This window comes from Methanobacterium sp. (assembly GCF_038562635.1).
Classification (GTDB): domain Archaea; phylum Methanobacteriota; class Methanobacteria; order Methanobacteriales; family Methanobacteriaceae; genus Methanobacterium_D.
Window position 1 is genome coordinate 1,043,897 of the sequence record NZ_JBCFBO010000001.1, and the last position, 115,343, is coordinate 1,159,239.

At 33.1% G+C, this 115,343-nt stretch carries 118 protein-coding genes, 1 tRNA gene, 1 other RNA gene and 1 pseudogene (2 of these 121 running past the window's edge); 73 read left to right on the top strand and 48 right to left on the bottom strand.

The annotated features are described in order from the left end of the window. From AAGU07_RS05165 to AAGU07_RS05175, 3 genes and pseudogenes are all read right to left on the bottom strand, one after another. Window positions 1-2,116, bottom strand: partial view of a PAS domain S-box protein gene (locus AAGU07_RS05165; RefSeq protein ID WP_342458086.1) — the 5' end (the start) only. 2,189 nt of this gene lie to the left of the window's left edge; the window shows 2,116 of its 4,305 coding nt (coding positions 1-2,116); its start codon is at window positions 2,114-2,116; the stop codon falls past the left edge of the window. Between the two features lie 185 nt (window positions 2,117-2,301). Continuing rightward, window positions 2,302-2,592, bottom strand: coding sequence for a hypothetical protein (locus AAGU07_RS05170; protein ID WP_342459377.1), 291 nt, complete (start codon window positions 2,590-2,592; stop codon window positions 2,302-2,304). Beyond that, a pseudogene (locus tag AAGU07_RS05175) lies at window positions 2,510-2,923 on the bottom strand (alcohol dehydrogenase catalytic domain-containing protein). Before AAGU07_RS05175 ends, AAGU07_RS05170 begins: the two are co-directional and overlap by 83 nt. Window positions 2,924-3,294: 371 nt before the next feature. Between AAGU07_RS05175 and AAGU07_RS05180 the strand changes: the two are divergent. Next, window positions 3,295-3,501 (top strand): symporter small accessory protein, encoded by a 207-nt coding sequence (locus AAGU07_RS05180; protein WP_048080143.1) that lies wholly within the window; start codon window positions 3,295-3,297, stop codon window positions 3,499-3,501. A 12-nt stretch (window positions 3,502-3,513) separates the two neighbouring features. Continuing rightward, entirely contained in the window at window positions 3,514-5,112 is a 1,599-nt protein-coding gene (locus AAGU07_RS05185; protein ID WP_342458087.1) for a sodium:solute symporter family protein, read from the top strand. A 26-nt stretch (window positions 5,113-5,138) separates the two neighbouring features. On the opposite strand, the gene AAGU07_RS05190 is transcribed toward AAGU07_RS05185, so the two are convergent. The 5 genes from AAGU07_RS05190 to AAGU07_RS05210 all read right to left on the bottom strand — a co-directional run bounded on the left by AAGU07_RS05190 (window position 5,139) and on the right by AAGU07_RS05210 (window position 7,992). Next, window positions 5,139-5,309, bottom strand: coding sequence for a hypothetical protein (locus AAGU07_RS05190; RefSeq protein WP_342458088.1), 171 nt, complete (start codon window positions 5,307-5,309; stop codon window positions 5,139-5,141). A 446-nt stretch (window positions 5,310-5,755) separates the two neighbouring features. Next, the gene (locus AAGU07_RS05195) at window positions 5,756-6,328 is read right to left on the bottom strand and encodes an ERF family protein (protein WP_342458089.1); all 573 of its coding nucleotides are present in this window, start codon (window positions 6,326-6,328) and stop codon (window positions 5,756-5,758) included. 70 nt (window positions 6,329-6,398) lie between these two features. After that, window positions 6,399-7,157, bottom strand: coding sequence for an endonuclease NucS (nucS, locus tag AAGU07_RS05200; protein ID WP_342458090.1), 759 nt, complete (start codon window positions 7,155-7,157; stop codon window positions 6,399-6,401). A 151-nt stretch (window positions 7,158-7,308) separates the two neighbouring features. Then, window positions 7,309-7,791, bottom strand: a complete 483-nt coding sequence (locus tag AAGU07_RS05205) for a hypothetical protein (RefSeq protein WP_342458091.1) — start codon at window positions 7,789-7,791, stop codon at window positions 7,309-7,311. Between the two features lie 15 nt (window positions 7,792-7,806). Then, complete coding sequence (locus AAGU07_RS05210; RefSeq protein ID WP_048080148.1) at window positions 7,807-7,992, bottom strand: hypothetical protein; 186 nt, start codon at window positions 7,990-7,992, stop codon at window positions 7,807-7,809. 315 nt (window positions 7,993-8,307) lie between these two features. Here AAGU07_RS05210 and AAGU07_RS05215 point away from each other — a divergent pair, with 315 nt between their 5' ends. From AAGU07_RS05215 to pyrE, 3 genes are all read left to right on the top strand, one after another. Continuing rightward, window positions 8,308-8,574, top strand: a complete 267-nt coding sequence (locus tag AAGU07_RS05215) for a PRC-barrel domain-containing protein (RefSeq protein WP_069583326.1) — start codon at window positions 8,308-8,310, stop codon at window positions 8,572-8,574. Between the two features lie 76 nt (window positions 8,575-8,650). Next, window positions 8,651-8,800 (top strand): orotate phosphoribosyltransferase, encoded by a 150-nt coding sequence (locus AAGU07_RS05220; RefSeq protein ID WP_342458092.1) that lies wholly within the window; start codon window positions 8,651-8,653, stop codon window positions 8,798-8,800. Between the two features lie 41 nt (window positions 8,801-8,841). Then, the gene (gene pyrE, locus AAGU07_RS05225) at window positions 8,842-9,369 is read left to right on the top strand and encodes an orotate phosphoribosyltransferase (RefSeq protein ID WP_342458093.1); all 528 of its coding nucleotides are present in this window, start codon (window positions 8,842-8,844) and stop codon (window positions 9,367-9,369) included. Between the two features lie 55 nt (window positions 9,370-9,424). Here the strand turns inward: pyrE and AAGU07_RS05230 are convergent, their stop codons facing one another. Next, the gene (locus AAGU07_RS05230) at window positions 9,425-9,949 is read right to left on the bottom strand and encodes a MogA/MoaB family molybdenum cofactor biosynthesis protein (RefSeq protein WP_342458094.1); all 525 of its coding nucleotides are present in this window, start codon (window positions 9,947-9,949) and stop codon (window positions 9,425-9,427) included. A gap of 583 nt (window positions 9,950-10,532) precedes the next feature. Between AAGU07_RS05230 and AAGU07_RS05235 the strand changes: the two genes are divergently transcribed. From AAGU07_RS05235 to mtnA, 11 genes are all read left to right on the top strand, one after another. Then, a complete protein-coding gene (locus AAGU07_RS05235; RefSeq protein WP_342458095.1) occupies window positions 10,533-11,042 on the top strand; it encodes a ribonuclease VapC in 510 nt (169 codons plus the stop codon). A 152-nt stretch (window positions 11,043-11,194) separates the two neighbouring features. After that, a complete protein-coding gene (locus tag AAGU07_RS05240) occupies window positions 11,195-12,289 on the top strand; it encodes a DUF2117 domain-containing protein (protein ID WP_342458096.1) in 1,095 nt (364 codons plus the stop codon). 9 nt (window positions 12,290-12,298) lie between these two features. Then, window positions 12,299-13,285 carry a methanogenesis marker 2 protein gene (locus tag AAGU07_RS05245; protein ID WP_342458097.1) on the top strand — a complete coding sequence of 329 codons (987 nt, stop codon included), beginning with the start codon at window positions 12,299-12,301 and terminating at the stop codon, window positions 13,283-13,285. A 194-nt stretch (window positions 13,286-13,479) separates the two neighbouring features. After that, entirely contained in the window at window positions 13,480-15,015 is a 1,536-nt protein-coding gene (locus AAGU07_RS05250; protein WP_342458098.1) for a methanogenesis marker 3 protein, read from the top strand. Then, window positions 14,996-15,439, top strand: a complete 444-nt coding sequence (locus AAGU07_RS05255) for a methanogenesis marker 6 protein (protein ID WP_069583334.1) — start codon at window positions 14,996-14,998, stop codon at window positions 15,437-15,439. Before AAGU07_RS05250 ends, AAGU07_RS05255 begins: the two co-directional genes overlap by 20 nt. Before the next feature lie 85 nt (window positions 15,440-15,524). Then, window positions 15,525-15,917, top strand: coding sequence for a DUF2111 domain-containing protein (locus AAGU07_RS05260; RefSeq protein ID WP_342458099.1), 393 nt, complete (start codon window positions 15,525-15,527; stop codon window positions 15,915-15,917). A 72-nt stretch (window positions 15,918-15,989) separates the two neighbouring features. After that, window positions 15,990-16,436, top strand: coding sequence for a methanogenesis marker 5 protein (locus tag AAGU07_RS05265; protein WP_048080160.1), 447 nt, complete (start codon window positions 15,990-15,992; stop codon window positions 16,434-16,436). Continuing rightward, window positions 16,429-17,658 (top strand): methanogenesis marker 15 protein, encoded by a 1,230-nt coding sequence (locus AAGU07_RS05270; protein ID WP_342458100.1) that lies wholly within the window; start codon window positions 16,429-16,431, stop codon window positions 17,656-17,658. The genes AAGU07_RS05265 and AAGU07_RS05270 overlap by 8 nt, the downstream gene beginning before the upstream one ends. Before the next feature lie 21 nt (window positions 17,659-17,679). Beyond that, the gene (locus tag AAGU07_RS05275; protein ID WP_342458101.1) at window positions 17,680-18,231 is read left to right on the top strand and encodes a methanogenesis marker 17 protein; all 552 of its coding nucleotides are present in this window, start codon (window positions 17,680-17,682) and stop codon (window positions 18,229-18,231) included. 29 nt (window positions 18,232-18,260) lie between these two features. Beyond that, window positions 18,261-19,112, top strand: coding sequence for a radical SAM protein (locus AAGU07_RS05280; protein ID WP_342458102.1), 852 nt, complete (start codon window positions 18,261-18,263; stop codon window positions 19,110-19,112). 109 nt (window positions 19,113-19,221) lie between these two features. Beyond that, the gene (gene mtnA, locus AAGU07_RS05285; RefSeq protein WP_342458103.1) at window positions 19,222-20,151 is read left to right on the top strand and encodes an S-methyl-5-thioribose-1-phosphate isomerase; all 930 of its coding nucleotides are present in this window, start codon (window positions 19,222-19,224) and stop codon (window positions 20,149-20,151) included. Between the two features lie 65 nt (window positions 20,152-20,216). On the opposite strand, the gene AAGU07_RS05290 is transcribed toward mtnA, so the two are convergent. The 3 genes from AAGU07_RS05290 to AAGU07_RS05300 form a co-directional block, all read right to left on the bottom strand. Next, on the bottom strand, window positions 20,217-20,672 hold the full coding sequence (locus AAGU07_RS05290) for a zinc ribbon domain-containing protein (RefSeq protein ID WP_342458104.1): 456 nt from the start codon (window positions 20,670-20,672) through the stop codon (window positions 20,217-20,219). A 217-nt stretch (window positions 20,673-20,889) separates the two neighbouring features. Further along, window positions 20,890-21,123 (bottom strand): hypothetical protein, encoded by a 234-nt coding sequence (locus AAGU07_RS05295; RefSeq protein ID WP_342458105.1) that lies wholly within the window; start codon window positions 21,121-21,123, stop codon window positions 20,890-20,892. A 94-nt stretch (window positions 21,124-21,217) separates the two neighbouring features. Then, window positions 21,218-22,237 (bottom strand): class I SAM-dependent methyltransferase family protein, encoded by a 1,020-nt coding sequence (locus tag AAGU07_RS05300; protein WP_342458106.1) that lies wholly within the window; start codon window positions 22,235-22,237, stop codon window positions 21,218-21,220. A gap of 190 nt (window positions 22,238-22,427) precedes the next feature. Between AAGU07_RS05300 and dph5 the strand changes: the two genes are divergently transcribed. Together dph5 and AAGU07_RS05310 are read left to right on the top strand one after the other, a co-directional pair. Further along, complete coding sequence (dph5, locus tag AAGU07_RS05305; RefSeq protein ID WP_342458107.1) at window positions 22,428-23,216, top strand: diphthine synthase; 789 nt, start codon at window positions 22,428-22,430, stop codon at window positions 23,214-23,216. Between the two features lie 37 nt (window positions 23,217-23,253). Then, entirely contained in the window at window positions 23,254-24,186 is a 933-nt protein-coding gene (locus tag AAGU07_RS05310) for a DNA adenine methylase (RefSeq protein ID WP_342458108.1), read from the top strand. Window positions 24,187-24,204: 18 nt separating this feature from the next. On the opposite strand, the gene AAGU07_RS05315 is transcribed toward AAGU07_RS05310, so the two are convergent. After that, window positions 24,205-24,438, bottom strand: a complete 234-nt coding sequence (locus tag AAGU07_RS05315) for a hypothetical protein (RefSeq protein ID WP_342458109.1) — start codon at window positions 24,436-24,438, stop codon at window positions 24,205-24,207. A gap of 249 nt (window positions 24,439-24,687) precedes the next feature. On the opposite strand from AAGU07_RS05315, the gene AAGU07_RS05320 reads away from it, so the two are divergent. The 9 genes from AAGU07_RS05320 to mtrA all read left to right on the top strand — a co-directional run bounded on the left by AAGU07_RS05320 (window position 24,688) and on the right by mtrA (window position 30,913). Next, window positions 24,688-25,200 (top strand): PadR family transcriptional regulator, encoded by a 513-nt coding sequence (locus AAGU07_RS05320; RefSeq protein ID WP_342458110.1) that lies wholly within the window; start codon window positions 24,688-24,690, stop codon window positions 25,198-25,200. Window positions 25,201-25,289: 89 nt separating this feature from the next. After that, window positions 25,290-25,652 (top strand): PadR family transcriptional regulator, encoded by a 363-nt coding sequence (locus AAGU07_RS05325; RefSeq protein WP_342458111.1) that lies wholly within the window; start codon window positions 25,290-25,292, stop codon window positions 25,650-25,652. Then, window positions 25,645-26,097, top strand: coding sequence for a hypothetical protein (locus tag AAGU07_RS05330; protein WP_342458112.1), 453 nt, complete (start codon window positions 25,645-25,647; stop codon window positions 26,095-26,097). Before AAGU07_RS05325 ends, AAGU07_RS05330 begins: the two co-directional genes overlap by 8 nt. Window positions 26,098-26,214: 117 nt before the next feature. Continuing rightward, a complete protein-coding gene (locus AAGU07_RS05335; protein WP_342458113.1) occupies window positions 26,215-26,424 on the top strand; it encodes a hypothetical protein in 210 nt (69 codons plus the stop codon). Between the two features lie 17 nt (window positions 26,425-26,441). Continuing rightward, window positions 26,442-27,380: an ATP-binding cassette domain-containing protein gene (locus tag AAGU07_RS05340; RefSeq protein ID WP_342458114.1), complete on the top strand. Its 939-nt coding sequence runs from the start codon at window positions 26,442-26,444 to the stop codon at window positions 27,378-27,380. Window positions 27,381-27,385: 5 nt separating this feature from the next. Next, window positions 27,386-28,588, top strand: coding sequence for an ABC transporter permease (locus AAGU07_RS05345; RefSeq protein ID WP_342458115.1), 1,203 nt, complete (start codon window positions 27,386-27,388; stop codon window positions 28,586-28,588). A gap of 321 nt (window positions 28,589-28,909) precedes the next feature. Then, on the top strand, window positions 28,910-29,206 hold the full coding sequence (locus AAGU07_RS05350) for a hypothetical protein (RefSeq protein ID WP_342458116.1): 297 nt from the start codon (window positions 28,910-28,912) through the stop codon (window positions 29,204-29,206). Window positions 29,207-29,529: 323 nt separating this feature from the next. After that, window positions 29,530-30,105, top strand: a complete 576-nt coding sequence (locus AAGU07_RS05355) for a methyltransferase domain-containing protein (protein WP_342458117.1) — start codon at window positions 29,530-29,532, stop codon at window positions 30,103-30,105. Window positions 30,106-30,355: 250 nt separating this feature from the next. Beyond that, complete coding sequence (gene mtrA / locus AAGU07_RS05360; protein WP_342458118.1) at window positions 30,356-30,913, top strand: tetrahydromethanopterin S-methyltransferase subunit A; 558 nt, start codon at window positions 30,356-30,358, stop codon at window positions 30,911-30,913. Window positions 30,914-30,962: 49 nt separating this feature from the next. Here mtrA and AAGU07_RS05365 read toward each other — a convergent pair whose 3' ends face one another. Further along, a complete protein-coding gene (locus AAGU07_RS05365) occupies window positions 30,963-31,694 on the bottom strand; it encodes an archaeosine tRNA-ribosyltransferase (RefSeq protein WP_342458119.1) in 732 nt (243 codons plus the stop codon). A gap of 555 nt (window positions 31,695-32,249) precedes the next feature. Between AAGU07_RS05365 and AAGU07_RS05370 the strand changes: the two genes are divergently transcribed. The 8 genes from AAGU07_RS05370 to AAGU07_RS05405 all read left to right on the top strand — a co-directional run bounded on the left by AAGU07_RS05370 (window position 32,250) and on the right by AAGU07_RS05405 (window position 38,090). After that, window positions 32,250-32,765, top strand: a complete 516-nt coding sequence (locus AAGU07_RS05370) for a CDP-alcohol phosphatidyltransferase family protein (protein WP_342458120.1) — start codon at window positions 32,250-32,252, stop codon at window positions 32,763-32,765. Between the two features lie 141 nt (window positions 32,766-32,906). Next, window positions 32,907-33,896 (top strand): CoB--CoM heterodisulfide reductase subunit C, encoded by a 990-nt coding sequence (hdrC, locus tag AAGU07_RS05375; RefSeq protein WP_342458121.1) that lies wholly within the window; start codon window positions 32,907-32,909, stop codon window positions 33,894-33,896. A 19-nt stretch (window positions 33,897-33,915) separates the two neighbouring features. Further along, window positions 33,916-34,827, top strand: a complete 912-nt coding sequence (hdrB, locus tag AAGU07_RS05380; RefSeq protein WP_342458122.1) for a CoB--CoM heterodisulfide reductase subunit B — start codon at window positions 33,916-33,918, stop codon at window positions 34,825-34,827. 262 nt (window positions 34,828-35,089) lie between these two features. Then, window positions 35,090-35,356 (top strand): DUF749 domain-containing protein, encoded by a 267-nt coding sequence (locus AAGU07_RS05385; RefSeq protein WP_342458123.1) that lies wholly within the window; start codon window positions 35,090-35,092, stop codon window positions 35,354-35,356. Next, complete coding sequence (locus tag AAGU07_RS05390) at window positions 35,353-35,880, top strand: DUF2096 domain-containing protein (RefSeq protein ID WP_342458124.1); 528 nt, start codon at window positions 35,353-35,355, stop codon at window positions 35,878-35,880. The genes AAGU07_RS05385 and AAGU07_RS05390 overlap by 4 nt, the downstream gene beginning before the upstream one ends. Before the next feature lie 37 nt (window positions 35,881-35,917). Next, entirely contained in the window at window positions 35,918-36,586 is a 669-nt protein-coding gene (locus AAGU07_RS05395) for a metallophosphoesterase (RefSeq protein WP_342458125.1), read from the top strand. 207 nt (window positions 36,587-36,793) lie between these two features. After that, entirely contained in the window at window positions 36,794-37,711 is a 918-nt protein-coding gene (locus AAGU07_RS05400; RefSeq protein WP_069585303.1) for a 2-phosphoglycerate kinase, read from the top strand. After that, window positions 37,689-38,090, top strand: a complete 402-nt coding sequence (locus tag AAGU07_RS05405; protein ID WP_342458126.1) for a CBS domain-containing protein — start codon at window positions 37,689-37,691, stop codon at window positions 38,088-38,090. Before AAGU07_RS05400 ends, AAGU07_RS05405 begins: the two co-directional genes overlap by 23 nt. Before the next feature lie 180 nt (window positions 38,091-38,270). Here the strand turns inward: AAGU07_RS05405 and AAGU07_RS05410 are convergent, their stop codons facing one another. Then, window positions 38,271-39,329, bottom strand: a complete 1,059-nt coding sequence (locus AAGU07_RS05410; protein ID WP_342458127.1) for an inorganic phosphate transporter — start codon at window positions 39,327-39,329, stop codon at window positions 38,271-38,273. 180 nt (window positions 39,330-39,509) lie between these two features. Here AAGU07_RS05410 and ffs point away from each other — a divergent pair. After that, an RNA gene (gene ffs / locus AAGU07_RS05415) (signal recognition particle sRNA) lies at window positions 39,510-39,825 on the top strand. Between the two features lie 123 nt (window positions 39,826-39,948). Next, a tRNA-Ser gene (locus AAGU07_RS05420) sits at window positions 39,949-40,033 on the top strand. A gap of 173 nt (window positions 40,034-40,206) precedes the next feature. On the opposite strand, the gene AAGU07_RS05425 is transcribed toward AAGU07_RS05420, so the two are convergent. Further along, the gene (locus AAGU07_RS05425; RefSeq protein ID WP_342458128.1) at window positions 40,207-40,683 is read right to left on the bottom strand and encodes a VOC family protein; all 477 of its coding nucleotides are present in this window, start codon (window positions 40,681-40,683) and stop codon (window positions 40,207-40,209) included. A gap of 130 nt (window positions 40,684-40,813) precedes the next feature. Here AAGU07_RS05425 and AAGU07_RS05430 point away from each other — a divergent pair, with 130 nt between their 5' ends. Then, window positions 40,814-41,335 carry a DUF6790 family protein gene (locus AAGU07_RS05430; RefSeq protein ID WP_342459344.1) on the top strand — a complete coding sequence of 174 codons (522 nt, stop codon included), beginning with the start codon at window positions 40,814-40,816 and terminating at the stop codon, window positions 41,333-41,335. A gap of 264 nt (window positions 41,336-41,599) precedes the next feature. Here the strand turns inward: AAGU07_RS05430 and AAGU07_RS05435 are convergent, their stop codons facing one another. The 8 genes from AAGU07_RS05435 to AAGU07_RS05470 form a co-directional block, all read right to left on the bottom strand. Then, entirely contained in the window at window positions 41,600-42,262 is a 663-nt protein-coding gene (locus AAGU07_RS05435; RefSeq protein WP_342458129.1) for a nitroreductase family protein, read from the bottom strand. Window positions 42,263-42,266: 4 nt separating this feature from the next. Then, a complete protein-coding gene (locus tag AAGU07_RS05440; RefSeq protein WP_342458130.1) occupies window positions 42,267-42,731 on the bottom strand; it encodes a MarR family transcriptional regulator in 465 nt (154 codons plus the stop codon). A gap of 279 nt (window positions 42,732-43,010) precedes the next feature. Beyond that, window positions 43,011-43,658, bottom strand: a complete 648-nt coding sequence (locus AAGU07_RS05445) for a hypothetical protein (RefSeq protein ID WP_342458131.1) — start codon at window positions 43,656-43,658, stop codon at window positions 43,011-43,013. A 55-nt stretch (window positions 43,659-43,713) separates the two neighbouring features. Further along, window positions 43,714-44,865: a PLP-dependent aminotransferase family protein gene (locus AAGU07_RS05450; protein WP_342458132.1), complete on the bottom strand. Its 1,152-nt coding sequence runs from the start codon at window positions 44,863-44,865 to the stop codon at window positions 43,714-43,716. Window positions 44,866-45,294: 429 nt separating this feature from the next. Next, window positions 45,295-46,956 carry an AMP-binding protein gene (locus AAGU07_RS05455; RefSeq protein ID WP_342458133.1) on the bottom strand — a complete coding sequence of 554 codons (1,662 nt, stop codon included), beginning with the start codon at window positions 46,954-46,956 and terminating at the stop codon, window positions 45,295-45,297. A 29-nt stretch (window positions 46,957-46,985) separates the two neighbouring features. Then, window positions 46,986-47,402, bottom strand: coding sequence for a thioesterase family protein (locus AAGU07_RS05460; RefSeq protein WP_342458134.1), 417 nt, complete (start codon window positions 47,400-47,402; stop codon window positions 46,986-46,988). 40 nt (window positions 47,403-47,442) lie between these two features. Beyond that, a complete protein-coding gene (locus AAGU07_RS05465; protein ID WP_342458135.1) occupies window positions 47,443-48,021 on the bottom strand; it encodes an XRE family transcriptional regulator in 579 nt (192 codons plus the stop codon). 253 nt (window positions 48,022-48,274) lie between these two features. Beyond that, window positions 48,275-49,390 (bottom strand): pyridoxal phosphate-dependent aminotransferase, encoded by a 1,116-nt coding sequence (locus AAGU07_RS05470; RefSeq protein ID WP_342458136.1) that lies wholly within the window; start codon window positions 49,388-49,390, stop codon window positions 48,275-48,277. Window positions 49,391-49,521: 131 nt separating this feature from the next. Between AAGU07_RS05470 and AAGU07_RS05475 the strand changes: the two genes are divergently transcribed. Continuing rightward, on the top strand, window positions 49,522-50,919 hold the full coding sequence (locus tag AAGU07_RS05475; RefSeq protein ID WP_342458137.1) for an amino acid permease: 1,398 nt from the start codon (window positions 49,522-49,524) through the stop codon (window positions 50,917-50,919). 113 nt (window positions 50,920-51,032) lie between these two features. Here the strand turns inward: AAGU07_RS05475 and AAGU07_RS05480 are convergent, their stop codons facing one another. Further along, window positions 51,033-51,917 carry a succinylglutamate desuccinylase/aspartoacylase family protein gene (locus tag AAGU07_RS05480; protein WP_342458138.1) on the bottom strand — a complete coding sequence of 295 codons (885 nt, stop codon included), beginning with the start codon at window positions 51,915-51,917 and terminating at the stop codon, window positions 51,033-51,035. A 168-nt stretch (window positions 51,918-52,085) separates the two neighbouring features. Beyond that, complete coding sequence (locus AAGU07_RS05485) at window positions 52,086-53,621, bottom strand: radical SAM protein (RefSeq protein WP_342458139.1); 1,536 nt, start codon at window positions 53,619-53,621, stop codon at window positions 52,086-52,088. A 195-nt stretch (window positions 53,622-53,816) separates the two neighbouring features. Here AAGU07_RS05485 and AAGU07_RS05490 point away from each other — a divergent pair, with 195 nt between their 5' ends. From AAGU07_RS05490 to AAGU07_RS05510, 5 genes are all read left to right on the top strand, one after another. Continuing rightward, complete coding sequence (locus tag AAGU07_RS05490; protein WP_342458140.1) at window positions 53,817-54,269, top strand: phosphopantetheine adenylyltransferase; 453 nt, start codon at window positions 53,817-53,819, stop codon at window positions 54,267-54,269. A gap of 41 nt (window positions 54,270-54,310) precedes the next feature. Then, window positions 54,311-54,838 carry an inosine/xanthosine triphosphatase gene (gene yjjX, locus AAGU07_RS05495; protein ID WP_342458141.1) on the top strand — a complete coding sequence of 176 codons (528 nt, stop codon included), beginning with the start codon at window positions 54,311-54,313 and terminating at the stop codon, window positions 54,836-54,838. A 122-nt stretch (window positions 54,839-54,960) separates the two neighbouring features. Then, a complete protein-coding gene (locus AAGU07_RS05500) occupies window positions 54,961-56,454 on the top strand; it encodes a hypothetical protein (RefSeq protein WP_342458142.1) in 1,494 nt (497 codons plus the stop codon). Window positions 56,455-56,601: 147 nt separating this feature from the next. Beyond that, window positions 56,602-58,272 carry a glycosyltransferase family 39 protein gene (locus AAGU07_RS05505; RefSeq protein WP_342458143.1) on the top strand — a complete coding sequence of 557 codons (1,671 nt, stop codon included), beginning with the start codon at window positions 56,602-56,604 and terminating at the stop codon, window positions 58,270-58,272. A gap of 42 nt (window positions 58,273-58,314) precedes the next feature. Then, window positions 58,315-59,547, top strand: a complete 1,233-nt coding sequence (locus AAGU07_RS05510; RefSeq protein WP_342458144.1) for a glycosyltransferase family 4 protein — start codon at window positions 58,315-58,317, stop codon at window positions 59,545-59,547. On the opposite strand, the gene AAGU07_RS05515 is transcribed toward AAGU07_RS05510, so the two are convergent. From AAGU07_RS05515 to AAGU07_RS05555, 9 genes are all read right to left on the bottom strand, one after another. After that, a complete protein-coding gene (locus tag AAGU07_RS05515) occupies window positions 59,528-60,550 on the bottom strand; it encodes a glycosyltransferase family 2 protein (RefSeq protein WP_342458145.1) in 1,023 nt (340 codons plus the stop codon). The genes AAGU07_RS05510 and AAGU07_RS05515 overlap by 20 nt on opposite strands. Continuing rightward, window positions 60,540-61,328, bottom strand: a complete 789-nt coding sequence (locus AAGU07_RS05520; RefSeq protein WP_342458146.1) for a glycosyltransferase — start codon at window positions 61,326-61,328, stop codon at window positions 60,540-60,542. The genes AAGU07_RS05515 and AAGU07_RS05520 overlap by 11 nt, the downstream gene beginning before the upstream one ends. 31 nt (window positions 61,329-61,359) lie before the next feature. Further along, window positions 61,360-62,271 carry a glycosyltransferase family 2 protein gene (locus AAGU07_RS05525; RefSeq protein WP_342458147.1) on the bottom strand — a complete coding sequence of 304 codons (912 nt, stop codon included), beginning with the start codon at window positions 62,269-62,271 and terminating at the stop codon, window positions 61,360-61,362. Between the two features lie 109 nt (window positions 62,272-62,380). Further along, window positions 62,381-64,534, bottom strand: a complete 2,154-nt coding sequence (locus AAGU07_RS05530) for a bi-domain-containing oxidoreductase (protein WP_342458148.1) — start codon at window positions 64,532-64,534, stop codon at window positions 62,381-62,383. A 154-nt stretch (window positions 64,535-64,688) separates the two neighbouring features. Next, entirely contained in the window at window positions 64,689-66,182 is a 1,494-nt protein-coding gene (locus tag AAGU07_RS05535; protein ID WP_342458149.1) for a polysaccharide biosynthesis C-terminal domain-containing protein, read from the bottom strand. Between the two features lie 32 nt (window positions 66,183-66,214). After that, window positions 66,215-68,296, bottom strand: coding sequence for an alginate lyase family protein (locus tag AAGU07_RS05540; RefSeq protein ID WP_342458150.1), 2,082 nt, complete (start codon window positions 68,294-68,296; stop codon window positions 66,215-66,217). Between the two features lie 100 nt (window positions 68,297-68,396). Beyond that, window positions 68,397-70,286: an asparagine synthase (glutamine-hydrolyzing) gene (gene asnB / locus AAGU07_RS05545; protein ID WP_342458151.1), complete on the bottom strand. Its 1,890-nt coding sequence runs from the start codon at window positions 70,284-70,286 to the stop codon at window positions 68,397-68,399. 15 nt (window positions 70,287-70,301) lie between these two features. Further along, window positions 70,302-71,447 (bottom strand): glycosyltransferase family 4 protein, encoded by a 1,146-nt coding sequence (locus AAGU07_RS05550; protein ID WP_342458152.1) that lies wholly within the window; start codon window positions 71,445-71,447, stop codon window positions 70,302-70,304. Between the two features lie 128 nt (window positions 71,448-71,575). Continuing rightward, window positions 71,576-72,526 (bottom strand): glycosyltransferase family 2 protein, encoded by a 951-nt coding sequence (locus AAGU07_RS05555; RefSeq protein WP_342458153.1) that lies wholly within the window; start codon window positions 72,524-72,526, stop codon window positions 71,576-71,578. A gap of 43 nt (window positions 72,527-72,569) precedes the next feature. Here AAGU07_RS05555 and wecB point away from each other — a divergent pair, with 43 nt between their 5' ends. Continuing rightward, entirely contained in the window at window positions 72,570-73,652 is a 1,083-nt protein-coding gene (gene wecB, locus AAGU07_RS05560; protein WP_342458154.1) for a UDP-N-acetylglucosamine 2-epimerase (non-hydrolyzing), read from the top strand. On the opposite strand, the gene AAGU07_RS05565 is transcribed toward wecB, so the two are convergent. From AAGU07_RS05565 to AAGU07_RS05575, 3 genes are all read right to left on the bottom strand, one after another. After that, complete coding sequence (locus AAGU07_RS05565) at window positions 73,649-74,290, bottom strand: acyltransferase (RefSeq protein WP_342458155.1); 642 nt, start codon at window positions 74,288-74,290, stop codon at window positions 73,649-73,651. The two genes, wecB and AAGU07_RS05565, sit on opposite strands and share 4 nt — an antisense overlap. Before the next feature lie 436 nt (window positions 74,291-74,726). After that, a complete protein-coding gene (locus AAGU07_RS05570; RefSeq protein ID WP_342458156.1) occupies window positions 74,727-75,389 on the bottom strand; it encodes a hypothetical protein in 663 nt (220 codons plus the stop codon). A 129-nt stretch (window positions 75,390-75,518) separates the two neighbouring features. Further along, on the bottom strand, window positions 75,519-76,088 hold the full coding sequence (locus AAGU07_RS05575) for a hypothetical protein (RefSeq protein WP_342458157.1): 570 nt from the start codon (window positions 76,086-76,088) through the stop codon (window positions 75,519-75,521). 157 nt (window positions 76,089-76,245) lie between these two features. Between AAGU07_RS05575 and AAGU07_RS05580 the strand changes: the two genes are divergently transcribed. Continuing rightward, a complete protein-coding gene (locus tag AAGU07_RS05580) occupies window positions 76,246-78,459 on the top strand; it encodes an STT3 domain-containing protein (RefSeq protein ID WP_342458158.1) in 2,214 nt (737 codons plus the stop codon). A gap of 19 nt (window positions 78,460-78,478) precedes the next feature. Here the strand turns inward: AAGU07_RS05580 and AAGU07_RS05585 are convergent, their stop codons facing one another. Further along, the gene (locus AAGU07_RS05585; RefSeq protein ID WP_342458159.1) at window positions 78,479-78,652 is read right to left on the bottom strand and encodes a class III signal peptide-containing protein; all 174 of its coding nucleotides are present in this window, start codon (window positions 78,650-78,652) and stop codon (window positions 78,479-78,481) included. A gap of 30 nt (window positions 78,653-78,682) precedes the next feature. Next, on the bottom strand, window positions 78,683-78,874 hold the full coding sequence (locus tag AAGU07_RS05590) for a class III signal peptide-containing protein (RefSeq protein ID WP_342458160.1): 192 nt from the start codon (window positions 78,872-78,874) through the stop codon (window positions 78,683-78,685). Between the two features lie 251 nt (window positions 78,875-79,125). Here AAGU07_RS05590 and AAGU07_RS05595 point away from each other — a divergent pair, with 251 nt between their 5' ends. Continuing rightward, on the top strand, window positions 79,126-79,689 hold the full coding sequence (locus tag AAGU07_RS05595; protein WP_342458161.1) for a hypothetical protein: 564 nt from the start codon (window positions 79,126-79,128) through the stop codon (window positions 79,687-79,689). 225 nt (window positions 79,690-79,914) lie between these two features. Here AAGU07_RS05595 and AAGU07_RS05600 read toward each other — a convergent pair whose 3' ends face one another. Then, window positions 79,915-80,109, bottom strand: a complete 195-nt coding sequence (locus AAGU07_RS05600) for a class III signal peptide-containing protein (protein ID WP_342459345.1) — start codon at window positions 80,107-80,109, stop codon at window positions 79,915-79,917. A gap of 202 nt (window positions 80,110-80,311) precedes the next feature. On the opposite strand from AAGU07_RS05600, the gene AAGU07_RS05605 reads away from it, so the two are divergent. The 6 genes from AAGU07_RS05605 to AAGU07_RS05630 all read left to right on the top strand — a co-directional run bounded on the left by AAGU07_RS05605 (window position 80,312) and on the right by AAGU07_RS05630 (window position 85,082). Further along, window positions 80,312-81,463, top strand: coding sequence for a UDP-N-acetylglucosamine--N-acetylmuramyl-(pentapeptide) pyrophosphoryl-undecaprenol N-acetylglucosamine transferase (locus AAGU07_RS05605; protein WP_342458162.1), 1,152 nt, complete (start codon window positions 80,312-80,314; stop codon window positions 81,461-81,463). 400 nt (window positions 81,464-81,863) lie between these two features. Next, window positions 81,864-83,048, top strand: a complete 1,185-nt coding sequence (locus AAGU07_RS05610; protein WP_342458163.1) for a hypothetical protein — start codon at window positions 81,864-81,866, stop codon at window positions 83,046-83,048. 19 nt (window positions 83,049-83,067) lie between these two features. Next, on the top strand, window positions 83,068-83,766 hold the full coding sequence (locus tag AAGU07_RS05615; protein WP_342458164.1) for a metal-dependent hydrolase: 699 nt from the start codon (window positions 83,068-83,070) through the stop codon (window positions 83,764-83,766). 4 nt (window positions 83,767-83,770) lie between these two features. After that, window positions 83,771-84,391, top strand: a complete 621-nt coding sequence (locus AAGU07_RS05620) for an Era-like GTP-binding protein (protein WP_342458165.1) — start codon at window positions 83,771-83,773, stop codon at window positions 84,389-84,391. Between the two features lie 33 nt (window positions 84,392-84,424). Next, the gene (locus AAGU07_RS05625; RefSeq protein ID WP_342458166.1) at window positions 84,425-84,793 is read left to right on the top strand and encodes a DUF2073 domain-containing protein; all 369 of its coding nucleotides are present in this window, start codon (window positions 84,425-84,427) and stop codon (window positions 84,791-84,793) included. After that, the gene (locus AAGU07_RS05630; RefSeq protein ID WP_342458167.1) at window positions 84,777-85,082 is read left to right on the top strand and encodes a Zn-ribbon containing protein; all 306 of its coding nucleotides are present in this window, start codon (window positions 84,777-84,779) and stop codon (window positions 85,080-85,082) included. The genes AAGU07_RS05625 and AAGU07_RS05630 overlap by 17 nt, the downstream gene beginning before the upstream one ends. Before the next feature lie 190 nt (window positions 85,083-85,272). Here the strand turns inward: AAGU07_RS05630 and rqcH are convergent, their stop codons facing one another. Next, the gene (gene rqcH, locus AAGU07_RS05635; RefSeq protein WP_342458168.1) at window positions 85,273-87,249 is read right to left on the bottom strand and encodes a ribosome rescue protein RqcH; all 1,977 of its coding nucleotides are present in this window, start codon (window positions 87,247-87,249) and stop codon (window positions 85,273-85,275) included. A 600-nt stretch (window positions 87,250-87,849) separates the two neighbouring features. Here rqcH and AAGU07_RS05640 point away from each other — a divergent pair. Next, window positions 87,850-88,122, top strand: coding sequence for a hypothetical protein (locus AAGU07_RS05640; protein WP_342458169.1), 273 nt, complete (start codon window positions 87,850-87,852; stop codon window positions 88,120-88,122). Window positions 88,123-88,170: 48 nt separating this feature from the next. Here the strand turns inward: AAGU07_RS05640 and AAGU07_RS05645 are convergent, their stop codons facing one another. Continuing rightward, window positions 88,171-90,000, bottom strand: a complete 1,830-nt coding sequence (locus AAGU07_RS05645; protein WP_342458170.1) for a DUF2070 family protein — start codon at window positions 89,998-90,000, stop codon at window positions 88,171-88,173. 223 nt (window positions 90,001-90,223) lie between these two features. On the opposite strand from AAGU07_RS05645, the gene AAGU07_RS05650 reads away from it, so the two are divergent. From AAGU07_RS05650 to AAGU07_RS05665, 4 genes are all read left to right on the top strand, one after another. Then, window positions 90,224-90,784 (top strand): FumA C-terminus/TtdB family hydratase beta subunit, encoded by a 561-nt coding sequence (locus AAGU07_RS05650; RefSeq protein WP_342458171.1) that lies wholly within the window; start codon window positions 90,224-90,226, stop codon window positions 90,782-90,784. Window positions 90,785-90,849: 65 nt separating this feature from the next. Further along, entirely contained in the window at window positions 90,850-91,635 is a 786-nt protein-coding gene (locus AAGU07_RS05655; RefSeq protein ID WP_342458172.1) for a DUF6282 family protein, read from the top strand. Window positions 91,636-91,985: 350 nt separating this feature from the next. Next, a complete protein-coding gene (locus tag AAGU07_RS05660; RefSeq protein WP_342458173.1) occupies window positions 91,986-93,581 on the top strand; it encodes a DASS family sodium-coupled anion symporter in 1,596 nt (531 codons plus the stop codon). Between the two features lie 115 nt (window positions 93,582-93,696). Next, on the top strand, window positions 93,697-94,143 hold the full coding sequence (locus AAGU07_RS05665) for a universal stress protein (RefSeq protein WP_342458174.1): 447 nt from the start codon (window positions 93,697-93,699) through the stop codon (window positions 94,141-94,143). 66 nt (window positions 94,144-94,209) lie between these two features. Here the strand turns inward: AAGU07_RS05665 and AAGU07_RS05670 are convergent, their stop codons facing one another. The 3 genes from AAGU07_RS05670 to aksF form a co-directional block, all read right to left on the bottom strand. Continuing rightward, window positions 94,210-95,700 (bottom strand): PAS domain-containing protein, encoded by a 1,491-nt coding sequence (locus AAGU07_RS05670; RefSeq protein ID WP_342459346.1) that lies wholly within the window; start codon window positions 95,698-95,700, stop codon window positions 94,210-94,212. Window positions 95,701-96,066: 366 nt separating this feature from the next. Further along, window positions 96,067-97,164 carry a fructose-1,6-bisphosphate aldolase/phosphatase gene (gene fbp, locus AAGU07_RS05675; protein ID WP_342458175.1) on the bottom strand — a complete coding sequence of 366 codons (1,098 nt, stop codon included), beginning with the start codon at window positions 97,162-97,164 and terminating at the stop codon, window positions 96,067-96,069. Between the two features lie 563 nt (window positions 97,165-97,727). After that, the gene (gene aksF, locus AAGU07_RS05680) at window positions 97,728-98,723 is read right to left on the bottom strand and encodes a homoisocitrate dehydrogenase (protein WP_342458176.1); all 996 of its coding nucleotides are present in this window, start codon (window positions 98,721-98,723) and stop codon (window positions 97,728-97,730) included. 657 nt (window positions 98,724-99,380) lie between these two features. Here aksF and AAGU07_RS05685 point away from each other — a divergent pair. From AAGU07_RS05685 to AAGU07_RS05695, 3 genes are all read left to right on the top strand, one after another. Next, a complete protein-coding gene (locus AAGU07_RS05685; protein WP_342458177.1) occupies window positions 99,381-100,379 on the top strand; it encodes a tetratricopeptide repeat protein in 999 nt (332 codons plus the stop codon). A gap of 268 nt (window positions 100,380-100,647) precedes the next feature. Beyond that, complete coding sequence (locus tag AAGU07_RS05690) at window positions 100,648-101,208, top strand: HEAT repeat domain-containing protein (protein ID WP_342458178.1); 561 nt, start codon at window positions 100,648-100,650, stop codon at window positions 101,206-101,208. Window positions 101,209-101,455: 247 nt separating this feature from the next. Then, window positions 101,456-102,436 carry a malate dehydrogenase gene (locus tag AAGU07_RS05695; protein WP_342458179.1) on the top strand — a complete coding sequence of 327 codons (981 nt, stop codon included), beginning with the start codon at window positions 101,456-101,458 and terminating at the stop codon, window positions 102,434-102,436. Between the two features lie 112 nt (window positions 102,437-102,548). Here AAGU07_RS05695 and AAGU07_RS05700 read toward each other — a convergent pair whose 3' ends face one another. Beyond that, on the bottom strand, window positions 102,549-102,848 hold the full coding sequence (locus tag AAGU07_RS05700; RefSeq protein ID WP_342458180.1) for a hypothetical protein: 300 nt from the start codon (window positions 102,846-102,848) through the stop codon (window positions 102,549-102,551). A 401-nt stretch (window positions 102,849-103,249) separates the two neighbouring features. Between AAGU07_RS05700 and pdxT the strand changes: the two genes are divergently transcribed. From pdxT to AAGU07_RS05760, 12 genes are all read left to right on the top strand, one after another. Next, window positions 103,250-103,828: a pyridoxal 5'-phosphate synthase glutaminase subunit PdxT gene (gene pdxT / locus AAGU07_RS05705; protein WP_342458181.1), complete on the top strand. Its 579-nt coding sequence runs from the start codon at window positions 103,250-103,252 to the stop codon at window positions 103,826-103,828. Beyond that, window positions 103,816-104,733 (top strand): glutamine amidotransferase, encoded by a 918-nt coding sequence (locus AAGU07_RS05710; RefSeq protein ID WP_048080259.1) that lies wholly within the window; start codon window positions 103,816-103,818, stop codon window positions 104,731-104,733. Before pdxT ends, AAGU07_RS05710 begins: the two co-directional genes overlap by 13 nt. A 17-nt stretch (window positions 104,734-104,750) precedes the next feature. Continuing rightward, on the top strand, window positions 104,751-105,440 hold the full coding sequence (locus tag AAGU07_RS05715) for a GXGXG domain-containing protein (RefSeq protein ID WP_342458182.1): 690 nt from the start codon (window positions 104,751-104,753) through the stop codon (window positions 105,438-105,440). A gap of 36 nt (window positions 105,441-105,476) precedes the next feature. Beyond that, entirely contained in the window at window positions 105,477-106,538 is a 1,062-nt protein-coding gene (locus AAGU07_RS05720; RefSeq protein ID WP_342458183.1) for a Coenzyme F420 hydrogenase/dehydrogenase, beta subunit C-terminal domain, read from the top strand. Further along, on the top strand, window positions 106,539-108,038 hold the full coding sequence (locus AAGU07_RS05725) for a glutamate synthase-related protein (RefSeq protein ID WP_342458184.1): 1,500 nt from the start codon (window positions 106,539-106,541) through the stop codon (window positions 108,036-108,038). A gap of 316 nt (window positions 108,039-108,354) precedes the next feature. Beyond that, window positions 108,355-109,581: an ammonium transporter gene (locus tag AAGU07_RS05730; protein ID WP_342458185.1), complete on the top strand. Its 1,227-nt coding sequence runs from the start codon at window positions 108,355-108,357 to the stop codon at window positions 109,579-109,581. A 69-nt stretch (window positions 109,582-109,650) separates the two neighbouring features. Continuing rightward, window positions 109,651-109,989 carry a P-II family nitrogen regulator gene (locus AAGU07_RS05735; RefSeq protein WP_342458186.1) on the top strand — a complete coding sequence of 113 codons (339 nt, stop codon included), beginning with the start codon at window positions 109,651-109,653 and terminating at the stop codon, window positions 109,987-109,989. Between the two features lie 779 nt (window positions 109,990-110,768). Then, window positions 110,769-111,992, top strand: coding sequence for an ammonium transporter (locus AAGU07_RS05740; protein ID WP_048080265.1), 1,224 nt, complete (start codon window positions 110,769-110,771; stop codon window positions 111,990-111,992). 19 nt (window positions 111,993-112,011) lie between these two features. After that, the gene (locus AAGU07_RS05745; protein WP_069584427.1) at window positions 112,012-112,350 is read left to right on the top strand and encodes a P-II family nitrogen regulator; all 339 of its coding nucleotides are present in this window, start codon (window positions 112,012-112,014) and stop codon (window positions 112,348-112,350) included. A gap of 179 nt (window positions 112,351-112,529) precedes the next feature. Continuing rightward, window positions 112,530-113,222, top strand: coding sequence for an MBL fold metallo-hydrolase (locus AAGU07_RS05750; protein WP_342458187.1), 693 nt, complete (start codon window positions 112,530-112,532; stop codon window positions 113,220-113,222). Between the two features lie 210 nt (window positions 113,223-113,432). Beyond that, the gene (locus AAGU07_RS05755; protein ID WP_342458188.1) at window positions 113,433-113,903 is read left to right on the top strand and encodes a GTPase; all 471 of its coding nucleotides are present in this window, start codon (window positions 113,433-113,435) and stop codon (window positions 113,901-113,903) included. 52 nt (window positions 113,904-113,955) lie between these two features. Then, a complete protein-coding gene (locus AAGU07_RS05760; RefSeq protein WP_342458189.1) occupies window positions 113,956-114,927 on the top strand; it encodes a P-II family nitrogen regulator in 972 nt (323 codons plus the stop codon). 67 nt (window positions 114,928-114,994) lie between these two features. Here AAGU07_RS05760 and pdxS read toward each other — a convergent pair whose 3' ends face one another. Continuing rightward, window positions 114,995-115,343, bottom strand: the 3' end of a protein-coding gene (pdxS, locus tag AAGU07_RS05765) for a pyridoxal 5'-phosphate synthase lyase subunit PdxS (RefSeq protein WP_342458190.1). The gene runs 533 nt beyond the window's last position; 349 of the gene's 882 nt are visible here — the last part of the coding sequence; its start codon lies off the right edge, out of view; it ends in the stop codon at window positions 114,995-114,997.

Consider the following 115,343-nt stretch of genomic DNA (forward strand, 5'->3'; position numbering starts at 1 on the left):
GATCAAATAATTCACGGAATTTCTTTTCACTCTCTTTTAAAGCTTCCTCTGCACGTTTACGATCTGTAATGTCCCTAGAAACAGCTAGAATCATATCTTTTCCTTTGAGCTTGAAGAAATGTGTTGCAATCTCAACAGGTATATTAAAACCATCTTTAGATACAATTATACTTTCATGTCTTGCATATCCCTTTTTTGACATTTCTGATATTACATCCGATACAGAAACAGAGGATTCAGAAGAGACTATATCAAAAGGTGTCATATTTAAAAATTCTTCCTTAGTATAGCCCAACATTTTTAACCCAACTTCATTTACTTCAATAAATCTTCCAGGTATATCTCCTTTAATTTCAGATACAGTTATCATATCATTTGCATTATTGAAAATTTCACGGAATTTTTCTTCACTCTCTTTTAACGCTTCTTCTGCGCGCTTACGATCTGTAATATTACGGGCCATAGAGAGAGCTACATCTTTTCCTCTGAGCTTGAAAATATGTACATTAACCTCAACAGGTATTTCTCCCCTGCTTTTAGTAACACTTTTTGCCTCAAATAGAGTAGATCCTCTTTTTTTAAGTTCTGCCGAGATTTTTGGTATCTGGTCTTTACTATCTGGTGCAAATAAATCTAGAGGAGTCATATTGGAAAATTCTTCTTTACTGTAGCCCAATATTTTAACTGCGGCTTCATTTACTTCAATAAATTGTCCTGGTATCATATCTTCTTGAACTTCCGATAGCACTATTATGTCTAGAGCTTTATTAAACAGCTCACGGAACTTCTTCTCGCTCTCTTTCAAAGCATTTTCCGTGCGCTTACGATCTGTAATATCTCCACATGCCGTAAAAACAAGGATTTTTCCGTCAGATCTCTTTGTTGCACGTGTCGTTTCTTTTACCCATAGTATACTTCCATCTTTACGAACTTTACGTAGTTCCCAGTGAAAAATCTGACCATAATTTTTAATGGCATTTCTTAAGTTCTGTTCTGCAAATTCTATGTCTTTCTCGTAGAATATCTTCAACAACGGCTGGCCAATTAATTCAGGGACTGTATAACCCAGTAACTCAGCCCCAAAGTGATTTACAGATAATACAGTAAAATCAGTATTTATAGTGAAGTACATGAAGGGATTATCATCATATAAAGTACGGAATTTCTCTTCACTTTCTCGGAGTTCTGCAGTTCGTTCTTTAACCTGTTCTTCTAAATTATCACGAGCTTCTTTTAATTTTTCCTCTGCATGTTTGCGCTCAGTTATATCCTCAAGTACTTCCATAGCACCCATTATGTTATCTTCATGGTCTTCAATAATGCTTACTGTGGCGCGCAGCCATCTACCTTCTTTACCCATAGCAGGGAAAAAATTTTCAAGTTCATATGCCCCACTTACAATTTTAGACCGCCTACATTTTCCACTGTGCCATTTTGAAATCCTTTCATAATCTTTTTCTATTAATAGATCAGCGACAGTTGGCCTTTTTTCACTGTAGAGTGCTTTCCATTGATCTTCTGTTCCAACTATATCTTCAGCTTTAATCCCACTATATTCTTCCATAGCCCTGTTCCAATAATTAACCTTATGATCTCGACCTATTATAAATGTAAGAACTGGAGATCCCCTAATTATGGTTTCTAATCTCATTTTATTCTCTTTTAGTTCATTTTCTGCGTGCTTACGTTCCGTTATGTCCAGATCCATCACAATTCCTAAAATAATATTTCCTTCATCATCAGTTATCGGCAAAGAGCAAACACTTATCCATCCTTTTGTACCGTCCCCACGTAAAATTTCAATTTCTTCATCTTTAACTACTTCACCAGTTCTAATTGAACGGGATAATGGCCATTCATAAGATTTATAAGGAGTACCATCTGGATGAAAACCTCTATATTTCTTAAATTCATCAGCACGGGCTGTTTGCGGATAATGCCATATATTTGCAATTTGCTTATTAGCCATAATGAATTTTCCAGAAGGAGCTTCTGCAATAATAATTCCTGCAGGAATATTTTCTACTATTGCACTTAGCTGTTTTTTCTCAATTTCAGAATTTACTCTTTGAGTATTTTCCAAATTTCCTTTTAATGGATTTTTATTCTTTTTCAATCCTATATCTCCCATCCACAGTGCTGCTGAATCTAACTTAAACTATCCCCCTTAGATACATGTAATGTAAAAAATTAAAGGTTAAAATGTGCTATATTAAACTATTCTAATGCACATGCTGCATTTAAAAATATTTACTTTGCCGCCACCCAAATTTAATTACAGGCTTAACTACTGTATCTCTTTTATCGAACTTGGGTGTAAATTTGAGGCGCATCTTCAATGGATATCCTATCTGAAACTATAAAACTTGGTTTAGCTTTGCCATCAAATATCAAATTTCTTAAAAACACGTGTAATTGTTTTACAGGAGTTTGTCCCATACCAATTGTAATTCCTTTTTCCCATAGTTTCCCAAGTGGAAACATTATATTTCCCTGTTTTTCATCTTCATTATCTGCAGCAGGATTTGCCTTGGGATAAACACCGATGATTCCCAAATGTCCGCCTGCATTTATTAAATTTGCAATATCCATATGCAGATCCCGGCTGATCTGGATTTAAGGTGAGGCATGCATTGGTCATACCTTGAATACAATTCAGGCAAAAACCACATGCTATATTAAAAGGCATCACAACCCGATCTCCATGCTTAATTGTACAGCATCTCAAACTTCTTCAATTACTCCCATTAGCTATGCCTAAATATTCTTCCAGATTTCTTGTTGTTTCGCCGTCATACATGTGCAAATCGCTTCCACATATGGCACTACATGTAATTCTTATAATATCATTTGTTGGCTTGCTTATTCTAAAATTTTCCACTTCTTCAACTTTTTTAGGACCTTTATAAACAGCAACTTTCATTTTTTACCATCCAAAATTTTCAATTTTGGGGTTCCAAAATTCATTCTGAATTTTGAGAACCTCCAAAAATTTTTGTTAAAAAATTTTGTGGTTTCTAAAAATCGAAGATTTTTCTCAACCTCCACGTTTGAAGATAATTTTATTGTTGATCATATTAATTATTTATCAATAATTATTACGAAATAATTTGGGTACTCTACCAACTAAAATGAACATAAAAATTACATGAAACATGCCCTAATAACTAAGCACATTCTATTTTTAATAATTTAGGCAGTTTAAATAGGAGCACAAATAGATAAATTTAAAGGTATCTATTTTTAATTATTAATCATTAATTACTTAACATTCAATGAGCGGAGGTGAAAACAGTGGTCCTAGGAATAGATGATCCATGGGTTTGGAGTGCTTATATCTTAACTATATTAAGTATGCTTTTGTGTGTGATCTATGGAGCCTTAAATTGGAATAAAGGCGATGAAGACGAAGAAACACAAGTTAAAGAAGAAATGGAATGGCATAAAAAAGAAAAAGAGATGGAAGAAAAAGAATTAGGGATATGGGATGAAGAAGGATAGGTAGGGATTAAAATGGATAACTACATCTTACTTATTGTTATAGCTTTAATATATATTTTAATGGTGGGTTACGTAGGCTACATAGCCTGGAAAAGGACTAAAAGCGCCGATGATTATATGGTCGCCGGAAGAGAAACCCATCCATTTATCATGGCCCTCAGTTATGGGGCCACGTTTATCAGTACTGCTGCCATTGTAGGTTTTGGTGGAACAGCAGGAGTATACGGAATGGGCCTTTTATGGCTCACAGTGTTGAACATTCTTGTCGGTATTTTTATAGCATTTGTCCTGTTTGGGAAACGAACAAGGAAAATGGGGCATAATTTAAACGCACTTACTTTCCCCGAATTTCTTTCGCGTCGTTTTGACAGTAAATTTATTCAATATTTCAGTGGTGCAGTAATATTTTTAGGAATGCCTTTATATGCATCTGTAGTTTTAATTGGTATGGCAAGATTTGTAGAAACAACAATAGGTCTTAATTATTCAATAGCATTAATTGCAATGGCAGTTATAGTCGCAATTTATGTTGTCTTTGGTGGAATAAGGGGTGTTATGTACACCGATGCCCTGCAGGGAACCATAATGTTTATAGGAATGGTCATATTATTAGGGGCCATTTACTGGATTACAGGAGGTATTACTGCAGGAAACCAGGCTCTCACTAACTTAGTTAATGTAGTGCCCGCTAACGCCACGGCTACGGCAGCAGCTACTGGTTTTACTGGATGGACATCTATGCCTGCGCTTGGAAGCCCATTCTGGTGGACATTAGTAAGTACACTTATTTTAGGAGTAGGTATTGGTGTTTTATCACAACCACAGCTCGTAGTAAGGTTCATGACAGTTAAATCCAACAAAGAACTTAACAGAGCAGTTCTAATTGGAGGAATATTTATATTCATCATGACCGGTACTGCGTTCGTTGTAGGAGCATTATCCAACGTTTACTTCTTTAATACTGTTGGACAGCTGGCAATGCAAGTTGCAGGAGGTAACGCAGATAAAATAATTCCTACATTTATAAGCACCGCCATGCCTGTCTGGTTTGCTTACTTATTCATGATAACTCTGCTTTCTGCAGCCATGTCTACTTTAAGCTCCCAATTCCACGTTCAAGGGACTGCTTTAGGCCGTGATATATACGAAACAGTGACTGGAACCAAAGGTAAATCATCAGTATTAGTTGCAAGGGCAGGAATTACCATTGCAGTTATAATAGCAGTTATTCTGGGCTTTATTTTACCAGATAACATAATAGCTGTTGGAACTGCCATGTGGTTCAGTATAACTGCAGCTGCATTCCTTTCAATGTACATATTTGCATTGTTCTGGAAACGTTCAACCAAAGCAGGTGTAATCTCAGGTTTAGTTATTGGAACATTGTTAAGTATCTTCTGGATGGTATTTGAGTATAAAAAGTCAGCAGCAGCCCTTGGTATTTGTCAAGCGCTTACAGGTAATCCTGTTCTCATAGCTGCAAATCCATGGCCTACAGTTGATTCAATAGTGATAGCACTGCCTGTTGCATTTGTGATAACAGTTGTAGTAAGTTTACTTACAAAACCACAGCCAAAAGAACAGTTAGATAAAATATTTAAGGGAATTTAACTCCCTTTTGTTTTTATTTTTTTAAATTATTTGTATATTCGCTGGACAAAATCAGGACACATTCTAGGATATTTCTTTTCAAATTCTTCCCCTAATTTATTTGTTATCTCTTCTTCGAGCTCTTTATTTTTCGCTGCAGATACAAAAAACGTTTCATTTTCAAAGTAAGTGTTTAAAACCTCCCCACCTATGTGCATTTCAATTTCAAATGGTTTAAAATATGAATGTCCCCTTTGAATCTCTGATAATATTTTGGAGGATAAAATGAGGCGCTTATTATCTTTTTGGGTATAAACATTGTCGGGAGTAGTTATCTTTTTAATATGGAAAGATGCACAGCCCTCTATGTTAGAAGCCTTACGTGTGGTTCAAAAAACACAGAGGAAGACTTTTTTTTCAAAATCAACGCTATATTTAAGATTAACTGATTTCATAAAACCCCTCCTTATTTTTCCAAACAAACTAAGCTATCCTCATTATTATTTTGAATTTTATAGTATATATTCGTCAAAGAATAAGGGGGTTAAAAACAAGTTTACGAATGCATTTAAGTCGTATTTAAAAGTAAAAATTAATTTAAATAAAAAATCTAATTTTAACATATTTCCCAAAACATTTTAAAGAAATTTAAGTAAATTCCCAATTAGTTTCTCTTGAGCTGATCTTCAATCTGTTTAACCTGTTGACCATCATAAAGCTGCTTAGCCTTGCTTATAATTGCATTTTCATTCACGTTAAAATTCTTTGCAACTAACATCTCTTTAATTTCATCTATCCATTTTACTGCTTCAGCATCATCTTGGGAAGGGTTTGATCCATCCTTAGGGCGTGCTTTTGAAGCTATATTCCCATCGTCGTCGTCTTCAGAACTTATTCCTAAAAGTGCTGTTAACTGATAGCGCCTACCGTATGTAATTGCACTCCCAATTCCCTGAGCTGTATTTTTATCAGGTTTCAAGAATAATTTATCAGTTTCAATTACCTCACCTGATGTGTGAATGAGTTTAGTTTGAACATATACATCTCCAGCTTCATTACTTCCAGTATTCTGAATTAACAATATTCCATTTTCAGTTAAAAGAGGACGAACACAGTTTAAAATATCGGGTAATGGCGCGTATTTACTCCTGAAAAATGGATTTGTAGCGGTGTTTGATGGATTCTTAATTTTTCTTTGGACTTCAAGTAGTGCTGCTGCTATATTTTTAATTTCCATTTAAATTACTCCTTTTCAGTTACTAGTTTAGTTAATTACTTAATTTTTAAATTTTAAAACAAACAATGACTTAATCAAAAAAATCTAATTTTATGATATCTTCTTTCTTGATTTTCTTAGGAGGGTGCATCTCCTTAAATTCCAACCCATATTCTTTTAAAAGTTTCATAGCGCTGTCTGTAATAGAAGGTGCCACTAACATTCCCCTTAAACCTTCATTTTCTTCCTTTAAATTATCTACATAACGCTTAAGCTGACTTACCGCGCCCAAACTCCCCCTAACCCTTTTAATTTCTAAAACCATCATGTTTCCATTTTTATCTTTTCCAAGAATATCAATTACTCCATTTGAGATGGATTTTTCCTTTGCAATTGGTTTGAATCCTTCTTCAATAACTTCAGGATTTTCATAGAAAATAATGTTGGCCATGTCTTCCTCACTTCCAATCAAATCCAGTTCTTCATAGTCTTTAGCAATGAAATATGTTGCCATGTAAGTTTTTGAAATTTCAACATCCAGAATCTCCTTTGGATTTTTCCGAATACTTCTTATAAGCATTAAATCATCTTTAACTTTAAATTTAACAGTACATCCTGGAGGCTGCCAGTTTACAGGATTTCTTTTCTCACTTTTGTGAATTAAAAAAGATCCATCAGGCTTTATTATAATTACTCGATCACCTAATTCAAGATTACTTTTAGCCCTACCTTCATAAAATACCCTGCAGCATGCCGTAATTATTATGATGGCTTTATTTTTGAGCCCATCCTTTAGAATTTCATTTGTTTTCTCAATGCTTGGATTTTCTTCTACTTTGAATTTTACCATGGCTATTACTCGTATCGTTAGTTAAATGCATAGCTGGAATAAGAAATTGAAGTATTAACTAAATTAAATTTTAAAAAAAATAAATTGAACATTGCAAAATTAAAATTTTACAGTGTTTTAAGTAATAAAGTAAAAAAAAGGTAAAAAACGATTATTCTTCGTCTTCAAACTCGTCTGCTTTTACAATTTTGAGATTTGGAGTTCTTGCGTTTGGGTTACTTGCCTGAACTGCTTTTACTGTTACGCTTTTGACACTCTTGTTCACTGTTTCTCGGAATGTATCAAAAACAACAGAGTAACTTTCAAGCTGATCTAGCTCAGTATCGTTTAAAGCGTGGCTTAAACTGTCTATTAATTCGTAGATCCTGCCACCTTTTTCTCCATATATTTTAGCAACCTCATCATCGAAGTATGCTGATGTTATAAGCCCACATATCCATTTTTGCTTGTTTTCACGATCTGTGATTATAACATAGAACTCCTGTACTTCTTTACCTTTAATTTCCTTGGATTTTAATTCCCCGACGTATATTTCACCAGTTATTTCACTTTCTGGTTCTAATTGAGAAAGGTACATGGTTTCATAGTCGTCGTCGTAGTTTGCGCTTCCTTTTTGGATTCCTAAATCAATCATTTAATTCACCTCAAACTATTCGCATTGAACGTTTTCATCTTCAGGATGAGAGTATTCAAATCCTTCTTTTCTACACCAGTCATAGAAAGCCTCTGTAGCCCCACGAGATAATCGCCCTTGTTTGTCGCCATATTTTTGTCGTGTGATTCTCCTGAATGCTATCTCCAATTCATCCGGAATGCATACTGTTACCGCTCCCATCCAATCATCATCCTTTTATGAAATATGTTTTATGCTTTATGTTATATGTTTTATTTTTGATATTTAAAGTTTTCGGTTTTTTATGAATAAATTATAATTTAATAAGACAAGAATAAAGAATATAAAAACATTTCACTCAATATTTTCAAGCAGCAAACAAAAAGAATAGATTTAAAATGATATTTTTTGATTATACTTTTTAAAAATGGAATGTATGAAAGTATATGTACCATGTGAAACTTAATTAAAAATAACTATATGTTGAAGTCATTACATTACAATTTATATTCTATATGTAAAAAAAATGGTGATATCATGAGAGTAGTGGAAGAAATTGTGGGAAAAGAAGTTTTAGATAGCTCTGCAACTATAATTGGGAAAGTAAAGGATATTGAAGTTAATCTAGGTACCAAAAGAATAGAAGCAATTGTAGTTGGAAAAGGGGGCATTTCAGAAAGCATAGGAATATCTAAAGAAGAAAATGTCATACCTTATGATATGGTTAAACAAATAGGGGACAAAATACTCCTTAAAGAGTATATAGATGAACCAGGGTTAGAAACACAAGAATTAGGCCTATAATCTTTGATTTTTTGTGTTTGAATGATTTAATTAAAACCTTTTATTTTAATTTTAAAATTTAAACTGGGTGTTAATTTTGGAACTGATTGGAATCTGCAGTGTTTGTGGAAAAGCAGGTAAAATGCATAGCTGCCCTTTATGTGGAAGTATAGTCTGTAAAAGCTGCTATGATGTTTCAAAAGGTATATGTAAGCGGTGCGCAAGCCCTGGAAAAATGATTAAATAGATCCAGATATATAGTCTAAACAAATCTATCTAGTGATGTTAATGAATAACGAAAAAAAGAAACTTATAGACCTTTTAAAGGCAGAGGAAGTTATCAAGTTTGGTAAATTTACACTGGCTTCTGGAAAAGAAAGCGACTACTATGTAAACATGAAAATGGCCATTACAAACCCCGAAATCCTAAAACAGGTTGCAAAAATTGTAGCAAACCAGATAATTGATGATAAAATAGATAAAATTGCAGGCCCTGCTTTAGGAGCTGTACCTATAGCAACATCCATATCCCTTGAGTCATCTATCCCCATGCTTATGATAAGAAAAGCCAAAAAAGGCTACGGGACAGCTGAACTAATAGAAGGAGAACTTGTAGAAGGAGATTCTGTTGTTGTGGTTGAAGACGTAACTACAACCGGCGGTTCTCTTATTAAAGCAATTAAGGCCATTAAAGACAACGGCGGAATAGTTAAAAAAGCAATTGTAGTTGTTGATAGGGCTGAAGGGGCCGTTGAAAACCTTAAAAAAGAAGGAATTACTTTAGAGCCTTTAATTTCAATAGAAGAATTCCAATAAGAAGAAATAAATTATTTATTATTCCTTATTTTGAATACTTAAAAAATAGATTTTATCAATCTCTTAAATGCTTGACAAGATGGCCAAGTTCAGGTATTACTATTTTTAAACCTAAACTCACAGCATTTGGAGATCCTGGAAGAGCTATTATCAATTTATTTTTATAAACACCCGCGGTTGCCCTGCTTAAAATAGCACCAGTTCCAATCTCTTTATATGATTCATACCTAAATATTTCTCCGAATCCATTTAGTTCTTTATTAAACAGGGGCTTTAAAGTTTCAATTGTTATATCCCGAGGCCCGATTCCAGTTCCCCCAGTTGTTATGATAACATCGACATCATAATTTTCTATTATATTTCCTATAGTTGAAACAAGAAGTCCTGCATCATCAGGTATCACTGAGTAAAAAACAAGGTTATTGTTTTCACTTAATGCATCTTTTATTAAACTTCCAGATACATCACTGTCCTTATTCAACAAAAAATCATTATATTTAGAGTCACTTAATGTTATAACTGCACCATTTACAGATTTGGGCGCTTGTTTTTTATGCTCTTTCATACTTTCGCTTTTCATAAAATCATCCTGTATTCCTGATATTAATTAAATAAGGAAATATTTTGAGTTTAATAACTAAATACGATTTAATCGATAATATATATGCCCCATATACTATATTATTTATTTCTATTATATTCTAAATATATACATTATTATATAACCAGTAAAATTAATTTTTAATCCTAAAATAAGACCCCTATCTAAAAATAACGAAGAATAAAATTAATCTAAGGATAATAAGTCTTAAAATGAACATTCAGACCCATTTAACAGTAATAAGAAATCAAAAGATTTATATGTTATCCAATCAAACCATAACTAAATGGCATTAGATCGAATCAATGCTGCAAATTAGATAAAAAGTCGTAGAAACAATTTGGAAACCAGGAGGGCATTAGATCCAATTCAGAGGCGGTTTAATTTTTGCGGAAAAATTAAGAGGAGTCTAATTCGCCCTCCCTGCATACCTTTATTTGTATTTCATCGCATAAAAACTTTCTGTATTTTATGATAATGGAGTGCGAAAATGCCTATTTAAGCCTGAATGTTTTAAATGATTAGATAAATTTATTATTTTTAAAAATTAATAACTGGTATTATGCAAAAAAAGATTTACGTTTTGGACGCGTCTGCAATAATAGGGGGCTTTTATTCAAAAAGCTATGCTAATTTTACCACAAGCGGTGCTATTTTAGAAATTAAAGACTTAAAATCAAAAATATTACTGCAGTCTGCCCTAGAAAATGGACATATTAAAGTAGATGAACCTGATCCTGAAGATACAGAAGAAATTAACCGCATTATTACATCTTCAGGCGATATCCTGCGGCTTTCTGATGTTGATAGAGGTATCGTAGCACTTGCATTTAAATTCAAAAGAAATGGATTTAAACCAATTGTTGTAACCGATGATTACTCCATGCAAAATACCCTTAAGACAATTAGAATTGATTATAAAAGCGTTTTAACCCAGGGAATAAAAGAAATTATTAATTGGGTCAAGATCTGCAAAGGATGTAAAAAAAGATATCCATCAGACTATAAATTTGAAGAATGTGAAATATGTGGATCTCCTGTTTTTAGAAAAAGAATAAAGGCTGTTAAATAATATTTAGCCAATATAACTCTTTTAAAGATAAAAATAAAAGTAATTCTCTAATTAAATCTTATCTAAAAAGAATAAAAATATCACATAATTATTTTTTAAAGCTGCACGTTCAGCGATAATTTTAATATATAATTCATCCAGAGAAAGAGATTATGAAAATTGGTGTAGTTGTGCATGGACCATATATAGTTGATTCAGGTTATGCCAAGAAAATTTTGAACTTACTTCAATATTATGGAGATGTAAAGGCACGACTTGGAGGAACAATGGGTAGAACTGCAGTATATGATGCAGGACTTGAGGATAAGATAGACATAAGCCAAAAATTGTTTCCAAGCGAATCTATTGAAAAATTTGTTCATAATTGCGATGTTATATTCTTAATAAACTATGGAAAATCCAGCGTAACTGGTCATGCATTCGGATTTAAAGTTTGGAGCAGATGTGAAAACGTTCCTCCTTTAATTCAAATTGAGAGACCAGGTGAAGTGGACGGAAGCGTCATAGCCTGGGATAGCTCATTAAGTGAATTTGCAAATCAAATAGCGGGGAGATTATGCTTAAAAGTTGTTGACGCGGAAGAAATAAAGAATGAATTGGTGAAAAGTGAAGTCACACAAACTCGCAGAAAGGTTGCAGGCGTATCTCCTAATGAAAATATATTTGTAAATGGGCTCGTCATTGGTAAATCAACTTCATTTGACGTTACTTTAGTTGCAGAAGATGGGATTATAACTGAAATAATTGGAGGGACCCTTAAAAAACACGGGGTCGAAAAACTCGGCAGAGTTGATTTAACCAAAGTGGTAATAAAAACAGGACTGCTTAGAAGATCAGAAGTCACTCCAAGAGTCGTTGAAAAACCTAAAAATGAAGATAAATTCAATGTAGCCTTTTTAAATCATGCTGCAGAAGATATTTACAAACTAAAAGACGCGGATATTGTTGTAACAGTTGGAGATGATACTACTCTTGTTGCAGGGGATATTCTTTATAGATTTGGAGTTCCCATAATTGGAATTACCGATGGTGATATTGATAAAGTGGTGGAAAAAGGGTTTAAAAATAGCAAATCCTTAATAATAGAACTTCAAAGTGGCCATGATGATATCATTGGCCAAAAAATCTTCCATGAGCTCTTCAATGAAGAAGAAATCATAGAAACAGAAAATATCGAAAGTTTTAAAAATGAAATACTACAGATTATAAATAATAACACCACTTGCTTTAAAATAAAAGAAAACTGAGGTGTACAAGTGGATTTAAACTCTCTCATTGATTCTATAAAAAATTTTGAAGGAATTACACGAAAAAATTCCATAAATCATATTGCAAATATTTTAAAAGAGACCTATAATATTGCTGGAAATACTATTTTAAGCTTTGGCGACGACGCATCTGCCATAGAAATAGGAAATGAAAAATTAGCCCTTCTTGCAGCCGATGGAATGTGGGGAAAACTTATGGAAGCTGATCCACGCTGGGCTGGTTACTGTTCAGTTTTAGTTAACGTGAATGATATTGCTGCTATGGGCGGAAGACCAATTGGTATGACCAATGTTATTTCTACAAAAGACAAAAAAATATGCAATGAAATTATGGAAGGTATTAATGAAGGAGTTAAAAAGTTTGGAGTTCCTATGGTAGGGGGCCATTTACATCCAGATACACCATACAATGCTTTAGATGTGTCTATTACAGGGATAGTAAATAAAGATGATGTTATTACAAGTTGTGATGCTAATATAGGCGACAAGGTTATAATTGCAATTGATATTGATGGAAAACTGCATCCTCAATTCGATCTTAACTGGGATACAACCACAATGAAAAGTGATGAACTTGTACAGGCCCAGATTGAAGTTATGAATAAGATAGGCAGTGAAAAACTGGTAACTGCAGGTAAAGATATAAGCAATCCCGGAACTTTAGGTACGCTTGGAATGCTACTTGAAGCGTCATATGTAGGTGCAACCATCGAACTTGAAAAGATCCCGCGAAATGAAAATGTAAACTGGGAGCAGTGGCTCAAATTATATCCAGGATCCGGTTTTGTTCTTACTGCAGAAAGCAGTAATGTAAACAGGTGTATTGAACTGCTTAAAGAAGTCAATATAACCGCTTCAGTCGCTGGAGAAATTATTGAAGATAAAAAGCTTTATGTGACTCATGAAGACCAAAAAGCAGTCTTATTTGACTTCCAAAAGGATAAAATAACTGGTGTTAAAGAGGAACGATCATAAAATTACCTCACAACATAAATTATTAGACATATAATGATTAAATAAATTAAGCACTATGATTAAAGAATTGAATCACTGCAAATATCTGGCGGTTCATATTAAAGTTCAATAAATATTTCATAGATATAACTCAAAAAGGAAGAATTACTCAATCTAAATAAATCATTCATAAAATTAGTCCATGAGGAGATTTAATGTTTGTAAGGGTCAATGGAGAAGAAATAGACCTCCCTGAGGGTTCTACAATAAAGGATGCTATCAAAGCTGCAAATGCACCATATATGGAAGGCTGTGTCCTCAGTATTATTAAGGGTAAAGAGGAATTTGAAAAGCACGTGAATAAATACAAAATAAAAACCAGTAAAGGAAGCGTGATAATTGAACTACTTGAAAACAGCCCTTCAAATTTAGTTGAAGTATGGAAAAACATGTATAAAGAGTTTGAGAATCAGGAAGTGCGGTGGACGACCTCCAGTGAAGTTTCTCTTGGACCTATTAAAACAAACCTTACTCCAACAAGAGATGAATATAAATATGGAAAATGGGATGTTATTATAAGCCTTTCAGGTTTTACTGCAGATTCAACCCATATCATCTTAAGTAAATCCAAACATGAAGCAGTGTATGGTGTTCCTGAAGGAAGTAATGGAGTTTTTGCTAAGGTACTTGGTGGTAAACGGACTCTACTTAATCTCACAGATGACGATACAGTAAAAGAAATTAAACCTGTTATAGAACGAAGCAGCACTGTAAAAAGCGCCACAGTAATCGATTTAGATACACCCATTACTGAAGGAAACGAATTATTTACTTATGTTTTAATTAATCCTGAATTCAAATCTCCACAGTCTGTTGAACATTTCTTTGCATTATCTGAAGACGGTAAAATCAAGGTAGACTATGAATCTAATTCTTTTGTAGGGTTTTACAGATTACAAGGGCTTTCAAAACCTTCAGAATATATAGATCAAAGAACACGAGGAACAGTCACCCTCAGAAATACAGGCAAAGGAACTGGACGGGTTTACATTTACCGAGAAGACAGGGTTTCTACACCCCCCCATACAGTTATAGGGCACGTTAATAAAGGAATACAACTTTTAGATATTGCAAATACTGGAGATTATATCACAGTTAAAGCAGACCCTGAAAGGGTAATGACACTTTCTATGACCCAAAAAGAAGCAGAAGAGTATCTATACTCACGAGGTATAGAACAAATACGTGAGGGCTTAGATGACGATGATGCAATAGTTGTAAGTCAAAATCCATTGTATACAACTGAAATTATCAGTGCTAAAAAGGTAAAAACACTTGGAGTTAAGGAAGATGAAATAATCTACATCGATATAGATGATAATGCACCAAGATCTTCATGGTACTTCCAGAAAATTACAGGACTTCTTGATTATCCCATAGGATCTCTTAAAGTTCACTTCGCATTCCCCGGAATGAAGGTAATGATGTTTGAGGGAAAAGCAAAAGAAGCACGAGGACTTGTCCCCGAAAATATTCCATCACAATGCATAAATGCAGGTCAAATTGGAATAACCAACATGTCAAGAAGACATGTAGGAATGATTGGAGTGAGATTTGAGGATAATAACGAATTTGGCCCTACCGGAGAACCATTTGCCGGGACCAATGTCGTTGGCCATATTGTAAAAGGACTTGAAAACCTTGAAAAATTTAAAGAGGGGGCGACAGTTTATGTCTCAAGAAAACTCTGAAAATTCTAAAGTTACCCGTATGATAGTACTGGGACCATCTGCACAAATAAATCAGGCAGAACTGGTTCAAAAAATTCATATGATGGAACTTCCACTTACCATTAAATCAACATGTTATGGAGCTATAATACACGGGGACGAACCTGTTGTAAAAGAAGCTGTAACTAAAATAAGAGAATTAGATCCATGTAATATATTTACAAAAGATAGAGGATTCCCCCCAGGAGATACAAGGCGTTGCAGAGCCAAAAGAGGGGCAGCAAGAGAAGGTTTCCATCAGCTCGAAAAAGAATATGAACTGCTGGACTGCTTAAGGGAAGCTCTTGAAAATCCACGGGAAGTCCATGTGGAAAAACCAAAGAAAATTTCGCCTGATGAATTCAAAAAGCTCATAGAAGAAAGTGAAAAGCCTCGAAAACCATAGGTTTTCAATGGGGCCTAAAATTATAAATTTTCGAGCATAATTAAAAAAATTCCTAAGATCATATATTTATAAAATATTAAGAGGAATGATAAAAATGCAGATAACTTCTTCTTCAAATAGTAAAGAGATAGCCCCAATGGCACTCGCTATCCACCAGCTTGTGAATAAATTACCCATAACAATGCGCTGCAAAAACTCCAATGGAGTTAGAATAGAAGAGGGCGAAATTGTAGATTATAATTATACCGGCCCTGTCCTTGAAAAAGTATTAAAAAATGGCAAGCTTATCCATGAAACACCTGAAACTGGCATTTACGAAGGAATTCCAGTGGTGGTTGTCCCCATAATTGAAAAAAATGAAGTTATCGGTGCAGTAGGAATTGTAGACCTAACAAGAGGAATATTCAGTGACCTCATGCAGATAGCAAGGAGACCGGACCTCATAAAATCTGAAACACCCAAAGGTGAGTTTTATTAGTATGATGATGCATTTTACAAATTTAAAAATAAAAGGAGACTTATCCAGATAACAGTTACAGGAGATGTTTAATTGAAAATAGCTATATTCCCTCCAAATTCATTAATTTTATCGGATTTAGTTGAACGACGAGGACACGAACCACTTTCACTAATGAAAGAAGTAAGAAAAAAAGTTACAGATGTGGAGATAGATTCACCTCCACTTAACATAACTGAAGCAGAACCAATAAAAGGACTTAAATATGCAGCTATTGAAGTACCATCAGGAGTAAGGGGCAGAATGGCCATATTCGGGCCTTTAATAGATGAAGCAGAAGCTGCAATAATCATGCAGGAAGCTCCTTATGGATTTGGTTGTATAGGCTGTGCCAGAACTAATGAACTTTCCATGTACTACCTAAGAAAGAAGGACATCCCTATACTCGAACTTCAATATCCAACTACAAGAGAAGAAGCCATAGAAATGGTAAACAAAATTAACACTTTTTTAGACTCACTGGAGGAAAAAAATGGTTAAGATAGCCCAATTATCCTGCGGAACAGAATACAGTGGTATTCAAAAGGAAATAGAAAAAGCTGCCGCGACTTTTGACGCGGAAATTGTTATTCCTGAGGCAGATTTAGATTACATTGATGAAGCTTATGAAAAATTCGGGTTTGCCGCTGCAAGTAGCGGTATCAAGCTTATGATAGCAAGGGCAATGTCCCTGGTTGAAGGAAAATCAACCGCAGATGCCGTATTCATTGCAACCTGTTTTAGATGTGCAGAGGGTGCACTGGTTAGAAATGAACTGAGGAGGCTTATACAGGAGAATACTAACTTACCTGTTGTGACCTACTCATTTACAGAAAAAACCAAAGCTGACGAGCTTTTCATAAGAATGGAAGCACTGACAACAATTGTTGCCAGAAAAAGCCTCCTTGCACGTGAAAAACAGGACGGTCTCACAATTGGGATAGATTCTGGTTCAACCACCACAAAAGTTACTTTAATGGAAAACAACAAGATAATAGGAACAGGATGGCTCCCAACAACCGATGTTATCCAGTCTGCAGAAGATGGGATGAAAAGCGCCTTTGAGGGAACTGGATATAAATTAGACGATGTCGACGGTATGGGTGTAACTGGATATGGAAGGCTGACCATAGGAAAACACTACAATGCTGCATTAATCCAGGAAGAACTCAGTGTAAACTCAAAAGGAGCTGTTTACCTTGCAGACAGTCAAAAAGGTGAAGCTACTGTGTTAGACATTGGTGGTATGGACAACAAGGTTATAACTGTTAACAACGGAATTCCAGATAACTTCACCATGGGGGGAATCTGTGCCGGAGCATCAGGACGGTTCCTGGAAATAACTTCACGAAGATTGGGAGTGGATATAAGTGAACTTGGAGCACTGGCTTTAAAAGGAAATTACAAGAATGTTCTTTTAAACAGTTACTGTATGGTATTCGGTATTCAGGATCTGGTTACTTCACTTGCTGCAGGAGGTACCAAAGAAGACGTGGCAGCCGCTGCGTGTTACTCTGTAGCAGAACAAGTTTATGAACAGCAGCTCCAGGAAATTGATGTTCGTGAGCCCCTGATTCAGGTAGGAGGAACATCACTTGTAGAAGGCCTTGTAGAAGCTGTAAGTACAGTTCTTGGCGGTATCAAAGTTATTGTGCCAGAAAATTCACAATACATCGGTGCAGTTGGTGCTGCGCTTCTAGTATCAGGTTTAGGGAAAAAGTAGTTGTCTGCATGGAGATATTAAATGATAGTTGAATCTTACGATGAAAACGGTGCAAAAGTCTATGAAATGGTTATAAGACAGACATTACAAGATCTCCAGGTTTCAAGAGCAATTAAAGATATGAAAGTGTTTGCAGACCCAAGAGAGCCTGTATTTATCATTGTAGTCGAATATGAAAAAGCTGCATCTCCCCTTACAATTGACGATCTTGCAGAGTATGAATATAAAAAAGATGAAAACAACTTATACATAAGGGTTAAAGATGAAACTTACCTTCCAGAGTTACTTCAAAAATTATGGGAAATTGAAGGAAGGGAAAATATACAACAGCCCAGCAGATATGAGATTATAATAAGCAATCCTAAAGCCAAAGTGGAAGGAATTATTATCCACGACCCCCAAGAGGACTTAAAAAAAAAGGTATATGATGCCATATTCAGAATAATACCTGAAGGCTTTAGGGTTATAGACCATTTATCAGAAGGTAATGTTATTGCAATGGTCTGTTCTGATGAAATTATTAAAGACGAATGGATCAAAAAGCGAGATGAGATGATTAAAAAACTTAAATAATAATTAAAGCCTCTTAAGGAGATAATAAAATGAAAGAAAGTAAGTTTGCCCATATAACAAAAGTGCACCCCTGCTTTAATGAAAAAATGCACGATAAAGTTGGAAGAATTCACGTTCCAATTGCACCAAAATGTAATATTCAATGTAATTTCTGTACAAGGGACATCAACAAATGTGAAGTCCGTCCAGGAGTTGCTTCAAGAGTCATGACTGTCGATGATGCAATAGAACATGTCAGGAAAGTTACAGGTGAGATGCCAATTTCTGTGGTGGGTGTTGCAGGCCCTGGAGATGCCCTATTTAACGATGAAACATTTGAATTCTTTAAACGTGCAGGCAAGGAGTTTCCTGAACTTATAAAATGTATGAGTACAAACGGACTTCTTTTACCAGATAAAGCCGATCTAATTGCCGAATTAGGTATAAATTCAGTGACAGTCACCGTAAATGCAGTTGATCCTGAAATAGGAAAAGAAATTTACAGCGGAGTTTTCTATGACGGTAAAATGTACAAGGGAGAAGAAGCATTTAAAATACTCTCCAAAAACCAGCTTGAAGGCATAGAAAAACTTGCAAAAAAAGATGTAGTGGTAAAAGTTAACGCTGTACTGATTCCAGGATTAAACGACGAGCATATAATTGATATTGCAAAAGAAGTCAAAAAACGAGGGGCTTCTTTAATGAATGTAATCCCTCTCATACCACTTAACAAATTCAAAGATTACGAAAAACCAGGATGCGCACAAATAAGTCAGGTAAGAGATGCTATTGAAGAAATAATACCTGTATTTAGAGCATGTACCCAATGTAGAGCAGATGCATACGGAGTTCCTGGTAAAGAAGACAAACACCTGGATATGACTCCAGCAAGCCACTATTAAATAAACTAAGGATCTATCCTTTTTTTAAATCTTTTTATTTTTACTAAAAACAGTAACTATTTTTTTTGTTTTATCCAAATAGGAATATACTAATTAAGGAGAAATTTTAATGAAAACAATGTTCTGGGAAGATAATCAACTTGTACTCATTGATCAAACTAAATTACCTCATGAACTGGTTTATTACCACTGCAAAACTTATAAAGATGTAATTCACGCCATTAAAACCATGAAAGTACGCGGTGCCCCTGCAATAGGAGTTGCTGCAGCCTTTGGAATGGCACTTGCAGAATTAGAAGGTGTTGACCTCGAAAATGCAGGAGAAGAAATCAAAGCTGCGCGTCCAACAGCAGTAAATCTTTTCTGGGCAGTTGACAGAGTGCTTAAATCAGATAATGCACTTGAAGAAGCTTTAAAAATGTACGATGAAGACATCGAAACAAATAAAGCCATTGGAAAACACGGCGCAGAAGTAGTAGATGATGGAGACACAATTTTAACCCATTGTAATGCAGGAGCTCTTGCCTGTGTAGATTATGGGACTGCTTTAGGAGTTATAAGGGCTGCATTTGAAGAAGGAAAGAAAATTAAAGTCATATGTGATGAAACCCGGCCTTTCTGCCAGGGCGCAAAGTTAAGCGTCTTTGAGATGCAGCAGGAAAATATTCCAGTGAAGTTAATCGTGGACAACGCTGCAGCAAGGATGATGCAGACAGGAAAAGTAAATAAAGTAGTTGTTGGTGCAGATAGAGTTGCAAAAGGTGGAATAGCCAATAAAATAGGTACTTTGATGGTTGCTCTTGCTGCAAAACGGTTTGATGTGCCATTTTACGTCGCAGCCCCTAAAAGTACATTCGATTTTGAAAATTCAATATATGATACTAAAATAGAAGAAAGAGACCCTAATGAAGTCCTTTACTTTGGCGAATGTAGAGTTGCACCTGAAGGAACTGAAGTTGAAAATCCCTCATTTGATATTGTGCCCAGTGACTTGATTACAGGCATAATTACTGAAGAAGGTATTTTGGAGCCTTTTTAATTCATTTAAGCTCCATTAATTATTAATTATATCAATTTATTATTATTTTTTCCAATCAAATTAGTTTACAAAGTTCCATTGTAGTTCCACCAGCCACCAAAAGGTTCTGGTTCAATTCCTGCAACTAGAAACAACAGCAGTATCATAATAGCCACTATTACAACATATTTACTTTCTATGTCAATCCAATGCCCTAATTTGTCATTCATATACTCAGGAAATGATACTAACAAAATCAAGAATATAGACATTAAAGTTATGAAGACTTCACAGATAAGAACTAATTGTATTCCCGATTGAAAATAGTAGGGCCATCCTGAGGATAAAGAACCTGATAACAATAAAGCACCTAAAATAAAGCCTAAAGCACGTATCCACTTATTATAGTTACTTTTAACTTCTTTAATAGGAGTCGGTGATTGAGTCATCTGTTCTCCCAGTGGCGATGTTAATCTTTCACCGCAACTTGAACAGTATTTAGCATCATCTGGGTTTTGAGTTCCGCAGTCCTTACAAAACATATTATAGACACCTTCTAATTAATAATAGGTATTAACAAATGTTACTACATAAAAAAGGTTAATTCTCTTTTTATTTAAATATATCTTTATTTACTTCTTGAGAACCCCATAATATAAAGAATAGATTTAAAAACATGTCTTATATTTTAATATTATTAAAATAAAATTAAATTTATTCTAATTTACAATATTAGTCACACCATATATAATCTTTAGGTTATATATCATTTATAAACTCTTCTTTATACCAGTAAAATACCAGCTGGCCGCCGCATTCACATGAGTCAAAGTCTTCTGGATTTTCTCCTTCTTGAAGTTCATAGTAACCCCCGCATTCACTGCATACTAAATACCCATTTGTGTTTTCCTCAAGTAGTTCTAATTTTGCATTACAACATATGCAAAAGGTGAAATTTGGAGGATTTTGAGTTCCACATTTCTCGCAACGCATAATAAATCATCTTATGTATAAAATTAATATTTCCTAACTGAAAACATAAGATATAGAATATTTTATTATATAAAGTTTACTCGCTTATCCCAAATCAAAAAACTCGGGCATCGATACCCATATGCCATTTACCGGGGCTTCTGGAGCGAACTTTACGTTTATCGAGAATTTCAACTTTCCTAGGGTAAGCAGCCTCTTTAAGTCTCGCAATGGGTTTTTCAAAACTTTCAGAAAACTCGTAGTAGTGAATGATCCCTCCAGGTTTTATATGCTGCACCGCAGTGTCCAGAAATTCATATGCACTTCCCGGGAGATTCATGATTATCATATCTGCTTTAATGTCTTTATTTTCCAGAACTTCCCTGACATCCCCTAAGATTGGGATTACTTTATCCTGGACTCTATTAAGCTCAATATTTTTCTCTGCATATTTATAGGCTTCAGGGTTAATGTCAATCGCATAAACAGTCACATCATGATTTTTTGCAATGAGCACAGGAAACGGGGCAACTCCAGCAAACATATCCACGATCACTTCGCCGTCTTTTACGCTGTCCGCCACTCTTTTTCTCTCAGTTGCCAGTCGAGGGCTGAAATATACATTTCTAACATCAAGCATTAGCCTGCATCCAAATTCCTGGTGAACAGTTTCAGATATATCTTCTCCAGCAATATGTTCCAGTTCCCTTGTCCTTATAATTCCTTTAATTTCGCTTGTTTTTCTAAAAATCGCTTTTCTTTTTGTAAATTTTAGTGCAGCTTCCCCAATTAGCTCTTTATAATCTTCCAGATCATCAGGTATCTCTAAAATAACAACGTCACCAATTATATCAAATGATCCCCTTATTTCATCAATCGTCTTATCATCAATTTTACCCTTTAGATAATCTTTAAGGCTCAGGGGGCCTCTTTTTTGCATTTCAAATGCAGTTTCTATTATTTCACATTTTTGTCCAATTAGCTCCTGCATATCTTGATCTGGCTTTTCATTAAGGGGAAGTATAACAAAATCATCTTCACGTTTTATTCTAGCGTCAAGATTCAGTAGTGAATGATTCAATAAAATTTTGCGCACATCATTTGCCATATCTTTGGGAATTTTTAGACCTATCATGATTTTCCTCGTAATTAAAGCTTTAAGTTGGTATACCTAAATATTATCATGATTAAAATATAATCATTCTGATAATTATGGTTTAAATTTAAAAATATACAAAATATTTTTACTCGTTAATTAGGAGCTAAAATGTATTTATAGATTATATTTATTAAATGAAATCTTTACAGGAAATTGAGGTGTTAATATGCTTTATTTTATTGGTTTAGGACTTTATGATGAAAAAGACATTTCATTAAAGGGAATTGAAGCTTTGAGGAAAGCTGATGTTGTATATGCTGAATTTTACACTGCAAATCTTTTTGGAACAACATTAGATGCATTAAAATTCATGATAGGAAAAGATATAGTTGTTTTGAAGCGAAGTGAAGTTGAAGAAGAAAATATCATTTTAGAATCTGCAAAGGATAAAAATGTTGGATTTTTAACTGCAGGAGATCCCCTAATTGCAACTACACACACAGATTTGATGATTGAAGCTAAAAAAAGAAACATTGAAACCACAGTTATTCATGCATCTTCCATTTTATCTGCTGCTCCAGGGCTTGCAGGACTCCAAGCTTATAAATTCGGGAAGGTAACCACCGTGCCATTTTCAGATAAAAATTTTTTCCCTCATTCACCGTATACTGCCATAAAAGCCAATATGGAATTTAATGCCCATACACTGGTACTTTTAGATATCAGGGCTGATGAAAACAGATATATGACTGTAAATGAAGGTTTAGAATATCTCTTAAAAGTTGAAGAAGAAAGAAAAGAAGGAGCTATAACCGAAGATACTATAGCAGTAGGAATTGCAAGGGCAGGGTCAGACAAACCATTTGTACGTGCAGATAAAATTAAAAATTTAATTAAAGAGGACTTCGGCGGGCCTCTCCACTGTATGATCATACCTGGAGACCTTCATTTTATGGAAGCAGAGTATTTAGTAAAGATTTGCGGGGCGCCTGAGGAGGTTCTGGATAACCAGTAACCCCTAGATATTATATAATTCTCGGATTGTAAAAAATATGCAAAAGAATAATGATTTTAGTGCAAAACCATTTTTAAAATGGGCTGGCGGGAAAACACAGTTACTTGATGAATTTGATAAAAGATTACCATCAAAAATAAAGGGCAGTAAATTCATTGAAACATACATTGAACCTTTTATTGGCGGAGGGGCAATGTTCTTCTTTTTAAAGAGAAAATATGATATAAAAAAATCATTTATTTTTGATATTAATCCCGAATTAATAATAGCATATAAAGTTATACAGGGAGATTATAAAGCATTAATAGATAGATTAAGCGAAATTAAGCATAAACACCTTCAAAAATCAGAAGATATGCGAAAGGAATACTACTACCAGATTAGAGACAAATATAATAAACAAATTGAAAATTTCAATTACAGTAGTTTCAATGATGAATGGATCGAAAGAGCTGCTTATCTCATATTTTTAAATAAAACATGCTTTAACGGGCTTTTCAGACAAAATAGGAAAGGAGAATTTAATGTTCCCTTTGGACGTTATAAAAATCCAAGTATCTATGATGAAGAAAACATTATCAAAGTAAATAAAGCTTTAAAGAATACTGAAATCTTCTGTGGAGACTTTACAAGTTCCAGCGAATATATACAAAAAGATAGTTTCGTGTATCTTGATCCCCCATATCGTCCGCTAAATAGAACCTCAAGCTTCACAAGTTATTCTAAAGACGGCTTCTTTGATGAAGATCAGGTCAGATTATCAATGTTTTTTGAGCAAATGGACAAACAAGGAACATATTTGATGCTCAGTAATTCAGACCCTAAAAACAAGGACATTAATGACCATTTCTTTGATGATCTTTACAAAAATTACAATATTAACAGAATTCCAGCAAAAAGACATATAAACTCCGATGCCTCAAAAAGAGGAAAAATTAATGAATTGATTATTACAAATTATGTTATTTAAATATTGATTAGTCTGAAATTATTTCGTCTCTACTTCAGATTCAACTTTTCCCCCTACTTTTTCCATATAGTCACATTTTTCAATATTTTGAAGAGGAATTATTACATGTTTGATGCCGTCTTCTTTAGCACCGTATGTTACTTCAATTAAGCCCCTATCTTCATCAATTTCAATTTTTTCCACCCCAAATTCCCCTTTTTTGAAATTATGAACATTTTCATTGATTAAGCTTACTTCAAGTTTTTCTATCATTTTGTTCACCTTCCATCTGATATTTATAATTATGTAAGTTATTATTCAAGTATTTTGAGCACTGCACTTACTTTTTAAATAATTGCAATAATTTTTTAGTCCAAACCATGCCCACTACAAAGTCAAGACATGAGTTTAAACTCAGTTTTTAGCAAAACTTTAAATACCATAAAACTATATGTTAAAAATAACCTATGTTAAATTTAACATAAGTTAAAAATAACCTAATTAAAATTGGACGTGAATCAAATGGCAAATACAGACCTTATCATTCTAGGTATGATTTACCTCGTACCAAGCCATGGGTATCAGCTTAAAAAGAATATCAAAGAATCTTTCGGAAATCCTTATTTTAAGCTGAATAACAATGTTTTGTACCCTACTCTTGCAAGATTTGAGCAGGAAGGCTTTATTGAGGGAAAAACAGTAGCTGGCGGAAGTACCAGCAAAAAAATATACCATATCACAGAAAAAGGTCGAGAAAAGCTGCTTGAAATGGTAGCAGAGCCTGTTGAACCCGATATTGACGGCTTTGATTTCAGTGTACATGCAGTGTTTTTTGACCTCATACCCAAAGAAAGCCGTGTAAAAATAATCAAACCGCTTTATGAAAGTAAACTGCAGATGTACAAAGAATCTCTTGAAAAAAAGGAGAAATATGGAGTCAATATGCTGCCTATTTCCCTTGCTGTTCTGGAATATGGTATCAAAGGGTTAGAAAGAGATATTGAGTTTTATAAAAAATTAATGGAAATGGAATAGATCCCTGCAAAACATTTTTATATACCTTGCCACGTACAGTATAGTATGTGACATGTATATGTATCACACACTATAACAGGAGGTTGACAATGGACAAGGTCCTTGAAAAATTCGAGACTGAAATAAGGCGAGGCGTTATGCAGGTAGCTGTGGTCTGCCTTCTGGACAAAGAGAAGTACGGCTACGAAATAATCAAAAGCCTCAATGAAACAGGATTAAATGTGGAAGAAGGAACGTTATATCCACTTCTTAGACGTCTCGAAAAGGATGAACTACTTTCTAGCCGCTGGGAAACCAGCGGACCAAGGCCGCGGAAATATTACATAGTAACTGAATACGGAAAGGAAATTAGAACAAAATGGTTAAATTCGTTTAATGCAGTTAGTGCAGTCATTGAACGGCTTAAAGAGAATATTCAAGATAATAAAAAGGGCGGATTATACAATGTGTAACCTTGTCAACGAGTACATAAGCAAAGTAACAAAAAATATGGGCTCAAATCAGCGCAAAGAAGTTGCTAAAGAGCTAGAAACACATATTTTAGATAGTGCTGAAGCCATTGCTGCCGAAAAAAATATTGATATTGATAAAGCTGTCATCCGCGAAGTTATAGATAGGATGGGATCTCCAGAAGAAGCGGCAGCCATGTATACTTCTGAAAAGACTTTTTCAGACAAAGTAGTGGACCAATTGAAAGAAATATGGAGAATAACAGTCCATTTCATTATAATAGTCACAATGGTTTGGATCGTGCTGTTCATTGCATTCTGGATCTACTTTGGACGTGCAGATTATATCGAGTTCGATATGTTCACTTTACTCATAATGGTTATTATTTACCTCGTTATAATTGCCTTTCACATGTTCAAAAAGCTTAAAATTTTTTCACAGCACTAAAAAGCAGTAATAAGACACAGAATATATTAAATTATACATTTAGCTTTCTTAAATTCACACAATATAAAAAGAAATGATTTAAATTCAGATTCATACCCTAAAAATTGGAGGAATTATATGGACAACAGACGTGAATATCGTCGCCACAGGCTATTTGGATTTCCATATGGCCACCTAATCTGGCCGCTTGTAATTGGAATTATTTTAATTTGTGCAGGCTTATCTGATTTGATTAAAATAGATATCTGGCATTATATATGGCCAATGATTGCCATTGTTTTAGGCATATTAATTATAGCTGGAGGAATATTCAGCAACAGAAATTAACTAAAGAAGGGATTTATATGGATGAATATGTAATAGAGGCTCAAAATCTCACCAAAAAATATGGTGATTTTTTAGCTGTAGACAATTTAAACTTAAAAATAAAAAAAGGAGAAGTCTTTGGTTTTTTAGGTCCAAATGGGGCCGGAAAGACGACTTCAATCAGTATGATGGTAGGGCTGCTACGTCCTTCCAGCGGTAAAGTTCTGATCAACAATAAAGAAGTAGAAAAGATTGATAAAGGGACCATTGGCATATGTCCTCAGGAACTTGTTCTCTGGGAAAATCTTACATGCTACGAAAGCCTTAAACTTATGGGAGATATGTATGAGATACCCAAAGATAAACTGGATCAAAGGATAAAAACTCTTTTAAAAGATCTTTTCCTTACAGATAAAGCTGACACAGTAGTTTCTAACCTTTCAGGAGGTATGAAGCGTCGTTTAAATCTTGCACTTGCTGTAATTCACCAGCCAGAAATAGTACTTTTAGACGAACCGTCAGAAGGTCTTGATCCTCAGTCACGTCGTGTATTATGGAATTACATCCGATCACTTCGGGATGATGAAGGTAAAACCGTTATTTTAACAACACACCTTATGGATGAAGCAGACAGGTTAAGCGATCGAGTTGCTATAATTGACCACGGCCAGCTGCTTAAATTAGATACCCCTAAAAATCTCAAAAAAGAGGTAGGAGAAGGAGATATTGTTGAAATGACCCTTTCTAACCAGAATAATGGAGATGTCATAAAGTATCTTGAAAACCTAAAGGATATCATATCTGTCGCGGAGTTAGACGGGAAGATTAATTTAAGAGCATTTGATGCTGTAGGAAAACTTCCAAAGATTATTGGAGCTCTTGAAGAATCTAATGTTAACATAGATGATCTTGCTATACGACAAAACACTTTAGAAGATGTTTTCATCGAGTTAACAGGGACAGGGCTCAGGGAGTGAAAAAAATGAAATTCATGAGTATAGCTTCAAAAGATTTAAAAGAACTTTTAAGGGACAGAAGAGGATTATTCTTCATACTGTTATTCCCACTATTCTTTATGTTAATTTTCGGATTTGCATATGGGAATATGGGTGAAAACAATGAACCACATAGTATTGCAGTAGTTAACTATGATCAGGGCGTGACAATACCTGGTGGAACCAATATAAACTTTGGGGACAAGACTACAGATACGCTAAAGGATGTCAAGTATCCAGAAAATGATACAAATATGTTTAATGTCACTTTAACATCAGAGGCAGAGGCAGATAATCTTGTAAAACAGAGAAGTGTAGACGCAGAAATTATAATTCCAGAGAATTTCTCTAAATCTATTTCAACTTTAACACCGTCAACAGTCATCGTCCGTGGTGATACTGGTTATTCTGGATTTGGAATTACTCAAGCCATGCTGTCAAGTGTTTTAGGAGAATATCAAACTAAATTAGCCGCTAACATCGAAAATAATGGAAATAATCAATCAGAAAAGCTTATTCAAGGCAAAATAGAAGGCTTGCCTGGAACAGAATCTTTTACAGCCTTTGACTATCTTGCACCGGGAATGATGGTATTTGCAATATTAATGCTTGCAACCAGTGTAGCGACAATACTAACAAGAGAAGTAGAAAGTGGAACCCTTAGACGCCTGAAACTCTCTAAAATGACCTCATTTGATTTCCTATTTGGCGGTCTTTTGCCATGGTCACTTGTTGCAGCTGCACAAGTATTAATTCTCTTTGCAGTGGCTATAGGGATAGGATTCCACTGGCAGGGAGGTATTGAGTCAATCATACTGGCAGTGATCATTGGTATAATCGGAGGTATAGCTTCCATATCTCTGGGAATGATCATAGCATCCTTTGCAAGAAGCCCCCCACAGGCAGGTCAGCTTGGAACTCTAGTAGCAGTACCTTTAACATTCATGGTTGGTGCATTCTTCCAGCTGCCGCAGATGGTAATTGGCAGTTTCATGGGACAGCAAATCCAGGTTTATGATATTCTCCCATGGTATCATGTTGCAAACGCGCTGCGTTATGTTCTGACATATACCGTTAGTTGGGACACTATCATGTATCAAATAGTTTGGGCAGTTGTTCTTTCAGCCATTCTTTTTGTTATAGGAGTATTCCTATTTTCAAGAAACAGATTAAGGCCAGATAATAGTTAAAAGATAGAATTAAAATTAATTTTTCTATCTTACCTTTTTTTATAAGCTTAAAATAAATTTTAACCATTCTTGCCATTAGCTAAACTAAGATAGATAAATTTTAAAATAATTAACGCATTATTAATACTTTTTTTATAAATAGTAGTAAATTACTTATAATTTGAACTTCAAAATTAGAAATTAAATACTTCTATTTCCAATATTTTAGATAAAAAACCCATTAAAACACTTTAAATCATATTATCAAGCTCAATAAAGCTTAAATTCGTAAATAAATTTGATAAAGTTTATTTTTAAGATATAATCAATTGAGGTGATAACTTGAAAGAAGAAGAATCTGAAAGGAAAAGTATGTCAGAAAAAGAGAGAAAAGAAATGGAAGAACAGGAAAAAACTGCAGAAGTATGGATAGAAGAAAGTAAAGAAAGGTCAAGCTCAGATATTACTAAACAAGAAGAAAAAGGCAAAACTCCAAGGGTAGATTCAGATTTACCCACATTTGAAGGTAAAACAATAGTTAACCCTCCAGAAGGAGGAGGTAAAATACTTAAAGGATCACGAGGGGAAACTGCTGCAGGAGCGAAATGCGGATACCCAAGTAAACCATGTAACAGGTAATAAAGTCCACATTATCAAAATAGAAAAAAAACAAGATGTAAATACCAAATACATCTTGTTACCACATCTTCTTTACAATTAAAATCAAATTTTGTTAAATTCTTTTTAGTAGGCTATAATGTGATTAATTACAGTTTAACAAAGTATTTCCTGCGCATGTCCTAGATTTGAGTTTTAATAATTATTTTGTATCTTATTGATTTAAACAGCTATTTTTTGTATAATTTTTAAGCCATCAGATAGTTTAATATTTTAGTAGTTCCAATACTATCAAAACACGATAACTTTAAAATTTTTGAATTACTGAATAAAAGAGGGAAAAAATGGCAGAATCTGAAAAACATTTTCATCACGGGCGTTCAAGTAAAGAAATTCTGGACTCAAATAGAGTTTTAAGTACAGTTGGACTTAAAAAAGGAGATACATTTCTAGATGCTGGTTGTGGAGATGGATATATGTCTCTTACAGCCTCAAAAATAGTTGGCAATGAAGGTAAAATCATCGCTGTTGATGTTTGGGAAGAATCAATTAATGCATTTAAAGAAAAAATCGAAAGCAATAATATCAAAAATATAGATGCAGAAGTTGCAAATATAACCCAAAAAATACCAGTAGATGATGAAAGTATTGACATACTGTACATGGGTAATGTTCTACATGGGTTTGTTGAAAACAATGAAGTTGAAACTGTAATGAAAGAAATACAGAGGGTAATTAAGAAAGGAGGGTCATTCGCTGTGGTTGAATTTAAAAAAGAAGAAAGTACCCATGGTCCACCATTACATGTCAGAATCACACCAGAAGACATAGAAGAAATAGTTAAAAATTATGGATTTGCCGTAAATAAAGTGGAAGAAGTCGGTACCTATCACTATGCTACAATATTAACTAAGAACTAACCAATCTACTTTTAATATTACTTTTTTGCCAGATAAAACCTAAATTATCAGTTAATAACTTATTTTTAATTAAATTTGACTATGCTAAACTTTTTTATATATGAATGTTATAACTTATAATTAATATGAAACAGCGCGTTATTTATCTTACCTATTTTTTAAAGGCCCACGCCGTCGAAAAATCGTAGATTTTTCGGGCTGCAAAAAATGAAATTTTTTACACGCTGTTTAAAACTCGGAGGTGTTTTAATTGGCTGAAAAGAAATCACCAGCAGAAGGATGGCCAGTAATTAACGGAGATTACGTGGTAGGGGATCCTGAAAGCCCTGTAGCAGCGACAACACTCGGATCACACAACGAACAAATTCCAGTAGATGCCGGAGCCGCCATAGCAGGTCCATGTAAAACCGAAAACTTAGGAATCGAAAAGATGGTTGCAAACCTGATATCAAACCCCAACATAAGATTCCTCATATTGTGCGGATCAGAAGTACAGGGACACATTACAGGCCAAAGCATAGAAGCTCTACACGCTAATGGTCTAGACGAAAAAAGAAAAATATCAGGTGCAACAGGCGCAATACCTTTCATCGAAAACATTCCCGATGAAGGGCTAGAAAGGTTCCAGCAGCAAATGGAAATTGTAAGTATGATTGACGTAGAAGATGCCGGACAAATCCAGGGCAAAGTTAAAGAGTGCATTGAAAAAGATCCAGGCGCATACGAAGAAGAACCAATCGCCATAAGACTAGATGAATTAGAAAAAATTCTATCCAAAAAAGAAGAAATTGCAGAAGCAGAAACATGAATGGAATACTACGTATTCCATCTAATTTTATTTTTAAAATGCTTTTTTATTAATATAAAGGCATGTATTTCTTTAAAAAATCAGCATATTTTTTATCAAGTATTCTAAGTGCAGACATAGCTTCGGGGGAAGTGCAGCATCGCTCATCTACTAAATTTCTAAGGGTCATATTTTTGATATTTTCCTGTATCTCTTTAATTACAAAGTCCAGGGTATTTTTATTGTACGCTTTAAGCTCTTCAAAATCCAGATCATAAATCTGATATTTAGTTATATCGTAATTTGCAGATGGAGTTTGCATAATATTTAGATAAGCATAAAAGTCGCATGAAAAGTCTCCAAATAGGTCTACACCCATATAAGCAAGTAACGGGATAAAATTAATGTCTACAAATGAAAAATACAGTGCTGCATTTGGGTTTATATTTTCTCTTATGTTTACGATTATATCAACCAGATCCCATGGTTGTCTCATAAGCTCTTTGGGATTTGCTATTAGAAATGTGGTGATTCCAAGTTTATCTAATTCTTTTGCACATTTTATTCTTAAATCCAGATATTTTCCGCCGTGAATAACTCCAATGCCCTTTTCTTTACTTTCTTTTGCATTTTCAATTGTCCGGTTAACAGACCATTTTGCCAGTTCCTTTGGGACATCATATGGCATTGGTTCATCCTTTATAATCTTAAATTCAATACCTGGTTTAAAAACAGCCGGTGTTTTTAATTCATCATAATTTCCAAGCCTTGCTGGACCATCATGTCGTTTTATTTCAAGCATAAAAATCAATTTTCCATTTCTTATGTAAATGTATTTAAATAAAAGTTTATAGTGAATAATCAAATATTTAGGATTAGGGAATTATAAAATTTATTTACATGCCCTTTAATTTAAAGAATGTAAATATAATTAATTTAATTATCTAAAATTTATAAGTTTAATAATTTATGTTTACGGAACGAAGCTGGAGAAAAATGTTTACAAAATCTCTCAAACACTGTCAAAATCTCTGATTTTGACGTTGAAGGAAAACCTTAAGGTTTTCCTGAACCGCAAAACGTAGTTTTGCAGGCCACAAAAAACTTCGTTTTTTGTAGGCTTCGTGTTTGGAGTGCAAATCGAAGTTAGAAAAATACAAAGTATTTTTCTACATGAAAAATCGAAGATTTTTTAAGATTTGCTAACTACGATTTTGTAACATGTGAAAATCTACGATTTTCAAACATCAAAAACCAGCGGTTTTTGAAGGCTTTGATTTTTTGAGGGAATTTTCACATGTTATTCACTATAAAATATTTGTATATCCAGTTTAAATAACTAATTGCAAGGATAAAAATGAAGATCAACAAATTAATCTTAGTTCCAACAGGAACAACCGCCTTTAGAATTGTATTATCCATTCTATTTTTAGACTTGCTTATAAATAACATGAAAATAGTGGCAATCCTTGTTTTTTTACTTGCAGTCATTACAGATGCTTTTGATGGATATTTTGCCAGGAAATTAGGAGTTTCATCAGATTATGGCGCATATTTTGATATAACTGCAGATTTTATTCTTGTTTTAGTCGCATTCTTAACATTCATAATTATTGGAATCTATCCCTACTGGCTGCTGCTTCTCATAATTTTAGTATTTTTGCAGTTTATACTTACATCAAAGCTTAAGGTCTTAGTATATGATCCAGTAGGTAAATATTATGGAGCTTTCCTTTTTGCGGTGATTCTAGTTACGTTAATATCACCACCCATTTTTTACGGATTTTTACTCATAGCTACTCTTTTATTTACCATATTATCATTGATAAGCAGGTATTTATTCTTTATTTTTCGAAAAACAGTTGAAAAATAATTCAAAATTTTGAATTTTATAGGTGTCATCAAAAAGGTTACAGTTTGCAAAATTTCCGCAAGGTATATATACACAGATCATCAACCTAAATATGAAAATTACAAGTTTTCACGTAGACCCGTTACCAAGGGTGTGAAAAGAATGAGAAGCTTAAAGAAACTAAAAAATTTTTTAACTGGGGGAGAGGCAGAGAAAGAGGAAGATGAAAATAAATCTGAATCTGAAATGTCAGAAATCGTCGAAGAGGAAAAAAAACCAGTTGAATCAGAGACAAAACAACAAACTGCCCCTGCAGTAGAAGAAGTTAAAAAAGAACCTGTTGTAGAAGAAAAACCTTCTGAAGTTGAAGTTAAAACTGAGACTATTGAAGAAAAGCCTACAATAGAAGAAAAACCTGTTGTGGAGGAAGCTGAACCTGTTGTAGAAGAAGAAACTACAATAGAAGAAGTTGAACCCGTTGCAGAAGCTGAAACTGCTGTAGAAGAAAATGTTGAAGAACCTGCTGCTCCAAAAGAAGCAGAAGTCATTGAGGAAACTAAAAAAGACGAACCCAAACCCAAAGGAAGTGGAAGTATGAGTTTACTTAATAAAGAAGAGAACCTAATACGCGCTGAAGAAGTAGAGCCAGGATTTAAACAGGAAATAATAGATGCTGGTGCAGAAACCGTAGCTTTATGTTACCAGTGTGGTACTTGTACCGGATCATGCCCATCAGGAAAAAGAACCCCTTACAGGATAAGGAACATTATAAGAAAATCCCTCATGGGACTTAAAACTGAAGTTTTAAATGATGAAACAATCTGGGAATGTGTTACATGCTACGCATGCCAGGAAAGATGCCCAAGAGGTGTCGCAATTGTAGATGTCGTTAAAATTATAAGAAACATGCAGTCCAAAGCAGGAAAAATGGCACAGGCACACAAAATGACCGGAGTATTTGTATTAAAAACCGGACACGGTGTACCTATAAACGATGCTACAATGGCACTAAGAAAAAGAGTTGGATTAAACGAATTACCACCAACCACACACGAATACCCAGAAGCATTAGAAGAAGTAAGAACAATACTCAAGAAAACTGGATTTGACAGTTTAATAGGATACAACTGGGAAACAGGAGAAATAGAATAAATTTTTTGGAGTGATTATAATGGCTGATTTCGCATATTTCTTAGGATGTATAATGAACAACAGATACCCTGGAATCGAAAAAGCATCAAGAGTGATGTTTGAAAAGTTCGGTATAACATTAAACGATATGGAAGGAGCTTCATGCTGTCCTGCACCAGGTGTATTTGGATCATTCGATAAAACTAGCTGGCTCTCAATAGCTGCAAGAAACATAACCATAGCTGAAGATATGGGAATGGACATAATGACCGAATGTAACGGATGTTTCGGTACATTATTTGAAACTAATCACGAACTTGCTCACGATGAAGCAGCAAAAGAAAAAGTTAATGAAATTCTCTCTGAAGTTGGAAGAGAATACAAAGGTGACATCAAAGTAAGACACTTTGCAGAAGTATTATACAACGATGTAGGCCTCGACCAAATAGCAGCTGCTGTTACAAGCCCATTAGACGGACTTAACGTTGCTGTACACTATGGATGCCACTTCTTAAGGCCAACAGCAGATATTGAAATAGACAACGCTGAGAAACCAACAATTTTAGATGAAATTGTAGAAGCAACCGGTGCAAAATCTGTAGACTACAGAGACAAAATGCAGTGCTGCGGTGCTGGTGGTGGAGTACGTTCAAGAGACTTAGATGTAGCTTTAGACTACACTAAAGACAAATTAACCAACATGGAAGCTGCTGGTGCAGACGCTATCGTAAACGTATGCCCATTCTGTCACTTACAGTTTGACGTAGGTCAGACCGAAATTAAAAAGAAAACCGGTGACGAATTCAACATACCTGTTTTCCACTTAGCTCAGTTTTTAGGTCTTGCAATGGGATTCAATCCTGAAGACTTAACTGTTGACGTTCACCAAATAGCTGTGGACTCTGCACTTGAACAAATAGCAAAATTAGACGAAATAACCGGCGGAGAATAAACACTCCCTTATTTCTTTATTTTTAAAGGTACTTTTTTAGTAATATATTTCTATTTCTGCGTATAATTTTAAATATTTATTCTATAGCTAGTTTAAGCTTTTAAATAGATTAAATGATATTTAATAATTTAGATAGATGTCTATTCCTTATTTTATCAAAATACTAAACTTAATATATAAACTTTTAAATATTTTGAGGCTTATATTTTAACTTGAATTTGAATTTGATTAGTTTGAAACTTAAATTATTCGAGGTGTTTTTTTGTTTATTGCTACACTGGTTGGAATATTTAAATTTGATGAATTACCACAAGAATATGGGCCATATGTAAGATATAAAGCTTCCCTTGAAAAGAAAGACATTGATGAAAAGGAAAAGATCGCCATTTTAAACATAAGCGGTACAGAAAGTTATCATGTTTTATTCTTAGATTCATATAAAAGTACAGCTGAAATAGACGAAGAACTAAAAGCAGCTGATGCAAAACTTAATTACAACACTAAAAAAATACTGGAAGGACACTTATGACTGAACTGCCTATGGAACAAACATGGTTAGTTCTTGTTGAACTTTTAACTGACCTTCGAAAACGCGGAATCAAAATTCCAGATGAAGTACCTAAAACTGTTAGATTAGCAAAAACTACCATAAATTTTTATAAAGCAGACCCTACTAACCCAGACATGATGAACGAAATAAAAAGAATAAATGATTTTCTAAATTCAATTCAGGATACTCTTCTTGATCTTGCTGAGGAAGTAGGTAAAGATTACAAAGATGAATGGCTTAATAAACTTATGAGGGCTTCAAGAGGGGAAAGAGTAGTTGAAAAAGAGGAAAATGCACCTAAATTTGCTGTTGGAGTTCCTTCCGGATTTTCAATGGTAAAAGTTACCTTCCAGGAGCCTTTATCAGAGGAAAGATTAAATGATATTGCTGAAGAATATGGAGTTATAATAGAATTTGAAGAAGATGACGTGGTTGCAATTTATGGAGATCAAGACAACGTTAAAGCAAGTTTAAAAGAAATAGCTTCATTTTTCCAGAAATAAAATAAATTTAATTTTTTATATTTCAGGGAGTTACAACATGAAAATTCTTGTTATGGGCGATATACACGGACAGTGCCATAAAATCTTTAATTATCTTCAAAAAAATGCTGTGGATCTAATAATTTTAACTGGGGATATAACACATTTCGGGCCACCCAAATTATGTGGAGACATATTAAATGAAATATGCGCATTTAATGTTCCCACATTTGCGATACCTGGTAACTGCGACCCATCAGGGGTTTATGGGGAAATTGAAAACTCAAGTGCAATTAATATACATAACAGATCAATTATTATTAAAAATATAGGTATTTGCGGGTTTGGCGGCTCAAATCCAACTCCATTTGACACGCCCCTTGAATTTGAAGAGATGGAAATATATGATGAACTTAAAAAGCTGATGAAACAAATTGAAAATCAGGAAATAAGAATACTGGTGACTCATGCACCGCCCTACAACACAAAAACTGATTTAATACCTTCTGGAGACCATGTAGGAAGCAAAAGTGTTCGAAAGATAATAGAAGAGTTTCAACCTTCCATCAACTTGTGTGGACATATACATGAAGCGGTAGCCATCGATAAAATAGGGAATACTATTATATTCAATCCAGGAGAAGCATCTCATGGTTTTGCAGGCATAATAGACATAAATGAAGATGAAAGAGAAATAAAAATATCCCCCCAACTCATAAATCTTTAAGAATGCTTTATTAAAATTATAGAAAGGAATTATATTCATAACCCTAAAATAAAATAGTATAATTATTTATGTCAATAATCTTAAGAAATAGACATGTAATCAACTTTGATGGTTAACAGCATATAATATATGGATCTAAACCATTTTAATGAAATTTAAAGTATTTAATTAATTGATATTTATTCTATTTGAGGTGAAAAATTGAGGATGATAATGGTAGAAGGAGAAGTAAGCGGTAAAAAGTATAGAGAGCCTTTTTCTAAAGGAGTCTTAGCACGATCTTTAACTCGAGCAGAGATGGATCCAAATAAGGCATATACATTCGCATCTCAAATAGAGGCACATTTAAGAAAAGAAGGAATAAAAGTTATAAGTCTAGATGACCTTGTAGGAATAGTCCGTGCAAGATTAAAAGAAGAAAATGAAGAAGTAGCTGAAAAATATGGACTATGGAAACGGATTCGTACATGTAAAGAGCCCCTTATTATATTAATAGGTGGAGCTTCAGGAGTTGGTACATCTTCAATTGCGTTTGAAGTTGCTAACAGGCTTGGAATAAGAAACATGACAAGCACCGATATCATAAGAGAAGTTATGCGTAAGATGGTATCAAAAGAACTGTTACCAACTTTATTTGAATCCAGTTACACTGCTTATAAATCTTTAAGAATTCCACCATCCCCGGAACTGGATGAAGTAATTATTGGATTTAGAGACCATGTCGATACCGTAAGTGTAGGTGTTGAAGCTGTAATTGAAAGAGCACTGAAAGAAGGAGTAAGTATAGTCATTGAAGGCGTTCATATCGTTCCAGGATTTATAAACGAAGAACTTGTGAGTAAACATAATGTTGCCATGTTTGTTTTAACCTTGCAGGATGAAGAAGTTCATAAAGGAAGATTCTACTCAAGGTGCAGGCAGCTATGGGCTCGAAGGCCCTTAAAGAGGTATATGAACTACTTTGGAGCAATACGAAAGACACATAAATACTTTGAAAATCAGGCCCAGAAGTATGATATACCCGTTATTGAAAATATTGACGTTACAACCACGATTGATTGTATAATAGAAACTATTACAAAAACATATGGACGTGAAGAAGATGTTAGAGAAACAAAAAGTTAAAGAAGTGATGACAGAGGATGTTATAACAGTTTCCCCCAATGAAGACGTTGTTTTCGCTTTTGAAAAGTTAATGAAATATAAGGTAAGTTCTCTTCCTGTTGTTGATGAAGATGGAATACTTTTAGGTATCGTGACAGCAACAGATCTTGGACATAACCTGATTCTTGATAAATATGAACTTGGAACAACCGTCGACAAAGTCATGGTAAAAGATGTAATCTGTATAGGCTCGCAAGATAACCTGAAAACTGCAGTTAAAAAAATGAATAAATATGGTGCTGGTGGCGGAATTGTAAATCAGCTGATTGTAGTGGATGACCATAAAATAAGAGGTATAATCTCAGATGGAGATATAATAAAAGCATTAAGAGCACTTTAATTATCAGATATTCATTACAATTAATATCAAAAATAGTCATCTAAAGCAAGTTATATTATTTTTAGATCAGATAGCCATACAAGTTACACTATGAAAACTGTTGTTTTTCATAAAATTTTTAATATTGAAAGAGTATTGGGAAATTAAATGCCCAAATACTGTAAAATTCTTTTTAAGTTATTATAAAAAGGAAGATATAACAAAAAATAGCGTTCCAGATATAACTGCACATATCGGAAATGTAAGAGCCCATGAAGATACAATTTGTTTTACAACATCACCACCAATATCTCTAGTTTTCCTCGCAAGCCCCACCCCAATTACAGACCCTACAAGTGTTTGAGTTGGAGATATAGGCATTCCTAAAAATGTGAAAAGTAAGATAACAGAAGCAGCTGCTATTTGAGCTGAAACACCTCTTGTTGGAACCAAATTAGTTATTCTTTTTCCAACTGTACCTGTAATTCTATTTCCGGCAACTAAAATTCCAGAAACAATTCCAATAGCACCTAATACTCTTATATCACTACTTGCAGCACTTCCAGCTACTGCAATCATTATACCTGTTGCAGCTGCAATATCTATAGCACCCACCCCCATAGCAGCGAAACAGGAACTCACAATCTGCAAATAAGAGAATACTTTTTCTAATCTGCCCCTTACAGCCATACTGGTTGTTTTCTCAAGAAGTGAAACTCTTAAAAGATAGTAAAACACAAAACCAACTGTAAGGCCCAAAAGTGGAGATGAAATCCAGCTTAATGCGATATTAAAAAGTGAATTCCATTGGATATGAGTTATACCTGCATAAACAATCCCATATCCAAAAATAGCCCCAACCATTGCATGGCTCCCTGAAACAGGAGTTCTCCTAAAAATAGAAATACTAACCCATATTCCTGCAGACAAGGTGGCTATTACAGCCCCTATAGGAGTTATAAATGATGATGCAACTATACCCCCAGATATAGTTTTAATGACATTACCACTTAAAAATACGGCCCCAATAAACATGAACACAGCCCCCACTATAAGGGCTTGCCTCATCTTAACAACACCACTCCCTACTGCAGTTCCCATGGAGTTACCAATATCATTGGCCCCAATATTAGCCGCCAGATAAATACCTGCAGCAACACCAAGTATAATAAGGTAATCTAAGATTTTACCCACTTTCCTGTGTAAATTTTGGCATGATACTAATTTGTCATTTAAAGAATTTATAAATTCTCCAATCATGATTAATCTAGGGATTTAATGTAATTGCTTAAATCAAAAAAATAGGATGTTTAAAAAAGTAATTATTAATTGACCTCAATTTTGCCAATAAACTCAAAATTATTATAAATAAAGCCCCATCTGTAATAAAATAGCCATGCTGTTAATCGTAAGGTTAAAATAGTATTAGACCTAAAGTTAATATGGGCTAGACTGGAGAGTTAGGGGTCCTCTGTAAGCGCAAATCCCCTATACGGCGCGGTCGAAGTTCAAGAAGCGGCAAGCTGAATGGACATTGGCCCAGAATCTCAACGTAGAAACCTCGTCCCGCAGGATCAGTGGTGGTAGGATTTCAGCCGTAGGGCTGAAGTTAACTGTCTTAACTGTGGGAACGGGTCAGGTCTGGAAAGAAGCAGCTCTACTGCAGACAGCTGATGCTTGTGGAGCAACGGGGCGGAGTTGGGGTTTTGGATCACCATTGTTCAGGAGGTTTGTCCACTCTTGAACGGGCCCATTCAAATTAACCCAAAAGATGTACAAAATAATAAAAACAGACAAGTTTTAAATAGGATAAAACCAAAACTATTATAAACTATTAAAGACAATCATCTTTTTTACTGGATAACTATTTTTATCATGTGTCGGGGTGGCCCAGCCTGGTACGGCGTGGGACTGCTAATCCCATGATCCTTAGGATCACGCGGGTTCAAATCCCGTCCCCGACGCTCACATTCAACCACTCCAAAATCTATGATTTTTGACAGTTTTTTCACTGTGATAAAAAAATCTATTTTTATAACATCTTTCTAAAAAACTAAATTCTATCTAATTTTTAAAAAATTTAAAATAATTGAAATTTCTTTATTATCCCAATAAAATCAGACTAAGGGTTAATTTCTTATAAATCTTGATCTAAAACCATTTGAACAAACTCAACAGGCATGGAAGACTTTTCACTTATTTCTTCTAAAGATAACCCGCAAGCAGCGAATCTTTTAACTACAAATTCTAAAGGTTCACCAACTTCAATGATATAATTATCAGGGTCATAAAACCTCATCACCCTCTGTCCCCAAGGTTGTTCCCTTATTTTATGCACAAATTCTGTATTTAATGATTCTAATTTTGATTCTAGCTCTTCAATTTCATTTAACTCAAAATAAAGTTCCATAAAATCTTTTGAAACACTTTTAGATAATGATTTACCTGTTAAATTCTGAAAATGTTCCATGTCATGAATAGCAAAACCGCCTTTAAAAGCTACATTTTCACCCAAATCAAGTTCTATTTCCTGTTTTAAAACATTTTCATAAAATTCTTTTGATTTTTCAATGTTTTTAACCGTAATAAGCGGACAAACATATCTGATCTCCATTTTATTTCCTCCTTGCACCATTATTATTTACAGCACCTAAAAATATGTTAAACAACATACCAATCAATCAATATTTAAATATTACACCTAAATATCATATTAATTTAAATAGGGGGTAACATCTGTGGAAATGATTTATATTTTCTTGATGGTGACATTAATTGGCGCTGTTTTACATTTATTTTTAAGTAAAACAAGAACAAAAAATAGAATATTTGAAGTGTTTTTATTATGGTTTTTAGTTGTAATGGTTGGAATTGGCTCAATATGGGCATTTATGGGACATGTATTTTTTGCAGATATGATTGCAGCAGCCATAGGCTGGCCTGCTGGAAGTCCGTTCCAGTTTGAAGTTGGAATCGCTAATTTATCCTACGGAATTCTTGGTCTTTTATGCTGGAAATTCAGGGATAATTTCTGGACAGCTGCAGTAATAGCAATATCTACATTCTATCTTGGAGATGCCTACGGGCACATCGCTAATATTATACAAACAGGAAATATGGCAGCAGGAAACGCAGGATATGCATTATATGCAGATATTTTAGTACCTATCGTATTGATATGTCTTTTAATTGCATACAAAGCTACTTTTAAAAAGCAAAATGAATTAATAGAACAAGAAGATGATTGTTTACCAAAAAGCACTTAAAAATGTAAAAAATAATTATTTCTTCTTTTTTATCTTTATTAAAAAACACCTGACTCTATCTTCAACTTTCCATCCATGATAAGTTTTGATATATCTTTGGCAGATTCGATCTTTCTAAAATATAGACTGTATCCACAAAATTATTCAACTGTTGGATTATTTAACTGCTTGGGAGTTGAATGCATATGATAAATACTCCTATCTACAGTTAAAGTACTGGCAAGTTTTTTGTTCTAAACTGTTTGCCATCATAAAGAAATTTTTTTAATCCATCCACTTTGTAACTTCATCTACTGCTGGCCTTGAAGTCTTAGGAGGAATTTCTTTAGGATAACCTACAGCACAGCCGTTAAGCCCAAACTCACCAGGATTAATCCCCAGAATTTCACAAAAATCTTCGTCTTCACCCATTTGAGTTGTAGCAGATACAATATGGAATCCAATATCTAATGATGTTGCCTTAAGCCACATATTCTGAAGACAATGTGCAAGTGACTGCTGTTCAACTGGAGGAAAACCCTTTTTTTCAGCTACAACAATATAATAAGGGGCCGTTCCTATTCCAAGGACACCTTTATTAGCGAACAATTCTAATCTTTTAGAAAAAGACTTTCCTTTTTCTTTTAAATAAGGATTCTTTTCCATCTGAGCTTTTAATTGTTCAGACATGAGTTTTGCTTTGTTTTTTGCAATTTCTGCAATTTCTTTCATTTTTTCGCTGTTTTTAGGAATAACTATGAATTTTCTAAAATACTCGCTTTCATTAACAGCCTGTGCAGCATAAGGTGCAAATAGACCCGCTTTGATTATATCCTCAATAGATTCTTTAGGGGGCATTTCATCCTTAAAAAATCGGACAGATCTTCTTGTTTCTATGATATTATCAAAAGTATCACTACATTCTTTGCTTATTTTTAAATCATTCATTTTATCATTCTCCATGGTTTAACTTTAAAATGTGCATTAAATTTTTTATAAAATCTTCATCATAAGCTTTATTTTCAAAAAACTTCTCATCAACAGTCTTAACAACATTTAATGCTTTTTCAAATCTTTGAATACCTTTTTCAGTAAGTGATACGCATTTCGCCCGCGTGTCAGTCTCACACTCCTCTCTTAAGATAAGATCTTTTTTTTCAAGAGTTCTTATAACTTTAGAAGTCATCATAATATTTGTATTTGCATACTTAGCTAATCGCACCTGCGTAATTGGTTTTTCATACCTTTCAAGCCAGGCTATTCCCGCCAGTAAAGCAAATTGTACGTGTGTCAGGTCCAGGTCTTTTAGAGCAGAGTTCATCTTTCGCTGCCATAAATTTGTAATCTGCCATAAAAGGAATCCTGCACTTTCTTCTGGCGTCTCAAACCAAAATTTCGCATATTCCTCATTCTTCATATTATCTTCTTTCGAGTACATTTAATAAATAGAATTTAAGCAACATCTTTATTGATGGTATTTTTATAACCATATATATTATAATCGTGGTTATTATATAAAAATCTTTCAGCCTTTAAAATTAAAATATATTTTTAAAGCATTAATCAGAATATTTCTTCGTTCATGTCTATGAGTTATATTTTATGTTAAATTGTAGTTTTAATTGATTATATGGGATTTATCTTAAAAAATGCAATTTACTTAACCATTAATCACATGAAAATGAAGCGATGTTATTTACACAACATTCTGGGCATGAGCGAATTTCTTTAAAAATCGTTCTGCTTTTACCTTAGTAGCATTTCTCGGACTGTCAAGCTGTCTTTTAACCATAGAAATCACTTCTTCTTCTTTATCCTGAATTTCATCAAAGTATTTATCAAATGATAGAATAGCTTTACCTAAAAGTATACTCCGACACTCCTGATCTCTTGGAATATTTTCAAGTTTCAAGAGGTTATCTGTAATTTTTTTTTGAAATTCAGGCTTAGCTCTTGCTATTTTCCAACTGTTGTCAACAACGTGTCCAGCAGTGATCATTGATTCATCTGATAAAAACCCATAGAACTTTTCAAAAATATCTCCCATCTTTTCCTGTGAATCTACAGCACTTAAATTGGCCAGAATATCCATAGCATTCCACATGATAACTTTATTACCATTATCCAGTAATTCTATAAAAAAATCAGCGTGGGGATATAAAATTTCTGGATTTTCCCCACTTACTATGTTCAAAACCTTTATGGATCTAAATTTTATCCGTGCAACATCTGAAAAAATCAAATTTAAAAGGATAGAAATTAATTGAGGATTATTTACAGCTTTTTCTGCTATGTCTTTGGAATGGTCTTCTTTTTGGTTAAGTTCATCTGCAATATCTTCCACAGTTTTCAGCCCCCGTTAATCCATATCCTTTTTAAAATGTTGTCATTATCCGGTTTTAATTCATGAGTTCATTAATGGCATTTCCAAGCCTTTTTATACCTTTTTCAATTTGTTCATCATTTGAATTAGAGAAATTAAGCCTTAATGAATTTATTCCACTCCCGTCGACATAAAATGCCTGTCCTGGAACAAATGCTACATTTTCATTTATTGCCAGTTCAAATAAGTCCATTGAGGACAGACCTTCCGGAAGAGTAACCCATAAAAACATTCCCCCCTCTGGTTTTGTATATTCTACATTTTCCGGTAAGTATTTCTCTATCATGGAAACCATAGTGTTTCTTTGATTTCTGTACATGCCTTTTATCTTTTCTATATGTTCATCAATATCATTGTCAATTAAATACTGATAAACGGCTCTTTGAGTAAAGTAATTTGAATGCAAGTCCAACGCCTGTTTTGCAATAATGATTTTTTCCATTATTTCTTCGTTTGCAACTATCCAACCAAGCCTCATTCCAGGAGATACTATTTTGGAAAAAGAACCAAAAAGTACAGAATCTTCAAGATAAACCTTAACAGGAGGTATATCTTCACCTAAAAATCTTATTTCACCATAAGGGTTGTCTTCTACAAAGACAATATCTTCATTTTTAAGAATTTCAGCTAATTTTTGCCTTTTTTCCTTTGAATATGTTATTCCAGTTGGGTTCTGGAAGTTTGTAATTGAATAGAACATTTTTATTTTATTTTCGTCCAGTATCCTTTGGAGCGAATCTATATCTACACCGTCTTCAAGCAAAGGAACAGATAAAAATTGGGGTTCAAATAATCCAAATGACTGTATTGCGGCAAGATAAGTTGGATTTTCAAGGAGAACTTTATCCCCTTTATTTAAAAAAACCTTACTGACAAGGTCTATCCCCTGCTGTGAACCATTCGTAATTAATATTTCATCAGCACTGACTTTTAGACCTTTTTTTGAATATCTTTCTGCAATGTACTCACGTAAGGGTAAATATCCTTCAGTTGTACTGTATTGAAGAATTTCATCCCCATTTTGAGACAGAATTTTGGATACTGCGTCATTTATTTCATTTACAGGGAAAGATTTAGGATTTGGCAAACCCCCTGCAAATGAAATGATGTTTTTATCTTCTGTAACCTTTAATATTTCCCGGATAAATGATTTATGTACACTTTTCATTCTTTCTGCAAATAAATTACTCATATAATTCAACTTCCTTATCTAGAATGTTTTGTAATTCTTTAAGATTATATATTCACTTATTTAATTTTAAGCAATGGACCTAATAACATAATTGCCACAAATGGCTATGTCCCATTTTAATCCAGATACCCAAATTATTTCTTTAATTTTAATTAAAAGGCTTTTTATTCAATGATATCTGCAAATTACAGGTTAAAAGATATTATGAATTTAATGTTTATTTTATTTTTAAGTTATACTTATTTAAATGACCAGATAAAAGAAATAAAAATAATATAATACCGCTTCAGAAACATTATAAAATTATAGACCGATTTAACTCAGTGCAATGTTTCCAAAGCGTCCGATCTCACTAAAACAGAAATCTAAAGAGCAGGGATAGCCCTACTCCCATATCAAATGCCCTTAATTTTCGTCTTCTTCTTCAGCAAATCTCTTTTTAAGGAGTTCTACTGCCTGATCGCGCATTATGAATTTTTGTATTTTACCACTTGCAGTAAGTGGGAATTCATCAACGAAAAAAACATGTTTTGGGACTTTATAGCGTGCTATTCTTTCTAGGCCGAAATCTCTAACATCTTCTTCACTGATATCAGCTTCTTCCTCCAGAATCATAAATGCCCCTACAATTTCACCGTATTTATCATCTGGAATTCCTATAACCTGCACATCTTTAATTCCAGGCATTGTATAATAAAATTCTTCAATTTCACGAGGATAAATGTTTTCTCCACCGCGGATTATCATATCTTTTATCCTTCCAACGACTGTATAATAACCGTTTTCATCGTAGGTTACTAAATCTCCACTGTGTAGCCATCCATCTTCATCAATGGCTTCTGCAGTTTTGTCAGGCATTTTGTAGTAACCTTTCATGACATTGTAGCCCCTACTGCAAATTTCACCCACTTCTCCAGGTCCAACAGTTTCACCAGTTTCAGGATCAACAACTTTAATCTCACAATTGGGTAATTTTCTCCCAACAGTTTCAACCCTGAGTTCAAGAGGGTCATCAACGCTTGTCTGAGTGAATCCCGGTGATCCTTCAGTTAGGCCGTAAACACTGGTTATTTCTGTCATGTTCATGTCGTTGACTACTTTCTTCATGGCCTCTATTGGACATGTTGAACCCGCCATTATTCCAGTTCTAAGTGAGGATAAATCAAACATTTCAAACATTGGGTGCGAATACTCGGCAATAAACATTGTTGGAACACCATAAAGCGCAGTACACTTCTCTTTTTGGACTGCTGCAAGAACCATAAGAGGATCGAACTGTTCAAGCATTACTAAAGTCCCGCCATGAGTATACATGGCCATAAGCCCTAGAGTAACTCCAAAACAATGGAACATTGGTACAGTGAGACATAACCTATCATCTTCAGTGTATTTCAGGTTTTCACCAATATAATACCCATTATTAATGATATTTTTGTGTGTAAGCATTACTCCCTTTGGGAAACCAGTTGTTCCAGAGGTATACTGCATGCATACCACATCATCACTGCCAAAAGTTTTTTTAGCCTCTAAAAGCTTGCTGTCGTCGGTATGTTTACCCAGCAGCAGTAGTTCATGTGTATTATAAAGCCCACGATGCTTTTCCTGACCTATGAAGATTACACTTTTAAGACAAGGGTATTCCTTACTTTCTAAGTTACCTCTTTTACTTGTCTTAAGTTCAGGAACAAGTTCATATAATACCTTTAAATAATTGACATCCCTGAATCCATCTGTTATTGCAAGAGCTTTCATATCAGATTGTTTTAACACATAATCCAGTTCATGACTTTTATATGCAGTATTTACTGTTACAAGAACTGCCCCTATTTTTCCACATGCAAATAAGAATGTAATCCAATCTGGAACATTTAATGCCCAGATCCCCACATTGTCGCCTTTAGTAACTCCAATTGAAAGCAAACCTTTTGCAAGCTTATTTACTCGTTCATCAAATTGTTTGTAAGTAAAACGAAGATCCCTATCTGGATAAACCATAAATTCCCTGTCTGGATCTTTTTCTGCCTGTTTTTCAAAGAAATCTCCAATCGTATCTTCTGTAAAAAGCATATTTTGGCTCCTTTATGCATTCTAAATTTTTATTTGCAATTTTTGTCTTCTAATATTAAATGCTCATGTAATTGGGCTTTTATTGCATCAGGAATAGGTACACTTTTTTGATTTAAGAAATCAAAATGTACAAGAACAGCTTTTCCCTTTGCTTTGAGCTCTCCATCCTGCCATGCCTCATGACCTATTGTAAATGAGCTGTTTCCAATATGAGTTATATAACTCCTAATTTCAACATCAATTCCATAGTACATTTGACCGATGTAATCAAATTCAGTTCTAACTAATATTAATTTCCATTTCTCATAACTCAAGTCAAGATCTGGTGTAAACATTCTAAATATTGGATTTCTTCCGACTTCAAACCACTCTACAAGTGCAGTATTGTTAATATGCCGAAGTCCATCAGCATCTCCGAATCGCGGTGTAACTTTCTCTGTAAACATTTAAATCACTTTTAGATTTGTATTAACTGTTAAATTTGTTTTAAAATGGCGTATATACAACTGCAAGGATTTTTGAATCCTTATCACCGTAAGCATGTAAATCATGAGGTACAATTGAATCATAATAAATACTGTCCCCTTTAGAAAGCAGATATTTTTCCTGACCGTATAATATTTCAATTTGCCCTTCCATAACATAAATGAACTCTTCACCTTCATGTGAAGCCAGTTTATACTCTTCTGTCTCATGGAGATGAACATCAATAATAAAAGGCTCCATATGCCTGTCTGTTTTACCAGAAGCCAGAGCATAAAAATCAAGAGCACTTGTATCAGGATGATCTTCTTTACCTGAAAAATGGATCACCTGTTCTGATTTGCCTGATTTTACCATTACTGGCCCTATTTGAGGCGCATCATCAAGAAAAGTACCTAAACGGACATCCAACACTTTTGCAATCCTTATAAGTGGTGTGAGTGATGGGATCAAATCTCCACTTTCAATACTTTCTATAACCTTCCTGCTGCACTGACTTTTTTCTGCCAGTTGTTCAACAGTCATTTCATGGTTTTCTCTTATCTGCTGGATTTTAGTTCCGAGTTGATTTTCCTCTGACATTTAATTATCTCCTATTTTATAGATTATTTCATAAATACGAACTTAATTTGCAGTTAATTTCACATAGTAGTTATTATTTTCTTTATAAATTATTTTAAATATATTTTAAACTCTAATGAATAATCAAATATTTAGGCCATCAATTTAATTGGAATTATATTGTTCTAAATATTATTAAATGTAATTATTAATTATTTAGAATTCAGATGATTAATAAGTTACATCATTTGCTGTAATTGTCAGAAATTCATAATTAAATTTCAATAGTTTCTAATCTGTTCATAGCTTCCTCTAAATTTTCATATGAAGAAGCATAAGACAATCTAAAATGATTTTCTCCACATTTACCAAAACTACTGCCATTAACGATTATTACTCCCTTTTCTACAGCTTTATTTACAAATTTCTGGGAGTTTTGGACCCTTGGAAATACATAAAACGCCCCTTTAGGTGCTTTGATTCCGATTCCTATTTCATTCAACCTCTTAACTACCAGGTCTCTTCTTCGTTTAAATTCAGCTACCATTTCACCGACACATTCCTGTGGTCCAGTTAATGCTTCAAGACCTGCTATTTGAGATAAAGAGCTGGCACATGCCACATTATACTGATGAACCTTCAGCAATTCTTCAGCGATCTCTGGTTTTGCAGTCATATATCCTATTCTAAACCCAGTCATCGCATAGGTTTTAGAAAATGCATTTATGGTTATTGCGTTTTCAGTATACCTTCCAGGGCTGTAATGTTTTCCATCATAGATTATGTGCTCATATACTTCATCAGATATCAAATATATATCATGATCTTCCGCTATTTCAGCTATGCCCTTAATATCTTCTTTTTGCATGACTGCACCTGTTGGGTTTGAAGGAGAATTCAAAATTAAGGCTTTAGTTTTATCTGTTATTTTATCAAGGACATCTTCAGGAGTCATTCTAAATTCATTTTCTTCTTTGAGACTTACTGGAACCATTTTACCTTCAGCAAGCTTTACAAATGCATCATATGAAAGAAATCCTGGATCCGGGATTAAAACTTCATCTCCCCTATTTACCAATGCTTGAAGACTAATATAAAGTGCTTGACTTGCCCCAACCGTTACAAGTATGGACTCTGGATCTACATCAAGTTTATTTTCCTCTTTAAATTTACAGGATATAGCTTCTCTAAGTTCTATAATCCCTTTATTTGCTGTATAATGGGTGAATCCATCATCTAAAGCTTTTTTTACAGCTTCCCTGATATGTAATGGCGTATCAAAATCGGGTTCTCCAAGGCTTAAATTAATAGCATCTTCTGCAGTGATATCAAACATTTTTCTTATTTCTGAAAGCTGTATTGACTCGCATCTTCTGGTTGGTTGAAACATTCTAATCATACCTATCTAATCATTGAAATCAATTGTTAACTATATTAAAAAATCGATTATATTATACATTAATCTTTCATATCTTAAAAATTAATCATCTATTTTTACTTTTATTAATATATAAAAAAAGCATGCCCACAAAAATGTTGAGCCTTTTTGATGTTGTAAACCTCGTGGTTGGAACCATTGTCGGTGCAGACATATATATCGCAGCAGCTTTTGGAGCTGGACTTTTAGGACCCGCATCACTCGCTGCATGGTTTTTAGCAGGGATAATGGCCATTGTAATAGCATTGTCTTTTGCAGAATGTTCCTCACTTGTTCCGCGCGCAGGCGGACCTTATGTGTATGCTAAAGATGCTTTTGGAGATTTTACAGGGTTTTTATCAGGATGGTCCCTTATACTCGCAGAATGGAGCGCCATAGCAGTTTTTCCCCTCGCATTTATAGCTTATCTTCAATACTTTTTTCCAGGAATGCCTTTTACAGTACAAACTATTATCAAAATTCTATTTATCATAATATTAACAGGTATAAACTATTTAGGTGTTAAAGAAGCCGGTAGAATTAACGATATTTTAACAATCTTAAAGCTGGCCCCCATTTTTATATTAACACTCATTGGAATTGTTTATTTCATAATAAATCCTTCAGTCTTTGTTTCTAATTTCACCCCATTTCTACCAGTAGGTCTTGGAAACCTGGGAAGTGCTATTGTTTTGATATTTTGGGCATATATCGGATTTGAACTTGTAACTGTACCTTCAGATGAAATATATGATTCAAAAAGGACTATTCCAAAAGCTATTGTACTTGGAATGGGTGTTGTTGCCCTTTTCTATATTATAACAAATTTTGTAATTGTTGGCGTAGTACCATGGCAAGAGCTTTCCCAATCATCTGCACCACTTACATTTGCAGGATATGCACTTATGGGAGGGTTTGGAGCCGTTTTTATCACTGTAGGAGCTCTTCTTTCAATTTCAGGATCTGATGAAGCAGGTATCCTTTCTTCATCAAGGATACCCTATGCAATGGCAGGTGACGGACTTCTACCCAAAGCATTTGCCAGAAAACATCCGAAATATGAAACACCTTACATTGCATTAATAGTTCAAGGTGTAGTTACGGGTGCCGCTGCCATCTTCGGAACCATAAGCAGTTTAATCATATTATCGGTTTTTACCCTTCTTTTCTGTTATATTTTAACATGTATCTCCGTATTTCCCCTAAGGAAAAAATATGATGGAGGTATCAAAATTCCATCTATAATACCCATTTTAGGTGTTATAATATCCATTTATATAATGTCTCAGAGCAATTTCACCCAAATAATAACTGGAGTGGCTTTAATAGCTCTTGGAATTCCAATATACTGGAAGTATTCACCAAAAGAAGAGATTAGATCAGTTATAAAGGAAATAACATCCAGGGAAGCCTTCTTAAAAAGATGGATTCAAGCCCGAGAGGTTTTCTTAGGATACTTATTAAGAAGGCTGGCTTATCTTTTAAGAAGGATACTGGGCTGATAATTCAAGTTTCTAAAACCTGCAAAATCTTTGATTTTGCGGTTCAAAAACATATAGTGTTTTTTCAACCTGCAAAATCTTTGATTTTGCGGTTCAGAAAAAATAAAAATAAATTAAATTATTTTTTTATATTTTAAAAGAGCTATCATTTGATTATACGACTTTGTAACGCTTCCTGATTTTACAGTGCCATGGGGAGACAGTACTTCACATGTAACAGCTGGAATTCCTGCCAAATTAGTAGTATCTTCCAGTGCTCCACGATATTCTACACCTGCCAGATTATCTGCAATCAATGAGGACCCTGTTTTCTTGCAAATGTATTTAGCAATGATATAACTTTGGTATGTAGGATGTTTTGAAGAAAAAACAGCCATTTTACCCGGATCGCCGCCAGGTTTAGTAGAATGAAAATCTCCGAGTACACTAATATTAAGCCGTTTAGCCAGTTTCAATATCTTGCTAGTAGGCGTACCTGCAATATTAGCTACTCTATTCAGGTTTTTGCCTTTCCAGTAGCGGACATCTTTAGCCGTGTTGGATGGGACAACAAATGGCACTATATAAACTGTTCCATTAATTGACCTGCTTTTTAGGTAATTTGCAAGTTTTAAAGCAGCTATTTGGCTTGGCAACTCATTTCCATGAACCCCTGCAACGATCATAACTTTTGGACCGCTCCCATTGCCAACTCTAATTATAGGTGTGCCTTTTTTTGATAAAGTTACTATTTGATGGGTCAATTGAGTTTGAGGAATGTTCTTTTTTATATAATAATTATTTGTAACAGTTCCACCAGTTCCGCTGATAATGACGCTCATCTTAACCATTGATGTCGATTGGGCTGCTTGAACAGACGCGTAACTGGTTAAATTCCCATTTAAATGGTTATTTATTTCAGTTAAGTGTATTCCGCCTGCACCAAGCAGTACTGTAGTACAAATAACTAATAAAACTGTAATTATTTGTTTTTGTTTAATTATAACACATCTCCACATTAATTATCCAGAGGTAGGCTGTTAATAATTATCAGTATCTGTTGATGTATAAATTTTTTTATAAAATGGAACATAATCAACCATTCTTTATTTTAAATCAATTAAAAGTATAAAAAAAAGGATTATGTCTTTAATTTTTGTATAAAATCACTATTAGTAATTCAAAAATTATTTAGAACATGCCCCACAACCATAACATCCAAATGCTTCACACCAAGGAGTTATATTCCCAGCTAATGATTTCATGTATTCTTTCTTTAAAAATTCTGAGCTAACACCCGCATTTATATTTTTCCATGGTAATTCATCTTCAAGACCAAGTTTAAAATCAATATTTGCCCATTCTTTAAACTTCAATTTTCGTTTATAGGTCTTTTCAATCATGTCCCCCATTCCCTCGTCACCTATAGACAGGATATGCTGTATAAAAGCACCTTCCAAATTTTCAACCTTTAAATTGACATTTTGGAGATTTTTGTTTAAATATTCAAATTTAACACTCAGATCATTGAAATCAAAGCTCTCCCATTGAAATGGAGTATGCGGCTTGGGAATAAATGGATTTACACTTATTCTAACTGCATTTTTCTTTTTGCTCATTTTACGTATGCTTTTTATAAATTCAACCATTTCTGCTACATCTTCCATAGTTTCAGTGGGCAGACCAGTTAAAAAATAGAGTTTAACATTCATATTCCTTTTAAATGCTCTTTTTACAACATTGTAAATCGCCTGATCAAGTATGGGTTTATTTAAAACTTTTCGAAGACCCCACGTAGACTCTGGAGCTATTGTTATGGTTTTAAGCCCGCTTCTCTGTAAAATATCCATTAAATTATCAGTGAGTGATTCTATCCTCATAGATGGACTTGTAATTTTAAATCCCATTTCAAGCAGGCCTTCGCAAAGCTCTTCTAGTTTAGAATATCCTGAAACATCTGCCCCTATAAGTGCTATTTTATTAAATCCTGTAGCTTTCTTACCTTTCTCGGCTATTTTAAAAAGCTTTTTAAGAGATGTTTCTCGCCTAGGCCGATAAAGGCATCCTGCCATACAGAATCTGCAGCCCCTTGTACATCCCCGTGACACTCCCAGAAGAAAAGCATCCCCAAATGCAGGTACAAATTTTTTATCATCAGTTTGAGGAACAATTTGTCTTACTGGATGACATGCATTGTCCATATTCTCTACAATGGCCATTTTTACAGGGTTATCCGGTACATAAACACCTTTTATATCTAAGAAAGCATCGATTTCTCTTCTTGGATCATCAAGTTCCATGTAAAGGTCCAATACTTCATCTAAAATGACTTCTGCTTCCCCTATAACGAAAAGATCAATGAATTTACTCATTGGAAGAGGATTTGAACTTGCACACGGACCTCCCGCAATTATAAAAGGATCATCTTTATTTCTATTTTCTTTACGAGCTTCAATTCCCGCATTATCCAGCATTTTAAGTACATTAAAGTAATCCTGCTCGTATTGAAGTGAAAAGCTAATAATATCAAAATCAGCGAGTTTTGTATTTGATTCTAAACTTTCAACATAGGGATAAACTACCCGTTCACAGTAAACATCTTCTCTAGAATTTAGGAAGTCATATATAATATGAAAACCAAGTGAGGACATCGCAGCCTTATATAAATTGGGGTAGCAGGATGCAAATCTTAAGTCCACTTTTCTTGGATTCTTTATTACCACGTTATGTTCCATCAGCATAATTTATAATTTAACTTAAAGCATAATAACAATATCTAACAATCTCAAAAAAATAAAATTTTTTTGATTTAGAAAATTCAAAGCATAAACTTTGGAATTTTTCAACTGAATTTTAGATATTTATCTGGATAAAATAGTTATTTAAGCCAAATATTTAAAAACAAAAGGGTAGAATGAATGAAATATAAAAGAGTAGCCGTAGGAGGCACATTTGATCATTTTCATAAGGGCCACGAGAAATTGCTCAATAAAGCATTTGAGATTGGCCAGTATATATTAGTTGGAGTTACATCTAACGAATTTGGAGGTAGGAAAGGTAATATTGAACCATGTTCCCAAAGAATGTCTGAATTAGAACATTTTTTGCAGAAATTCGGTTCACGATACACGGTAAAAAGGTTGGAAAACCACTACGGCCCAACTGTTCATGACGATCAGATGGATGCAATAGTCGTTAGTAACGAAACAGAACCAGTAGCACATAAAATCAACGAAATACGAGAACAAAAAGGAATTAAACCCCTCAAAATTTTCGTTATTGGTTGGGTACTTGCAGAGGACGGGAAACCAATTTCTTCAACCAGAATAAGAAATGGAGAAATAGACCGGAACGGCAAAGTTCTTAAATAGCATATCTTAAATTTTATACTCTAATTTTAAAGGTGTATAATATGAAAGTTGCAGTCGGATCCAGAAACCCTGTAAAAGTCAACGCTACAAAAAATGTCCTTGATAAAATCTACGGCGAAGTTGATGTTGTATCAATTGATGCGGATTCAGGAGTGCCAGATCAACCCTTTGGTATAGATCAAACCATTCAAGGGGCCATTAATAGGGCGAAAAATGCATATTCTGATGAATTTGACATAAGTGTTGGAATAGAATCAGGATTGATGGAAACACCCAATTCTTTAACGGGTTACATCGATTTACAGTGGTGCGCTGTTTTTGATGGGGAAAAAATAACGCTCGGCGTAAGTTCTGGCTTTGAATATCCTCCAGCGGTCATTGAAGAAGTTTTAAACGGTAAAGAAGTTGGAGACGTTATGGATGAAGTAACCGGCGTAACTAACCTTGGACAAAAAACTGGTGCAGTTAGCTACCTTTCAAAAGGGATGCTTGACAGGACGGAAAATACGGAGCAGTGCGTCTTAACTGCTATGATTCCAAGAATGAATGAAGGTATTTATTTTAAGTAATTTAGTATCAGATCAATTTAAATAACTTTATAATATAAAGTAATTTAATGAACTTAAATCGTATAAAGCATAATTTAGACCTGATTTCAGTTCTAATAATTTATTTTATAATTGGTTTCTTTTTGATCAACTATTATCAGTATAGTCTCAACGCGGACAGCATATCTTATATCACCATTGCTCAAGAGTATTTAAATGGAAATTTTGCAGATGCAGTTAATGGATATTGGAGTCCTCTTTTTTCATGGCTACTAATTCCCTTTTTACCATTTAGTTCAAGCCCTCAATTTAATATTTATTTAGCAAGAGTTCTTTCTTTAATTACAGGAGTTTTAACTATAGTTGGAATAGATTTACTTATTTCACGCTTTGAAATAGATAAAACATCCAAAACTCTGGTGCTTTTCTCATTAATTCCCATCATATTATCTTTTCTATTCGGCCTTATTTCTCCAGATCTGCTGGTAACTACCCTACTCCTCTATTATTTATACGTTATATTTGACCCAGATTATCCAAATAAAAAATATGCAGGCATATCATGCGGAATTCTAGGAGCACTGGCATATTTGAGCAAAAGTTATGCTTTACCTTTGTTTTTAGCCCATTTTTTGTTGTTTAATTTAGTTTACTATTTTAAAAGTACCGATAACAAAAAACAGCACAAAATATTTAAAAACCTCATATTAGGCTTATTGATTTTCTTAATTATAAGTGGAGTCTGGATCGCTTTAATAAGTGATAAATACGAAAAACCAACATTTGGAACTGCAGGAAACTACAATCAGGAATTAGTAGGTCCACAATCCCAGGGACATTTTGTTTATTATGATGGGATTATTGAGCCCCCAAATGAATTCGCAATTAGTGCATGGGAAGATCCTTCTTACTTTAAAATGAAATCATGGAATGCTTTGGAATCCTGGGACAATTTTAAACATCAAATTACATTAATTCTAAATAATATAATTAAAATAATCAGCATATTTGAAGTTGCTTCTCTCTTCTCCATAATAATTTTTATTACAAGCATCATCATGATCTTTAGATTAAGACTCAATAATACATCAAAAAATAAACTAATTTATTTAATAACAACCATACTACTTTATTTAGGAGGATACAGTTTAGTTTTAATTGAACCCCGATATTTATGGCCAGTTAATATTTTATTGTTAATAATGGGCGTGTATTTACTCAATTTACTGTTTGAAATAGGTTATTTAAAAAGTACTATCAAAAATATCCTACTGGCATTTTTAATCCTCTCATTTGTAGTAAATCCAATTAATGCTTTGATTCTAAATTTAGATATAGGCAAAGACAGTTATACTTTAAGTGAAGTATTAAAACACTGCAACGTACAGGGTAATTTAGCATCGAATGATGAATGGAGGGTGTCTGATTATATAGCTTACTATACAAGCAGTAAATATTACGGCCAAACTAAAAATGAAAGTTATAATGATCTTAAGAAAGAATTAAAAGATAATGACATTGATTATTACCTCGTTTGGGGAAATCCAAATGAAAATATTAATTTATCACGTGATTTTAAAGAAGTGACCAATGGAACATTTAACCTTTTGAGGGTTTACTCCATAAACAAGGAATAATTGTAAACAGCAATTTACAGTAAAAATAACAATTAAAACATAACTAAACTTAAGAATGTAAAATAATAGTTTAATCTATGGTTCCAAAAGTCATATTAAATTTAACACAAAACAATAACTTATAAAACTACTAACAGGGTTTATACTATGGGCAGTTTATCTAATTCACATGATATCTTTAAGAAATACTGCAGCTACATTTTACTGGCTACTTTAGTAATAATTGTAAGCTTAATAACTTATTACAGGATAAAAATTCAGATTGATATTGGACCAATATGGGACACCTATGATTTCCTGTCAAATGCACTCTTATTTGCAGGTCAAGGTACAGGTTATTCAGATCTAACCAGACCACCTGTTCTTTCATTTTTGACTTCCATTTTATTTAGATTAGGATACACCTATTCTACATCCATCTTCATTATAGATGGCTTGCTGTTTATTTTTGGAGTTATTGGGCTTTTTTTACTTCTAAAAATACAGTTTAATGATACCCTAAGCTTTTTAGGTAGTTTACTTTATGCAACTTTCCCCATTGTTATTTCATTTGTAGGGGTTGGCCTTTCCGATATCTCCAGCGTTTCATTTACAATATGGGCAATTTATTTCACAATTTTGGCTGTTAAAAGAAATTCAAAGTTTTTTTATCTGTCATTTCCCTTAATGATGTTAGCTTTTTTAACCAGATATCCTTCGGCACTCATAATATTTCCAGCAGCACTCTACATTCTAATAAATATGAAATCCGTTAAAATTAAAGATGCAATAATTGGAATTAGTGCATCTCTTTTATTATTGATTCCTGTTCTCATTTTCTTTTATGAAGTATTCGGAAATCCATTTTATTCATTTCTCAATTTCTTTGGCTCAAGTTCAGGAACTGTTTCAACAGGAACATTCACATATAATTCCAACATTTTTTATTTCATAGAACAACTACCGTCATTTATTGGAGCTCAAGGCGTTACAGTCTTCATTATCACCATACTCTGTTTCATAATGTATGAATTCATGAATTTTAAAAGAAGTAAATCCAAAAAACTATTTAATATACCCCAAATTGATAAAAACACGAAAATAAAGCTAATACTATTTACCATTTTAACACTTGTTTTTCTAGGAACTTTTGGCAGGTTATTCTGGATGGAAAGTGAAGTATTGTTCTTTTTAATGGGTTACATATCATATAATCTGTCAAAAAATTTGAATATAAAAAATATTGATATACATTTGCTTATATTTACATGGTTCATGGCATTTTTCATATTCCACAGCGTTTATGTTATTAAGGATGATAGATATTTTGTTACAATGGCTCCTGCAGTTGTATACTTCTTAATATTTGGCCTAAATACTATTTCAAATAGAATAGAGCTTAAAATTAAAAATATAAATGTAACTTCATATTTATTTTCCATCATTCTGATTTCTATGATTTTTGTATCCCTTACATTTTATTTACCCGGCATTCAAGAAGAAAATAATAATCATAAAATTGTGGATGAAAATATTGGTTTAGCAAGCCAGTGGCTTACAAATTATGACCAGGATTATAAGAACAAGGTAATTTATTCCGATTTATGGCCTTATTCTGGTTGGTATTTAAAAACTAATGTGAAAATAACACCAACGTCTAAGGATGGTCAAAGGTATTACGGTGATATTAAAAACTATACCTTCAGCCAACAGGATTTTAACAACTTTTTAGTGAACAATAACGCATATTACTATTTCTCTATTTTGCACAGGTTAAATTTAACTTCTTATCAACCGATTAAACAATTTGGAAATGTAACTATCTATAAAAAGTTATAATTTTATATGTTTAATAGAATTTAATGAATTTAGGTAGATATTATGAAAATTTGTTTCGTTTCAACGATGTTTCCAAAATATAAAGGAGATTATTATGGCTCTTTTGTTTTCAATGATGCCAGAATGCTTGTAAAAAAGGGATTTGAAGTTCATGTAGTCACTCAACATAACCCCCATATACCTTATGAAGAAATAATGGATGGGATTTATGTCCACAGGTTTAAATGGGTAGAACCGAAAGAATTTAAGGCACTTATCCATTTTAAAGGCTTAAAGGATAAGTTCAGGCTTATAACTTATCTTATTTCACTTTTTTTTAATCTATTTATAATTTGTAGAAGATATAACCTAAATCTTATTCATGCTCATCATGCCATACCAACAGGCCTAATCGGGGTAATAATTGCAAAAATTACCAGAATACCTATATTTATAACAACTCACGGAATGGATATAACAACTCATGGAGTAGAAGAAGGATCACTTAAAAATGTGGCAAATTTTGAAGAACATTTCTTTTTTAAACATTTGCTTTCTTTCTCATTAATTAACTGTGATAAAATCCTCCCTGTTAGTAATGACTTAGAAAAAAGGATAGTATCCCTTGGAGCAAAAGAAAAGAAAATAACTGTTTTAAGAAATGCAGCAGATATTGACAGATTTAAACCAGCACAAAATATAAAAATTCGTAATAAATACCAGATCAAAAAGGAAGACGTGCTCATCCTATATGTAGGACATCTTGAAGATTTTAAGGGCCTTTTCGAATTGATTCATGCATTTAATAATATAAAAAGAGAAAACAAAAGCGCAAAACTTATGTTAATAGGTGAAGGGTCTCAAAAACATAAAGCTATAAAAGAAATCTCACTATTATCAGAAAAATCTGTGATATTTACAGGAAAGATACCTCCCACAGATATTCATGAATATTATCAAGCGGCAGACATATTTGTACTCCCATCCCATACTGATGCGGGAGGTCCTCCAGTAGTGTTTATAGAAGCAATGGCTTGTGGCCTTCCAGTTATTGGTACTAACGTGGGAGGAATTCCTGAAGGGATTGAAAATGGAGTAAATGGATTTATTGTACCTCCAAAAAATGTTGATGAATTAGCTAAAAAGTTAGAGATTCTTGTAAAAAATGAAAACTTAAGAAAAGAATTCGGAAGCAATTCTTTAAAAAAAATAAATGGAAATTCAATGACATTAGAAAAAAAAGCAGAAAAGCTAATCAAATTATACAAAAATCAAATTAAAAATCATTCAGAATAGTTCTTATACCATTAAATAGTCCTTTGTAATAAGCCATGAACAATTCTGTTTTTCTATAATAAATACTCAAAAATAGAGGAAGTACCAATGCACCTACTGCTTGATACATTATGAAAAATACAAAATTGGTCTTATTTGCCCATCTTTTCATAAGTAACCATCTATTTCTAGTTATGTAATATAAACCAACTTTCCCTTTTATTCCTCCACCAGATTTAGATATTTTATGCCAGATTTTCCCTTTTGGAGCAAAAACACTTTTATAACCTATCTTAGATGCATCAAGTGTCCAGTCTATCTCCTCAAAATATAAAAAGAATTTTTTATCAATTAATCCTATTTTATCAATTACTTCTCTTTTTATAAGAAATGCACACCCACTGGCATATTCCATTTCAGCAATTTTATTGTATTGTCCATTGTCTATTTCATTATAACCTATATTAAGACCTCTACAGAATTTCCATGAGATTTTACCCCTTGCAAACCAGATTCTGTTTGGTTCATCATAATAATAGATTTTTGGTCCAGTAATGCCTATTTTATCATCACTTTCAGAAACTTTTAACATTTCAATTAAAAAATTTTTGTCAACCACAGTATCATTATTTAAAAGCAAAATATAATCGGGATCCAGATTTTCCAATGCATATCTAATTCCAATATTATTTCCTTCAGCAAATCCTAAGTTTTCATCATTTTTAATAAGATTAAGTTTCCTTGATGAAGATAAATCAATTTTATTTCTAGTATTAATATCAACATTAGGCTCTAAAACAAGTATAGGCTTGTTAGAGTTATCATATTCAAAAAAGGGTGATTCTATCTTTAGTTCACCATTGCAATATTCCTTAATTTTATTTAAGGAATCATTAGTAGAAGCATTATCTACAACAATAACATCATAATTATGATAATTATTTTGATATATAGATTCTAAGCATTCAATAGTATCTTGCCATCCATTCCAGTTGAGTATCACTATTGATACTTTAGGATTCATGTTTAAACTTCCTTTTAAAAACCATACGCGTTTTTCTTGCATTTAGTTTATTTAAAAACATTTGCAGGATTAATATAAATGTATACTTCTGTAAAAACAAAGGATATTTAGTATTCCAATTACCACATGTAGTATAAATCTGTTTCAAGTATGAATGTTTTTTAAGTACCTTATTAAGCGTGCAAAAATAATTTTTTGATATTGCTCCTGTGCTTTTATGATACACAGCCAAAGGCATTACATAACTCTTCAAACCTTTCGATTTAATATTTAAACAATATTCAACCACATATAAGTCCCATTTTGGGCAGGTAATCTCATCAAATTTAAATTTCTCAAAAATATACATGGGAATAATAATTAAACATTCATCTAACGTTTGCACAATTTCTGATCTCTTAATTGGATTTCCCCATCCCCATTTTTCAGGCGGATTTCCATGAATTAATGTATTTTTACCCCTTTCACCATTATTAACCCCTTTATCAGACATCCCCACTATTCCTGCAACTGCTTTATCTTTCAGTGATTTTAAAATTTTTTCAGCGTCATTTAACCACGTGCTGGAGCATAAAGATACATCTTGATGGACAAACATGATGTATTCACCTTTTGCTTTTTCTCCACCATAATTTAGGGCTTCAGCTGCAGATTTAAACTTTATTTTTGAATTATCTATTAAAATTAGCTCATATAATTCATTTTGATTTTCTAAGCTGTTTAGCAAGCATTCGTCCAAAATTTCTTTATTATTGTAAACACAAATAATTGAAATCATTTTAATCATATCTTTTATACTTTTCAAGGAATTAAGATTCTAAAGATTTTAAAAATATATTATAAGATTTTTTACCAAAAAAAGACAGAATAAATGCTGTTAAATATCTTAACTTAAAGGGGTTAGCAATAATTGCTTTCCTTAAATATTTGCGGGATTTCTTCTCTTCTCTGCCTAAAAAAGCATACAATCCAATAGTAGCATAGTTAACTGCCAATGTTTCATTATTTTTATCAAAATCTTCAAAGTGTTCTTCTAAAATTAATTCTGAAGATTTTGTTAAGTTATAATAATTGATTGATGCACTATCTGACGAACAATAAGCAAGTGATAATGGTTCATCTATAAACTTAAAGCAAAAATGTTTTGAAATTCTAATGTAAAGTTCCCAATCTTCTAAACTCTGCAAACTCTCATTGAATAAACCCACTTTTTCAAAACAAGTTTTTCTAATTACAGTCAAACCACTTACAAAATTACCTGCAAGTAGTTCATTATGAACATTGCCTTCTTTTTTCGTGATTTGAAGATGAGGCACATATCTCTTTTCATTATTCTTAATATACCATAGCCCTGAATAAACAACGCCCACATTCACAGTCGAATTCCCAAATGCCCCTATTTCTTTTTCAAGTTTTTCAGGGAGCCATTCATCATCACTATCCTGAAAAGCAATGAAATCTGCTTTAGAACATTTAATTCCAGTGTTTCTTGCAGCTGCAGCACCTTTGTTTTGTTTATGTTTGATATATTTTATTCTATTTTCATTAAAACTTTCAATGATTTCTTTTGTATTATCAATTGACCCGTCGTCTACAATAATAATCTCAAAATTTTGATATGTTTGGTTTAGAACACTTTTAATGGATCTTTTTATTAAATAGGCTCTGTTATACGTAGGAATAATTACACTTACAAGTGGGTTAGTTTTATTGTCTATCATTTAATCTCCGTTGAATTGTCTTATTGCTAACTTATCTTCAATTTAAAGTTTAAGCAGTTATAAATATTATCCATACAATTAGAATTAAATAAAGTTTTAATGATATGAATTATTTATCTAACCAATACTGTTCCTTTCCTGTTTTAAGAGATTCAATAACCTTGAGTGAACAAATAGTTGCATTAATTCCATCTTCAACTGTAGGAATATCCTCACTTTCTTTTTCACCTATTAAAAACTTCCCATAACAGCCCAATAATTCGTAATGTCCCTTGTTAATAGTATCTACTCTTTCCTTTTCTTCATTATGTCCAATTATATTTAATTCTTTAAAATCATCAATCAAAATTACTGTTCCATCACAGAAAATTTCAATTCTTTCTTTAGAAAATGATTCATTTCCAATAGTAGTATATACAACAGAAGCAACAGAACCATCCAAATATTTTATAGTACTTATTATGTTATTATTGTCTGCAATTTTCTGATTATTTGCAGATATCATCTCTGCATAAATCCTTTGAGGATCTCTATTTATTATCCAGCTACAAAAATCAAAAAAATGGCCACATTCTCCAATAATAGCCCCGCCACCCTCTACTGGATCATTTATCCAGTGATCACTACCCATACCTGCAGAATTTATACGATATGTGATCATTAACGGATTTATGCGGTTTTCAACTATTTTTTTAGCTTTTTGGGCAAATTTTGAGAATCTTCGATTGAAGCCCACTGTTAAATTAACATTATTTTCAGTTATAGCATTATAAACAGCCTTACATTCTTCATAACTCATTGCAATTGGTTTTTCTACGAATATATCTTTCTTATAATTAGCTGCATCTATAATTAAAGGAACATGAAGGTTATGTCGAGTAGTGATTATAATTAAATCAATGCTTTTATCCTGAATTACTTCAGTATAGTCTGTAGTGAAGTATTCTGCACCATATTGTTCGGCAATTTTTTTAGCCTTAGATCCAGTACGTGCAACAATTGCTTTCAGATTATAATCGTCCATTTTATTCATATTAGGCAAATGTAATGCTTGCGCAAAATTACCTGCTCCAATCACTGCAACATTAATCTTATTTTCAAAGTTTTTTGATTGGAGCTTAACTTTTCTCTCTGAAGGAATCTGATGCTCACAGTTGTACTTAAATAAAACCCCAATAGGCCTATCCCCTGTTTCAAATATACTATAAGCTTCAGAAGCTTTTTCAAGTGAGAATATATGATCAATTAACTTTTTTACATCAATTTTCCCTTCTGAAAGCATCTTTAAGAACTCTTGCATATTCCTATTTTCTGTCCATCTTACATATCCTACGGGATAATCAATTCCTTTCTCTTCATAAATTGGATCATATCTACCAGGACCATAAGAACTAGAAATAAAAAAATCTAACTCTTTTTCATAAAAAGGAGATCTATCAATTTCCATTCCAACATCGCCTACAACAACTACTTTTCCTTTCTTTCGGGTCATCTCCATAGCTTGTTTTACAGGTATACTACTCTTAGTTGCTGCATAAATTATTACAGAATCTGCACCTATACCTTCCGTACTTTCAATCACTTTATTAACGGCATTTGAATCCGCCAGAAAACATTTATCAGTCCCAAATTCCAGAGCCAAATTCGTTCTATTTTCAAGAGTATCGATTCCTATTACATGAGCCCCTGCAGCCTTCAGGATTTGGCAAGCTATTTGACCCAATAATCCTAAACCAATTACTACTACATTATCCCCGATCTGAATCTTAGCTCTCCTTATTCCCTGCATAGCAATGGCACCTATAGTTGTAAACGCTGCTTCATCAAAATCAACATTTAAGGGAATCTTAGTAACGAGATTTCTTGGAACGCTGATAATTTCAGCATGATTTGCATAACCTGCACCTGCGCAAGCTACCCTATCTCCAACAGACATATCATTAACACTTTTACCAACTTGTAATACTATACCACTGCTACTATAACCCAAAGGGATCACTGATGGCTGATTTTGCCCCATTACTAATTCTAACGTGTTTTTTATGCCTTCATTTCTAACTGAATCAATTCCTTTACTTATTAATTCGGGGTTTTTAAGAATTTTAGAAATAATATTTTTAGGTCCTTCATTTAAGGTACTTTTTTCTGTACCTGCACTTATCAAAGAATAATAATTACCAACTAAAACTTGATTATCACCACAAATTGGTGCAGGAATATCTGCCATTACTATATTTCCGCCATAGTTGAAAATCTGATTCATTAAATCACCTTAATAATTGCTGTAGTTTTTATATTTAAAATTATTAACAAGTTCAAATTAAATAAAATGATAATCTTGAAATTTTTAGATACATACTATCATGATTTACCTTTTAAAATTAACATATATAACTAAATAAAATTTTCTAAATAAATTATCTCCTATTTTTAACAATTTTATAAATTGTTTCTTTAATAAGAAAAGTTTCTTCATCTCTAAACTCTTTAACAGCGAAAAGTATCAAAAGATATAATATAATTCCTATTAAAATTTCGACAATTAAATGTATTATCTGAGATGTGGCAAAAAACTGATTTATAATATATAAAATTAAGCCCATAACTGCCGAAGAAAAGACAATTTTAATAAACGATTTAAATTGAAAGTCTAACTTAAGATATGAACGTGAAAACACCATAATTAGCGATAAAAGTATTAAATAAGAGATAAAAGTACTAATTGCAGCTCCTATAAATCCATAATTAGGAATAAAGATGAAATTAGTTATTATATTGAAGAAACCAGCGATCAATACTATTATAGCAATTATATGAGTCTTATTATTAAGTAATAGACCTAACTGGGCCCACCACTGTAGCCCAAGCAATAAAGCGCCGAACACTACTAATGGAATAATTATATAACCTCCATAATATGCAGGAGAAGTTATAACTTCTATTATTGGTTTAGATAATATACTTAAACCAACAGCCACTGGAAAGCCTATTAAAAGATAGTATCTCGTTAATTTACCTATATAATCCTGAGTAGGTATTTTTCCTTTAGTTTCCCATATTTTCACCAGGGCAGGATAACTTGCTAACATAAATAAATTTAGCAAAATAGTCATTGTCATTTCACTTAGTGTATAACTTGCAGAATAGATGCCTACCTGAGCACTGCCCCAGTAAAATCCCAGAACATATCTATCAAAAAAACTAAGAATCCATGCAGCCAAGTTTGTAATAGCCACTGGAAAGCCGTATTTAACCAATTTCATGAAAATAGGTCTTGAAAACCCTTTACCAAAATATTTACCTTCAAATGCATATTTATAAATGAAGGGCAATAATAAGATGAATGATATCATATAGCCCCACATAATGCCCATTATATTCATTTTAAACACTAAAATTAAAATTATGCTGAATAAAAATCCCAAAATAGATTGAAAGGATACAAAAAAGCTATAAATGCCTGAATTTTCTTTTGCAACCAATATTCTACCTGAAATAAAAAAAGCAGTTGTAAATATAAACAATGGCACTCCCGCTAGCATTAAATTATATAAATTAGAATCAATTTCATGTTGAATTATATATAAAACCAACAAAGAAATTATAGTTAGTACTGCTGCTAAAAATAAATATAATACTATTAATGAATCATAAAATGATTTTAATTTTTCATGTAATTTATAAACGCTGAAAAATCTTACTGTAGAATCTCCACAAATAGAATTTATGATTATGGATAAAACATTGACAACAGAAATCACTAAAATGTAATTACCATAACTGGTAGGGTCAAAAATCTTTGAAAGAAATGGTATAGTTAAGAATCCAACCAATGCAGGTATAAATGAAGATGGAGAATATTTCAAAAAATTCTTAATAAATTTTATAATTGAAACTCCTTCACCGCCCATATTTGACCCTTCAGAATTAAAAAAACGCTTAATTAAATCATAATATTATTTTTATCCTCAAAATCAGATAAGATTTCTTCTAAATCATCTTTTTTCTTAAATGGTATTATTAAGTTTGAAAAAATTGTTTCTCCCTTTGCTTCTTTCGAATATTTTAAAACTGGAGCTTTAATTTTCTTACCGTAACTTGGAGATATATTCTCTTCTAAAACCTCAACACTTAAACTTTCTATTTCCAGCGGAATAATTGCTATATTAGCTTTTTTATTCATACTTATAAAACTATATGGAAGATCATATGGTTCTAATTTCATTGGTGCTAAATGCAAGTGCAAATCAAATAGGTGTTCATCTTTACCATTCAAAATATCTTTTATAAACCAGAAGCCCTTTTCTTTATTGAAAATAATCTGTCTTCTATGAATTACTGGATCTTTCAACCTTTTATAACCATAGTGTTCCCCATCGAAAAAATCTTCTTGATCATCAATTTTCCAATTTAAAATTCTGGTTTTCGCTTCAGTACCAAGGTAAAAAAGGTCATTGTTAAAAGTGTTTTGTTCTTCACAATCTACTTTTACTGTGTTATGATACTGAGTACTCCTAAATAAATTTCGTATTCTTTTATCTGATGTGTATATATATGATCCCGGATCAATTATGAAACTTTTATCATGTGCAAATAATTCAAAACTCAACGCACTGTTATGTCTATGACCCTGTAAATATTTAGGATTAGGTGAAGATGCTTCAATTATCATATACATATCTTTATGACGCATTATGTGAAAACCTGAATTTTCAAATGATTTTGATCCGAAAGCAGGATAATTATTGGTATTTGGTTTTTCTAGCCCTCCTAATAACCAAAAAGCCTCCTCATCAAATTCATGGTTCATTAATTTAAAATCATTTCTCCCAAAAAGACCTGCACCAAGTGATAATAGATACCTATGGTCCTGCTTATCCCATCCAAAATAGTTACTTAAAATGTGAAATCTACCATCATCACAATCTCCAATTTGAGGTGCAGAACCATCTGGTTTTGTATAATACAAAATAAAGTCAAACATTCTTTCCAAACGATCCATATAAGATTTAGGGAGTTGAATATTGTTCTTTAAACATAATAACGTTGTAGAAACAAAAATTTCAGTGGTTAAACGATGGTAATTAATAGATAATTCTGTATTGACACCATCTGGAAAAACTTGATAATCTAATTCTTCAATTAAAGCAGAAATGCCTTTTTTGAGCCATTCCTTTCCTTCGTTACTTTCCTGAAAAAAAATACCTAGATAAACTAAACCTGCAATATTAGAGAGATAATGATTTCCGCGAATTTCACCAAATTCCAGATTATTCATTATATGCCTACCATGTAAATAAAGGCTTTTTAAAAATTCAATTTTAAATTCTTCAGTTAATAAATTTGATTTTGAAAAGAAATAGTAACCCCATATCCAATTTACAGCCCTTATAGCCACATCCATAGTACAAGTCCAATTAACACCTAACTCTACAGGATTGTTTTTGATCCAGCTTTTTATTTGTTTTATGAACTCTTTTACGTATTTTTCGTCTTCCGTGTACCAGAATGCTTTTCCAATAGTTACAATGTGTTGAAATCTACTTAGTTCCCATGGAATTTTAACATCTGCATTTATTCCTTTTTCAATGTATTTCAGGTGATTAACTGTACCCAAATAATATTCATCGAAATTCCATTGATAATTACTTTTAAAATCGCAATTCCAATCTATATCTTCACCAATTATTCTTTCTCCAGAACCAAGGAAATCAAAAACATGATTGCATATTTTATCAGCATCATCCAAACATTTACTGATTAACTCAGGATACCTACTAATTTCTGAAAGTATCTCTTCTTTTTTCTCAGTATTAATGTGAAATTTAGGTTCTTTCCTAAATAAAAGTTCATTTGTTGAGCGATAGTTCATTATATTAAGAAAATTTTTATCAGAGATTTTTATCGGATTAATCTTTATGGCTTTTTCTCTCATTTTTATTTTTGTAAACCTAAAAATAATTAAAAATGGCCTTAAAACTGACTTTATAATCTCTAAAAATTTGGTTGATTCTATATTATTCATACTATCAAAGATATTTGTTTTTAGTGATACTCAATAACTATATCTAAAAATATTGAATCATTAAACATATTTTATCAATTTCTCTTTAATTTTATATGTATTATAGTTCTTTTTCTTCAATCCAGTAGTTATACCAAAGAACAAAGTTAAACAAAACCCATATCTTTAAGCCTTCATTTCTTTCAAATAATCTTTCTATGGCATCTGCATTTAAAAAATTAGTTTTTGCACAAAAATCCATTATTTTTTCCCTACTTTCTTTGCCTAACTTATCAAAAAACCATTCGTAAATAGGCACGCTAAATCCTTGTTTTTTCCTATCAATAACTTCATTAGGTATTATTCCCCTAATAGCCTTTTTAAGAATGTATTTAAGCTCCCCATCCTTAGTCTTAATACCTTCAGAAATAGACATAGCCGTTTCAACAAATTTATGATCTAAAAAAGGTACCCTAGTTTCCAATGAAACCGCCATACTCATTTTATCAACCCTCATCAATAACAATTCAGGTAATCGCAAATTAAGATCTAAATAGCTCATCCAGTTAAGAGAACTCTTTTCCAAGGCATTGTTTTGAAAATTAATTAAAATTTCTTTTATAATTTCATAAGAAGAGTAATTATCAAACTTTTTCCTGAGACGAGGGGATAATATCCTTTCTTTCTCTCCCTCAGTAAAAGCTTCAGCTCCGCCCCAGAAAATAGTTTGATTTGATTTACTACGCCTTATTTTTTCATAAAATATTCCCGGATCTTTTTTTATCAATGAAATACCTTTTAAAGCTAAATTTTTGATAAAATTGGGCAAATATTTCATTTTACGTTCCATATAAATTGTTTCTTTCCATTCAGGATATCCCCAAAAAAGTTCATCACTTCCCTCACCTACTTGACAGACTGCTACTCCATGTTCTTTTGCAAGTTTTGAAACGTAATAAACAGGTACACAAACAGGATCAGCAATAGGTTCATCCTGATAATAGATCATATCCTCTATAAAACTAAACAAATCATCTATTCCTATTTCCTGTTCATAATGATCCGAATCTATAAAATCAGATATTATGCGTGCATACTCAAATTCGTTAGAATAAGTATCAAAATTCCCTTCATAACCTATAGAAAATGTTTTTATGGGACTATTTTCTCCTTCAGAAAATAGAACTGCATTTAAACTAGAATCTATCCCACCAGAAAGGAAAACACCCATGGGAACATCACTTAGTTTATGTATTTTTACAGATTCAGTAAGTTCATTTATTATTTCATTGGTACTTTGATCTTCATTTTTAGATGATTCTTTAACATGATCAAAAACATCCCAGTATCTTTTGGTTGTCATGTTTCCTTTTTTATCTAATTTTAGCCAAAATCCACCAGGTAGCTTTTTAATACCTTCAAAAAGCGTGTCAGGAGCAGGAGTTGTAAGGAACGTAAGATAATTATAGAATGCAGTTTCATTTACTTTTCGAGGTATTTCTGAATTGGCAAGTATAGCTTTTATTTCAGATGCAAAAAATAGCTTATCATCATTATAAGTGTAATAAAGTGGTTTAATGCCTATTCTATCCCTTACTAAAAACAATTCCTCATTTTTACTATCCCATAATGCAAAAGCGAACATTCCTCTTAAATCATTTACACAATCGATTCCCTTTTCTTCATATAAATGAACAATAACTTCCGTATCACTTTCTGATCTGAAAAAATGCCCATTATTTATTAATTCCTCACGAAGATGCCTGTAATTATATATTTCTCCATTGAACGTTATCCATATAGTTTTATCTTCATTCGACATTGGCTGCTTAGCTTTTTCAGATAAATCTATTATTTTTAACCTTCTATGCCCTAAACCAACTTTCTTATTTTGAGAAAGATATACTCCAGCACCATCCGGACCCCTGTGTACCATAGTGTCTCGCATAGATACAAGTTTACTTTCAGATAAGTCTTCGTTAAAACTGACAATACCGCAAATTCCACACATGAAAATCCTCTTTAATTAGGTTATAAGATCATAAACATTTTTTAACTTTTCAGCAGATTTATCCCAACTGTACTGATTTAAAATAGTTTTTCGAGCATTTTTTGCTATTTTAGAATTATTACTTTCCAGAGCTGTGATTAAAGAATTCTTAAATGAATCAAAATTACCCTTTTCAAAAAGGTATCCATTTTTTTCATTTTTTATAACTTCTGTAATTCCCCCTACATTACTTCCCAGAACTACACTTTCCGTGGACATAGCTTCTAAAAGCTTCAAAGGAGTAATTAATTCAGATGAAATATTTGAAGGGCGCGGAATAACAAAGACATCAGAAAGTTGATAATATTGAGGCATAAGATCATGATTTACAGTTGGTATTACTTTTATTTGAGGGTAATCATTGGAAAGCTTATGAATTTCATCACAATAAGGACCTTGACCCATAAAAACAAATGAAATTTGATGGTTACTTTCAATTATAGATATTGCTGATTTGATTAACATATCCATACCATTAATGCCATCCAAATAACCGGCATACATAACAATTTTTTCAGGATTGCCTAATTTTTCCTTTAGAGACTCGTTTAAATGAGAATCTTGAGGTTTAAATTTTTCATTATTAACTCCGTTATTTATTACTGAAATTTTCTCTTCAGTGATTTCATATTGATCTTGTACCCATTTTTTTAGAGAATTTGTAAGAGTTATAATATGAGAAGCAGATTTTAATATTTTTAGTACCTTAAAAAGATAGAAACTGTAAAAACTATTTATGTCTTCAGTAGGATGAGCCTCAATTATAAGTGGTTTATTGAACTTTCTATGTTGCCTGTATGCAGATTCCATATAAGGGTATATACTACGTGATTGGATTATATCAAAATGCATCCTTTTTGTTTCGTTGAAAATCATTTTTTGATGATAGTACTGCTTTAATACAGGTAATTTCCAAATTGGATCCTGTGAAAATGATGGTACTCTCTTTATTTCTATATTCTGGATTCTTTCACTTTTTAATTTAAAATATTCTCCATTAACTTTCCTGTTTGGAGTTATAACAGATAAATTATAGGGTACCCTAGATAAAAGATTATATAAACGAATGCTTGAACCAGTATAATCTGGAAGAAAAGTACTATGAAGAACAAGAATATTCAATTTTACCACCTTAATACCTTTTTTTATAAAATATTAAATTAACTCTCCATTTTAGACAGATCCCGCCAGTTGCTTAGCACCAAAAATATTAAAATTACAATTAAGAAAATAATTTAATAAATCACTAATTATTTCAATCTCTTTCTCAAAAGATTATTCTCTTTCTGGACTATATAAATTTCCCGTTTAAGAAGACTTATTTGAGTAGCAACAAACCCAAAAATCAATATTTGAATCCCCGATATTAACATCAATACCATAAACAGCATTAAAGGGCGATTAGGATCTAATATACCTGCCAAATATTGATAAAAAAGATATATTGCACTTATTCCACCAATAAAAAATACAAAAGCACCTACAGCCCCAAATAGCATCATTGGCTTTTCATGGAATGAAAATAGAACATGTGAAATCGTTTTAGCCCTAAATTTAAGTTTTGATTGGCCTAATTCTCGGCCTTCAAGTAGTGCAGGTATCTCTTTGATTTTAAACTTAGTTGCGCTTGCTTTTGATAAAATTTCAAGGTTAATATCTGTGCCATTTGATTCTAATTCTAATGAATCTATAACTTCTCTCTTATAAGCGCGTAAAACCCCCGTAACAGTGCTTAAATTTTCAGCCATGGAAAATCCAACAAACTTGTTAGCTGCCCTACTTATAAATAATCTTAAAAAGGGGACATTACTAACTCCTCCCCCTTCCATATAAGGGGAACCTACCACAATATCTACAGTACCATCAGCTAAAAGTTCATCTACAAGTTTAGGGATATGATCAGGTTTATAACTCAAATCCGCATCAACTGTAACAATTATATCACCCTCAGAACTATCAAATCCGGTTCTTATTGATCTACCCATTCCCATATTTACAGAATGCTGTAAAATCCTTATATTAGGATTATTAAATGAGAATTCACTGGCTAATTTAAAGGTATCATCAGCACTGCCATCATCAACAGCGATAATTTCATAATTATCATAAATTTTTAAAACATCATTAACTCTAGCCAGAGTATTTAATGCATTTTCCTCCTCATTATACATGGGAATAATCACTGAAATTTTCATGATCATGGTGTGGAAAGGCTTATTTATATTTTTTTCCCAACTAATCTACATGAAAATTGCAACAATACTCGGAACAAGGCCAGAAATAATTAAACTTTCTCCTCTTATGCCTCTACTTGATGAGGAATTTAACCATATCATTATTCATACCGGGCAGCATTACTCGTATAACATGGATAAAATATTTTTTGATGAATTAAACCTGCGAAATTGTGATTATATTCTTAACATTGGATCGGGGACACATGCAACCCAAACAGGGAAAATGATAATAGAAATTGAAAAAGTACTTCTAAAAGAGAGGCCGGACCTTGTAGTTGTTCAAGGAGATACAAACTCTACCCTTGCAGGTGCAATCACAGCTTCAAAACTCAACATCAATACAGCACATGTTGAAGCAGGTTGTAGATCATTTGATAAGAAAATGCCTGAAGAAATAAACCGTATTCTTGTCGATCACTGTTCTGATATTTTATTTGCGCCAGATATCAATGCCATTAATAATTTAACTGCAGAAGGGATACAAAAAAATAGTTTTTATCTTGTAGGGAATACATCTATAGATGCTTGTTTACGTGTAGCTGGCTTATTCAATTTAAGTAAATTAAAAGAATTAAATTTAAAAAAGCAGGATTATGTAGTATTAACTGTTCACAGGCAGGAAAATACAGAATATAATACATTAAAAGAAATTATAAACGCGATGAATTTAATTTCTGAACAAATCAAAATCATATTTCCAGTTCACTTAAGGACTAAAAAAATTATCGAAGCTCATGATATCCAAATAAGCGAGAATATTTTGTTAATCGATCCTACAGGTTACAAAGATTTCATAGGACTCTTAGCAAATTCAAAATTTGTAATGACTGATTCTGGAGGAATACAAGAAGAATGTGGAGTTTTAGATGTTCCATGTTTAATTTTAAGAGAAAATACTGAATGGGAATATCTTGTAGATCTCGGGAAAAACCTGTTGATTGGGACAAATTATAAAAATATTACAAGTACTGTGAATGATCTACTTACAAATAATTGGAAATTAGAAGAAATGAGGAATATTAAAGTACCTATTAAAAGAAAAGTATCAGAAAAAATAGTTTCTATTCTAAAAACATATGATACTCCTTAAATTTTGTTTAAAGTTTTAAGATGTTTTGAGAGAGGTTTAATTCTAGCTGGAGAACCTATAGCAAGCGAAAATGGAGGTACATCTCTCGTTACAATAGCTCCTGCAGCTATCATAGCCCCCTCTCCAATTTCAATATCCGATAAAAAAGTGGAATTCGCACCAATCGAAGCTCCTTCTCGAATGGTCGGCCCTTTGAGATCATAATCAATCCTTATAGGATACCTATCATTTGTAAAGCAAGTGCATGGCCCAATAAAAACATGATCCTCAATTATCATATTTATAGGGATATAAACATTTGATTGAATGCTAACATTATTCCCTATATCACAATGCCCTTCTATAACTGAATTAGTTCCTATAAGAACATTATTACCAATTCGAGTCTTTTCTCTAATTACGGCACCATGACCCGTCTTAAAATCATTTCCAATGCAAACATCATCATATATAACTGTATTTGAGCGGATGACTGCATTTTTTCCAATAACTGGAGATTTAGATCTTAGTTTATATTTTACACCAATAGTTACATTTTCCTGAACACTGGAATTTCCATTAATTTTAGTACCAGATCCTAAAACATTTCTAAATTTTGGTGAATTTTCAGACCCTAAAATGTTTTTAAAAAATGACATTATTTCGCTCCAAGTTTGGATTGAAGATTTATTTATTGATCATATATTATCTAAAACACATAATCATTAACAGAATATTTATAATTCTATTTAATTGGATTATATTATTTGCTTGGTATACATAAGTATTTATATTTTTTTTATTCAGTGAATAGACATTTATTCAAGGCAATAGTAAGAAAGAATTACATATTGTGATTATTTGATCCATCCAAATCTTTGTATTAAATTATAAAGAATTATGTAACTAAATCCAACTTACAGATATTTCTAATATTTTGAACCTAAACTCAAAATATACTGTCCTTTTTCCTGTCCATAAATGATATTTTATCTACCTCTTCAATCTATCACAATTAATAAAATAAAAAGTCTTATATTTTTAATTAATAATTTTAATAATCAAACCTAGCTAAAATTAGAATCTCAACTTGATTCAATTATCTTTCTGATTTAATAAACTATAACTGATTATTTTTAATAAAAATGCATTATAACAGTTATAATTACTCAAATTATACCTATAAATGCATTTTGTCATCCGAAAAGCCCAGTTTCCTGCATAATATAGTTTATAGCCTTCATTATGCAATTCTCTTATTTTATCAAGTGGTGCTAAGTATACATATTTCACATTTTTTTGTGAATTTAAATGTTCTTTAATCTCAAAATAATTGAAACCAACCATTCCAATTAAGCTACGATTTTTAGCTGATGTTTCATATAAATAGCAGACAGAAGGCAGATATTCACTTGTAATTATAACTGAATCACGGATATTAGCATCAACAATTTTCTGAGATTGAACCAATAACGTATTTTTATATTTCCCATCTTCAATAACCCGTCCATTTTCAGATATATTACATGGATTATCAAGTGAAAACAGAGAAACCACCGAATTCAACAGCAATAATACACAAAAAACCACGAAAAATTTCTTTTTACTTATATTATTCAACAATAAAAGTGCAAAAGGGATTGCAGGAATAATATAAGCTATTTCATAAGGTGCTTTAATGAATAAAGTTAAAATGAGCACAGTAGATAACAATAAAAATATTGTAAGGACATCTTTTTTTAAAAGATTATTGATCAAATTTTTTACTGAGGATATTAAAATCAACCCCAACATTATTAATGATAAAAATCCAAAATAATAGCTAAAATTAATGAATGTTACCAGTAAATCAACACCTTCAGGGTAGTATATTAAAAAGTTTAACCCCTACTGAATATATAATGGTAAAAACAGGAAGAATGCTGTTAAAAATGTCCCAATTACAAAATATAACATTTTAATCTTCTTATCTGCAATAAAGATAATGTATAAAAATGGAATAATTAAAATTACAGAGGTTATTCTTGATCCAACAGCCAGACCCATCATTAAGCCTGCAAGAGCATACTGCTTTCTTATGATAAAAAACCATGTAAGAAGAATAAATGCAAGCGCCCACATATAATCCATAGTAATGGCACTGTTTATCCATAAAATTGGTAAAAACGCATAAGTAACAACTAATAACCCTCCATTTTTTATATTTAACTCTTTTAAAATTCTGGCAAAAACATAAACTGAAATTAAAGACAAAATCATTGTTGCAGCATTTGTAGCCAGCCAGCCATAATTTATGATAAGTGAATTGAAAAACTCAGGAAAAGGATATCCTGGAAATCGTGAAGGGTGGTAAATACCAAAATAATGTAGATCAAATGCAGAACCTGCAATTCTCCATGCATCAGGATCAGACCCAAATCCTAGGTTCAGTAAATGAATTCTTGATAAAATAAACAAAAAACCTAAAACAAAAATATATGGGTTTTTTCTGTCCAGTCAAGATCTAAAAATTTTTAATATATTCTATTTTCTGCATTAAAAACTTCCCAAAATATTATCATTCTGATTATAAACTGGTCTAAATATTTATATAATTACTGCATAATATTAGCTGATGATTAAATTTACAAAAGATAATATAATTAAGTTATCAATTATATTACTCATATTCCTTGTTGGATTTTTCCTTAGAGCAGATAGTATTTATCTGCAGGGAATTTCTGATGACCAAAAAGCTTTTTATGAAGATCAAAACGGCATTCCTTATATGTATGAACTTGATTCATACTACAACTACAGGTTAACAGAAAATTACTTAGATCATGGCTATCTTGGAGATACAGTAGTAAATGGCAATGAATGGGATTTGCATTCTTACTACCCTCCAGGCGTGCCTCTGGACTATCCTCCACTCATTGTATATTTAGCAGCTTTTACTTATAAATTAGTTAATATATTCTTCCAAATCCCTCCTTCTACTGTCTGTTTCTGGATACCTGCATTTATAGGCCCCCTTGCTGGTGTGGTTGCTTATCTATTTGTAAGAAGATTTACTAATGAATACGGCGCCCTTGCAGCAGGAATACTCACAGTTACTGCCCCCCTTTATTTAGCCCGAACGGTTCCCGGATGGTTTGATACAGATATGTTTAACATAATATTCCCCCTTTTAGTCATGTGGTTTTTCTTTGAGGCTGTAGAAAGCAGAAACAATAAAATTCAAGTATTATTCACTCTTTTATCTGCATTTTCAATGTTCCTATTTTCAACAGCGTGGAACGGGTGGCAATACCTGTTTTACATAATTTCAGTATGTTGTGTTGTTTACATCATAAATGGAAAAATAAATGGTAATAATATAAAAAACATTTTTAATGTATTTATTCCATTTTTCATCGTTTCAATTGTTTTAATTTGCATAACAAATTTTTCAAATATCATTGATTTCATTTATGGCCCTTTAGAGCTAATTAAAATGAGTGGAAGTCAAAGCTCATGGTATCCTTGGCCAGATTTATATATTTCTATATCTGAACTCATGAAACCATCGATAGGAGAATTTATCGCCAAAGTAGGTCCTGTTTTATTTGGTTTAGGTATAATTGGCATTTTTTTAATTTTAAGGATTTTAATTAATAACCAGCTTAAAGAAAAATTTTTAAATAAAATGAACTGGTTCTTATATATTCTGATTGTAGTGTGGCTCATAGCCGGCCTTGTCTCCCTTGAAAAAGGAATTCGATTTATATTGTTACTCCTGCCTCCTTTGATAATTAGTGCAGGAATTATGGTTGGAATTTGTATAGAATACATCAATGCATCGAAAGGAAAAGAAATGCTTGTTAAATTTATGTGTTTAACTTTTATGGTTATAATCTTAATTCCAGCAGTTTTAAATGCATACGAAAGTTCTTCATTAACTCCAGGTGCTGACGATGATTTATGGAATAGTGCAGCATGGATTCAAAATAACACATCCAACAGTACAGTTATAATTACAGAATGGAGTTATGGACACTTTTTTTCAGCTATTGCAGATCGTCCTGTTGTTTTTGATGGGAGATCTGCATATATTGAAACTTTACCCCTGAGGCAATTCTACAATAATTCAACATTTAATCCACAATCTCCAAGCACTTCCAGAGAATACTGGATAGATATGGCATTTTGCACAAGTAATGAAAGTTTATCTACAGGGATTTTTAGAATGCTTTCAACTGGGGGAGATAGAGGGTACCTGGTTTTAGATAAATATACAGGAAACACCAGCAAAAGTGTTGAAATATTAGATAAAATTTTAGGTGTTAACAAGAGTTCAGCTATGAAAATACTGACAGATAATTACAAATTAAGCCAGGAAGGAGCTAAAGAAGTATTAAAATATACTCATTCAAATAATTCAAATCCATTTGTAGTTGTCACCTGCGATGACATGATAAACAAAGCCAAATGGACTTTTTATTTTGGGGAATGGGACTTGAATAAAAATAGTGGAAAAAATTATACTTACGCAGTAGGCACTCTCAATATTACTAATGGCAAAGTAAACACAGATAATAACATAACTGGGGATTTAACAACAGATAACATAACATGGAATGGAAAAGCACCTCACTCTGAAATTATAGTTAAGAACAACAAAATAGAAAAACACTACTTAAACAAAAACAGTGATTTTTGCATATTCTTGCTTACAGATATTAACAGATCAGTTGTATTAGATAGACACTTTGAAAATTCAATGTTTGCAAAATTAGTACTTGAAAAAAGCGGTTCAACGAACTTAAAACCAGTTTATAAAAACAAAAATGTGGTAGTCTGGAAATAAAAATTAAAAAATAGGATTTTTACATCTTATTAATTGTTGAATCCTTTGCAGCACCCACAACTGTGGATACATTACCTGCTACAGATTGAGATATATTAAATATCCAATTTCCTGCTACAATAACCAGTACTAATAATGCTCCCATTATGAGAATCATTTCAGCACTTATTTGAGCTTTTTCATCAATTAACATGTGTAAATTTCCTATTTTATAGCAATATCCTTATCCACTATATTGTGAGTTATTTGCTACGGAACTTCTAGATGTTGAAATATCACTAGCGGAATTCAAGTCGGTGTTCTGGAAGTATTGTCTGTAAATCAATAATGCAGCTATAGCTATAACGATGACACCACCGAAGAGTAAAATGTATTCAGCTGCTCCCTGACCACCTTCATCTTTTAAAAACTCCATAATACAGCACCTCCATTTTAATTATGCATTTTTTTCTATACTTTTAATCATATATAAACTATTTGCATAGTATTATTAAATCCCCATATCATAATAGATTATTTAATACTACCATATATCATCTCCATTCCTTTAAGTTTCTAATCTGTTCTATCACTTACTCTTAGTCCATATATCAGCATCACCACAGCATTAGTTTTTATATACTATTATGTGCATATTTTCACATATCAAATAAAAAGTGTTATCATATGTCGAAAAATCACAAACTAAAAGAGTTAACATTAAAAATAATTGGAGAAAACGAACTCTCCCGGAAGAAACTTTTAGAAGAAATCCGAAAACAGTCTAATATTTCCGATAAGACATTGAATGAAATTTTAATGTCATTTTTAAAGGAAGGGAAAATATACATAACCGGCTATGACTTTGATGTTTATGACGGCATTAAAAGGATACAATCCATAAAAGCAGATGGTATTATCTTCGGCGTGATAAAGACAGATCCCCTTGATATAAATATATTAATAAATCAATTAGAAAGTGATGATCCCGCTGAAGTAAAAGACGCATCCCATAAACTTAAAACTATTTTTAGAGGAAAAATGGATGAAATTAAAAATAGCGCATTCGAAGACTTGAATACAAATAATAAAGCTCTTCTATTTAACAGAATAATCTATTATTTAAATACTCAACCTCAAGATCAAAAAACCGTCCTAAAAAACAAACTGGCATGGAGCTTAAGCAGCGAAAAAGGATCAACAGACTTATTAAAAAATCTTATCAATTATATAGAGTCTCAAAATGAATAATCTCTTGTTTCATACGGTAATAAACTAAAATGTTTAGAAAATAGAATGGTGCAGATATTTTTTTAACAAAATAATTTTTATTTGATCCTAACCTGATAACTGTAAAAATTGGTATTGGCAATAAAAAGTATAAACTGAATTATTTGATTATCACAAATATTGATTATATCTAATTTCAAATGATATTAATAGTTTTATATCAAAAACATCTGCTATTTTTATAGTTTAACCACCATATTGTTTGTTACTTGCTACAGAATTTCTAGCATTTTGAGCATCAGCCGAACTGCTAATTGGAAGAGTACTATCAATATACTGCTTGTAAATCAATAATGCAGCTATAGCTATAACGATGACACCACCGAAGAGTAATATATATTCAGCTGCTCCCTGACCACCTTCATCTTTTAAAAACTCCAATATTAATACCTCCATTTATGCCTTACTTTATGAATTGCTTACATATTATATAAAAACTTTGCATACAGTATGATTATTAAAGATTTTATTAGTATTTTATATATTTTAGAGCTATGATGCATTAAAAAGAGATTATATATTTGTTAAATATGAAAATTAATTAAATTAAATTAATAAAAACCACTGAGAGGATTAATTAGTTATGAAAGTACTTTTTATGACCTGTGGAATAGGTATGGGTCATGTTTCGAGAGATATTACCCTTGCAAAAAAACTTGAAGAAAAAAATGTAGATGTTACTTTTGCAAGTTACGGATCGGGCTATGAAATGTTATCAAAGCAGGGAAATTATAAAATACTCAAATTACCAGACATACAGCTTTATGGAGGTAATGGTGAGCTTGATATTAAGTATACTGCTAAAAAATCAATTAATATGCCATTTATTTTCCTTAAAAGTATATACCATGAATCTAAAATCATAAAAGAACTTAAACCAGATCTTGTAATTGGTGATTCACATTATTCAGCCCCCATTACATGTAAAATGCTCAAAATACCCTGTATTTTGATAACAAATGAATTAACACTTAATTTTGCAGAGCTTTATCCAGATAGAAAAATTATTGAATATGCTGAAAACGGACTTAAAAGATTCATCGAGTATGTATCAAATCAGTGCGATGCTATTATAATCCCAGATATAGAAAATTCTATTGAGATACCCCCTAAATTAAGGGACATTACCACATTTACTGGCCCTTTCCTTAAAAGAAATCCTTCCCAAATTGAAGATAAAAATGAACTTAGAAAGAAATTAGGATTCCATGAAGATGATACAATAGTTCTTGTTACTGTTGGAGGAAGTAAATTTGGAAAAAAATTACTCAATCTAATAATTGATTCTGCAAAATGGATAGATTGTAATAAGATGATTATAGTAACAGGGCCACAGATATCATCTGATTTTATACTAGACTCAAATAAAATAGTAAAAAAAGAATTTTTAGATGATATTATGGAATGGATGAAGCTTTCTGATGTTGTAATAAGTCTTGCAGGCCATAACACTACAATGGAATTAGCTTCACTGGGTATTCCAAGCATACTTGTACCTATTGACAATCATTCAGAACAGATTAAAAATGCTTTAAATATGAAAAAATATGGAATATCTGCAGTAAAAAACATAAATGAATTAAATCCACAAGAATTTGCAGATGATATAAACAATATTTTACACGATGATGATTTAAAACAGGAAGCCAAAGTTGTCAAAAAAGAATTTTCTAAATACGACGGAAAAGAAAATGCGGCAAAAATTATTTTGAAATATGCAAAGCAAAAGAAGTAATTGATAGTCAGGCATAATTAATTAAACTTACAATTCTAGAAGTATCGTGTAATGATTTTATTGATTAAATTCAGTATTTCACCATTTCATTTAGATAGTAAAAATTTTTGCACCGAACTATATTTAGATTAATTAGTTTTCCAACTAAAATTCTAAATTAATCAACTATAACACTAATCTAATCATGTATCTAAACATTTAATCAATTAAAAACAAAAAGTTTAGAGTTTTTTGGTTAATTTTAATGAATTTAATTAAATTCAATTATGGATTTAATAGAATAGAGTAAATAAAAAGATTTTTATTGTAGTAATATTAATTAAAGCTTAGAGTGGGTATAAAGGGGCTCTTCATTATTGTAATAATAATGGATAAAAAAGATATGAGTTGGAGGCATCAAATGATTAATTTAATTATTACAGCTTTTGGGATCGTGTTAGTTATTGGGGGCATTTATGCTATGTACAATTGGGGATTTGCAACTCCTCCCAATATTTTAGCATTTTTTGTAGGACTTTTACTTGCAGTTGTAGGAATGGTGTTAGTAGTCCTATTTGCGGGCAAAGTAGAATCAGGGAACTTAACTGGACTTAAAATGCCTAAAAAAGAAGAACCTTCCAAAAACACAGGGAAAATCATGCCCAAAATGGATAAAAAAACAGATTTATCAATGAAAAAACCCACAATAGCCAAAAAACCACGGGAAACAGAAAATATTAGAAATAGAATAATTCCTGAAGCAGGAAATAGCACTGCAGAAAATAAAAAACAGATGATTCCGCGTAAAATCAATCCTAAACGAGTGCCTAAGAATCTAAAGGAACCTATCACAACTAAAGAAGCATTGGATGAGCCAAAAGCAGTTGGAGCTCAAAGCATCGCCAAAACAGCAGCGCCAATTGAAAAAAGTCCAGTAGTGCCCAGTAAAGCACCTGCAAAGTCTCCAAAAGCAGTAGAAAAGAAACCTAAACGAATTAAAAAGGTGAAACCTGTGAGGCCTACCTCAGATAACGAAGACGAGTTTGTAAAAAACAGATTGAACAGGTTAAAGGAAAGTTACATCCAAAATACCAAGGACATAGAAAATCTCATCGAGGAACGTCTAGATTCTTTCAAAGGCACATTAGACCAGATTAAATCAGAATCCAAAGATCCAAGCATAATATGGTCTTTTGATGCGGGTGAAGTACAGGAAACAATGAAAGATACCATTTTAAAGGCAAATAACCGCATATTAATGATGTATCCATGGATCCGTAATGTAGATGTAAGCGTTCTTAAAAGGTTTATGGAAACAGAAAGTAAAATGATTATACAGGAAGCAAGCATGGATGATGATGCATCAGTTGAGCTCATCAAGCTTTTAATGGAAAATAATGTAGAAATAAGGACCATGCCTCATGTTCATACAGTAGCAATCGTGTCAGATGAAGAAAATGGTTTAATAATCTCTACTGATCCTATATACGAGAGTTTCGAGGTAGGAGTAATTTATAAAGACCAGAAATCCATTGAAGAAATTGAAAGAATGTTTGAAGAAGCATGGGGCCTCTCACAGAGTATAGAATTAGGGATAACTCAATAAAACTTAAGGAGATGCATTAATGGAAATAAGATGGTTTGGACATTCTGCATTTGAAATAATATCAAAGGAAAATTTAAAGATATTAATAGACCCATTTATAAGCAATAACCCGACTTGTCCAGTTCCAGTTGAAGAAATAGAAGCAGATATAATATGTGTTACCCATGGGCACGGTGACCATTTTGGAGATACCATGGAAATAGCAAACAGAACTGGTGCAGTAGTAATTGGAAATCACGAGCATTCCTTATATCTTGCAAAACAGGGCTTTGAAGCTATAGGGATGAACATAGGAGGATCAGTTGAAATACACGGCATTAAAATAACTATGGTTAATGCAACCCATTCAGCTGATATGGACTTTATAGAAGAAATGGGTGTTGGGGGAAGCGCCTGCGGTTACATCATACAACTTGAGAACGGTAAAAGAATATACCATTCTGGTGATACAGGCGTTTTTGGAGATATGAAAGACGTGATAAAAGGTATTTATAATCCCCAAATTGCATTAATTCCAATTGGTGATAGATTCACCATGGGACTTTTGGAAGCTTCAATAGCTACGCAATGGATCGATCCATATGTTGTAATTCCAATGCACTACAATACATTTCCTGTAATTCAACAGGACCCTGAAGAGTTTGCAGATATGGTTGAATCAACAAACAAAAAAACGAAGGTTGTTATCCTTGAACCTGGCCAAATATATAAAGAGTGATAAGATGCCGAATATTTTCAGAAGATTCTTAAATAAATTGCTTGGAAAAGATAAGAAACTAAAAATAGGATTATATGGTCATCCTAATTCCGGGAAAACTACTTTAGCAAATACAATGACCAATGACTGGATAGGAAAGCCTCTGGGACTATCATCAGAGATTCCACACGAAACAAGAAAAGTTTACAGGCAAGAACACGTAAGTATAAAACATAAGGGAGTCGAACTTGATTTTGATATAATAGATACTCCAGGAATTGCAACAAAAATAGATTACAAGAATTTTTTACAGTTTGGCTTATCTGAGGCAGAAGCAAAAGAAAGGGCAAAAGAAGCAACTAAAGGCATAATAGAAGCTATCAAATGGTTAGATGATGTTACCGGCGTTATTTTAGTTGTAGACGCCACCAAAGATCCGCTTACACAGGCTAATATTACTATAATTGGAAATCTAGAGGCACGGAAAATCCCATTTGTAATCGTTGCAAATAAAATAGATCTTCCTGAAGCCACCCCTGAGCGTATAACATCAGTATTCCCTCAACATACAGTAGTGCCTATCTCTGCGCTTCACGGCGAAAATACTGAAAACCTTTATGAAGCAATGATTAAAAGGTTCCATTAATTTAAATATGAATTTCAAATTAGAGGTATCAAAATGAATGGTTTAAAAATGGATTTTTTATCCTCAGATGCGCTCTCAACTCATACCAGCATGGAAAAGATATCAATGATTGTTGAAAGGGTTAAAGGAGGAAATCTAGTAGTCATAGAAGGTGGACTAAGCCCTGAAGAAGAAGCCGAACTTATAGAAACCACCATGAGAGAAATTGACATCGAAAACTTCATGGGGATTGATATATACACCCTTGAAAAAGATAAGAAAGCTCTTTTTGGAATTTCAAAGAAGAAAACAGTTGGGCTTACTATAATTGGCCCTGCAAATATTATGAAAGACGTTAATAAACAGTCAAACTTCCTCTCTATGATAGCAAATCTTGGTGATTCTGGTGCATCTATGCATTAAATGCGGAGCTCTATTTAAAGGAAAACCAGAAGATATTCTTAAAGGATGCCCCCAATGCGGCAGCCATTTTTTTGAATATTATAAGGACGAAACAGAAACTGCAGAAAAAGAAAAACCTCAAGGAGAATCCATTGAAACCGTAATGGTCCATGACCATGGAATTTATGAATTAGATCTCCCTACGCTCTTAGAAGACGATTCTATAATTGTTTCAGATGAAGAAGGAATATATGTAGTTGATATTAACTTTTTATTTAAAAAAAAGATGGGTGAGAAGGACAATCTTTAAAAAATGATATTTGTCATATCCTTTTTTTTAAACTATTTAAATATTTCAAGCTTTAGAAGAAGTTCATAATTTTTAAATGAAAAATTAATTAATAGTAAATTTTTACTTAAAAATAACCCTTAACAAAAGATTATTTCCCCATCTTTTGGAAACTGTAAATTATTTTTAGTTTTATAAAAAAATATAAGGTTTACCTTCTTCTAAGATCCCTCTCATCAACAATATCTGCTTTTCCAGAAGGTAAAACCCTTACGAGATCATCCATAGTAACAATATGCTCTTGATCAAGTTTGTGCCTTATTTCCCTTGATAATGCTTCTTTTTTAGTATAACCTGGTTTTATAATTACATAATTATCTGTATATTTCTTTACAGCGTCTAAAGGGCCTGCCATCAGTCTTTCACCTTCATAATCAACGACTCCAACTGCTATTAAAAGTGTTGCTGCCCTTACGTAATTTCTAGTCCCCCTAATTATAAATGCGCCCTTTTTAACAAATTCACCAGATTGAGGGGTCTTTGAAACCTGGTCTGGACGGACCCAGTACACATCCTGCGATCCAAATCCTTTTGTCCATGCACTTGAAAATGATGCTGCAAATGAAGCTGCTTCATCTATGGTTGTCTCAGGTATTTCTTTGCCCTGGCTTTTTATTATAACAGATGGTGCTCCATGGATATCTGAGTGGAAATAGATGTCGTTGTTTTCCATATATTTTTTTACCACTATTTCGTTGGAGTTTGCGTCTCTTCCCCCAATCACTAAAAATCCGTCTGAAGAAAGGAACCACCGCAGCTTTTCAAACCATTTAAGCTCTTTTTTTACCCTTTTTTGAGGTAAAGTAACCCTTTCCATTTCTATTTCTTTTTTATTTTTTGCCTTTTCAATCTCTTTTTTTGTCTTTTCAATTGCAATATTAACCCCGCTTATTTTTCGCTTGGCCTTTTTAGCCTTTTCATAATAAACTTCAGCGTTTTCAGGGATTTCAACTTTGGCATCTATATTTATAACTTCATCCTCAATTTTTAGGGTAAGATTTCCAAGTTTATCCAGAGATTCAATTATATCTGCACCTGCTAAACCCTGTTTTCGGGCGGTTTTAAGTTTTGAAGCTATTTCATTCCAGGAATACTTTTCCCTTGCATCTTTTATAATATCAAGGATGCTTTGAATTTTCCCATAATTAGCATATAATAAATCCCCTCTCTTTTTGGAAACCTTAATTGTTTTATGGAATTTATCTAAAGTTTCTTCCTGTATCTTCAGCCGTTTCTCAAACTTCTTGACTTCAGCCCCCCATACATCTTCATATTCGTTCTTAATGGTTTCCCTTACTTCACTGCTGAAGAATTCGTCTGCTGCCTCACTGTATGTTTCAAATGTTTCTTTTTTGTAATTTTCATAAATTTTAAGGTCAAGAGGCAGCACATCTTCCTTTCCATCAGACACTATTTGTGGGTGGAAGTTAGATGTTCGGAGTGGTTCAAAAAGTTCATATATCGTGTTATAAATTGAATCCAAGTCACTGCTTGAAATTTCTGCAGCAGGTAAATCCTTTTGAACATTAGATCTGAGCAGTATTTCTTCAGAATAGATACCGCCTAATCCACTTCTTGCAAGAGTTCTTATAACATCAGAGTCCGAATTTCTAAATACATCCTCCAGTTCTTCTTTCTTGACTTCTAAAGGATTTATACCTCGTTTTGGGGGGTATTTGTACTCTTCTTTAGATGATATTTTCCTATCGCTCCACAGTTTACGTTTAAGTGGTAAAATAATCTTTCCTTCTTCATCAAGGAGTATTATGTTACCTTTAGCAAACAGCTCAATTATTAAAGTAAATTTCTTCTCTTTAGCTACATGCAGTTCTACAATTCTATCAAAATTGTACTGCCTTATATCTTCCACTGTGGCCCCTTTGATATATTTCCGAAGGAGCATTGGAAAATTCGGAGGTATTTGGGGGTTAGGTAATGGATACTGAGTCATGTGCATTCTTCTTCCTGCCTGGAAGACTATATCAACCCTCCCTTTACCCGCCACGTGAAATCTTATTAAAACAGTGTCCTTTGTGGGTTGATATGCCTTATCAACTCTTGCACCTTTTAATAAGTCTCTTAATTCATGACAAACAGCGTAAACATCTACATTAGACATATTTTTCATTTTATCACACCTCAAAAAAATTTTCTATTTTTTTGGGTTCAGGAAATCTCGAAAGAGGTTTCCTTCAACCTTGAACTATATTTGATTTTGGTAGAGGAAAATCTGTTATGATTCTTTGATTTTCTTCACCTATTAAGCATTAATTATACTATAAAAATAATAAACAAATCAAATCATCGATATATTATTAATATATAACCTACATAATACAATACACTTATGATCTGAGTGTATTGCAAAATAATTCTATTTATTTATGTAAATGAATTAAATTAAAAAGTTTATTTATAATAAATAAGTTAAATTAAATACACAAAAAACCTATTTCTGCAATACCAAACGTAAATTATTAAAGACATAAAAAAAATTCAAATTTATGCAAATTCATAAAATGTAGTTTTGAAAATTTGTAACAAATAAAACATTTATTAGTAACCCCACCAAACTATATAAAGAATTTTCTAATTAAATACTTTATGTATATTTGTTAGAGCATTGATTAAAATTCGCCGCTTAACAAATTAATGAATTTACGAGGATAAATAATCTAAATAATAAAATATTATGTTGATTAGAAAAGAATATTAGAGGAGGAAAAACATGGACACAGATGGAAAAGTAGCTTCCATTCACACAGTTGGAGGAATAATAGCAGGTTACCTCTCATATATATTAAGTAGCGGAGTAATATTTAAAAATGAAGCGATAGCAGTTATAGCAGCTTTAATTATCCTTTATGCATTAGGTCAGCTCTCAGAAAGACTATTTGGGAAAGAAGAGGTTAATGGGCTCAAAGGATGGCTGTGGAGCGGTATAGTTCCTTTCTTCTTTATATGGATCATGGTATGGGTTATATTCGCAAACCTCCAGTAAATAATAAAAAAATTTCTTTTTTTATTTAATTCTTTATTTATTTTTGCACTAAATACCAAAGGTTCCATAGAATATCCATATAAATACAAACAGTAAAGCCAGTAAAAATACCAGCGGCGCAAATATCCTGCTTACAGCTACAATAGAACTGATGGTGGTTACAAGTTCAGTAGCATTTAATGGACCAAATGTTTTAATATCTTTAATATTGGCCACTTTACAGCCTACTGAAACATCTTCCAGGTCATTTAAAGCTTCTTTTGTACACTTCAAAATAGCACCTATTATTTCATCCTGCATCTTGGTACCTACAGGATTATGGCCTCCAGACATTGTATTTACGAAATGAGTATCTGTGGTCATTACTTCTGCATAATCTAACCCTAATGTTTTAACTTTTTCCAGTATAACATCTCTAAATCCAATGACCATGTTATTCGAATCTAAAAGTATGTATGCTGTTTTTTGAGCTCCAACTTCGATAACCATCACTTTTACTCCGCTCTGGCCAACACCATCTTCTTTAGATACGCTGTCTAATGGATCACTACTGCAGCCGACTTTAATTCCATTTTCCTGCTCTGGAGATTTAAGTTTTTCAACTGCCCCCATAAGCTCGAAAACTTCCTTGTTACCAGGTAAAACCCTTCCTCCTTCGCCTTTAAAGCTGTTGTGGCAATCGACCAGTACGACATTCTGGGCCTCACATGAAGCTTTTGCAAGATTCATAAGAGCAAGACCAACACCAAAATCTATATCATCAAATCCATCAGGTGCAAATGTAGCAAGCATCAATAAATCCTTACCAAAATACTGTGCACCAATTACTGCACCTTCATTTTCAACTCTAAAGAATTTACTAGCACTTTTAGAGTAATCCATATCTTCCAAAGCCTCTTTAACAACTTTTTCTATTTTATTTATTTCTTTTGAAGCTACTGGATTAAAATCATGGGTAGAAGGCCCGTGTGATACCATTGTAAATGTATCAAATTTATTTGAAAGTATGGTAGGCATGTTTCCACCCCCAATATTTCCAAGCGGGCCCGGATGAACACATGGAGATAAAAAAATTGCTTTAACACCATTTTTACCTTTAAAACTAAAAATTCCAGTTAAGGTATCGATGGGTTCACCTATATCTTCAAAGAGTGTTTCCATAGCTGGAGAGCCTTCTGTAATATGAGCTAGAGCAAGACTTAAAAGTTCTAAACCACCTACCCCTAAATTCTTCCTCATAGGAGATTCTATAACTGTTACAAATGAATAAATTGCAATGACAAGTATTACCGAGGCTATTACTATCTTTACAACGATGGCTATTATGCTAAAGTCACCCATGTTGGTAGTTACACTTGTTAAGAAAGATATAACCACCAGCATACTCAGTATAAGTGCTGGCTGAACTACAGATATAATAACTGATTTTAGAAGACTTATATTAGATGTGCCCCATATTACAAGGGTTCTAAAAGCAAATGCAATTACACAACCAAATATTAAAGCATTTAAAACGTAATTATTCACAGTGAATACCGATACAACACTCCCAATTAGGTATATAACTCCAACTATCATCATGGAAGCAAGGGCAAGAAACATGGACTGCTTCATTTTCATGTGTCTACCTTTAAAGGAATTTACCATAGGTTGAGTTAAACCTCCACCCATTATAGACATCAAACCAAAAACTAAAAAGCCCGTTGAACCACCATAAATAATACTGTAAAGTATAGAGTCATTTTGTGATGGTGCCAATAAAAAAGAGATGCACCCTATAATGAAACTTAAAAACACCATACTAAAGAGAGAAATTCTGGTTGGTGGAAGTGTCATAATATATTTTGTAAGACTTACAAGTTTATTTTCACTGGACATAATCAACCTCAAAAATCTAATTTTATTCAAGATAGTAAATAGCTATTATACCTATTTACATAGATAACATTATCGTTTCAAAAAGTAAATTAAGTTGAAAAAAAATACTATTTTGGAAATTTATAACAAAAGATAGAACTATACTAATATTAAGTGTATAAAAATACAGAATATTAATTCTAAATAGAAAAAATGAATATTAAAAGACTATATAGGTGAATGTATGAATGTAAAACTTAAAACACCTCTTTCAAAAGAAGATACAAAGCAATTGAAAGTGGGAGATATTATATACATATCTGGTACCATTTACACTGCAAGGGATAGGGCCCACCAAAGAATATTAAAAGAAGGCTCACCTGTAAACCTAGACGGAGCAGTTATTTTCCATGCAGGCCCTATAATAAAAACCATAGAATCAGCAGAAGGTGTAGATTATAAAATTGTCGCTGTAGGTCCTACAACAAGCATGCGGATGAACCCTTACCAGCCAGATGTTTTAAAATTAGGAATAAGTGCCATAATAGGAAAAGGCGGTATGGACAGTGAAACTGCAGATGCGCTTGTGGAAAATGATGCCGTATACCTGGCAGCAGTGGGCGGATGTGCTGCATTATATGTTAAATCTATTAACAAGGTAAAAGGAGTTAACTGGATTGACCTAGGAATCCCTGAAGCCATATGGGAACTTGAAGTTAAAGATTTTGGCCCGCTAATTGTAGCAATGGATTCAGCTGGAAACAATCTTTATGAAGAAGTAAGGAAGAAAGTAAATACCTCATAATCATTTATTAAAGTACAGCTATTTAAAACCTATTTAATTACTTATTAATTTTTAAAACGATTTTTATGGAAAATTTAAAAGATAAATGCACTCTTGAAGGTTTTATAGACACCCACATCCATACTTCCCCTGACATTAAACCAAGGATATTAAATGATATTGAAGCTGCATATGGGGCAAAGCAGGAGAAAATGGGGGCAATTGTAATAAAATCCCATGTTGAATCAACTGCAGGGAGAGCTTATATTGCAGAAAAAATATCAGGATTTAAAGTAATTGGAGGAATATGTTTAAATCTAAGTGTGGGTGGGCTAAATCCAGATGCTGTTAAAGTTACCGCTGAACTTGGTGGTAAAATAGTATGGTTTCCAACTATCTCTGCTTCAGATATCTCAATAACTTATGAAAACATAGAAAACATTCTGAATATTATTGCAGAAAAAGAACTAGTTTTAGCCACAGGCCATCTAAAGCCAGAAGACATATTTTTACTCCTCGACTATGCAAAAAGTCTGAAAATTAAAAAAATAGTCATCAATCATCCATTAACGGGAGTGGTAGGTGCAACTGTAGCTGAACAAAAAGAAATGTCCAAATATGCTTATCTTGAACACTGTTTCGTTGCATGCATGGAAAAGCATGACAATTTAGATCCAAATGTAATTGCAAATGCAATTAAAGAAGTAGGACCTGAAAGATGTATAATGGCTACAGATTTTGGGCAAGCCCATAATCCTGTGCCTGTTGAAGGGATGAAAATGTTTATAAATTCCATGATTAAACGTGGGATTAAAGATAAATACATAAAAAAAATGTGCGTCCAAAACCCTTCTAAACTGTTTTTAGACTGAAAGATGCATTTATTTAAATATAAACTCATTTCTTAAATAATTCCCTATTTTAAATAGTCTACCCTCAAAATTACATATCAAAAAAATAAGCTATTTTTAAATTAATTAAAAAATTCATAACATCCTTTGATTCAAATTAGTCTGATTTTAACATATGCCCCCAGTACCTCCTAATTTTTGTATTATAATTTGAATATTAATATATGCAGTTTTTAAAAAACTTAATAATATACATGATTAATCATTATGAAATATGTTTATATCATGCAACACCAGTAAGTTATCTGTTAAAAATGGAGGAGGTTGAAGGAAACCCCTAAGAGGTTTCCTGAACCTTTCGAAAATCATTTATGATTTTCGAAGGCCTGTGGAAACTGTCAAATCTTCGATTTGACGCATCGAAAATTTTCAATTTTCGAATGCTGCGTTTCCTCGGCCTCGAATGCGAAGCACTCGAAAACCGGGGGTTTTTGCATGCGTCAAACACATTGTGTTTGACAGTTTTCGAGGGCTATGTGTTCGACGGCCCTAAAAATATAAAATTTTTCGGAGGAATCAAAACGAATATAAATTTAAAGGTTTTAGGATTTCCTTTGGCTATACTTCTCTTTATAGTCATGATGCTTATTCCTACACCCGGTTTAAGTTATGCAGGACATGCAGCGCTTGCACTCTTGATTTTTGCCATAATTATGTGGGTCACTGAAGCCTTACATTTAGCCGTGACATCGTTACTACTGCTTTTTGTTCAGCCATTAATTGGTGTTGCTGATTTTAACAGTGCCGTTATCGGTTTTGCAAACGGTATTATCTTCCTGATGATTGGAGGATTTATTATAGCAGAAGCTATACGTAAAAGTGGACTTGCACAGCGCTTTACATTTACACTGCTTAACAGATTAGGTACTACTCCAGATAGAAGTCTTTTTGTGGTTATTTTCTCAACTGGAATTCTTTCAGCGTTTATTGAGAATGTAGTAGCATATGCAATGCTACTTCCAATTATAAAAGAAATTATACCTCTTATGGGTGTAAATGACCCTGAAAAAGGCGGCAGTAATTTTGCCAAAGCCATGGTTATCGGAGGATCCTTCGGTTCACTGGCAGGTGGATTCGGTACAGAAATAGGAACTGCACCCAACCTGATGGCCGCAGCTTACACTCACATCCCCTTTGTAAATTGGATGATCTTCGGATTCCCACTTGCAATAATACTCCTGTTTATAATCTGGAAATGGTTAGGCTTCATATACAAACCAGAAGTCAAAGGTATAATAGGTGGAATGGACACTATTAATGCTAAAATGGCAGAATTAGGTCCTATGAGCCGAATGGAAAAATTCACTCTCGGAATATTATTGTTCACCATATTATTATGGGTTACAACAAACTACACTGGAATAAACAGTTATTCAGTTGCTTTAATCGGTGCAGTACTCCTATTTGCATTTAGAGTAATTGACTGGCAGGACGCACAAACTGGTGTTGATTGGGGCCTCATAATATTTTTTGGAGGAGCATTATCCTTAGGAGCAGCACTGCTAAACACAGGAGCGGCAAACTGGCTAGTACAACTCATAATAAGTTTAATGGGAAGCAACGCATCAACACTACTCATCATGATCGTGCTCATGATCATAGCAGTTACAATAACTCAGGTAATGTCTAACATTGCATTATCCGCGATTTTGATACCAATAGCAGTAACTTTAGCACAGGCACAGGGACAACCAATTGGAATTTACGCAGTACCAGTAGCAATAGCATGCAGTTTATCATTCATGTTACCAATGGCAGACCCAACAGTAGCAATGGCATACGGAACCAAGTATATTAACATCAAAGAGATTTTCAAAACAGGAGTACCCCTGGTTATAATCGGGATTATCTTGACCATACTTGTAATGCTGTCACCATTAGCTGCACCAGCCCTAGGAAGAGTCTAAAACACGGCATAATTTGTAGTATTTAAAAATTCTACAATTTTATTTTTTATTTTTAAATATTTAAGAATTAGTTTATGTATTTAAGAGCATGATAATTAAAACGGAGGAAAAAATCATGTATAAAAAAATATTGTTAGCTACAGATAACTCCAAGCAAGCAGAAAAAGCCGGAGAACACGCTATTTCAATGGCAGGTTCAAAGGGTGCAGATATCATTGTTTTATACGTAATCGATGCGTACTACAAATATGCACTTCCACAAAAAGATTTAAGGGAACAATTAGATGAACAGCTACGTGAAGAAGGAAAAGAAGCTGTTGAGAAATTTAAATATAAAATAGAAGAAGAACAATGTGCAGGTAACTGTAAAAATATTAACCTTATCACTATGCTTAAAGAAGGTAAACCCGCCGATGTTATACTTAAAACTGCAGAGGAAGAAAATGTAGACCAGATAGTGATGGGAAAGTCTGGTAAACATGGGATAGAAAAATTCCTTCTTGGAAGTACAGCTGAAAACGTGGTCCGAGGCTCAAAAGTTCCAGTTAATGTCATATCTTAAGTTAAAAAAACAGATCATGAGTAATAACTTTCTTTTTTAATTTTACAAAAATTTTTTAATTAACATTCACTTTATTTTAAGTGTATTTTTATCTTTTTTCAACTCTTTACGCTCAGTTATATCTCTCCAATAAATAGATATTCCCTCAGCAGATGGATAAACACTGAAATCAAACCATTCTCCAGTTTTATACATGCTTGGCGCTTCAAAATGTTGAATTTCGTTAGTTTCCATTGTTCTGCGGAATGTTTCCTCACATCTGGTTTTTACAAGTTCCGGAAATCTTTCCCACAGATTTTGTCCAATAAGATCATCTGCATCGACGCCGAAATATTCAGCTGCGCATTTGTTTACATAAATAAAATTCCAGTAGTGATTTAATGCAATGAAATTATCCTGAATGCTGTCTAAAATTTCAGTTATTTGACGCTTGCTATTAATGAGGCTTTCTTCGGCATGTTTACGTTCAGTATCATCAAACATATAACCTTTAACCTGAATTAACTCATCTAAATCGTTGAAAATACCAACAACGTTAGCAACAACATGGATTCTCATACCATCAGATCTTCTCTGCCAGCTTTGATAACCCAGTATCTTACGCTCCTTTTTCAGGCGAGTAACCATATAAGGCCAGTCAAATGGGTTAGATTCAAGAATATTCCATTCAAGAGCCATATCACAGCCATCAAATCCATAAATTTCTGCAAAAGCAGGGTTACACTCAAGAATTTCACCTTCAGGAGTTGCAATAAAATCCCCAGTTAAGTCCTCATCAAAAAGGAGCCTGTATTTCTCTTCGCTCTCTTTAAGGGACTCTTCAGCCCGTTTACGTTTAGTATCATCAAACACATAACCTTTAACCTGAACCAATTCATCTGAATCATCAAAAATACCGATAACATTTGCAACAACATGAATTTGTATTCCATCTGGCCGCTTATGCCAGCTTTGATGATCGTAGATTTTATATTCTATTTTTAATGAGGTGATCAAATTAATCCAATCATCACGGTTGAAATCGCAAATATTTGATTTGACAGCTTTTTCACAGTTATCGAAGCCGTAAATTTCTGCAAAAGCAGGGTTACAATCAATAATTTGACCACAAGTAGTTGCAATAAAATCCCCAGTTAAATCATCTTCAAACCAACGCTTGTATTTATCTTCACTTTTAAGAGGTTCTTCATTTTTACTTGCAGTTATGTCTTGAATCTGGACTAAGTAACCAGCGTTAATAGCAGCAATGTTCCATTCAATAAAAATAGTTTTGGACTTTTTAACAATATCATGGTAGCTATCTCCACTATTTTGAAAATTTAGAGGAGTTTGGAATTTAATTAATCCTTTTTTAAGTAATTCGTCCTTTTTTGAAGCAACATAAGATTTATTAAATAAATTAAGTTTCGCACAATCTTTTAATGAGGAAGCTCCAGTAATTTTTAATGCTGATGGGTTAGCATCAATTAACCTACCTTCTTTACTGTAAAAAAGAATTCCCATAGGAGATTTATCAAATATCTCTTTGAAATTATCGTAAGTGAGTTTTACTTTTATCCCTCCTCATGCCCAGATTATTAGATTGATTTTATACTATTTTATAGTTTCTTATAGTAAATGATCAAATATTTTTGACGCTATTTAATAAGATAATTTGTTTATAGTGCTTTCGAAAATACGATTCTCGAATACCTAAAATTTGTAAGTTTAAACAGTTACGTCACTGTAAAATAAGTTATGTTTAATTTAATAATTAGATTAGAATACATCCAAATTTTTAATCAAATAAACTATCAAATATAAATAAAAATTAGACTATTAACTAGCGCGTCAGGGAAATGTAAATTAAGAACTAAACAAACATTATTTAAAAAGAATTCAATTAAGCTAAAATAAAAATTAAAAAAGAATTGAGAATTTAAATTAATCCATATCCTCAAATCTGCCTTCTAATTTTTCCATTACACCAGGAAGACTTGTGTATTCCATTTCATCTGCAGGTAACCTGTGTGGTTCAAATGGACCGTGCCTTCTCATGTAATCTGCTATTTCTGCTGCCTGTTTCCTTGCAGGGTCGTATGCAGGATCATCGAACATATCAGCAGGCCCTACCAGTTCACCATCTGCAATTTGGAATCCAAGAGCCATAACTCGTGGAGGTCCGTCAAATCTTACAGGGTAAGCATTTTTCTGTCCTACAGGCATTAATGGGCCGTTGTGTGAACCTCTCATCCATCCACCGACTAAGTGTGGGAATGCAAATGGTTCTACAACTTCTCCAGCAGCAGGGAATCCTGATTGTGACCTTACAATTGCAACTGGGTCGTCTTTACCAACATATGATCCAGCCATTAAGTTTAATCTTTCTGTACTTATTGCAGCTGCTATTTCATTGTCGTCTTTTCTTATAACACGTTTTATTACGTATCTGCTTATTGATCCAAGAAGTGCGAGTGCATCGTACATTTCTTCAGGACAGTTCATTATAACTTTTTTGTGTTCCATTACATCGAATATTTCAAATTTGTATCCGTTGTGTAATGAAGGGTCTATTACAAGTCCAGCTGTGTTAAAAGGGTCTGCAAACATTCTAAAAATAGGTAAGTTAAATGCACCAGGTTCTGTTTTATCGCAACAGAAAACAACTACAGGGTCACTTGGCCTTTCTTTAAATTCCATCTCTGCTACACCAGGGCCCATTCCTTTGATGTTTCCTGAGAATGTGTCTGAGAGAAGGTCTTGACCTGCACCGTAAAGTTTTAAATCTTTTGCGATTGCAGTTGCTTCCATAAATGCATTAAATGCTAATTCATGGATTTCTTTGTTTTCTTCACCCTGTTTGTGGGTCATTATAAGTTCTGTGTCGTCCCCACAGTTGGTTACATAATAGTCTGTAAGAAGTTCTTCTTCTTTTGCCTTTGCAAGGATTTCTTCACATTTTGCAAGTAATGCAGGGTGAGCTATTCCGTGTCCTGCAACACTTCCAACGTCTGCTTTAATTACGCTAATTGTAGTTTTCATACAAAAATTCCTCCAATTATTATAAAAATTTTTTTTAAACATTGAGGAAAATGCAACGCATTCGAAAACCGGAGGTTTTCGATGCATGCAAAATTCATAGAATTTTGCTGTTACGAAATAAAAATATAGAAAATGCTATACATTTTCTATCTCACGAAAATCTACGATTTTCGATGATTTCGTAAACGTCAAAATTTTCAATTTTGACAACATTTTCTGAACCCAAAAATCTTTGATTTTTAAGGTTGTAAAAAACTGATTAAAGGTGGATTCAGTTATTTCAAATGAACAGTTTAAAGTTCAAAAATATTAAAAACATTGATACCGTTTATATCACCCTTAACTCTATAAAAAATATGATTCTGTATCAATATAAAACTTACTATGTCACTGTTTTCCTGAAATTTTCTAGAATTTTATTTAATATTAAATAGTCATGTTAGATATCTATTATGCTCATAAATTTATTATACTTAGTGATTTAATTAATTTACAGGTTAAATAAAATGATTTAATTAATAGCAGAAAGGATTCATAAAATTTAAGATTATATAACTAGAAAACTATTTAGATTCTATTTTACTTCTAACCTCAAGGGCCATTTCCATTGTGGTTGCATTGCCGCCGCAGTCACAAGTTACTATTTTACGTTCATATAGGACTTTCATCAATGCATTTTCAACTTTACGGGCCGCATCATGTTCTTTAAGATAATCAAGCATCATCACTGCAGACAATATCATTGCAGAAGGGTTTGCAATATTTTTTCCAGCAATATCCGGTGCCGATCCATGCACTGGTTCAAATAAGCCATTATTTTCCCCAATATTAGCTGATGGTATTAAACCAAGTCCCCCAACAAGTCCTGCACCTTCATCTGAGAGTATATCTCCATATAAGTTCGTTGTGACAATCACATCGAACATTTGAGGTTTTGTAATGAAAAACATTGCTGTAGCATCCACATAAAAGTCACTGGTTTCAATACCATCGTAACCTTCAGCGACATTATAAAAAGTATCTTTAAACAATCCATCTGTTTTTTTAAGTACATTTGCCTTGTGAACAGCGGTGACCCTGTTTCTTCCATTCTCTTTAGCATATTCGAAAGCAAATTTACAAATTCTCTCACTTGCTTTGGTCGTGATAATTCTTTTAGCCGTTGCACCATCTTCTGTTTCTTCTTCAATGCCAGAATAAAGGCCTTCTGTATTTTCTCTTACAATGATAAAATCAAGATCGTTGAAAATACTCTTCACACCAGGGTAAGATTTAACCGGTCTCAAATTAGCATAAAGATCTAATTCCTTTCGCAGTGTTATAATAGCACTTTTTTGGCTACGAATGGAGGTTACCGCTCCAAATAGGGAGGCGTCACAATCTTTTGCAATTTGAATTGTTTCATCAGGTATCGTGGTACCAGTTCGCCTGAAACACTCTTCTCCAGCGCGTGCTTTTTTATAATTGAACTTAATATCCAAAGCATCTAAAACCTGTAGTGTTGCATCCATAACTTCCTTTCCAATGCCATCCCCAGGTATAACTGCTATATCATACATTAACTCACCGAAATATCCTTTGTTGATAATATATATTTTTCTGTATAAAATATGCTTTTAATTTTATATCTAAAATTCATTTTTTAAAATGTTTTTGAATCTTAAAATAAGTCACATTCTCAATTAAATATTTTTAAGGTACTAAAATAGTTAATACCATTTCATATATATTTTACATAATTTAAATTATGTATATTCATTTAAAATAAAATTGTATTTATTTAATCCATTAAAATTAGGATAAAAAGTGGTCCGGCACCCTTTTAAAGCTTAAATATGGAATAGCTTAAGGGCACCATTGTATAGTATAACTTTAAAGAATATAAATTAAATGGCATTTGTGAAATATGTCACATTATTGTAGATAAAGACTATTTTAGATCAGATAAGTTATTCTATTTAAATAATTAAATTATTATTTTAAAAATAAGGGATAATTAAACATGTGATTCCATATAATAAGGACAATTAATCAATTGTTCATATTATTAATTACTTTTAGCAATTATTTTACAGAGATTATAAAGAAACTTTGTGCAAAATTATATTAATGTTAACTAGCATATAATAACCTACTTAAAACCATCCTTTGCGCATAATACTTTAACTAGAATATTTACATCAAAAATGAGGGTAAATTAAACAAGGTGTGATATAATGTGGGACATATTCCAATCCATTGGAAGCATTGCCAAAGTTAAGGAAAAAGGATCATTTAGAAACTACCAAAAAAAGCTTAAAGGATATCAAGAAAACGAAGCCACCATTTTAATTGATATGGGAGTATTATGTTTCGAGAATGAAAACTTTGACAAATCACTACAGTATCTTGAAAATGCTCGTCGAATATATTTTAATCTTGATGAAAAAGAAGCCGAAGCTTTCGTATCAGACATAATAGGAGATGTTTATCTTAGTAAAAGGGAGATAGATAAAGCTTTAACAGAGTACCAGAGATCATTTAGAAGGTATGCCTCAATAAAATCACCCATGAAAAATGAGATGTTTGAGAAAATAAAAGAAGTAGAAAATATAAAAGAAGCTATAGAGCTTGCAAGTGAAGATAAAATAAATGCCAAGATGGAAGAAGAGTCTAATTATGAGGATGTAGATGAAGAATTCATTGATAATACTCCTGAAGAAGAGGAGTGTATAAAAGAAACATACACATGTAAACTTAACTATGAAAAAATAGCTCCTAAAATAGAAAATCTTATGGGTATAATTAAAAAAAGATACGCAGTTAAAGAATACCTGGAAAATAGATATGAAATAAGTTATATTAGAAAATCCCTTATTGAGGCACATAAAGACCTAGAACATGAAAAAGAAGCAGTACTATTTTTAATAATGGGTAATTTTTTCCTTAAAGAGGAAAAAACATACAGTGCTATGCAAAATTTTAAAGATTCATTTAATCTATTTTATGAAATGGGAGATAATGAAGGAAAGGCATTTTCCCTTCTTTTTTTGGGGATAACATACTATGTATTAGGTAAAGAAGATAAAATATACAGTATATTTAAAGAAGCGATGAATATTCTTGAAGAATTAAAAGATATCGAAGGAAAATCAGCTGCAATAAATATTATAAATACATTATACAGCGAAGATATATGTTTAGATAACAAATATAGCAACACTGCTACTACCTAATTAAACTAATTAATTCCTTTAATTTCATATTATTTTTGATTTAGTCTTATAATTTATCTTTTTAGCTATTAATTTCTAAAATGTTATAAGAGGATACTACTTAACTATTTTATAAAAATAAATTTTTAATACAACTCATTCCATTAAATATATTCCAAATGAAAGACAAATAATATATAAAAACCATCCAAATGCCAATATTTGTTCTAAAATTGCAGTTATATTAAATTATAATCTGTAGGTTATGAATATCAAACAGGTGTATAAAATGGAAAAGGAAGAAAATATTAAAAGATTAATCCAAAATTTTAAGGATAATGATGACCATGTTCGTCGTCAAACCTCAGAACTTCTTGAAGAAATTGGAGAACCTGCTGTAGATGAACTTATTCAAGCTCTGGAAGATGAAGATAGAAATGTTAGAAGAGGAGCTGCCCTCGCCCTTGGAGAAATCAAAGATGAAAAAGCCATAAATCCCCTTATAAAAACTCTTAATGATGAAAATAAATGGGTTAGGCGTCAGGTATCAGGTTCACTAGGAAATATGGGAGATGCAGCCGTGGACCCCCTCGTTGATGCTTTAAATCACCCTAACTGGCGTGTTAGGGGAGGAGCAGCATGGGCTCTTGGAAAAATTGGAAATAAAAAAGCTGTTGAACCCCTTATACAAGCATTAGATGATGAAAGTGGTTTTGTTAGAAGCGGGACAGCATGGGCCCTCGGACAATTAGGAGATAAACAAGCCATTGAGCCCCTAAATAAAATTACAGATGATAAAAGTACTTTTGTTCGTAAAGTAGCAAAAGTGTCCTTAAAAAGACTGGAATAAAAAATATACCATCTTTTATTATCACTTTTTAAATCAAATAAGTCTAATTAAACAATTGGTTTATATTTACTTGATTTAAATAAAAAATCGTCCATCAAATTTGAGATACAACTACAATATTCATCAATTTATAAAAAATAATAATTACTTTTAATAATCATCGTTACATATAGTATTCAAGCATAAAGTTGGACTTTGAAGTATTGTTTAATTACTTTTTTTAATCTAATAATTTGAAGGTGTTATATTGAAAGTTAGTATAATCGGCGCAACAGGAAGAGTAGGCAGGGCTGCAGCATTCTGTCTGGCTGAGGAAAACTCAGTTAATAAATTAGTGCTTATAGCTAGAGAAGAAAGCGTTGATAAAATAAAAGGAGAATCATTAGATATTTATGATGCGCTTGCTGCAAAGGGAGTATATGTTTCTATAAAAACTTCTTCTGATCTTAACAGTATTGAAGGTTCAGATGTAGTTGTTTTAACTGCAGGGGCTTCAAGAAGGCCAGGAATGGAAAGAGCAGATTTAGGCTCTCTTAATGCAGAAATAGTTGCAGATTATGCAAGAAAAATTGCAGAAATTGCTCCAGATTCAATAATACTTGTCATAACTAATCCAGTAGATGTTATGACTTATGTAGCTTTAAAAGCATCAGGATTTAGTAAAAATAAAGTCTTTGGCCTTGGAAATCACCTGGATTCCTTGAGATTTAAAAACTATATGGCAAAACACTTCCACGTGCATGTAAGTGAAATACATACCAGGATAATCGGCCAGCACGGCCCGCATATGGTCCCTCTTATAAGTTCAACATCCATTGGGGGTATTCCAATTGAATATTATTCTGCGTGGGATTACTTCACAGGTTACAAACCATTTGATATTAAAAAAACAATTGAAACTGTAAAAAATGCAGGCAATAATATAATCAGTAAAAAGGGTGCAACAGAATACGGGCCTGCATTTGCTATTTCCAACATCGTAACCACAATTTTAAACGACGAAAGGAAAATATTAACAGTCAGCGCATATCTCGAAGGAGAAATAGAGGGAATAGATGATGTTTGCCTTGGAGTACCAGTTAAACTTGGAATAGATGGTATAGAAGGTATATTGCCAATAAAGATGAGTGAAGAAGAACGAGATAGTTTTATAGAAGCTGCAGAAATGGTTAAAAAAGATACAAAAAAGATTATGGAAAATTTAAATTTAAATTCAGAATATCCATAATACTACTCTTTTTTGTTTATATACTAATTTAAATAATCTTTTTTTAGTATTCAAATGCATTTAATCCACAAAATTAAATCTAATTTTATATAAAAATAAAAAGATAGTGGAGCTATTTGGTATCATTTCCAGTTATAGGTTTTGTAGGTTTAGTATGATTAGTATTTGAGCTATTACTTGAACCAGACTTATTTGTAGTATTTGTAGTTACATGTTTTGTACTACTTAAGTTAGTGGATTTACTTTTTGAATAAGACGAATCAGAACCACTAGAATAGTCTGAGCCATTTGTTGAATTATTTGACAATGTAATATTAGGAATTATCTGTGTATTTTGAGATGCGAAAATGTATCCCACAACACCCAGTAAGATGAATATTATCAATACCAACCCAATGGTTAATTTTTGCATTATGGTTTCTCCTTGAATTAATTTTAAAACTTTAGTTCTTGATGCAAATCCATCAATAATTTGTAGATTTTTTTAGGGATTCATCTACTATGATTTGCAATAATGATTATGAGATATATTTGAAATATTAATCTGTTATATATTAATTTATTGGAATATGATAGAATGCCATTTCTATTTTTTAGCATATTCATATCACAAAACTTTATATAAGTGTTCAATTATACCATTCATCACTACCTAAATTTTGAACATTGTATAAAAAAAATAAGAATATGAACCATCTTTTCAGAAATATGTCATTTTCGGAAAATAGTTTCCGGTAAATTTATATAATATTATTTTAAAATAGTATCAGCTTATAGTAACTACAAAGAGTCTAACAAACAGAGGAAACAAATATGACTACAATTGGTATTTTAAATTTACAAGGAGATGTTTCTGAACATTTTGAAGCCATGAAAAAAACTGCATGCGACATAGGCAAAAATGTAAATGTTTTTAAGGTAAAAACCAGTGCGGAAGTTTCAAAGTGTGATGGTATAATAATCTCAGGTGGAGAAAGCACTGTTATCGGGAACTTAATGGAAGAAACAGGTATTAAAAAAGTAATAGTAGATCAAAATATACCTGTAATGGGAACATGTGCCGGGATGGTTCTCCTTGCAAAAAAAACCGATTATGAGCAACCTTTGCTTGGATTAATTGACATGGAAGTTAAAAGAAATGCATTTGGACGGCAGAAAGTTTCATTTGAAGATGATATTGAAATTTTTGGTAAAAAATTCAAAGGCATTTTTATAAGAGCTCCCTACATTGAAAAAGTAGGGGAAAATGTAGATATACTCTCAAAGTATAATGAAAGAATTGTTGCAGTAAAAAGTGGAAAACATATTGCCACAGCATTCCATCCAGAGCTTACAGGCGATACACGAATCCACGAGTACTTCATAAAGGAGGTATTAAATTGTGCGGAATAGCCGGAGTCGTATTTAAAGACAAAAAACTTCACCCCGTAGGAGAAATCATGACCAGAATGCTTGATGCCCTACAACACAGAGGCCCAGATTCTGCAGGTTTTTCCATATATGGAGGCCTTGGTCTAGCAGAAAACGAATATCTGCTAAATATTGAGGTAAAAGAAAAACCGGGTCTTTTAGATCAAGTTAAAGAAGCAGTAAACACAGTTACACAGATCGAAACAGAAGAAATAATTCCATCCGTGGAAAACTACAACATTTACAGATGTAAAATAGCCCTTAATTCATTTGAGGAACTTAAACCACTCATCATGGACGTGGATAAGTTAGAAGATGTAATTGTACTTAATGGAAGTCATTCATTTGAAATGATAAAGGATGTAGGATCTGTAAAAGAAATTGCAGATAGATATGATACTTATTCAAAAATGGGAACCCATGCAATAGGTCATACAAGGTTTTCCACCGAAAGTATAGTTGACCGTTACCATGCACACCCATTCCAGAGTTATATTACAGCAGATATAACTGTGGTTCACAATGGTCAAATTACTAATTACTGGAAAATAAGGGATCCTTTAGAAAGGAAAGGACATATATTCGAGACAAATAACGATACAGAATGTATTGTGCATTACATAGCTGATAAATTACACGAAGGCTACAAACTTGAGGAAGCCTTAGAACAATCAGTGAAAGATATGGATGGCCCATTCTCATACATCGTTGGAACACCAAATGGTGTTGGAATAGCCAAAGATCAATTAGGACTCAGACCTGGTGTTCTTGCTGAAAATGATGAAGTGTTCGCCATAGCCTCTGAAGAGGTTTCTCTTCGTGCAGTAATGGATACACACGATATAGACCAAATATCACCAGGGGAAACAAGGGCATATACAATTTAACAGGTTTAGGTGATTTCATGAGTGAAATAGTAATTGATGCTAATTCAAAAGAACCAAGGGAAATAAATCGTGCCATTAAAAAAGCTGCCAAAGAACACGATAAAATCATTATAAAAAATCCAAATGCTATGCATTATATGCTTGCAGGGCTTACAGATCCAGTGGAAGTTGTAATTGAAGGTTCCGCAGGTTACTTTGCAGGTACCATGATAGATGGAGCTAAAGTACACATAACTGAAAATGCAGGATGGTTCCCAGCAGATAATATGACTGGTGGAGAAGTCATAATAGATGGGGCAGCTGGAGACGGCGTTGGACAGGGCATATACGACGGTACTGTTGTTGTACGAAGGAATGTAGGTTCCAGAACTGGAGAAATAATGAAGAATGGTACCATAATAGTTGGTGGAAATTCTGGATTTATGAGCGGGCTTTTCATGATGGGAGGACGTATAATCGTGCTTGGAAATATTTCAGATGACGCGGGTGAATCCATAATAAGAGGAACCATATACGTTCTTGGAGATATAAAAAGCCTTGGTAAAAATGCCAAAATTGAAGAAATTGACGATGAAGATAAAAAAGAACTTAAAGAACTCTTACCTGCTTACGGATTTGAACTAGAAGAAGGAAAATACGATGAGTTCAGAAAAATAGTTCCACGAAGTAAACGACCTTTCTATGGTAAAGATACAGAGGAAGGATAAGGGGGCGATACTATTACACAAGAACAAAAAGTCGCGATGGTTGGGACACCATGCCAAATGGTCGCAGCAACTAAAATGGACAAACTCCTTAATGAAGAATTCCCAGTAGATATTAAAATTGGACTTTTCTGTATGGAGAATTTCTCTTATTCATACATGAAGGAAATGCTTAAAGAATACGATGCAGATATGAAGGATGTTTTAGAATGCAGAGTTGAAAAAGGACATGTATGGTTCTTTTTAACAGAAGACAGGACTGTGAAAATTCCTTTAAGCAAGGCAAAAAAATGCGTCCGTAAAAACTGTACAGTATGTACGGACTTCACATCAGAACTTTCAGATGTATCAGTAGGTTCTGTAGGCTCTCCGGAAGGATGGTCCACAGTTATAATAAGGACTGAAAAAGGATTAAAACTCATAGAAGCTGCAGAAAAAGACAATTATATACAAACAAAACCAATTGCAGATTCTGGACTTAAAATAATGGAAAAACTTGCAAAAAAGAAAAAAAGTGAAAGCAAGGAAGAAATTAAAAAAAGGGAAAGAGTTGGAAGACCTGTATTATACAGAAGGGAAATATTTGGAGACGAATATGAAAATGAGGTTTCAAACTGCACTTTCCAGGACTTAAAAGGAGACGTAGTAGATATAGGTGCATGTGTCCTCTGCGGAGCATGTGTTTACGCATGTCCTGAAGAAGCCGTTGCAATAAAAGACAGGAAACCTGAACTTGTAGGTAAATGTGTTGAAGGATGCAACGCATGTTATGTTGCATGTCCTAGGACATATATTCCAGATGAAATATTAAGCAAAGAAGCCGATAACAAGCCATTTGGAGATTACATCAAAATAGTATCTGTAAAAGCCCCTATGGTAAAAGGTCAGGACGGAGGAGTTGCAACAGCTCTCTTAACCTATGCATTATCCAGCAATATGGTTGATAGTGCCATGATTGTTGATAAAAGCAGTATTGAACCATGGAAACCCGAAGCTAAGATTACAGATAATATTGCAGAAGTTCTTAAGGCTTCAGGAACTAAATACTCAGCCTGCCCAATTTTTAAACCACTTAAAGAATCTAAAGAGGGGGGAAGTTAAATGCCATTCAAGGTAGAAAAAAACAAAGAACTTTGCAGAAGAAACTTCGACCGACCTGGTTGCTGCTGGTACATGTGCGACAACAGAAATGAAGAACTCTGCAAAAACTGTTATTCATGTTTTAATAACTGTCCTCATGGAGTTTATGAGATAATTGATGATGAATCTTATCCTATACATCATGAAAACTGTGTTGGATGCAGAATCTGTGAAGAAATGTGTCCAAATAATGCAATTGAAGTAATTGCAGTCCCAGAAGATAGGAGAAATGTCTGGTCATTTGCAGACCTTGTAGAAATTAACAGGAAATCAACGGAAGGTTCATACAAGGTAAGAGGTTGTGGAGCAACACGTGTTATTCCAACCTTCGATGACCTTGTAATTGTACCCGCTCAAGTTTCAAGACCTCCTATTGACAAGTACAGGGAACCATGTAACACAAAAGTAACTCTAGGATCCCGATATGCAGAAAACCCAATTGAAATTGACACTCCAATAATGATTGCTGCAATGTCATTCGGTGCATTAAGTAAAGAAGCAAAAATAGCACTTGCAATGGGTGCAACACTTGCAGGTACTGCAACAAACACCGGTGAAGGTGGAATGCTTCCAGAAGAAAGGAAATACGCATCAAAACTCATAGCACAATACGCATCAGGAAGATTTGGTGTGTCTGCAGATTACCTGAACAATTCAGAAGCAGTGGAAATCAAAATAGGCCAAGGTGCAAAATCAGGTATGGGAGGACACCTTTTAGGTGAAAAAGTAACAGCAGACGTTTCAATGATAAGGAAAATCCCAGTGGGAACTGACGCTTTAAGCCCAGCAAGACACATGGATATTGTAGGTCCTGAAGATCTGAGCATGAAAATAGACCAGTTAAGGGAAATAACAGACTGGAAAGTGCCTATAATCGTTAAATTCACTTCAGGTAGAGTCAGCGACGACGTTAAAATTGCAGCAAAAGCAGGTGCTGATATAATTGTTGTAGACGGTATGCAGGGAGGAACTGGTGCAGGACCCGAAGTGGTCACAGAGCATTCAGGTGTTCCAACCATAGCAGCAATTGTAGAAGCTGATGAAGCCTTAAAACACGTAAATCTGCGTAAAGAAGTGAGCCTTGTAGCTGGCGGAGGTATCAGAAATGGTGCTGACGTTGCAAAGGCCATTGCTTTAGGCGCTGATGCAGTTTATATAGCGACATCTGCTTTAGTTTCACTTGGATGCAGAGTTTGCCAGACATGTTACACAGGAACATGTAGAAAAGGAATTGCAACCCAAAATCCTCAGCTTAGAAGACGTTTAGATTACGTAGAAGGCGGTAAACAGGTTGCAAGATACATAGAAGCCATGACTGAAGAAGCTTGTATGTTGACTCAACAGGCAGGAAACACTGACCTGCAGAAACTTGAAAAAGATGATTTAAGGGCACTAACTGTTGAATCATCACTTTTAACCGGCGTTAAAATGGCCGGATTAGAGGCTCCTGTTAAATATTAACAGGAATCTTCCATTTTTTCTTTAATTTTTGAATTAGAGTTAAACTTTTTTTGAAAACGTTTTATACATATTTTTTTCCTAAATTTTTATACTATTGATCTACACTCTTAAGAGCTATTTTTAAGATACCTGATCAAATATTACCACAAAAGTTATATATGATGCTGTAAGAGTTTTAACATCGGAAATCGGTTTCCTACACCCCCCTTCCGTCGGAATACGGAAACACGTTTCCGGTGAATGAAATGTATAAATTTCAAATTCAATGCATTTTACATCTATAAAATCAGAATAGAATAATTGGAGGAAAAATTGTATGATTCTTGATAGTGGTGATACAGCGTGGATGTTAATATCCACTGCACTCGTAATTCTAATGACGATTCCTGGTGTAGCCCTATTCTACGGAGGTTTAATCAGGAAAGAAAATGTTTTAAACACTATGCTACTTTCTTTTGTTACCTTTGCAATAGTAAGCGTTCTATGGTTTATTTACGGTTACGATCTAACATTTGGTGCTGATATGTGGGGAGTAATAGGCAGCATTACAAACCCTGTATTCAATGGAGTACTTGAATCAAAATCTCTTGCAACCTTAGCCCCTACTATACCCACAGGCCTTTATGCAATATTCCAAATGACATTTGCGGCTATTACAGTGGCACTTATATCCGGTGCTGTAGTTGAAAGAATGAAATTTTCAGCATGGCTTGCATTTGTACCAGTATGGCTTACACTTGTTTATGTGCCTGTAGCTCACTGGATGTGGGGAGGCGGATTCCTTGCACAGCTAGGTGCTCTTGACTTTGCAGGAGGTATAGTTGTACACTTAACCAGCGGTATAGCTGCTCTTGCACTTGTTCTCGTCCTTGGGGCAAGAAAAGATATAAGATTACTTCCTCATCACTTAGGATATTCCGTAATGGGTGCAGGACTACTATGGTTCGGATGGTTCGGATTTAACGCAGGATCAGCATTATCTGCAGGGAACTTGGCAGTTTCGGCCATGATTGTAACCAATACCTCTGCTGCAGTAGGTATGATTGCATGGATGCTTATGGATAAACTAAAAACAGGAAAACCTACTTTACTTGGCGCATTATCAGGTGCAATTGCAGGACTAGCATCTATAACACCTGCAGCAGGATATGTAAATGTTACAGCAGCAATAATAATCGGTTTCTTTGCATCAATATTTGCATACAACGCAGTATCCTGGTTAAAACCACGCCTCGGCTACGACGATGCTTTAGATGTATTTGGTATTCATGGAATATGCGGTATCACTGGTGCCGTTGCAATTGGTATATTCGCAAATCCTCTTATAAACAACGTTACCACCGGAGGTATTCTCTTTGGAAATTTCAATTTACTAGGAGTCCAACTTTTAGCTATTGCAGTTGTTGCAGTTTATTCATTTGTACTCACTGTTGTTATTGCTAAAATAATCGACAAAATCATCGGACTTAGAGTTACAGATGAACATGAGGTACAGGGTCTTGATGTTAACCTTCATGAGGAATCCGGCTACAGATTATCTTAGGTACATATAAATGGGCAAATACCTAAATAATGGAAATATACTGGAAATAGAAGTAGTGAGTTGTGAAAAATGAAAAAGATACTAGCCATCATAAGACCTGATAAACTGGAAGCTGTGAAAAATGCTCTTGAGAAGATTGGATGCCATGGGATGACTGTAAGGGACGTAAAAGGTCGTGGTCGACAGCTTGGAGTTACAGAAAACTACAGAGGTCGGGATTACAGAATAGATATTCTCCCAAAGACTGAAATTGAAATAGTCACTCGAGAAACAGACGTTGAAAGTATAGTCCAGACCATAATAGAAACAGCTAAAACTGGAGATATTGGAGACGGAAAAATATTCATATCATCAGTTGAAGAGGTTATAAGAATCAGAACTGGAGAAAGAGGAGACAAAGCAATTTAACTTGCTCGATCCATATTTGATCTCAAACACTAAGTGTGTTTGAGTATTTTTTATTTTTTTGTATGTATTTCTATAACCTTAAGTGCAGAAGGTATTCCATCAGGACACATGCAGAAATCTGGATGGAGCCAAAATTCATTATTTTTTTAAACTATTTAATAACTTTCTGAATTAATTAAAGAAAATTCCAGCTTTAATATAGTAATTACTTAATTTCTAGAAACATTTATATATTCTAAAATTTAATAGTAAACCGGAAGCATGTTTCCTTATTCCGGCATGAAAGAAAAGGAAATAAAATAAGGTAACAGCCCACGTAATTTAGAATTAAAAGGAAAATAGTAATTTAAAACAAACTTGTCATGATATAATACACATTATAACCCACATATTGTGTAAATTAGATTATTATAACAAAAAGGTCACTAATCTATTTAATTTAGGAAAAAGGTATGTATTTAAACCATATTTTTCTAAGTCAAATTGGTTAATTTGTATTAAAAAAACGATGATTAATCATGACAGTCGAAACTTTTATATACGATTAAGTAGTAAGTTTTACTATCGGAAGGAGGTTTCCGACATCCGAATGTAGACTTAACATAGGATGGGGGGTGTGAAATTATAAAACGCATATCTGGTGCAAAAATTGATTGAACTTAAATTAAAAGAAAGGGCTTTTAAATATCAAAAAAGCGATTATATACATTACATTTAAAAAAAAAACTCTCAACTTGCAATTTAATACAAAATAAACAATAATATGGAGGAAAAAATATATGGTTCTTGATAGTGGAGATACAGCATGGATGCTCGTATCCACAGCTTTGGTAATGCTCATGACCGTTCCAGGCGTAGCATTATTTTATGGTGGTATGTCTAAACGAGAAAACGTTTTAAATACCATATTTATGTCACTTATAGCTTTTGCAATTACAAGCGTAATATGGATTTTATACGCATTCCCACTCGCATTTAATGCAAGTGTGGATCCTTGGGGATTAATTGGTGCTCCGGCAAATCTCCTGTTCAGCGGAATAGGCGTAGATGACCTTGCAGCACTTGCACCAACCATACCTACCACAGTTTACGCAGCGTTCCAGATGACATTTGCAGCTATTACAGTAGCGCTTATATCTGGTGCTGTCGTTGGAAGAATGAAAGCATCATCATGGATAGTCTTCTCAGTAATCTGGGTATCATTAATATACGTCCCAATTGCCCACTGGGTATGGGGTGGAGGGTTCCTTGCACAGCTAGGTGCTCTTGACTTTGCAGGAGGTACAGTTGTACACATAAATTCAGGGGTTGCTGGTTTAGCTTTAGCACTTCTCCTTGGAAAAAGGAAAGACATTGCATTACTACCTCACCACTTAGGTTACTCCGTAATTGGTGCCGCACTTCTCTGGTTCGGTTGGTTTGGATTTAACGCAGGATCAGCATTAACAGCAGGTGGTCTGGCAGGATCTGCATTCCTCGCAACCAACACTGCTACTGCAGCAGCAATGATCTCATGGGTAGCAATAGACATAATAAAAACAGGAAAACCAACCATTCTCGGTGCTGTTTCCGGTGCCGTAGCTGGTTTAGTAGCTATAACTCCAGCAGCAGGTTTTGTAACTGTAGACGCTGCAATAGTTATCGGACTTATAACTTCAGTATTCTCATACTTCGCAGTATCCTGGTTAAAACCACGCCTTGGTTACGACGATGCTTTAGACGTATTTGGTATACACGGTATTTCTGGTACATGGGGAGCTATTGCAACAGGATTGTTCGCAGCACCATTCGTAAATTCCCTGGGAACTGGTGTTTTCTACGGAAATCCTGGACAGCTACTTACCCAGATAATAGCCATAGTTATAGTCGCAGCCTACTCATTCATAGGTACATTAATCATAGGTAAATTAATAGACATAACTATGGGTCTAAGAGTAGACGAAAAAACAGAAATCGAAGGCCTTGATACCAACTTACACGAAGAATCTGGTTACAGGATTTAAATAAAGTGGATGTGATTAAATGAAAGAAATAATTGCAATAATAAGACCAGAAAAATTAGAAAAAGTAAAAGCTGCACTTGAAGCAATTGAATGCCACGGGTTAACAGTTGTAGACGTGAAAGGTCGTGGTCGACAGCTTGGTGTTACAGAAAGCTACAGAGGCAGTGACTACAGGATAGATCTCCTGCCAAAAACAAGGCTTGAAATTATCGTAAAAGATGAAGAAGTGGACGAAGTTGTTGACACCCTGGTTAAAACAGCGCAAACTGGAGACATTGGAGATGGGAAAATCTTTATATCCCCAGTTGAAGAAGTTGTAAGGATCAGGACTGGAGAAAGGGGAGAAAAAGCCGTTTAAATATTTAAACGGTTTTAAACCCTAACTTTTACCCCCTTTTATATTTTTTAAATTTTTTTTATTTATCTTAAAACTGCAGAAAGACCCTTAATTTTACAAAAACATACCCATATTTTAAAAAGAATAATTAAAGCGGTAAAAAGTAGCCAATATCGATTTAAATCCTTGGCGGAATTTATATGTACGAGGAAATAATACCCAATCTGTACATGATTAAGACAGGCAAACCTAGTTGCACTTCCTATCTAATTTTAGGAACTAAACTAAACGTTTTAGTTGATTCTGGGATAAATCAAAATTATGGAATCCTAAAAAAAGATTTAAAAGAAATAGGGACTAACATAAGGGATTTAAATCTAGTTATAAATACCCATGAACACGTGGATCACTTCGGCGCTAATCGATACCTCCAGAACAAAGTACCAATTATAACCCACCGCTATGCAGCCACCAAAATTATATCAGCAGACGATGAAGTGCTGCTTTGCCGCGCTTATGGACATAATCCTAAAGGATATCACGTACATTTCTGGTTAGAAAACATGAATGTGATAGATCTTGGAGATTGGTTTTTAAAAATATTTCATACTCCAGGGCATACCTCAGGATCTATATGTATTTATGAACCCCGTAAAAAAATCTTAATATCCGGAGACACAGTATTTGCTAAAGGTACTATCTCAGATATATCCAGCTCCGGAAGCTATGGGGAATATATTAATTCACTGGCCAGATTAAATACCATGAAAATTGATTTGTTGTTACCAGGACATGGTGCCATATCTAAAAATGTAGAAAAAGACATTAAAAAAGCCATAGATAACGCTAAAATGAAACATGAAGAATTTTTAAAGAAAAAAAATTCCCATTAAAAAATATTTAATATTATAATCCATTTTTTTAGGTTATTGATTGTTTTATTTTGCTTTTATTTTTTTATTTAAAATTTACATGATTTATATTACTCTAGATTCGAAATAACATTAGATTTTTGAGTTTTTCAAAATGTTTATATACCAAAACAAGTATAGTTTTAACTACCGGAAGCAGGATTCCTTGATCCGGTATGGAAGTGAATTTTTATGGAAGCAAAAAAAATTATAGTTCTGGGAGATTCAGATTCAGGAAAAACTACAGCATTAGAATACATATGTGAAAATTTAACAAAAACTACAGCATTAGACTACGGAAAAGCATTGATAAACGACAAAAAGGCATACTTCTTTTGTTCTCCAGGAAATAAACGATTTGCATTTATGCAGGACATAATATCAAAGAATCTGGATGGGGCCATTATAGTTATAGATAATACAATAAGTATCACAAAAAATAACATGAAATTGATTCGATTCATTGAAGAAAAAAGAGTTCCTTATGTTATATTTGCAAATAAGCAGGATATAAATAATAAACCATTAGATATAGATGTCAATGCACCAATTATTCCAACAAACGCCATAACAGGGCAGGGAATCAAAAATGGCTTAGAAAGGTTATTTAAATTAATGAGTAGTGAACGTATGAAATTTAAGCAAATTGCAGTTACAGCATAACCACTCATAAAAACTCAATACAATTATAAATACTAAATTACAGGTGATTTTAATGATAAAAATCCTGATTTTAGGAGCTTCAGGTTCTGGAAAAACCACTGCTTTGAAGCACATAAACAACCATGAAAATGTATCTATTTCATCATTTGACTATGGAAAAGCAACTATTGGTGAAGATACAACTTATCTTTTTAGTTCTCCAGGTATAGAAGGATTTAAATTTATAAATGACATAATATCCCCCGATATTGATGGAGTTATAATATTTATAGACAATTCAATAGGTACTACCGAAACAGATGAAGAAATAGTCAACTTTGTAAGTAACAAACAAATTCCTTATGTTATATTTGCAAATAAGCAGGATTTAAACAATTCTAATTTAAAGATTAATTCTGATGCAATGGTTATACCTTCAATTGCAATAGAAGGAATCGGGATTAATGACGGCCTGAAAATGCTGCTTAAATTAGTTGAAAATACTGTAAATCAGGACGCAAAGCATAAAAAAGAATACAGTAATATAACTAAATCAACAAGCGACGAAAATATAAAACCCAGAAGAGAATTCAAAGATATAATCAAAGATATTAAATCAGCACACCAAAATGATCCACAGAAACCAGATTTTAAAGATCTGGTTAAAAAAATTAAACCATCACGTAATAATGACGTTGAAAAAGCGGAAATTTGCAAATTAAAGTTAATAATGCATCCAATAGAACTTGATAATGTAAAAAAAGCATTAGAAGACTTTGGATTTTCTAATATAACTATAACTAAAATTGGTCACCTTAACAGTGGGTCCACATCAAAAGAAACATATAGGGCCAGCAGATATGATATAAACATCCCCCAAAGAGTACAGCTAAGCATGGTAATGAAAAGGGAAGATGTTAAATATGTAATTCAAGCCATAGAACCTATTAAAACAGAAGATATTATGGACGAAATGTTTATATCTCCTGTAGAAAATGTGATAAGAATTAGAACTGAAGAACACGGCGAAGAAGCAATTGAATAAGATTTAGATAGTAAATTAACTGAATTTAAATAAATTAATTTTAAAAAAATAAGAAGGGTAAAATTATTTACCATCCTCTTGACTGGAGCCTTTCTTCTTCTGGGATCTGGCTTATTTCAAGACCAGGCATAGCTTTTCCAAGCCCTCTTGAAACTTTAGCTATGATTTCAGCGTCTTCATAATTGGCTGTTGCTTCAGTAACTGCTTTTGCGACTAATTCTGGATTTTCTGATTTAAATATTCCAGATCCAACAAAAACACCGTCTGCTCCAAGCTGCATCATAAGTGCAGCATCTGCAGGTGTTGCAACACCACCAGCTGCGAAGTTTACAACTGGTAATTTTCCAAGTTCAGCTGTCTGTTTTACAAGCTCGTATGGAGCTTCAAGTTCTCTTGCAATTCCCCACAGTTCTTCT

Bases quoted from the DNA above. Each gene is read 5' to 3' on its own strand.
- AAGU07_RS05170 (WP_342459377.1), bottom strand. From the start codon at position 2,592: ATGGATATTGCAAATTTAATAAATGCAGGCGGACATTTGGGAATCATC.
- AAGU07_RS05185 (WP_342458087.1), top strand. From the start codon at position 3,514: ATGGATAACTACATCTTACTTATTGTTATAGCTTTAATATATATTTTA.
- AAGU07_RS05190 (WP_342458088.1), bottom strand. From the start codon at position 5,309: ATGCACATAGGTGGGGAGGTTTTAAACACTTACTTTGAAAATGAAACG.
- AAGU07_RS05195 (WP_342458089.1), bottom strand. From the start codon at position 6,328: ATGGAAATTAAAAATATAGCAGCAGCACTACTTGAAGTCCAAAGAAAA.
- nucS (WP_342458090.1), bottom strand. From the start codon at position 7,157: ATGGTAAAATTCAAAGTAGAAGAAAATCCAAGCATTGAGAAAACAAAT.
- AAGU07_RS05205 (WP_342458091.1), bottom strand. From the start codon at position 7,791: ATGATTGATTTAGGAATCCAAAAAGGAAGCGCAAACTACGACGACGAC.
- AAGU07_RS05210 (WP_048080148.1), bottom strand. From the start codon at position 7,992: ATGGGAGCGGTAACAGTATGCATTCCGGATGAATTGGAGATAGCATTC.
- AAGU07_RS05215 (WP_069583326.1), top strand. From the start codon at position 8,308: ATGAGAGTAGTGGAAGAAATTGTGGGAAAAGAAGTTTTAGATAGCTCT.
- pyrE (WP_342458093.1), top strand. From the start codon at position 8,842: ATGAATAACGAAAAAAAGAAACTTATAGACCTTTTAAAGGCAGAGGAA.
- AAGU07_RS05230 (WP_342458094.1), bottom strand. From the start codon at position 9,949: ATGAAAAGCGAAAGTATGAAAGAGCATAAAAAACAAGCGCCCAAATCT.
- AAGU07_RS05235 (WP_342458095.1), top strand. From the start codon at position 10,533: ATGCAAAAAAAGATTTACGTTTTGGACGCGTCTGCAATAATAGGGGGC.
- AAGU07_RS05240 (WP_342458096.1), top strand. From the start codon at position 11,195: ATGAAAATTGGTGTAGTTGTGCATGGACCATATATAGTTGATTCAGGT.
- AAGU07_RS05250 (WP_342458098.1), top strand. From the start codon at position 13,480: ATGTTTGTAAGGGTCAATGGAGAAGAAATAGACCTCCCTGAGGGTTCT.
- AAGU07_RS05255 (WP_069583334.1), top strand. From the start codon at position 14,996: ATGTCTCAAGAAAACTCTGAAAATTCTAAAGTTACCCGTATGATAGTA.
- AAGU07_RS05260 (WP_342458099.1), top strand. From the start codon at position 15,525: ATGATAAAAATGCAGATAACTTCTTCTTCAAATAGTAAAGAGATAGCC.
- AAGU07_RS05270 (WP_342458100.1), top strand. From the start codon at position 16,429: ATGGTTAAGATAGCCCAATTATCCTGCGGAACAGAATACAGTGGTATT.
- AAGU07_RS05275 (WP_342458101.1), top strand. From the start codon at position 17,680: ATGATAGTTGAATCTTACGATGAAAACGGTGCAAAAGTCTATGAAATG.
- AAGU07_RS05280 (WP_342458102.1), top strand. From the start codon at position 18,261: ATGAAAGAAAGTAAGTTTGCCCATATAACAAAAGTGCACCCCTGCTTT.
- mtnA (WP_342458103.1), top strand. From the start codon at position 19,222: ATGAAAACAATGTTCTGGGAAGATAATCAACTTGTACTCATTGATCAA.
- AAGU07_RS05290 (WP_342458104.1), bottom strand. From the start codon at position 20,672: ATGTTTTGTAAGGACTGCGGAACTCAAAACCCAGATGATGCTAAATAC.
- AAGU07_RS05295 (WP_342458105.1), bottom strand. From the start codon at position 21,123: ATGCGTTGCGAGAAATGTGGAACTCAAAATCCTCCAAATTTCACCTTT.
- AAGU07_RS05300 (WP_342458106.1), bottom strand. From the start codon at position 22,237: ATGATAGGTCTAAAAATTCCCAAAGATATGGCAAATGATGTGCGCAAA.
- dph5 (WP_342458107.1), top strand. From the start codon at position 22,428: ATGCTTTATTTTATTGGTTTAGGACTTTATGATGAAAAAGACATTTCA.
- AAGU07_RS05310 (WP_342458108.1), top strand. From the start codon at position 23,254: ATGCAAAAGAATAATGATTTTAGTGCAAAACCATTTTTAAAATGGGCT.
- AAGU07_RS05315 (WP_342458109.1), bottom strand. From the start codon at position 24,438: ATGATAGAAAAACTTGAAGTAAGCTTAATCAATGAAAATGTTCATAAT.
- AAGU07_RS05320 (WP_342458110.1), top strand. From the start codon at position 24,688: ATGGCAAATACAGACCTTATCATTCTAGGTATGATTTACCTCGTACCA.
- AAGU07_RS05325 (WP_342458111.1), top strand. From the start codon at position 25,290: ATGGACAAGGTCCTTGAAAAATTCGAGACTGAAATAAGGCGAGGCGTT.
- AAGU07_RS05330 (WP_342458112.1), top strand. From the start codon at position 25,645: ATGTGTAACCTTGTCAACGAGTACATAAGCAAAGTAACAAAAAATATG.
- AAGU07_RS05335 (WP_342458113.1), top strand. From the start codon at position 26,215: ATGGACAACAGACGTGAATATCGTCGCCACAGGCTATTTGGATTTCCA.
- AAGU07_RS05340 (WP_342458114.1), top strand. From the start codon at position 26,442: ATGGATGAATATGTAATAGAGGCTCAAAATCTCACCAAAAAATATGGT.
- AAGU07_RS05345 (WP_342458115.1), top strand. From the start codon at position 27,386: ATGAAATTCATGAGTATAGCTTCAAAAGATTTAAAAGAACTTTTAAGG.
- AAGU07_RS05355 (WP_342458117.1), top strand. From the start codon at position 29,530: ATGGCAGAATCTGAAAAACATTTTCATCACGGGCGTTCAAGTAAAGAA.
- AAGU07_RS05365 (WP_342458119.1), bottom strand. From the start codon at position 31,694: ATGCTTGAAATAAAACGACATGATGGTCCAGCAAGGCTTGGAAATTAT.
- AAGU07_RS05370 (WP_342458120.1), top strand. From the start codon at position 32,250: ATGAAGATCAACAAATTAATCTTAGTTCCAACAGGAACAACCGCCTTT.
- hdrC (WP_342458121.1), top strand. From the start codon at position 32,907: ATGAGAAGCTTAAAGAAACTAAAAAATTTTTTAACTGGGGGAGAGGCA.
- hdrB (WP_342458122.1), top strand. From the start codon at position 33,916: ATGGCTGATTTCGCATATTTCTTAGGATGTATAATGAACAACAGATAC.
- AAGU07_RS05390 (WP_342458124.1), top strand. From the start codon at position 35,353: ATGACTGAACTGCCTATGGAACAAACATGGTTAGTTCTTGTTGAACTT.
- AAGU07_RS05395 (WP_342458125.1), top strand. From the start codon at position 35,918: ATGAAAATTCTTGTTATGGGCGATATACACGGACAGTGCCATAAAATC.
- AAGU07_RS05400 (WP_069585303.1), top strand. From the start codon at position 36,794: ATGATAATGGTAGAAGGAGAAGTAAGCGGTAAAAAGTATAGAGAGCCT.
- AAGU07_RS05405 (WP_342458126.1), top strand. From the start codon at position 37,689: ATGTTAGAGAAACAAAAAGTTAAAGAAGTGATGACAGAGGATGTTATA.
- AAGU07_RS05410 (WP_342458127.1), bottom strand. From the start codon at position 39,329: ATGATTGGAGAATTTATAAATTCTTTAAATGACAAATTAGTATCATGC.
- AAGU07_RS05425 (WP_342458128.1), bottom strand. From the start codon at position 40,683: ATGGAGATCAGATATGTTTGTCCGCTTATTACGGTTAAAAACATTGAA.
- AAGU07_RS05430 (WP_342459344.1), top strand. From the start codon at position 40,814: ATGATTTATATTTTCTTGATGGTGACATTAATTGGCGCTGTTTTACAT.
- AAGU07_RS05435 (WP_342458129.1), bottom strand. From the start codon at position 42,262: ATGAATGATTTAAAAATAAGCAAAGAATGTAGTGATACTTTTGATAAT.
- AAGU07_RS05440 (WP_342458130.1), bottom strand. From the start codon at position 42,731: ATGAAGAATGAGGAATATGCGAAATTTTGGTTTGAGACGCCAGAAGAA.
- AAGU07_RS05450 (WP_342458132.1), bottom strand. From the start codon at position 44,865: ATGAAAAGTGTACATAAATCATTTATCCGGGAAATATTAAAGGTTACA.
- AAGU07_RS05455 (WP_342458133.1), bottom strand. From the start codon at position 46,956: ATGCTTTTTACAGAAGATACGATTGGAGATTTCTTTGAAAAACAGGCA.
- AAGU07_RS05460 (WP_342458134.1), bottom strand. From the start codon at position 47,402: ATGTTTACAGAGAAAGTTACACCGCGATTCGGAGATGCTGATGGACTT.
- AAGU07_RS05465 (WP_342458135.1), bottom strand. From the start codon at position 48,021: ATGTCAGAGGAAAATCAACTCGGAACTAAAATCCAGCAGATAAGAGAA.
- AAGU07_RS05470 (WP_342458136.1), bottom strand. From the start codon at position 49,390: ATGTTTCAACCAACCAGAAGATGCGAGTCAATACAGCTTTCAGAAATA.
- AAGU07_RS05475 (WP_342458137.1), top strand. From the start codon at position 49,522: ATGCCCACAAAAATGTTGAGCCTTTTTGATGTTGTAAACCTCGTGGTT.
- AAGU07_RS05480 (WP_342458138.1), bottom strand. From the start codon at position 51,917: ATGTGGAGATGTGTTATAATTAAACAAAAACAAATAATTACAGTTTTA.
- AAGU07_RS05490 (WP_342458140.1), top strand. From the start codon at position 53,817: ATGAAATATAAAAGAGTAGCCGTAGGAGGCACATTTGATCATTTTCAT.
- yjjX (WP_342458141.1), top strand. From the start codon at position 54,311: ATGAAAGTTGCAGTCGGATCCAGAAACCCTGTAAAAGTCAACGCTACA.
- AAGU07_RS05505 (WP_342458143.1), top strand. From the start codon at position 56,602: ATGGGCAGTTTATCTAATTCACATGATATCTTTAAGAAATACTGCAGC.
- AAGU07_RS05510 (WP_342458144.1), top strand. From the start codon at position 58,315: ATGAAAATTTGTTTCGTTTCAACGATGTTTCCAAAATATAAAGGAGAT.
- AAGU07_RS05515 (WP_342458145.1), bottom strand. From the start codon at position 60,550: ATGAATCCTAAAGTATCAATAGTGATACTCAACTGGAATGGATGGCAA.
- AAGU07_RS05520 (WP_342458146.1), bottom strand. From the start codon at position 61,328: ATGATTTCAATTATTTGTGTTTACAATAATAAAGAAATTTTGGACGAA.
- AAGU07_RS05525 (WP_342458147.1), bottom strand. From the start codon at position 62,271: ATGATAGACAATAAAACTAACCCACTTGTAAGTGTAATTATTCCTACG.
- AAGU07_RS05530 (WP_342458148.1), bottom strand. From the start codon at position 64,534: ATGAATCAGATTTTCAACTATGGCGGAAATATAGTAATGGCAGATATT.
- AAGU07_RS05535 (WP_342458149.1), bottom strand. From the start codon at position 66,182: ATGGGCGGTGAAGGAGTTTCAATTATAAAATTTATTAAGAATTTTTTG.
- AAGU07_RS05540 (WP_342458150.1), bottom strand. From the start codon at position 68,296: ATGAATAATATAGAATCAACCAAATTTTTAGAGATTATAAAGTCAGTT.
- asnB (WP_342458151.1), bottom strand. From the start codon at position 70,286: ATGTGTGGAATTTGCGGTATTGTCAGTTTTAACGAAGACTTATCTGAA.
- AAGU07_RS05555 (WP_342458153.1), bottom strand. From the start codon at position 72,526: ATGATCATGAAAATTTCAGTGATTATTCCCATGTATAATGAGGAGGAA.
- wecB (WP_342458154.1), top strand. From the start codon at position 72,570: ATGAAAATTGCAACAATACTCGGAACAAGGCCAGAAATAATTAAACTT.
- AAGU07_RS05565 (WP_342458155.1), bottom strand. From the start codon at position 74,290: ATGTCATTTTTTAAAAACATTTTAGGGTCTGAAAATTCACCAAAATTT.
- AAGU07_RS05580 (WP_342458158.1), top strand. From the start codon at position 76,246: ATGATTAAATTTACAAAAGATAATATAATTAAGTTATCAATTATATTA.
- AAGU07_RS05585 (WP_342458159.1), bottom strand. From the start codon at position 78,652: ATGTTAATTGATGAAAAAGCTCAAATAAGTGCTGAAATGATTCTCATA.
- AAGU07_RS05590 (WP_342458160.1), bottom strand. From the start codon at position 78,874: ATGGAGTTTTTAAAAGATGAAGGTGGTCAGGGAGCAGCTGAATACATT.
- AAGU07_RS05595 (WP_342458161.1), top strand. From the start codon at position 79,126: ATGTCGAAAAATCACAAACTAAAAGAGTTAACATTAAAAATAATTGGA.
- AAGU07_RS05605 (WP_342458162.1), top strand. From the start codon at position 80,312: ATGAAAGTACTTTTTATGACCTGTGGAATAGGTATGGGTCATGTTTCG.
- AAGU07_RS05610 (WP_342458163.1), top strand. From the start codon at position 81,864: ATGATTAATTTAATTATTACAGCTTTTGGGATCGTGTTAGTTATTGGG.
- AAGU07_RS05615 (WP_342458164.1), top strand. From the start codon at position 83,068: ATGGAAATAAGATGGTTTGGACATTCTGCATTTGAAATAATATCAAAG.
- AAGU07_RS05620 (WP_342458165.1), top strand. From the start codon at position 83,771: ATGCCGAATATTTTCAGAAGATTCTTAAATAAATTGCTTGGAAAAGAT.
- AAGU07_RS05625 (WP_342458166.1), top strand. From the start codon at position 84,425: ATGAATGGTTTAAAAATGGATTTTTTATCCTCAGATGCGCTCTCAACT.
- rqcH (WP_342458168.1), bottom strand. From the start codon at position 87,249: ATGAAAAATATGTCTAATGTAGATGTTTACGCTGTTTGTCATGAATTA.
- AAGU07_RS05640 (WP_342458169.1), top strand. From the start codon at position 87,850: ATGGACACAGATGGAAAAGTAGCTTCCATTCACACAGTTGGAGGAATA.
- AAGU07_RS05645 (WP_342458170.1), bottom strand. From the start codon at position 90,000: ATGTCCAGTGAAAATAAACTTGTAAGTCTTACAAAATATATTATGACA.
- AAGU07_RS05650 (WP_342458171.1), top strand. From the start codon at position 90,224: ATGAATGTAAAACTTAAAACACCTCTTTCAAAAGAAGATACAAAGCAA.
- AAGU07_RS05655 (WP_342458172.1), top strand. From the start codon at position 90,850: ATGGAAAATTTAAAAGATAAATGCACTCTTGAAGGTTTTATAGACACC.
- AAGU07_RS05660 (WP_342458173.1), top strand. From the start codon at position 91,986: ATGATTTTCGAAGGCCTGTGGAAACTGTCAAATCTTCGATTTGACGCA.
- AAGU07_RS05665 (WP_342458174.1), top strand. From the start codon at position 93,697: ATGTATAAAAAAATATTGTTAGCTACAGATAACTCCAAGCAAGCAGAA.
- fbp (WP_342458175.1), bottom strand. From the start codon at position 97,164: ATGAAAACTACAATTAGCGTAATTAAAGCAGACGTTGGAAGTGTTGCA.
- aksF (WP_342458176.1), bottom strand. From the start codon at position 98,723: ATGTATGATATAGCAGTTATACCTGGGGATGGCATTGGAAAGGAAGTT.
- AAGU07_RS05685 (WP_342458177.1), top strand. From the start codon at position 99,381: ATGTGGGACATATTCCAATCCATTGGAAGCATTGCCAAAGTTAAGGAA.
- AAGU07_RS05690 (WP_342458178.1), top strand. From the start codon at position 100,648: ATGGAAAAGGAAGAAAATATTAAAAGATTAATCCAAAATTTTAAGGAT.
- AAGU07_RS05700 (WP_342458180.1), bottom strand. From the start codon at position 102,848: ATGCAAAAATTAACCATTGGGTTGGTATTGATAATATTCATCTTACTG.
- pdxT (WP_342458181.1), top strand. From the start codon at position 103,250: ATGACTACAATTGGTATTTTAAATTTACAAGGAGATGTTTCTGAACAT.
- AAGU07_RS05715 (WP_342458182.1), top strand. From the start codon at position 104,751: ATGAGTGAAATAGTAATTGATGCTAATTCAAAAGAACCAAGGGAAATA.
- AAGU07_RS05720 (WP_342458183.1), top strand. From the start codon at position 105,477: ATGGTTGGGACACCATGCCAAATGGTCGCAGCAACTAAAATGGACAAA.
- AAGU07_RS05725 (WP_342458184.1), top strand. From the start codon at position 106,539: ATGCCATTCAAGGTAGAAAAAAACAAAGAACTTTGCAGAAGAAACTTC.
- AAGU07_RS05730 (WP_342458185.1), top strand. From the start codon at position 108,355: ATGATTCTTGATAGTGGTGATACAGCGTGGATGTTAATATCCACTGCA.
- AAGU07_RS05735 (WP_342458186.1), top strand. From the start codon at position 109,651: ATGAAAAAGATACTAGCCATCATAAGACCTGATAAACTGGAAGCTGTG.
- AAGU07_RS05740 (WP_048080265.1), top strand. From the start codon at position 110,769: ATGGTTCTTGATAGTGGAGATACAGCATGGATGCTCGTATCCACAGCT.
- AAGU07_RS05745 (WP_069584427.1), top strand. From the start codon at position 112,012: ATGAAAGAAATAATTGCAATAATAAGACCAGAAAAATTAGAAAAAGTA.
- AAGU07_RS05750 (WP_342458187.1), top strand. From the start codon at position 112,530: ATGTACGAGGAAATAATACCCAATCTGTACATGATTAAGACAGGCAAA.
- AAGU07_RS05755 (WP_342458188.1), top strand. From the start codon at position 113,433: ATGGAAGCAAAAAAAATTATAGTTCTGGGAGATTCAGATTCAGGAAAA.
- AAGU07_RS05760 (WP_342458189.1), top strand. From the start codon at position 113,956: ATGATAAAAATCCTGATTTTAGGAGCTTCAGGTTCTGGAAAAACCACT.